At 55.2% G+C, this 115343-nt stretch carries 97 protein-coding genes and 1 riboswitch (2 of these 98 cut by a window edge); of the genes, 26 read left to right on the plus strand and 71 right to left on the minus strand.

Annotated features, from left to right (window positions below; all coding sequences use genetic code 11):
- Window positions 1-838 carry the 3' portion of a response regulator gene (locus tag MKX51_RS29420; protein ID WP_340994815.1) on the plus strand. 290 nt of this gene lie to the left of the window's left edge, so only the last 838 of its 1128 coding nucleotides appear in the window; its start codon lies off the left edge, out of view; its stop codon occupies window positions 836-838.
- Between the two features lie 769 nt (window positions 839-1607).
- Here MKX51_RS29420 and MKX51_RS29425 read toward each other — a convergent pair.
- The gene (locus tag MKX51_RS29425) at window positions 1608-2981 is read right to left on the minus strand and encodes a WG repeat-containing protein (protein WP_340994816.1); all 1374 of its coding nucleotides are present in this window, start codon (window positions 2979-2981) and stop codon (window positions 1608-1610) included.
- 361 nt (window positions 2982-3342) lie between these two features.
- Here MKX51_RS29425 and MKX51_RS29430 point away from each other — a divergent pair, with 361 nt between their 5' ends.
- Window positions 3343-4017, plus strand: coding sequence for a cohesin domain-containing protein (locus tag MKX51_RS29430; RefSeq protein WP_340994817.1), 675 nt, complete (start codon window positions 3343-3345; stop codon window positions 4015-4017).
- A gap of 234 nt (window positions 4018-4251) precedes the next feature.
- Here MKX51_RS29430 and MKX51_RS29435 read toward each other — a convergent pair whose 3' ends face one another.
- Genes MKX51_RS29435 through MKX51_RS29450 form a run of 4 tightly spaced genes read right to left on the minus strand, consistent with a single transcriptional unit; the run spans window position 4252 to window position 8635 of the window.
- Window positions 4252-4491 carry a hypothetical protein gene (locus MKX51_RS29435; protein ID WP_340994818.1) on the minus strand — a complete coding sequence of 80 codons (240 nt, stop codon included), beginning with the start codon at window positions 4489-4491 and terminating at the stop codon, window positions 4252-4254.
- Between the two features lies 1 nt (window position 4492).
- The gene (gene hydA, locus MKX51_RS29440; RefSeq protein ID WP_340994819.1) at window positions 4493-5920 is read right to left on the minus strand and encodes a dihydropyrimidinase; all 1428 of its coding nucleotides are present in this window, start codon (window positions 5918-5920) and stop codon (window positions 4493-4495) included.
- A 1-nt stretch (window position 5921) separates the two neighbouring features.
- Window positions 5922-7211: an NAD-dependent dihydropyrimidine dehydrogenase subunit PreA gene (gene preA, locus MKX51_RS29445; RefSeq protein WP_340994820.1), complete on the minus strand. Its 1290-nt coding sequence runs from the start codon at window positions 7209-7211 to the stop codon at window positions 5922-5924.
- Window positions 7212-7243: 32 nt separating this feature from the next.
- Window positions 7244-8635: an NAD(P)-dependent oxidoreductase gene (locus MKX51_RS29450; protein ID WP_340994821.1), complete on the minus strand. Its 1392-nt coding sequence runs from the start codon at window positions 8633-8635 to the stop codon at window positions 7244-7246.
- Window positions 8636-8939: 304 nt separating this feature from the next.
- Between MKX51_RS29450 and MKX51_RS29455 the strand changes: the two genes are divergently transcribed.
- On the plus strand, window positions 8940-10628 hold the full coding sequence (locus MKX51_RS29455; protein ID WP_340946401.1) for a PucR family transcriptional regulator: 1689 nt from the start codon (window positions 8940-8942) through the stop codon (window positions 10626-10628).
- Here MKX51_RS29455 and MKX51_RS29460 read toward each other — a convergent pair.
- The 6 genes from MKX51_RS29460 to MKX51_RS29485 all read right to left on the minus strand — a co-directional run bounded on the left by MKX51_RS29460 (window position 10594) and on the right by MKX51_RS29485 (window position 17203).
- Window positions 10594-11961 carry an aspartate aminotransferase family protein gene (locus MKX51_RS29460; protein WP_340994822.1) on the minus strand — a complete coding sequence of 456 codons (1368 nt, stop codon included), beginning with the start codon at window positions 11959-11961 and terminating at the stop codon, window positions 10594-10596. The genes MKX51_RS29455 and MKX51_RS29460 overlap by 35 nt on opposite strands.
- A 30-nt stretch (window positions 11962-11991) precedes the next feature.
- On the minus strand, window positions 11992-13455 hold the full coding sequence (locus tag MKX51_RS29465) for a CoA-acylating methylmalonate-semialdehyde dehydrogenase (protein ID WP_340994823.1): 1464 nt from the start codon (window positions 13453-13455) through the stop codon (window positions 11992-11994).
- Between the two features lie 100 nt (window positions 13456-13555).
- Window positions 13556-14665 (minus strand): ABC transporter substrate-binding protein, encoded by a 1110-nt coding sequence (locus tag MKX51_RS29470; RefSeq protein ID WP_340994824.1) that lies wholly within the window; start codon window positions 14663-14665, stop codon window positions 13556-13558.
- A gap of 86 nt (window positions 14666-14751) precedes the next feature.
- A complete protein-coding gene (locus tag MKX51_RS29475) occupies window positions 14752-15606 on the minus strand; it encodes an ABC transporter permease (RefSeq protein ID WP_340994825.1) in 855 nt (284 codons plus the stop codon).
- Window positions 15606-16418 carry an ABC transporter permease gene (locus tag MKX51_RS29480; RefSeq protein WP_340946395.1) on the minus strand — a complete coding sequence of 271 codons (813 nt, stop codon included), beginning with the start codon at window positions 16416-16418 and terminating at the stop codon, window positions 15606-15608. The genes MKX51_RS29475 and MKX51_RS29480 overlap by 1 nt, the downstream gene beginning before the upstream one ends.
- A gap of 2 nt (window positions 16419-16420) precedes the next feature.
- Window positions 16421-17203 (minus strand): ABC transporter ATP-binding protein, encoded by a 783-nt coding sequence (locus MKX51_RS29485; protein WP_036692092.1) that lies wholly within the window; start codon window positions 17201-17203, stop codon window positions 16421-16423.
- A gap of 993 nt (window positions 17204-18196) precedes the next feature.
- Here MKX51_RS29485 and MKX51_RS29490 point away from each other — a divergent pair.
- From MKX51_RS29490 to MKX51_RS29500, 3 genes are all read left to right on the plus strand, one after another.
- The gene (locus MKX51_RS29490) at window positions 18197-19789 is read left to right on the plus strand and encodes a histidine kinase N-terminal 7TM domain-containing diguanylate cyclase (RefSeq protein WP_340994827.1); all 1593 of its coding nucleotides are present in this window, start codon (window positions 18197-18199) and stop codon (window positions 19787-19789) included.
- A gap of 364 nt (window positions 19790-20153) precedes the next feature.
- On the plus strand, window positions 20154-20999 hold the full coding sequence (locus MKX51_RS29495; protein ID WP_340994828.1) for a DUF72 domain-containing protein: 846 nt from the start codon (window positions 20154-20156) through the stop codon (window positions 20997-20999).
- Between the two features lie 93 nt (window positions 21000-21092).
- Complete coding sequence (locus MKX51_RS29500; RefSeq protein ID WP_340994829.1) at window positions 21093-22577, plus strand: alpha-amylase; 1485 nt, start codon at window positions 21093-21095, stop codon at window positions 22575-22577.
- A 449-nt stretch (window positions 22578-23026) separates the two neighbouring features.
- Here MKX51_RS29500 and MKX51_RS29505 read toward each other — a convergent pair whose 3' ends face one another.
- Complete coding sequence (locus tag MKX51_RS29505) at window positions 23027-23635, minus strand: biotin transporter BioY (protein ID WP_076086432.1); 609 nt, start codon at window positions 23633-23635, stop codon at window positions 23027-23029.
- Between the two features lie 224 nt (window positions 23636-23859).
- Between MKX51_RS29505 and MKX51_RS29510 the strand changes: the two genes are divergently transcribed.
- Both MKX51_RS29510 and MKX51_RS29515 read left to right on the plus strand, forming a co-directional pair.
- Window positions 23860-24672: an ATP-binding cassette domain-containing protein gene (locus MKX51_RS29510; protein WP_340994830.1), complete on the plus strand. Its 813-nt coding sequence runs from the start codon at window positions 23860-23862 to the stop codon at window positions 24670-24672.
- On the plus strand, window positions 24669-26459 hold the full coding sequence (locus MKX51_RS29515; protein ID WP_340994832.1) for an ATP-binding cassette domain-containing protein: 1791 nt from the start codon (window positions 24669-24671) through the stop codon (window positions 26457-26459). Before MKX51_RS29510 ends, MKX51_RS29515 begins: the two co-directional genes overlap by 4 nt.
- A 549-nt stretch (window positions 26460-27008) precedes the next feature.
- Here MKX51_RS29515 and mprF read toward each other — a convergent pair.
- The 8 genes from mprF to MKX51_RS29555 form a co-directional block, all read right to left on the minus strand.
- Window positions 27009-29663, minus strand: coding sequence for a bifunctional lysylphosphatidylglycerol flippase/synthetase MprF (gene mprF, locus MKX51_RS29520; protein ID WP_340995756.1), 2655 nt, complete (start codon window positions 29661-29663; stop codon window positions 27009-27011).
- Between the two features lie 338 nt (window positions 29664-30001).
- Window positions 30002-30361: a FlxA-like family protein gene (locus MKX51_RS29525; protein ID WP_340994834.1), complete on the minus strand. Its 360-nt coding sequence runs from the start codon at window positions 30359-30361 to the stop codon at window positions 30002-30004.
- A gap of 85 nt (window positions 30362-30446) precedes the next feature.
- A complete protein-coding gene (locus tag MKX51_RS29530) occupies window positions 30447-31313 on the minus strand; it encodes a DMT family transporter (RefSeq protein ID WP_339252066.1) in 867 nt (288 codons plus the stop codon).
- Window positions 31310-32539 carry a multidrug effflux MFS transporter gene (locus MKX51_RS29535; protein WP_445253453.1) on the minus strand — a complete coding sequence of 410 codons (1230 nt, stop codon included), beginning with the start codon at window positions 32537-32539 and terminating at the stop codon, window positions 31310-31312. Before MKX51_RS29535 ends, MKX51_RS29530 begins: the two co-directional genes overlap by 4 nt.
- 283 nt (window positions 32540-32822) lie before the next feature.
- Window positions 32823-33440, minus strand: a complete 618-nt coding sequence (locus MKX51_RS29540; RefSeq protein ID WP_340994836.1) for an alpha/beta hydrolase — start codon at window positions 33438-33440, stop codon at window positions 32823-32825.
- Complete coding sequence (locus tag MKX51_RS29545) at window positions 33437-34387, minus strand: ring-cleaving dioxygenase (protein WP_340994838.1); 951 nt, start codon at window positions 34385-34387, stop codon at window positions 33437-33439. The genes MKX51_RS29540 and MKX51_RS29545 overlap by 4 nt, the downstream gene beginning before the upstream one ends.
- Before the next feature lie 41 nt (window positions 34388-34428).
- Window positions 34429-34830: a DoxX family protein gene (locus tag MKX51_RS29550; protein WP_036728167.1), complete on the minus strand. Its 402-nt coding sequence runs from the start codon at window positions 34828-34830 to the stop codon at window positions 34429-34431.
- Window positions 34831-34977: 147 nt separating this feature from the next.
- On the minus strand, window positions 34978-35445 hold the full coding sequence (locus MKX51_RS29555) for a MarR family winged helix-turn-helix transcriptional regulator (RefSeq protein WP_339252072.1): 468 nt from the start codon (window positions 35443-35445) through the stop codon (window positions 34978-34980).
- 346 nt (window positions 35446-35791) lie between these two features.
- Here MKX51_RS29555 and MKX51_RS29560 point away from each other — a divergent pair, with 346 nt between their 5' ends.
- The 5 genes from MKX51_RS29560 to MKX51_RS29580 all read left to right on the plus strand — a co-directional run bounded on the left by MKX51_RS29560 (window position 35792) and on the right by MKX51_RS29580 (window position 40879).
- Window positions 35792-36493, plus strand: a complete 702-nt coding sequence (locus MKX51_RS29560) for a futalosine hydrolase (RefSeq protein ID WP_340994839.1) — start codon at window positions 35792-35794, stop codon at window positions 36491-36493.
- Entirely contained in the window at window positions 36493-37344 is an 852-nt protein-coding gene (locus MKX51_RS29565) for a 1,4-dihydroxy-6-naphthoate synthase (protein ID WP_340946370.1), read from the plus strand. The genes MKX51_RS29560 and MKX51_RS29565 overlap by 1 nt, the downstream gene beginning before the upstream one ends.
- A gap of 41 nt (window positions 37345-37385) precedes the next feature.
- Entirely contained in the window at window positions 37386-38210 is an 825-nt protein-coding gene (locus MKX51_RS29570; RefSeq protein WP_340994840.1) for a class I SAM-dependent methyltransferase, read from the plus strand.
- A 252-nt stretch (window positions 38211-38462) separates the two neighbouring features.
- Window positions 38463-39857, plus strand: coding sequence for a transcriptional regulator (locus MKX51_RS29575; protein ID WP_340994842.1), 1395 nt, complete (start codon window positions 38463-38465; stop codon window positions 39855-39857).
- A gap of 347 nt (window positions 39858-40204) precedes the next feature.
- Window positions 40205-40879, plus strand: a complete 675-nt coding sequence (locus MKX51_RS29580) for a hypothetical protein (RefSeq protein ID WP_339252082.1) — start codon at window positions 40205-40207, stop codon at window positions 40877-40879.
- A gap of 361 nt (window positions 40880-41240) precedes the next feature.
- Here MKX51_RS29580 and MKX51_RS29585 read toward each other — a convergent pair whose 3' ends face one another.
- From MKX51_RS29585 to MKX51_RS29600, 4 genes are read right to left on the minus strand one after another with little or no spacing between them, the layout of a single operon-like run.
- Window positions 41241-42314 carry an ABC transporter substrate-binding protein gene (locus tag MKX51_RS29585; protein WP_340994843.1) on the minus strand — a complete coding sequence of 358 codons (1074 nt, stop codon included), beginning with the start codon at window positions 42312-42314 and terminating at the stop codon, window positions 41241-41243.
- Window positions 42311-43156, minus strand: coding sequence for an ABC transporter permease (locus tag MKX51_RS29590; RefSeq protein ID WP_339252086.1), 846 nt, complete (start codon window positions 43154-43156; stop codon window positions 42311-42313). Before MKX51_RS29590 ends, MKX51_RS29585 begins: the two co-directional genes overlap by 4 nt.
- Window positions 43153-43959: an ABC transporter permease gene (locus MKX51_RS29595; RefSeq protein ID WP_036728143.1), complete on the minus strand. Its 807-nt coding sequence runs from the start codon at window positions 43957-43959 to the stop codon at window positions 43153-43155. The genes MKX51_RS29590 and MKX51_RS29595 overlap by 4 nt, the downstream gene beginning before the upstream one ends.
- The gene (locus tag MKX51_RS29600; RefSeq protein WP_340946362.1) at window positions 43949-45073 is read right to left on the minus strand and encodes an ABC transporter ATP-binding protein; all 1125 of its coding nucleotides are present in this window, start codon (window positions 45071-45073) and stop codon (window positions 43949-43951) included. The genes MKX51_RS29595 and MKX51_RS29600 overlap by 11 nt, the downstream gene beginning before the upstream one ends.
- Window positions 45074-45366: 293 nt before the next feature.
- Between MKX51_RS29600 and MKX51_RS29605 the strand changes: the two genes are divergently transcribed.
- Entirely contained in the window at window positions 45367-46470 is a 1104-nt protein-coding gene (locus MKX51_RS29605; RefSeq protein ID WP_340994844.1) for an FUSC family protein, read from the plus strand.
- Window positions 46471-46516: 46 nt separating this feature from the next.
- Here MKX51_RS29605 and atzF read toward each other — a convergent pair whose 3' ends face one another.
- From atzF to biuH, 8 genes are read right to left on the minus strand one after another with little or no spacing between them, the layout of a single operon-like run.
- On the minus strand, window positions 46517-48304 hold the full coding sequence (gene atzF / locus MKX51_RS29610; RefSeq protein ID WP_340994845.1) for an allophanate hydrolase: 1788 nt from the start codon (window positions 48302-48304) through the stop codon (window positions 46517-46519).
- A 6-nt stretch (window positions 48305-48310) separates the two neighbouring features.
- Entirely contained in the window at window positions 48311-49948 is a 1638-nt protein-coding gene (locus MKX51_RS29615) for a PucR family transcriptional regulator (protein WP_340994846.1), read from the minus strand.
- 16 nt (window positions 49949-49964) lie between these two features.
- Window positions 49965-50393 carry a cupin domain-containing protein gene (locus MKX51_RS29620; protein WP_340994847.1) on the minus strand — a complete coding sequence of 143 codons (429 nt, stop codon included), beginning with the start codon at window positions 50391-50393 and terminating at the stop codon, window positions 49965-49967.
- Window positions 50394-50440: 47 nt separating this feature from the next.
- Window positions 50441-51511 carry a ring-opening amidohydrolase gene (locus MKX51_RS29625; protein ID WP_340994848.1) on the minus strand — a complete coding sequence of 357 codons (1071 nt, stop codon included), beginning with the start codon at window positions 51509-51511 and terminating at the stop codon, window positions 50441-50443.
- Entirely contained in the window at window positions 51508-52260 is a 753-nt protein-coding gene (locus tag MKX51_RS29630; RefSeq protein ID WP_340994849.1) for an ABC transporter permease, read from the minus strand. The genes MKX51_RS29625 and MKX51_RS29630 overlap by 4 nt, the downstream gene beginning before the upstream one ends.
- Window positions 52257-53066 (minus strand): ABC transporter ATP-binding protein, encoded by an 810-nt coding sequence (locus MKX51_RS29635; RefSeq protein ID WP_340946354.1) that lies wholly within the window; start codon window positions 53064-53066, stop codon window positions 52257-52259. The genes MKX51_RS29630 and MKX51_RS29635 overlap by 4 nt, the downstream gene beginning before the upstream one ends.
- Window positions 53067-53080: 14 nt before the next feature.
- On the minus strand, window positions 53081-54094 hold the full coding sequence (locus MKX51_RS29640; RefSeq protein ID WP_340946352.1) for an ABC transporter substrate-binding protein: 1014 nt from the start codon (window positions 54092-54094) through the stop codon (window positions 53081-53083).
- Window positions 54095-54119: 25 nt separating this feature from the next.
- Window positions 54120-54803 (minus strand): biuret amidohydrolase, encoded by a 684-nt coding sequence (gene biuH, locus MKX51_RS29645; protein ID WP_340946351.1) that lies wholly within the window; start codon window positions 54801-54803, stop codon window positions 54120-54122.
- A gap of 505 nt (window positions 54804-55308) precedes the next feature.
- A riboswitch (cyclic di-GMP riboswitch) is annotated at window positions 55309-55401 on the plus strand.
- Between the two features lie 107 nt (window positions 55402-55508).
- Between biuH and MKX51_RS29650 the strand changes: the two genes are divergently transcribed.
- Together MKX51_RS29650 and MKX51_RS29655 are read left to right on the plus strand one after the other, a co-directional pair.
- Window positions 55509-57143: a flagellar assembly protein A gene (locus tag MKX51_RS29650; RefSeq protein ID WP_340994850.1), complete on the plus strand. Its 1635-nt coding sequence runs from the start codon at window positions 55509-55511 to the stop codon at window positions 57141-57143.
- A 14-nt stretch (window positions 57144-57157) separates the two neighbouring features.
- The gene (locus MKX51_RS29655) at window positions 57158-58132 is read left to right on the plus strand and encodes an aldo/keto reductase (protein ID WP_340994851.1); all 975 of its coding nucleotides are present in this window, start codon (window positions 57158-57160) and stop codon (window positions 58130-58132) included.
- Between the two features lie 97 nt (window positions 58133-58229).
- Here the strand turns inward: MKX51_RS29655 and hcp are convergent, their stop codons facing one another.
- A complete protein-coding gene (gene hcp / locus MKX51_RS29660; protein ID WP_340994852.1) occupies window positions 58230-59882 on the minus strand; it encodes a hydroxylamine reductase in 1653 nt (550 codons plus the stop codon).
- A 132-nt stretch (window positions 59883-60014) separates the two neighbouring features.
- On the opposite strand from hcp, the gene MKX51_RS29665 reads away from it, so the two are divergent.
- Both MKX51_RS29665 and MKX51_RS29670 read left to right on the plus strand, forming a co-directional pair.
- Window positions 60015-60719, plus strand: a complete 705-nt coding sequence (locus MKX51_RS29665; protein WP_340946345.1) for a Crp/Fnr family transcriptional regulator — start codon at window positions 60015-60017, stop codon at window positions 60717-60719.
- Between the two features lie 30 nt (window positions 60720-60749).
- The gene (locus MKX51_RS29670; RefSeq protein ID WP_340994853.1) at window positions 60750-62141 is read left to right on the plus strand and encodes an aldehyde dehydrogenase; all 1392 of its coding nucleotides are present in this window, start codon (window positions 60750-60752) and stop codon (window positions 62139-62141) included.
- A 12-nt stretch (window positions 62142-62153) separates the two neighbouring features.
- Here the strand turns inward: MKX51_RS29670 and MKX51_RS29675 are convergent, their stop codons facing one another.
- Entirely contained in the window at window positions 62154-65117 is a 2964-nt protein-coding gene (locus MKX51_RS29675) for an ABC transporter substrate binding protein (protein ID WP_340994854.1), read from the minus strand.
- A 218-nt stretch (window positions 65118-65335) separates the two neighbouring features.
- Here MKX51_RS29675 and MKX51_RS29680 point away from each other — a divergent pair, with 218 nt between their 5' ends.
- Window positions 65336-66313 carry a LacI family DNA-binding transcriptional regulator gene (locus tag MKX51_RS29680; RefSeq protein ID WP_340994856.1) on the plus strand — a complete coding sequence of 326 codons (978 nt, stop codon included), beginning with the start codon at window positions 65336-65338 and terminating at the stop codon, window positions 66311-66313.
- Here MKX51_RS29680 and MKX51_RS33285 read toward each other — a convergent pair.
- Complete coding sequence (locus MKX51_RS33285) at window positions 66306-66521, minus strand: hypothetical protein (RefSeq protein WP_445322041.1); 216 nt, start codon at window positions 66519-66521, stop codon at window positions 66306-66308. The two genes, MKX51_RS29680 and MKX51_RS33285, sit on opposite strands and share 8 nt — an antisense overlap.
- 142 nt (window positions 66522-66663) lie before the next feature.
- On the opposite strand from MKX51_RS33285, the gene MKX51_RS29685 reads away from it, so the two are divergent.
- Window positions 66664-67035, plus strand: coding sequence for a hypothetical protein (locus tag MKX51_RS29685; RefSeq protein ID WP_340994857.1), 372 nt, complete (start codon window positions 66664-66666; stop codon window positions 67033-67035).
- Window positions 67036-67768: 733 nt separating this feature from the next.
- Here the strand turns inward: MKX51_RS29685 and MKX51_RS29690 are convergent.
- The 6 genes from MKX51_RS29690 to MKX51_RS29715 all read right to left on the minus strand — a co-directional run bounded on the left by MKX51_RS29690 (window position 67769) and on the right by MKX51_RS29715 (window position 76668).
- Window positions 67769-67996 (minus strand): hypothetical protein, encoded by a 228-nt coding sequence (locus MKX51_RS29690; protein ID WP_340994858.1) that lies wholly within the window; start codon window positions 67994-67996, stop codon window positions 67769-67771.
- A 412-nt stretch (window positions 67997-68408) separates the two neighbouring features.
- Window positions 68409-71474, minus strand: a complete 3066-nt coding sequence (gene pgmB / locus MKX51_RS29695; RefSeq protein ID WP_340994859.1) for a beta-phosphoglucomutase — start codon at window positions 71472-71474, stop codon at window positions 68409-68411.
- Between the two features lie 48 nt (window positions 71475-71522).
- Window positions 71523-72614, minus strand: coding sequence for a carbohydrate ABC transporter permease (locus MKX51_RS29700; protein WP_209986551.1), 1092 nt, complete (start codon window positions 72612-72614; stop codon window positions 71523-71525).
- Window positions 72614-73729: a carbohydrate ABC transporter permease gene (locus MKX51_RS29705; RefSeq protein WP_340994860.1), complete on the minus strand. Its 1116-nt coding sequence runs from the start codon at window positions 73727-73729 to the stop codon at window positions 72614-72616. Before MKX51_RS29705 ends, MKX51_RS29700 begins: the two co-directional genes overlap by 1 nt.
- 136 nt (window positions 73730-73865) lie before the next feature.
- On the minus strand, window positions 73866-75296 hold the full coding sequence (locus MKX51_RS29710) for an ABC transporter substrate-binding protein (protein WP_340994861.1): 1431 nt from the start codon (window positions 75294-75296) through the stop codon (window positions 73866-73868).
- A 367-nt stretch (window positions 75297-75663) separates the two neighbouring features.
- Window positions 75664-76668, minus strand: a complete 1005-nt coding sequence (locus MKX51_RS29715) for a LacI family DNA-binding transcriptional regulator (protein ID WP_340994863.1) — start codon at window positions 76666-76668, stop codon at window positions 75664-75666.
- Between the two features lie 380 nt (window positions 76669-77048).
- On the opposite strand from MKX51_RS29715, the gene MKX51_RS29720 reads away from it, so the two are divergent.
- The 4 genes from MKX51_RS29720 to pepT all read left to right on the plus strand — a co-directional run bounded on the left by MKX51_RS29720 (window position 77049) and on the right by pepT (window position 81619).
- Entirely contained in the window at window positions 77049-78059 is a 1011-nt protein-coding gene (locus MKX51_RS29720; protein ID WP_340994864.1) for an LLM class flavin-dependent oxidoreductase, read from the plus strand.
- Between the two features lie 489 nt (window positions 78060-78548).
- Window positions 78549-79523, plus strand: a complete 975-nt coding sequence (locus tag MKX51_RS29725; protein WP_340994866.1) for a hypothetical protein — start codon at window positions 78549-78551, stop codon at window positions 79521-79523.
- A 28-nt stretch (window positions 79524-79551) separates the two neighbouring features.
- Entirely contained in the window at window positions 79552-80211 is a 660-nt protein-coding gene (locus MKX51_RS29730) for a sortase (RefSeq protein ID WP_340994867.1), read from the plus strand.
- A gap of 175 nt (window positions 80212-80386) precedes the next feature.
- On the plus strand, window positions 80387-81619 hold the full coding sequence (gene pepT / locus MKX51_RS29735) for a peptidase T (protein ID WP_340994868.1): 1233 nt from the start codon (window positions 80387-80389) through the stop codon (window positions 81617-81619).
- Between the two features lie 105 nt (window positions 81620-81724).
- Here the strand turns inward: pepT and MKX51_RS29740 are convergent, their stop codons facing one another.
- The 4 genes from MKX51_RS29740 to hxlA all read right to left on the minus strand — a co-directional run bounded on the left by MKX51_RS29740 (window position 81725) and on the right by hxlA (window position 84671).
- The gene (locus tag MKX51_RS29740) at window positions 81725-82858 is read right to left on the minus strand and encodes an NADH-dependent flavin oxidoreductase (protein ID WP_445322089.1); all 1134 of its coding nucleotides are present in this window, start codon (window positions 82856-82858) and stop codon (window positions 81725-81727) included.
- A 95-nt stretch (window positions 82859-82953) separates the two neighbouring features.
- Window positions 82954-83328 carry a winged helix-turn-helix transcriptional regulator gene (locus MKX51_RS29745; protein WP_340946324.1) on the minus strand — a complete coding sequence of 125 codons (375 nt, stop codon included), beginning with the start codon at window positions 83326-83328 and terminating at the stop codon, window positions 82954-82956.
- 145 nt (window positions 83329-83473) lie between these two features.
- Window positions 83474-84031 carry a 6-phospho-3-hexuloisomerase gene (gene hxlB, locus MKX51_RS29750; RefSeq protein ID WP_340995758.1) on the minus strand — a complete coding sequence of 186 codons (558 nt, stop codon included), beginning with the start codon at window positions 84029-84031 and terminating at the stop codon, window positions 83474-83476.
- Between the two features lie 7 nt (window positions 84032-84038).
- Window positions 84039-84671: a 3-hexulose-6-phosphate synthase gene (gene hxlA, locus MKX51_RS29755; RefSeq protein WP_036728098.1), complete on the minus strand. Its 633-nt coding sequence runs from the start codon at window positions 84669-84671 to the stop codon at window positions 84039-84041.
- A gap of 246 nt (window positions 84672-84917) precedes the next feature.
- Here hxlA and MKX51_RS29760 point away from each other — a divergent pair, with 246 nt between their 5' ends.
- Window positions 84918-86297 (plus strand): MATE family efflux transporter, encoded by a 1380-nt coding sequence (locus tag MKX51_RS29760; RefSeq protein ID WP_340994872.1) that lies wholly within the window; start codon window positions 84918-84920, stop codon window positions 86295-86297.
- 106 nt (window positions 86298-86403) lie between these two features.
- Here the strand turns inward: MKX51_RS29760 and MKX51_RS29765 are convergent, their stop codons facing one another.
- From MKX51_RS29765 to MKX51_RS29810, 10 genes are all read right to left on the minus strand, one after another.
- Window positions 86404-87729: an extracellular solute-binding protein gene (locus tag MKX51_RS29765; RefSeq protein ID WP_340994875.1), complete on the minus strand. Its 1326-nt coding sequence runs from the start codon at window positions 87727-87729 to the stop codon at window positions 86404-86406.
- A 123-nt stretch (window positions 87730-87852) separates the two neighbouring features.
- The gene (locus MKX51_RS29770) at window positions 87853-88653 is read right to left on the minus strand and encodes a response regulator transcription factor (RefSeq protein ID WP_340994877.1); all 801 of its coding nucleotides are present in this window, start codon (window positions 88651-88653) and stop codon (window positions 87853-87855) included.
- Window positions 88616-90412, minus strand: coding sequence for a cache domain-containing sensor histidine kinase (locus MKX51_RS29775; RefSeq protein ID WP_340946317.1), 1797 nt, complete (start codon window positions 90410-90412; stop codon window positions 88616-88618). The genes MKX51_RS29770 and MKX51_RS29775 overlap by 38 nt, the downstream gene beginning before the upstream one ends.
- A 188-nt stretch (window positions 90413-90600) precedes the next feature.
- Window positions 90601-90843, minus strand: a complete 243-nt coding sequence (locus MKX51_RS29780; RefSeq protein WP_340994879.1) for a hypothetical protein — start codon at window positions 90841-90843, stop codon at window positions 90601-90603.
- Window positions 90844-90971: 128 nt separating this feature from the next.
- Window positions 90972-91202: a cold-shock protein gene (locus MKX51_RS29785; RefSeq protein ID WP_036691977.1), complete on the minus strand. Its 231-nt coding sequence runs from the start codon at window positions 91200-91202 to the stop codon at window positions 90972-90974.
- 130 nt (window positions 91203-91332) lie between these two features.
- Window positions 91333-91533: a cold-shock protein gene (locus MKX51_RS29790; RefSeq protein WP_036722718.1), complete on the minus strand. Its 201-nt coding sequence runs from the start codon at window positions 91531-91533 to the stop codon at window positions 91333-91335.
- Between the two features lie 279 nt (window positions 91534-91812).
- On the minus strand, window positions 91813-92091 hold the full coding sequence (locus tag MKX51_RS29795; protein WP_340994880.1) for a hypothetical protein: 279 nt from the start codon (window positions 92089-92091) through the stop codon (window positions 91813-91815).
- 69 nt (window positions 92092-92160) lie between these two features.
- Window positions 92161-93267 carry an MBL fold metallo-hydrolase gene (locus MKX51_RS29800; protein WP_340994881.1) on the minus strand — a complete coding sequence of 369 codons (1107 nt, stop codon included), beginning with the start codon at window positions 93265-93267 and terminating at the stop codon, window positions 92161-92163.
- A gap of 72 nt (window positions 93268-93339) precedes the next feature.
- Complete coding sequence (locus MKX51_RS29805; RefSeq protein WP_340994882.1) at window positions 93340-94650, minus strand: DUF3999 family protein; 1311 nt, start codon at window positions 94648-94650, stop codon at window positions 93340-93342.
- Window positions 94616-97186 (minus strand): DUF2339 domain-containing protein, encoded by a 2571-nt coding sequence (locus tag MKX51_RS29810; RefSeq protein WP_340994883.1) that lies wholly within the window; start codon window positions 97184-97186, stop codon window positions 94616-94618. The genes MKX51_RS29805 and MKX51_RS29810 overlap by 35 nt, the downstream gene beginning before the upstream one ends.
- A 184-nt stretch (window positions 97187-97370) precedes the next feature.
- On the opposite strand from MKX51_RS29810, the gene MKX51_RS29815 reads away from it, so the two are divergent.
- Window positions 97371-98558: a polysaccharide deacetylase family protein gene (locus MKX51_RS29815; protein WP_340994885.1), complete on the plus strand. Its 1188-nt coding sequence runs from the start codon at window positions 97371-97373 to the stop codon at window positions 98556-98558.
- Between the two features lie 27 nt (window positions 98559-98585).
- Here MKX51_RS29815 and MKX51_RS29820 read toward each other — a convergent pair whose 3' ends face one another.
- From MKX51_RS29820 to MKX51_RS29895, 16 genes are all read right to left on the minus strand, one after another.
- Window positions 98586-100160, minus strand: a complete 1575-nt coding sequence (locus tag MKX51_RS29820) for a sensor domain-containing diguanylate cyclase (protein ID WP_340994886.1) — start codon at window positions 100158-100160, stop codon at window positions 98586-98588.
- Between the two features lie 172 nt (window positions 100161-100332).
- Window positions 100333-100581 (minus strand): type B 50S ribosomal protein L31, encoded by a 249-nt coding sequence (locus tag MKX51_RS29825; RefSeq protein WP_036722727.1) that lies wholly within the window; start codon window positions 100579-100581, stop codon window positions 100333-100335.
- Window positions 100582-100745: 164 nt separating this feature from the next.
- A complete protein-coding gene (locus MKX51_RS29830) occupies window positions 100746-101534 on the minus strand; it encodes an SDR family oxidoreductase (RefSeq protein ID WP_340994887.1) in 789 nt (262 codons plus the stop codon).
- A gap of 49 nt (window positions 101535-101583) precedes the next feature.
- Window positions 101584-102438, minus strand: coding sequence for a diguanylate cyclase domain-containing protein (locus tag MKX51_RS29835; RefSeq protein ID WP_340994889.1), 855 nt, complete (start codon window positions 102436-102438; stop codon window positions 101584-101586).
- A complete protein-coding gene (locus MKX51_RS29840) occupies window positions 102435-104519 on the minus strand; it encodes a cellulose biosynthesis cyclic di-GMP-binding regulatory protein BcsB (protein WP_340994891.1) in 2085 nt (694 codons plus the stop codon). Before MKX51_RS29840 ends, MKX51_RS29835 begins: the two co-directional genes overlap by 4 nt.
- A 43-nt stretch (window positions 104520-104562) precedes the next feature.
- Window positions 104563-105813, minus strand: coding sequence for a glycosyltransferase family 2 protein (locus MKX51_RS29845; RefSeq protein ID WP_340994892.1), 1251 nt, complete (start codon window positions 105811-105813; stop codon window positions 104563-104565).
- Window positions 105814-105847: 34 nt separating this feature from the next.
- The gene (locus MKX51_RS29850; RefSeq protein WP_340994894.1) at window positions 105848-107404 is read right to left on the minus strand and encodes a hypothetical protein; all 1557 of its coding nucleotides are present in this window, start codon (window positions 107402-107404) and stop codon (window positions 105848-105850) included.
- Window positions 107401-108957 carry a glycan biosynthesis hexose transferase WsfD gene (gene wsfD / locus MKX51_RS29855; RefSeq protein ID WP_340946299.1) on the minus strand — a complete coding sequence of 519 codons (1557 nt, stop codon included), beginning with the start codon at window positions 108955-108957 and terminating at the stop codon, window positions 107401-107403. Before wsfD ends, MKX51_RS29850 begins: the two co-directional genes overlap by 4 nt.
- 22 nt (window positions 108958-108979) lie before the next feature.
- Complete coding sequence (locus MKX51_RS29860) at window positions 108980-110137, minus strand: hypothetical protein (protein WP_340994895.1); 1158 nt, start codon at window positions 110135-110137, stop codon at window positions 108980-108982.
- Between the two features lie 192 nt (window positions 110138-110329).
- Window positions 110330-111346, minus strand: coding sequence for a potassium channel protein (locus MKX51_RS29865; RefSeq protein WP_340946296.1), 1017 nt, complete (start codon window positions 111344-111346; stop codon window positions 110330-110332).
- A gap of 95 nt (window positions 111347-111441) precedes the next feature.
- Complete coding sequence (locus tag MKX51_RS29870; RefSeq protein WP_339311995.1) at window positions 111442-111834, minus strand: DUF350 domain-containing protein; 393 nt, start codon at window positions 111832-111834, stop codon at window positions 111442-111444.
- Window positions 111831-112487, minus strand: a complete 657-nt coding sequence (locus MKX51_RS29875; RefSeq protein WP_340994896.1) for a signal peptide protein — start codon at window positions 112485-112487, stop codon at window positions 111831-111833. Before MKX51_RS29875 ends, MKX51_RS29870 begins: the two co-directional genes overlap by 4 nt.
- Window positions 112474-113697 carry a glutathionylspermidine synthase family protein gene (locus tag MKX51_RS29880; RefSeq protein ID WP_340994897.1) on the minus strand — a complete coding sequence of 408 codons (1224 nt, stop codon included), beginning with the start codon at window positions 113695-113697 and terminating at the stop codon, window positions 112474-112476. Before MKX51_RS29880 ends, MKX51_RS29875 begins: the two co-directional genes overlap by 14 nt.
- A complete protein-coding gene (locus tag MKX51_RS29885) occupies window positions 113694-114377 on the minus strand; it encodes a hypothetical protein (protein WP_340946292.1) in 684 nt (227 codons plus the stop codon). The genes MKX51_RS29880 and MKX51_RS29885 overlap by 4 nt, the downstream gene beginning before the upstream one ends.
- Window positions 114378-114406: 29 nt before the next feature.
- Entirely contained in the window at window positions 114407-114625 is a 219-nt protein-coding gene (locus MKX51_RS29890; protein ID WP_036691939.1) for a hypothetical protein, read from the minus strand.
- 145 nt (window positions 114626-114770) lie between these two features.
- Window positions 114771-115343, minus strand: partial view of a response regulator gene (locus MKX51_RS29895; protein WP_340946291.1) — the 3' portion only. Its footprint extends 555 nt past the window's final position; 573 of the gene's 1128 nt are visible here — the last part of the coding sequence; the start codon falls outside the window, past its right edge — the gene reads right to left on this strand; its stop codon occupies window positions 114771-114773.

The raw sequence follows: 115343 nt of genomic DNA on the forward strand, positions 1-115343 counted from the left end.
GATGGATTATCTGCTGAAGCCCGTTGATCCTTCGCGGCTGCTGAAGACCTGGAACAAGCTGCTCAGCAAGCGTCAAGCGCCGGCGGCTGCCGGGGCTGCCGGAGCAACTGGAGCAGCCGGCAGGACAACTGCGTTCCGGCTCCTGGGGGATTATGAGCTAACCAGCCCTCAGGGCTTAGTGAAGTGGAGAACACATAAGGCCCAGGAATTATTTGCGTATCTGTGGATTCACAGGCAGGGCAGTGTCAGCGTCATTCTGAATGATGTGTTTCCACAGTGGAATTACGAGAAGGGCAAGCAATATCTGCACACTACGGTCTACCAGATCCGCACCACCTTGAAGAAAGCCGCGCTGGAGGACAAGATTGAGCTGACCTTCGGCAGGGAGAATTACAGGCTGGAATCAAGGGGAATCGAGGGCGACATTGAGAAATTTCAGGAAGCTGCCACCCTTGCGCTGCAAAGCAGCCAGCTGGAGGGTATGCAGCAGGCCGCCGCCCTGTACACCGGTGACCTGCTTCAGTCGCTGGACAGCCTCTGGGTATATTCCGCCCGTGACAAATACCGCCGGCTGTACCTCAAGCTGCTGGAGCAGCTTACCCAGGGATTGGTGCAGGCTGCACGGCCACACGAGGCCGAAGATTACGCCGTGCGCCTGACGGAGCTGGAGCCGCTGGAGGAGAGCTACGCCCTGCGGCTGATTGCGATCTATTACGAAACCGCCAAACCCCTGCGCGCCCAGCGTAAATTCACCCAGTTCAGTGAATCCTACATCGCAGAGACCGGCGACGCCTTGCCGGACTGGTTCGTGGACGAATACCGGCGGCTGGGGAGATAGCGTCGAAATTCTATCGTTACTCCATAATATCCTTTGAGAGACCGAGAAATATTTCTTATCGTATGCTTTGGAAACTATATAAATTGAACTAATGTTTTTATGTTTTGGAATTAGCTGTGACTCCAGAGAAGTTTTGGACTTCCGGCCGCTGTTGTCTACAGATTTCATGATTTTATACCGTTTTTAACGGTTGAAATCCGTAGACAAAGGCGGTCGCTACCGCTCCTCCAGTTCCAAAATTCCCCTCCGACACTTTTCCTTTAACTTAAATTTTCAGTTCATCTATATAACAGTAAAAGGACGACAATCATTCGAACTTAGCGAATGATTGTCGTCCTTTCAGAATACTTTTATACACTTGTATTATTTAAATGATAATTGGTATTCGATAGATGTATGGCCTTTGAAATCCTCTTCAAATAACTTATAGTCAATCCCATAATATTATTTTTCACAAAATTTAAAAGGAATCCTTGAATCGCCCAAATTTCAGTTTCATACCCTTGATGGTCGTATTAGCTTTTCATAGTATCCCCAAAATTTCTCATTATTCTGTTTAGCAATAGCCTCTCCTGCACTTGCCTTCTTCCACTTTTTACATGCGGGACATTTAAAGTCTGCAAACTCAGTCGAATTACTATTTGTACATAACGATAAGCACTAAAAATATTACAAGAATAGCAAATACCGATATAGTCGCATATAAAGACTTGCTTCGAAAATTAATTTTGTTCATATTTTGGCTTTTTCCTCATTACTCTTTCCTCTGTTAAGGTTGGCTTCTTCTCCACACAATCTGACCATTTTTATTAATGTATACTTCTCCATCAACACTATATGCGTAAGAAAGCCCCTTAGAAAAGCGTCCAGCCCAGTCAAGCGTTGGTTGAATAACCCAAGCCCCTGTTTTATTAATGAATCCGGTCTTCCCTCCCGATTCGGCAACTGCAAGTCCTTCATGAAAGTCACTCGCTGCATCAAATTGGTTAGGAATAAGTAGTTTTCCTTTGTTATCTATATAACCTGATTTTCCATTTATTTTAACCGCCGCCAAGCCTTCCGAAAAAGAGTGAACCTCCTCATACTTAGCAGGAATCTCTAATTTTCCTCTCTTATTAATAAAGCCATAGTTAGCTCCTGCTTTAACAGCTGCCAATCCCTCTGAAAAAGAATCCCCATTTTTATAACTTGAATTGAACAAAAACTTCCCTTTCTTATCAATATAATGGGAAATTCCATTTATTGTAACCAGAGCAGCGCCTTCAGAAAAATCCTCAGCGCTGTTATATTGGGCTTTTATTACTATTTGCCCGGAAGAATTAATGTATCCATATCCACTTCCCACTTGGACAGCAGCCAATCCTTCGGAGAAATTATTAGCTTTTTTGAATTGCGGTTTAATAAGACTAGTTCCTGTAATATCCATATAACCATAGTTAGATACAGCAAAATCAGTTGCAGTTTTAAGCGTTCTATACGCTGCAAGTCCTTCTGAAAATTCCTTGGCATCATAATAATTTCCCTTAGGTATTACTTTATTTCCTTGTTGATTGATGAATCCGTCAAATTTAGCATTTGAATAAACAATGGCTAGCCCTTCATTAAAAGCATAGGCATCTGTAAATTTCGTTTGATAATCAATAACCACTTTGCCTTCTGCATCAATATAGCCAAATTTCCCTCCGCGTGATACCGGAAAAAGATTTTGCTTAGAGTATAATGAAACAATCTGAGAGTCCCCGTACCACTTCACTTCGAGTCCGCTGGCTTCCCCAATGAAACGAAGTGGTACAAACGTTGCCCCATCAATTATCTGTGGAGATACTTGAAGTATAGTTGGAGTATCATTTATCCAAGCCGTATTTTGATTAATTACTAATTTAATAGTAGTGCCTGTCTTCTGACCAGAAATTGTTTTGCTTGCTGAGTCGTAACTAACATTAAAACCTAATTTTTCAAATATCCCTTTAAATGGAACCAATACCGTGTTGTTCTTCATAATTGGGGAGTGCTTTTCTTGAATGGGATTTCCATACAATATCACTCTAATTCCATTTTTCGCAAAAGCAGACTCTTTACTGACCATCGCAATTAAGAATATAACAAGGAAAAATGAGAACAGCACTTTTATTGATTTGCTCATATCTTACAATTCAGCTCCTTTGGTTTTTATTTCATCGAAGAATCTAAGTGATATTACCACCCCCTAACAATCTAAGGAATTGGCTATATTATCAATTAATTCCCAGTTAAAGAAATTATAACATTGTTGCTAGAATCACGTGCTACGGTAGCATCATTCTGGTCTGAACGACATACTTTCTGCCGCCAATACCATCTGGTACATCTGCTCCAGTTTTGCGCATGGAAAAAAACACTCGATATTTTACGCCATGGTTCGACGTTTATCAGTGTTTTATCAGTGACAATTGTTACCATTGTTCATATACAAAGATCATTCGTGCATAGGGATGCATCATTATGATGGCAATGGGGGATGTAACATGAATAAAAGGAATAGATTCAAGCGGGCAATCAGAGGGATGAAGGTACTGCCGCTTATGATGTCCATGATTCGTGAGGCTGCAGTGGATAACACCGCTCCTGCGATGTCTGTTGAGGTGACCACTGACAAAGAGGCCTATAATCCGGGGGATGAAGTTACCGTGCTGGTGCATTTAAAAGACTTCGCGCCAAATGACCGTGGCTACAGCTATCTTAACTTCATTATCCAATATGACAGCCAGGTATTTGATAACCTTGAATATACACAGCATTCGGTCTATGCGGAAGGAAATTATACGGCTGGAAGCGAGGTCGATGACCTGTTCCAGTTCAATTTCCAGAGTCCCGTGGATGGCAGTATCTATCTCGGAAAAAATACAAGTATGCGCGGCATTGATATTCAGGTTGAAGCGGGCAGCGGACAGCAGACGATTCCGGCGGTAGACCAGACGCTGGTCACGTTCAAGCTGCGGGTCAAAGCACTTACGCTCGCCTCCTCCTCAATGATCAGCCTGGCCAATGAATTCACCAGAATCCGCACCTCTGAAGCCGCAAATAGCATCTATCTCTACTCGCCCGATGTCACAGCGAACTCCCCGGCAAGGATCGAAATTACCCAATCTTCGTCCGTCTCCGTCTTCTCTGCACTGGAGTCTGTTAACCGTCTTACGTAGCAGTGAATCCTACAGTTGCGGCAGCTCCATCCACATACATATCCCTTACACAATTAGCTGCCGTCTAGATTTCTTGTACTATGGTGAATATACATAGGATACAGCATTAGCCATGAGGAGCATGAGATTGTATTCGGTTTTCCGCATACATTATGAACTCTTACTCTCCTCAACATAAATAAAAGACCAAGCCAACGTCAGAGACGTTTGGAGCTTGATCTCCGTTGTTCCGGTTTACGTCTGGGCTTCAATCGACTCCACGGGTCTGGTTCGGCCAACAAGCAGCGTCGTCACATGCTTGCGCGCGTCTGCTGTGAGCAGCAGCAGCTCCACCGGTCCGCCGGCCGGCTCCCTGCGGATGAAGGTAACCCTGGCACCGTCCAGATCCTCATAGATTCCGGCAACGTTATAGCCCAGCCCGACAAGATTGTCGATTTCCTGCCGTTCCCGGTCGAACTCTGCAAATGCTGACATCTCAGACCACTCCTCCGCTGATTTCTGCCTGGGCTGGATGGGGAGCTTCGGCCTCGAAGCGCTTGCGGTGCAAGTATTTGCCTTGACCTGCGGCACCGACGAATACTTTGTCCCGGATCACGAACTCTCCCCGGCTCAGCACAGAGACCGGCTCTCCCTTGACTTCCAGCCCCTCGAACGCATTATAGTCCACATTCATATGATGGGTCTTTGCCGACAGTGTCCGTTCCACTGCAGGATCGAAGATCACGATATCAGCATCGCTGCCCACGGCAATCGTACCCTTTTGCGGGAACAGGCCGAACAGCTTGGCGCTTGAGGTGGCGATGATATCCACGAATTTGTTCAGCGTGATCCGGCCCTTCTGCACCCCTTCGGAGTAGAGGACACTGAACCGGTCTTCAATAGTGGGTCCACCGTTCGGGATCTTCGAGAAGTCGCCCCGGCCCAGCTCCTTCTGCCCCTTGAAGTTGAACGAGCACTGGTCAGAGCCGATGGTCTGCAGCGTCCCGCTCCAGAGGGCATCCCAGAGTACATCCTGGTTCCACTGTTCGCGCAGCGGAGGAGACCAGACATACTTGGCGCCTTCGAAATCCGGCTTCGCCAGCGCCGACTGATCCAGCACCAGATACTGCGGGCAGGTCTCGCCGTAGACGCGCAGCCCTTTCTTGCGGGCCTCTGCAATCTTCCAGGCCGCCTCGGCGCAGGTAACATGCACCACATAGAGCTGTGAATCCGTCAGCCCGGTCAAATAAGCCGCCCGCCCAGTCGCCTCGCCTTCCAGCTCAGGGGGACGGGTCAGCGCATGATAGAGCGGATCGGTGTTTCCGGCGGCAAGCGCCTGGTCCACCAGATATTCGATGACATCCCCATTCTCGGCATGCACCATAACCAGCGCCCCTTCGCGCTTCGCCGCCTGAAGCGTCTTATACAGCACCCCGTCGTCGGCCTGGAACGTGTTCTTGTAGGCCATGAACACCTTCAGCGAGGTGATGCCCTCCTGCTCGATAATCTGCGGCAGCTCACTGAGCACCTTGTCATTCAGCTCTGACACCATCAGGTGGAAGCTGTAGTCGATGACTGCTTTATTCTGCGATTTATGATGCCAGGTATCTACGGCCTGCTGGAGCGGCTGCCCCTTCGTGGTCAGGCAGAAGTCGATTACCGTGGTGGTTCCGCCGTAAGCAGCAGCAATCGTGCCGGTCTCGAAGTCATCGGCGGTAACTGTACCGCCGAAGGGCATATCCAGATGGGTGTGGGGATCAATCCCTCCCGGAAAGACATAACAGCCGGAAGCATCAATGATCTCCGCGCCCGGCGCTTCCAGATTCAAGCCGATTCCGCTGATGATTCCATCCTCAATCAGGACATCCCCCGTATACGTATCTGCCGCTGTAACGATAATCCCGTGCTTGATGATCTTCTTCATCTTAACCCGCCTCCACTTCCGAATAAGCACCGTTGACTCCGCTGATGATCCGGCTGCGCTGATTCCAGCTCATCGGGGCCGCGCCGCCCTCCAGGGCAATCATATCAATGGCTCCGTCTGCCGGGCAGACAATCGAACACAGATTGCAGCCTACACAATCCTCCTCGCGCACTTGCAGAATCGCCTTGCCCTCCGCATTCGTCAGCATATCGATGCATTGATGAGAGGCGTCTTCACAGGCAATATGGCATTTATTGCAGTTGATACAGTTCTCCTCGTTGATCTGCGCAACGACTTGATAGTTAAGGTCAAGATCGCCCCAGTTGGAATACTTAGGCACCGACTTGCCAATCAGCTCGGTTACCGAAGCCAGCCCCTTCTCGTCCAGGTAATGGTTCAGACCGTCGATCATCTCCTCCACAATCCTGAAGCCATGATGCATAACCGCTGTGCAGACCTGAATTCCTGTCGAGCCCATCAGCATGAATTCGACGACATCCTGCCAGGTGGAGATGCCGCCGATGCCGGAGATCGGCACGCCGACTTCACGGTCCCGGGCACATTCCGCCACCATGCTAAGGGCAATCGGTTTGACAGCCGGGCCGCAATAACCGCCGTGCGCTCCCTGGCCGCCGACATTCGGAATTGTATTCCAGCTGTGGATGTCCACCCCGGCCAGACTGTTGATGGTATTGATCAGGCTGATCGCATCCGCTCCGCCCTTGACGGCGTGCCGGGCCACCACGGTAATGTCGGTGATGTTCGGCGTCAGCTTCACAATGACCGGGGTGGTTGCCACCTCTTTGACCCAGGCGGTCTGCGCCTGCACCAGATCAGGCTGCTGGCCCGAAGCCGCGCCCATGCCGCGTTCAGCCATGCCGTGCGGACAGCCGAAGTTCAGCTCCAGACCGTCTACGCCGATAGCCTCCACGCGCTTCACAATCTCATGCCACTTCTCCCGCTTCGGCTCCACCATCAGGGAAGCAATGATCGTATGGTCCGGGAATCTCCGCTTCGTCTCATAGATTTCCTTCAGGTTGACCTCCAGCGGACGGTCGGTAATCAGCTCAATATTGTTGAAGCCCGCTACACGCTGGCCGCCAAAATGAACGGCGGCGAACCGGGCCGAGGTATTGATGACCGGCTCTCCGAGCGTCTTCCACACCGCGCCTCCCCAGCCTGCCTCGAACGCACGCTGCACCTGATAGCCTGTATTCGTAGGCGGCGCAGAGGCCAGCCAGAACGGATTCGGTGACTTGATGCCTGCAAAATCAATACTGAGATCTGCCATTGCCATTCCCTCCCTCTTCTATGAAATCCGCGTTATACGGCAGAGCCGATTACGCTGTCCTGACGGCCTGACCATTGCTTCACAATCGCATAGGCAGCATCCTTGCCCTGCTGCGCGGCAGAGACCACCATGGCTTCCCCCGTCCCTGCGCCAAAAACAATATCGCCGGCAGCATAAATCTGCGGATCAGAGGTGCGCCCGGTCGCGGGATCAATCTCCACTACCCCCCGCTTATGCTCAAGCCCCAGCGCCTCAATGAGGTCAATCCGCCGTTTCTGGCCGATAGCCACCACTACGGCATCCACCGGGAGCAGGAATTCCGAGCCCTCCACCGGCACGGGGGAGGGGCGTCCATCCGGCCCAGCCTCACCAGTCAGCTCCATCCGCACACATTCCAGTGCCGCAACATTCCCCTGCTCATCCCCGACAATCCGCTTCGGCAGGGTCAGCCAGTTGAACTCCACACCCTCTTGCTTGGCGAATTCATATTCGAAATCATAAGCCGTCATCTCCCCGCGCGTCCGGCGGTAGATCATCTTCACGTTCGCCGCGCCGAGCCGCACCGAGCAGGTGGCCGCATCAATGGCCGTATTGCCTGCACCAATAACAGCCACACGCTGTCCCATCAGCTCCAGGGCAGGAATCCCGGTCTTGGTGGTCTCCACCAGCTCGATCGCATCATAGACACCAGACAGCTTCTCGCCTTCAATCCCCAGCGGAGGGACGTAACCCATCCCGGCCGCCAGCACAATGGCATCATATCCGGCCTTAAGCTCTTCTATGGAAATATCCACGCCCACCTTCATTCCTGTGCGGATCTCTACGCCCAGCCTCTCCACCTGCTCCACTTCCCAGATCGAAATGTCCTGCGGCAGCCGGAAGGAGACAATCCCGTGGGTATCAAGGCCTCCGGCCAGCGGCTTCGCCTCATAGATCACCACCTGGAAGCCTTCGCGCGCCAGCTCTCTGGCCGCTGACAGACCTGCCGGTCCGCCGCCGATCACCGCTACTTTCTTGCCGTTAGGCTCACCTGCCCGGAAGAGCTGAAGGCCGCTGCGGATCGCCCAATCCGTGGCATAACGCTGCAGCAGGCCAATCTCAATCGGTGCGGAAGCGCCGTTCAGCACACAGGCCCCCTCGCACAGCTCCTCCGTAGGACATACCCGTGCGCAGCTTGCGCCGACCGGATTAGCGTCCATGATGGTCTGCGCCGCCCCTCTGAGATTGTCGGTAGCGATTCTTTTGATAAAGGAAGGGATATTGATGCTGGTCGGACAGGCCTGGATACAGGGCGCATCATAGCAGTACAGACAGCGGTTAGATTCTTCGATAGCTCCCTTGCGGGTAAGCCCCGGCTCTGCCTCGGCAAAATTACGCATGAACAGCTCAGGCGTCAATGTGGTTAACGGTGAAGATTGCTCCATCGGGTACCCCTCCTTCTGGCCAAAGTAGCTTCCACTCTCGGCTTCGATTTATGTTATATAATATAACATTATTACGATGATCGCCTTATTATTTTGCATACTTGTAAGAATTATTGTAGTAAAATAAACTTCAAGCCGGTAAAATCGCTAATCACACTCCAATTTAAGTTAAGTTTCCTGACATATTATATTCAAACTATAGCCAATCCGTTTTTTCGTTACATTAGACAGATTGTCTAATTTCAAAAGTCACTTTTTTACCTGTGAGAATGGCCTGAGAACGAAGTGAATGAGGGGGAAGCTTATGGACTGGGAACTTGTATTTACGATCCGCGACGCGCTGAAGCGGCCGCTGTTCGCTGAAGCTGAGCTGATCGGGGGAAGAAACGGCCTGAACCGGGCCGTCCGCTGGGTGCATGTGCTGGAGAGCGCGAGCCTGGAGAGTCTGATTCACGGGGAAGAGATGATTCTGACCACCGGAATGAGCGCAAGCACGGATCTGGACGCTGCCCTGTCTTTCATGCAGAATCTGATTGATAAGAACGCCGCCTGCCTGTGCATCGAGCTGGGAGCCTACTTCAGTGCCATTCCGCAGGAGATGATCGCTCTTTCGAACCTGCACGATTTTCCGCTGATCCAATTCACCCGCACTGTACGGTTCGTCGACATTACACTCGATCTGCATTCCCTCATCATCAACCGCCACCACCGGATGCTGCAGGAGCTGGAGAGCATCTCCCGCGAATTTCACCGGCTGACGCTAACCTCCCAGGGAACCCTTAAGGTCCTGCAATTGTTATGTAAAAGCACCCGCACACAGATTCTCTATATGCAGCTGCAAGGTAAACCTCTCTTCTTCCCGGCCCTGGCACCCGAGGAGCAGCGCCCGCTGCTGGGCTTCTTCGAGACCTTCAGCGAAGAGATGGAGGGAGCAGCGCCGGAGGCCGCCCCCTATATCCGCGAATACGGCCACAAGACCATCGCCGTGAAGCCCGTAGGAGCCTTGGACCAGACCTGGGCCTATATCCTGATGGTCTGTAATCACAAGCCGCAGGAATTCGACTGTCTGCTGCTCGATTCCGCCTCCTTATCCATCGCACAGGAGCTGCTGCGCACCCGGTACATGGAGGAACGAAAGCTGTTCTCGGAGAATCTGTGGGTAGATGAGCTGGTCGGGGGACGTACTCAGGACGACAACCGGCTCAAGGGGCTGGTCGGCCCGGACTTCAACCTGGTTAATGAGCTGCCCTACCGGGTCTGCCTGATCGAGATCGAGAATCCCCGGGATGTCAAATGGAACAGCTCGGAGAATGACTGGGAATCCATCACCTTCCATCTATCGCTCATCCTGCGCTCCATCTTCGAGAAGCACTCCCTCCGGCCGCTGATCACCCTGAAGAACAACCGGCTGACCGTCATTGCCCTGGATATCCAGTCCAAGCTGCCCGGCAAGCTGCGCCTGCAGCAGGCGCTTGATTCCTTGCAGCATATCCGCGCGGATGAGAAGCTGAAGGACCTGCAGCTCGTCATCGGAGTCAGCAAGTCCCACCGGGGCCTGAAGCACGCTCATGCCGGTTATCAGGAAGCCGTACAAGCGCTGTCTCTTTATTCCTGTTACCAGAAGCCGGTCCTCATGTATGAGGAGTTAGGCGTCTTCCAGCTGCTGCTGAGCCTGAACGACGGCAAGACGCTGGAGAATTTCATCCGCAGCTATATCGGCCCGCTGATTGACCACGATGAGGCGAAGGGCAGCGAGCTGCTGCTGACGCTGCGCGTCTACCTCGATCATGACGGGTCGAAGCAGATCGCCGCCCGCAGCCTCTTCATCGTCAGGCAATCCCTCTACTACCGGCTGGACAAAATCACCGAGCTGCTCGGCGAGGACTTCATGCTCCCGGAGAACCGGATCTCCATTCAGGTCGCCCTGCGCGCCTACCAGTTCCTCTACCCGGAGAAATTCACTCTGCCCAGCTCCCGTTCAGCACAGCTGTGAAGGTATCGATGATGAACTGCACATCCTCATCCGTCGAAGATAACGGCGGAGCAAAGGTGAGTACATTATTGAAGCCCGCTACCGTATCGCCGTTCTTGCCGATGATCAGCCCCTTGGCTTTGCAGTCCGCAATAATCCCCTTGACGATGCTTAGCTCGGCGGGCTGTTTGGTGGACTTATCCGCCACCAGCTCAATCCCCAGGACCAGCCCGAAGCTGCGGATATCGCCAACCAGCTTATGCCCAAGAAGCCCGGCTAACCCTTCCGCCAGCCTGCGGCCAAGAATTTCGGCGCGCGCAACCAGCCGCTCCTGCTCCAGAATCTCCAGGTTGCGCAGGGCCAGCGCACAGGCAGCCGGATTGCCGCCGAAGGTGTTCACATGCCGGAAATGCCCGTAGTCATCGCTGTTATCCTTGAAGGCCTCATAGATCTCCTTGCGCACAGCGGTAGCCGATAACGGCAGATAGCCGCTCGTCAGCCCCTTCGCCATCGTGACAATATCGGGCTTGATTCCGAAATTGTGATGTCCGAACTTGCGGCCGGACCGCCCGAAGCCGCAGATCACCTCGTCGATAATCAGCAATACGCCGTGGGTCCGGCAGATCTCCTGCACCCGGTCCATATAGACCTGATGCGGGACAATCACGCCCCCGCCGGTAATGACCGGCTCCATAATCACCGCCGCTACAGACGCTGCGCCTTCCCAGACGATCATATCCTCAATCGCCTGTGCACACTGGAGGTTGAACGCTTCTTCGCTCATGCCGGCCGGGCGGCGGTAGCTGTCCGGCGGGGCTACATGCAGGAACCCGCCGCCCAGCGGCTCGTACTTGTACTTGCGCTGCGCTTGCCCGGTCGCCGCCAGGGCGCCCAATGAGCTTCCGTGATAGCCCCGGTAGCGGGCGATGAATTTGTGGCGGTCCGGCTGGCCGGTCTGCTGCTGGTACTGGCGGGCGATTTTGAAGGCTGCTTCGTTCGCTTCCGACCCGCTGTTGGAGAAGAAGATGACATACTCATCCTCCAGCCATTCATTCAGCTTCTCGGCCAGCGCGATGGCCGGCATATGGCTCTGCGTCAGCGGGAAATACGGCAGGCTCAGCAGCTGGTTGTACGCCGCCTCCGCCAGCTCCTTGCGCCCGTACCCCACATTCACACACCACAGGCCGGACATGCCGTCCAGGAATTTGTTGCCGTCGATATCGGTAACCCATGAGCCGCTTGCGGAGGCTGCAATCATCGGCGGATGCTGCTCACTGTAAGGGGTCATATTATGCCACAAATACCGCTGGTCCTTCTTAACCGCCAGCTCGCTTTCTTTGCCCAGACTCTGCACGGCACACTCTCCTCCTTGGCTTTCCTTCTTTTAGTAACGCGCGGTAATCATTTTCTTGCGGGTATAGAATTCCACACCGTCACGGCCGTTCGCGTGCAGGTCTCCATAGAACGATTTCTTGTATCCTGAGAAAGGGAAGAATGCCATCGGAGCAGGCACGCCCAGATTGACGCCCAGCATCCCGGCGTCAATCTCCTCACGGAATTCGCGGACTGCCCTGGCGCTGTCTGTATAGATGCAGGCCCCGTTGGCGAAGGGCGACTTATTCGTGACCGCTATCGCCTCCGCCAGATCCTTCACCCGCACCACTGCCAGCAGCGGCGCGAAGATCTCGTCACGCCAGATCTTCATGCCCGGCTGCACATGATCGAAGATCGTCGGGCCCAGGAAATAGCCGTTGCCCGCAGCTGCAGCATCCTTGCGGCCATCCCGCACCAGCACCGCCTTCTCGGCAAGCCCAGCTTCAATGTAATCGATCGTCCGGTCTTTGTTCGCCTGCCGGATGACCGGGCCCAGGAACACCCCCTCCTCCTTGCCGTTCCCGATCTTCAGCCCGTCCGCAGCCTCCGTGATCCGGCTTACCAGCTCATCGGCAATGTCCTCCTGCACCACCACTACAGCGCAGGCCATGCACCGTTCGCCCGCTGAGCCGAAGGCTGCGGATAGAATATTTTTCACCGCATGGTCCAGATCGGCATCCTTCAGCACAATCGAATGATTCTTCGCGCCGGCCAGCGCCTGCACCCGCTTGCCGTGCGCGGTCCCCTGCTTATAGACATATTCCGCCACCGGCTGTGAGCCCACGAAGGAGACAGCCTTCACTTCCTCATGCGCCAGCAGGCCGTCCACCACCTCATGCGCCCCGTGTACCACATTCAGCACCCCCGGCGGGAAGCCCGCTTCTGCGAACAGCTCCGCGAGCCGGTTCACCAGCAGCGGCGTCCGCTCGGAGGGCTTCAGCACAAAGGTGTTGCCGCAGGCTACCGCCAGCGGGAACATCCAGCAGGGCACCATCATCGGGAAGTTGAACGGGGCGATGCCGCCCACAACTCCCAGGGGATAGCGGTACATGCCGGACTCTACGCCTGTCGCGATATCTGGCAGCTGGCTGCCCATCATCAGCGTGGGAGCGCCGGCGGCGAATTCCACGCATTCGATGCCGCGCTGCACCTCGCCCAGCGCTTCCTCCAGGCTTTTGCCGTTCTCCAGCGTGATCAGCTCCGCCAGCTCCTTGCTGTGCTGGACCAGCAGCTGCTGGTACCGGAAGAAATAGCGGGCCCTTCGCGGAACAGCGACCCTTTTCCACGCGGAATAGGCTATGGAAGCTGCCCGCACGGCTGCATCCAGCTCTTCCCGGCTGGAGATCGGCACATAGGCAATGATTTCGCCGGTCGCCGGGTTGAACACTTCCTCCTGCCGCCCGGAGGAGGACTCCACCCAAGCTCCGTTTACATAGTTCTTCACCTTACTGGCCTGCCCCGTGAGCAGTGTCATCGTCCGCACCTCTTTTCCTGTGTTCGTCCGCTATCCTAGAAGAGATGACCGCCTTACCAGGCGGCCATCTGCTTCAGCTATGAAGAAATCCTGTTACCTGTTATTTCGCCGCCATCTCCACAATCTCGTTCGTGTAGGCCTCCTCCACCTTGGAAGCCGTCTTAATGACCCCGAATTTCAGCGCGATATCGGCGGTCTGCTGGAAGGCGGCAGCATCCGTATAGCCCAGCTTGGAAGCATCGAAGCCCTCCGGCTGGATCAGCTTGGCAACCTCCGTCATCATCGTCAGCTGATGCTCCCGGGTCGTGCTGCCCGCTTCGGCAAGCTTCATCACACTGTCCACAGCCGCTTCGGGATCGGCAATCGCATCCGCCCAGCCCTTCAGGGAAGCACGGACGAACTTGGCTGCTGTCTCCTTGTTGCCCTCCAGCCACTCCTTGTTGGCGAACAGGTTGTCTTCAAGCATCGCCACACCTTCGTCATTCATGTCGATGACACTCAGGTCCTCCGCCTTAACGCCCGACTCCAGCACCACCTGATATTCGTTGTAGGTCATAGCCGAAGCCGCATCCAGCTCACCGCCGAGGAACTGGTCCATCGTGAAGCCCTGCTTGGTGAAGTTCAGATCCTTGCCAGAATCCAGCTTGTATTTATCAAAAAGCGCCAGAATCTCAAACTCATTGCCGCCCATCCAGTTGCCCACCTTCTTGCCCTTCAGCTCAGCCGGTGTAGTGATGCCCGCCTCCTTCTTGGATACCAGCACCAGCCCGCTCTTCTGGAAAATCTGGGCGATCTGCACCAGCGGCATCTCCTGCTCCTGGCTGGTCAGCAGGCTCGCCACCCAGTCCACCCCGATATCGGCCGAACCGCCGGCCACCTGCTGCTCAGGCACGATATCCGGCCCGCCCGGCAGAATCTCGACCTTCAGGCCCTCTGCCGCATAATACCCTTTGTCCTGCGCCAGGAAGTACCCTGCGAACTGGGCCTGCGGCACCCATTTGAGCTGCAGCTTCACGGTGACCGGCTCAGCCGCCGGTTCTGTGGTTGCGGCAGCTTCCGGCGAAGCTGCCGCTGCATTCCCCGCAGTCGCTTCTGCTGCGGAGGGACTTGCGTTGTTGCCGCCGCCGCAGCCCGCAAGCAGCGAGATCAGCATTAGAGCCGCCGCAAGCCATAATCCTCCACGAGTTTTGCCCTGTTTTCCCTTCATCATAGCAACTCCCCCTACCAATCATTTTTTTGTAAGACGGTCTGACACAGTATGATTGCGCTCTTGTTGCTATTTGCAGGAATTACACACTACGTACGCCGGGAAGGGTGCCACTTGATAAACCCCTTCTCCAGCCGCTCCACGACCAGGTAAAAGATGACTCCGGCAACCGCGGCAAGCACGATGCAGGCCCAGCCCAGCGGCATCTTCGCCACCTTGATCGAATTCGAGAGGAGATAACCCAGCCCCCGCGAGGAGAAGAAAAACTCCCCGACAATCGCCCCGATCATGCTCGCTGTAGCGTTGATCTTCAAGGCGGTGAATACATAAGGCAGACTGTTCTGAATCCGCAGATGGCGGAATACCGCCCGTTTGCCTGCCGCATAGGAATGCATCAGGTCCAGCGCCAGCGGGTCCACAGCCGCCATACCCTTGTAGGCGTTGATCGCCATAGCCGCCATCGTGGTCGCGGTCACAATCGCCGCCCGCGAGCCGATGCCGTCCCCGAACCACAGGTTCATGATAGGGGCAAGCGCCACAATGGGAACGGCATTGAGTGCAGCTACCATCGTGAGGCTGCCGCCGCCCCAGCGGGGCCAGGCTGTGGCAGCCAAGGCAATCAGGAAGCCGCAGCCGGAGCCGATCAGCATACCAAGAACGGCTTCAGTGAGGGTATACCCGGTATAAGAGAGCAGCAGACTGAGATTGTCCCGCATCGCTTCAGCGATGGCGGAGGGTAGCGGCAGCTGATATTTCTTCAGATCGAAGATGCGGTGAAAGATCTGGAGCTCCCACAGCAGCAGGAACAAAGCTCCGGCAAGCAGCGGCAGCACGAACCCGGGGTTCAGCCATTTCAGGAATTTCCATGGATCTCCGCCTTGGTCCGTATCTGGCGAAATAACGTTGTTAGAGGATGTAAATTCGCGAACCGTATTACTTTCCATTAGCGGCTGCCTCCTTGGGGACGGAATTCCGGCTGCCAGGGGGCTACTAGACGCTCCACCAGACTCATCAGCCAATAGCTGGCCATACCCAGCAGAGCACCGACCAGCACCGTGGACCAGAACATGTAGGTATGGGAGGGTCCATAATAGAGATTGCGGAGCATAATAACCCCGATTCCGCGCTGAGCACCCATCAGCTCAACCAGAATTGCGCCCGTTACAGCCAGCGGCGCTGCAATCTTCAGCCCGCTGAACAGCCCCGGCAGCGCTGCCGGGAAGCGCAGCTTCCAATATACAGCCCACGGCTTAGCGGCATAAGAGTGCATCAGCTCCAGAGCAGAAGGGTCCACACTCCGCAGACCGCGCAGCATATTCAGCGCCACCGGGAAGAAGGTGATATAGCCCGAGATGATGATCCGCGACATCTGCTCATCCCGCACAATCCCGTATATGATCGGCGCCAGCCCCAGAATCGGAATCATCTGCGAAGCAACCGCATACGGGAAGGCAAGCTGCTCTATCGTCCGGGAGAGGCTCATCAGCACGGCCAGCAGCACTCCGGAGAGCGCTCCGATCAGGAAGCCCACCCCGGCATTGCCGAAGGTAGCTCCCCCTTCCCGGAGAAGGGTGCCGCTGTACTGCCACAGAGTGAGCGCCACCTCGTGAACATAAGGCAGCTTGGACTGGGCCAGCGGCGTCTTCGCCACATGCAGCAGCCACCAGGAGACCGCCTCCCACAGCACCAGCAGCCCGCAGATCCAGACAAGCAGCGGCAGCGCACGCCCCCGCATTAACGCACGGTTCAGCTTCATCACTACACCCCTTCGAAGCTGTCGCGGATACGGGCAATCAGCTCGAAGAACTCCGGACTATTCCTCATGTCCGCTGTACGCGGACGGGGCAGCGGAATATCGACAACCGCCGAGAGTCTGCCCGGATGCGGCGACAGGACGAACACCCGGTCCGACAGGAAGATCGATTCGGGAATGCTATGGGTAACGAATACAATTGTGCTCTGTACCTTACTCCAGACGGAGAGCAGCTCTTCATTCAGCCGCTCGCGCGTGAATTCATCCAGCGCCGAGAACGGCTCATCCATGAGCAGAATTTCCGGCTCCATGGAGAGTGCCCGGGCAATGGCTACACGCTGCTGCATCCCCCCGCTGAGCTGCCAGGGATATTTATCGGCGAATCCCTGCAAGCCCACGAGATCAAGCAGCTCCAGCGCTTTATCCTCACGAATGGATTTCTTGACGCCCAGTAGCTCCAGCGGCAGGGTAATATTATGCTTGACCTTCCGCCAGTCATACAGCACCGGACTCTGGAACACAATACCGTATTTCTGTGCCAGCCGGGCCTCCTTGGCGCTTTTGCCTGCCACCATGATATTTCCAGCCGTTGGTGTGATAAGATCTGCCATCAGCCTCAGCAGAGTAGTCTTTCCGCACCCGGAAGGACCCAGCAGGGAGACGAACTCCCCCTTGGCAATATCGAGACTTACCTGATGCAGGGCCAGCACATCTGCCGTCTCCGTCTGGTAACGCATTTCGACATGCTCCAGCTGTATTTCAGGAATTGTTGCTGCTACTAGTGACATCTCCAGTCCCCTCCATCCCTGAATCTATTTAATGTTAATTAAAATAACATAATTATCGCGTTTTCCGTACTTTTTCTTTCTTCATGTAGGATTAATTAACATGTTACACGTTGCCTGCGAATCCCACATTAGACAAAGCGTAACATTGAGGCTGTGAAATTACGTCACTTTGTCTAGGGAGCCGCTTACAGTGTAAATAATAGAGCTGATTGCCGATAAAAATAGTAAGTAACTATAAGTGGAAACGGCTTTGCCGTCCTCACAGGGAAGGTACCGTTTTAATGTGAAACAGAAGGATACGTGTTCGCGTGAAACATATACATTTGGACCACGCGCCCACGCCGCGCCGAATGTGATCGGTTTTTCGATTACATTCGGACCATGTGCTCACGCAGCGCCGAATGTGATCGGTTTTTCGATTACATTTGGACCACGTGCTCACGCAGCGCCGAATGTGATCGGTTTTTCGATTACATTTGGGCCACGTGCCCACGGCAGCGCCGAATGTGATCGGTTTTTCGATTACATTTGGACCACGTGCCTAAGCCGCGCCGAATGTGATCGGTTTTTCGATTACATTTGGACCACGCGCCCACGCCGCGCCGAATGTGATCGGTTTTTCGATTACATTCGGACCACGGGCCTTGCACAAGCACAATGTGTTCGGTTTTTCGCATACATTCGGCCCACGGGCCTCGCACCAGCACAATGTGTTCGGTTTTTCGTATACATTCGGCCCACGGGCCTCGCAGCAGCACATTATGTTCCGTTTTTCGTATACATTCGGCCCGGGGCACTCGCGCAAGCTCAATGTGTTCGGTTTTTCGCATACATTCTATGTTGCTCGCGTCTCTCCCACAGCCGCACCAGCCCGAGCCCTGGGATGTATCCCCTTGATTCGGATGTGTGCTATCCTTTATTTGCATTTCATTTTGTGTCCAGGAGACTATTCACAATGTCCAATGCTTATCCCAATCCATGGAGGCGCTCCCCATGGCATCTCTGATTTCCAACTACATTATTATCGTTTCTATCTCCGGTGTGCTGAACGCCTTGCTCGCCCTGTTTGCTTTTTACAGGAAGACTGACTTCTCGGGTCTGCGCGCATTCATCGTCAGCTCTGCCGCCTCGGCGGTATACACATTCGCCTTCGCGCTCGAGCTCTCGGGGAACTCGATGGAACAGATTAAGTTCTGGATCAAGCTGGAGTATCTCGGAATGCCGTACATCGCGCCCTCCAGTCTGCTGATGATCATGCACTTCGTGGGCCTGGAGCGTCTGGTCTCCCGAAAACTGCTGGTCCTCCTCTACTCCGTCCCCGTGATCTCCACGGTGCTTGTCTGGACCAACGACTCCCATCACCTGTTCTATAAGGCTATCTACTTCCGGGAAGGCGCGCCTGCACCGCTGGTGGATATCGTCATGGGACCCTGGTATATCGTGCAGGGCAGTCTGACCTTCGGCTGTATGCTGGCCGGTATGTGCCTGATCCTCTGGCGCTGGGGGCGGATGCGGCGGGCTTATCTGCGGCAGATGCTGATTATTTTTGTCGGACAATTCCTGCCTGCGCTGGGGGCTTTCCTCTATCTGATGGACCTGACTCCGTATGGAACAGACCCTGTTCCCGTTGTGATGAGTGTAACCTCGTCCCTGTATATATGGGCCATTCTGTCCAGAGGGATGCTGACCGCCGCGCCGATTGCCAGAGAGAATCTGTTCGAGAGCATGCGCGACGGCGTACTAGTCATGGACCTCTCCGACAAGCTGGTGGACTATAACCGGGCCGCTGCCGAGATGCTTGAGGATCTGGATGCCGCCGCCATCGGCCGCCCGCTGGCCCAGCTCTTCCTGCCTGCCGGCAAGGAGGCGGTCGATTATGTAATGAATTCCAATCCGCAGCTCAGCGAAGAGCAGGAACTGGTGTGGCATTCCGGCGGAGAAGTCCGCTATTATCAGGTCCGTTCCTCTCCGGTCCAGAAGCATGACGGCCATCTTGCCGGGCGGATGATCATGCTGATCGATGTTACCGAACGCACCCTGCTCCAGGAGAAGCTGCTGCAGCTCGCCACCATCGACAGCCTGACCGGCATCTACAACCGGACCCACTTCATGGAGCTGAGCCGGCAACGGCTGCAGGAAGCTGCCGACTCCGCCGCCCCCTTCTCGGTCATCCTGCTGGATATCGATTTCTTCAAAAGCATTAACGACCGCTACGGGCACCATCACGGGGATATGGCCTTACAGCATGTAGTAAGCGTATGCCGCCAGCATGTCCGGGAGGGGGATGTCTTCGGACGGTACGGAGGTGAAGAATTCGTCTTAAGCCTGCCGGGAGCCCTCTTGAAGGAAGCGGCCCTGATCTCTGAGCGTATCCGCAGGGACATCGAGCAGAGCACCTTCTCCACCTTCACAGGAACAATTAAAATCACAGCCAGCTTCGGCGTGGCTGAAGCCTTCCGCCGTTCGATCTCACTGGAGGAGCTGCTCTCGGAAGCAGACCATGCCCTCTACTCCTCCAAGCGTAACGGCCGAAATAGCGTTCATCTATATGGCGTCTCCTCCATCACCCGCTTCAAGCCCATGTGATGGAGGCAAGCCCTCTTTTCCTACCCCGCATGGCACCTCCCGCTTCCCCTGCGCATATCAAGTAGAAACGGCATTGCCATCCTTTTAAAGGACGGTACCGTTTCAGCGGGAAATAGAAGAATAATTTATAGTGTGAAACATAAAAATTCTTATATTTGAATAAATGGCACCTGCCGGGTATATCCGCCTTCTCTTTTGGTGATACCAGCTTCCATAGTCCCTTTTTCTCCAGTTCTTTCCTGTCCCTGCACTGAATTCCGTCATTCGTGTTCTCCTGTTGTTTGCATAGGCGGGTTTTCAGTTTAATAAGAGTTAGCCGATCCGTTCGGCAGAATTCAGGTTCATGCGACAAGGAGGGGGTTCTATGATCAAGATCGGGCTGACCGGCTTCGGAGACCATGAGGAGCTGTACGGCAAAATCAAACCTGCCGACCGCCTCCCCGCCTACAGCGCCCATTTTCCCATTGTGGAAATTGACAGTTCCTTCTACGCGGTTCAGCCGGTCCGGAATTATGAGAAATGGGTCAACCAGACGCCGGAGGCGTTCCAGTTCATTGTGAAGGCTTATCAGGGAATGACCGGACATCTGCGGGGGAAAAAGAATTACTACGATACGCCGGAGGAGATGTACCGGGCCTTCCATACCTCTATCGCTCCTGTCCGCTCAGCGGGGAAGCTGGCGATGGCACTGTTCCAATTCCCGCCCTGGTTCGACTGCACCAAAGACAACGTGGATTTCCTGCGTGACGCGAAGGAGCGGCTGCTGGATGTGCCCGCTGCCATCGAATTCCGTAATGATTCCTGGTACAGCCCTGAGATGCGTGAGCGGACCCTCGGGTTCCTGAAGCAAGAAGGCTGGATTCATACGATAGCCGACGAGCCGCAGGCAGGCTCCGGCTCCATCCCGATTGTCCCTGTCGCCACCCGGCCGGACCTCACCTACGTGCGGCTGCATGGGCGCAACACTGCAGGCTGGAATCAGAGCAGCCACCCGGACTGGCGCAAGCTTCGCTATCTGTACCGTTACAGCACCGAAGAGTTAACGCAGTGGCGGGACCGGCTGCTGGAGCTTGAACAGACCTGTAAGAATATTTACGTGGTATTTAATAATAATTCTGCCGGGGATGCCACTCCCAATGCTCAGGAGCTGCAATCGCTGCTTGGGATCGACGGCGGGCTGGCCCCGCGCCAACTGGACTTATTCAACTGATGTACAGAGGTCTACATAAATCTCTTCTACTCCCTGCTGAAGCATCCGATCACGTCCCATTCGTCTTATATTTGTAGAGGAGGCCAAAGAATTATGAAGAGAAATCATACTATGATGCAGTTTTTTGAATGGCATGTCGCGGCGGACGGAGAACACTGGAAACGCCTTGCCCAGATGGCCCCGGAACTGAAGGCGGCGGGTATTGATTCGGTATGGGTTCCCCCTGTTACCAAGGCCGTCTCGCCCGAAGATACCGGTTATGGAGTCTACGATCTGTATGACCTCGGTGAATTCGATCAAAAGGGTGATGTACGCACGAAGTATGGAACCAAGCAGGAGTTAATCGACGCGATTGCCGAGTGCCTGAAGAACGGCATTGCGGTCTACGTGGATCTGGTCATGAACCATAAAGCCGGAGCGGATGAGACCGAGGTCTTCGAGGTGATTGAGGTGGACCCGAACGACCGTACCAAGGATATCTCCGAGCCGTTCGAGATTGAAGGCTGGACCAAATTTGATTTCCCGGGACGCGGGGATGAATACTCCAGCTTCAAGTGGAATCACACCCACTTCAACGGAACCGATTTCGATGCCAAGGAAGGCCGCAACGGCGTCTTCCGGATTGACGGCACGAATAAAGGCTGGAATCAGAATGTGGATGACGAATTCGGCAACTACGACTATCTGATGTTCGCCAACATTGATTACAGCAATGACGATGTAAAGAATGAGATGCTGAACTGGGGCAAGTGGCTGGTCGATACGCTGCAATGCAGCGGATACCGGCTGGATGCGATCAAGCATATCAACCATGAGTTCATCAAGGAATTCGCCATGGAGATGAAAAAGAAGCGCGGCGAGGACTTCTACATCGTCGGTGAATTCTGGAACTCCAATCTGGAGGCCTGCCGCGAATTCCTGAACACTGTAGATTACCAGATCGATCTGTTCGATGTCTCTCTTCATTACAAGCTGTACTCCGCCGCACTGGCAGGCCGGGATTTCGACCTGACGCATATCTTCGACGATACGCTGGTCCAGACACATCCCGCGAATGCTGTCACCTTCGTTGACAACCACGACTCCCAGCCGCATGAGGCACTGGAATCCTGGGTGGGCGACTGGTTCAAGCAAAGCGCCTACGCCCTGATTCTGCTGCGGCGCGACGGCTATCCCGTTGTCTTCTACGGGGATTATTACGGCATCGGCGGCCCTGCGCCGATGGAAGGCAAGAAGGAGGCCATCGATCCTCTGCTCTGCGCCCGCCACACCAAGGCTTACGGCGAGCAGGATGACTATTTCGATCATCCCAACACCATCGGCTGGGTCCGGCGCGGTGTGCAGGAGATTGAAGGCTCCGGCTGCGCTGTAGTCATCTCCAATGGAGACAACGGAGAGAAGCGGATGTTCGTGGGCGAAGCGCGCAGCGGAGAGGTATGGGAGGACTTCACCCATAACCGCAGGGAGTCCGTCACCATCGGCGAAGACGGCTGGGCCGTATTCCCGGTCAACGGCGGCAGCGTCTCCGTCTGGGCGCTGCCCGAGCCGAAGCCAGCCGATGCCTGCGCGGAGGAGTAAGCCTGTAAAGATGAATAATGCCGTCCCTGTTGTTAGGGGGACGGCATTGTTTTATAGGTGAGAAGTGACCCGGGTAGTGAAATCAAGTGCAGTAGTACTCCAACACATCTATTCCTCTGCGACTTCACTGCCTTCGCAACCCTCTCCCATTTTATCCACATATTATCCACAAAAGAAATATATTACTCTCTTCAAGCCAAAACAATTCACTCATTTCCTCATCTGGTACTCATCCGGCTCATTTCCGGCTCCACCAACGGGATTTATCCCCGACCTTATTCACATTTTATCCACAGCACGCTTAACATTTGATGAACGCCCACAGAATTCCTATTGTGAATAACGCGAAATAGGCGAATCCACGCCGCAGGGGCTATGAATTCGCCTATTTATGCTGAGCAAGACTAGCTTGCAGTTAGCATTTGCATTTATTGGTTAGCAGCTTGCGGTTAACGAGTTGTGGTTGTGTTGTCCCCTTCAGCCCAGACGCCTGTGTCACTGTTCAGGATACGTTCGATCGGATATACCTTCCATACCGCCGTTACTACAGCCGAACACAAGACTGCTTTGAGCAGGTCGCCCGGAAGAAACGGCCACATGCCTGCCGTCAATGCCTTGCCGAGTGAATCCATACCTGTGGAATAGGCCAGCCACCCCACACCGCCCGGATAAACTAACAGTGCGCCGAAGATAAAGTTAGCGGCCAGCAGCTTCACGAAGGTGTATTGGTCCTGCTTAATGCGTTCGGCGAAAAAGCCGATCAGCCAGGCCACGAACGGCCAGGAGAAGATATATCCTGCGGTAGGGCCAACCAGGACCGCCAATCCTCCGCTTCCGCCCATCACCTGGAATCCGGCAGCGGCGAGTCCGATCACGATCAGTACAGCAAGCGCCCCGTAACGGGCCCCAAGGATCGAACCAGCCAGCATTACCGCGAGGGTCTGCATGGTAATGGGTACCGTGGAGAAGGGCAGCGAGATTTTCAAATAACTCAGAGCTATCATGACGGCGGCGAATAAGGCACTGAATATCAGGCCGCGGGTGGTCCATTTCTTCATGGCCGGGAGGTTCCCCCTTTTCTAAAAATATAAGAATTTATATGTTTCACGCTACAAATTATCTTTCTATTTCTCGCCGAAACGGTACCGTCCTTTAAAAGGACGGCAAAGCCGTTTTCACTTGGGATCACTATAACATCACCCTCCAGATACATCAATCCTGAAATCTTTGTTATAATGGGTAGCAATTGTTGACTAGAGCTGGACGGAAAGCAGGCATGAGGATGATCAGGGCGCATAATATAAGCTTGTCCGTGCGGGAGGGGCAGCATCACCGTACAGTACTGCAAGGGATTAACATTCATATAGAGCCTGGGGAATGGGTAGCGCTGACAGGGGCCAACGGCTGCGGCAAAACCTCGCTAATCCGCTCCTTCAACGGACTGAACACCCCCTCCGGCGGCAGTCTGTCCGTGGCCGGACTGGACCTGCGCCTGCCGGAGAACCGGATTATAGTAAAGCAGCGGGTGCAGCTCGTATTTCAGAATCCCGAAGCACAGACGGTTGGCTCCACCCCCTTCGAGGATATCGCCTTCGGACTGGAGAACCGGGGACTGGAACGGGGGCGGATGATTGCACGAATCCATGAGATTCTACAGCAGGTAGGACTAAGCCATAAAGCGGAGGCAGAGGTATCTACACTATCCGGCGGAGAGCGCCAACGTCTGGCGGTAGGCTGCTGCCTGGCACTGGAAGCCGAAATGATTATTTTCGATGAGGCTACCTCGATGCTGGACCCTGAGGGAAGATCGGATATTCTGGAGCTGGCCCAGGGGCTATGGCAGGCAGGGACTACCATCCTCTGGGTCACGCAGCGGATGGAGGAGCTGGCCGCAAGCCCGCGCATCGCGGTGCTGGGTAAAGGGCAATTGCTCTATGACGGCAGCCCGCGCAGCCTGTTCTATACCTCGGAGCTGCCGGAGACCCTCGGCTGGCTTCCTTCTCCGGCCGTCCGGGTCGGGAAGCTGCTGCAGAAGCAGGGCTGGCCGCTTCACCTGCTGCCTCTGACCGGACAGGATCTGGAGGAGCTGCTATGAGAATTCATACGGAGCATCTCTCCTTCTGCTATGAAGGCGGCAGGCCAGCCGTTCAAGAGATATCTCTGGATATCCCTACAGGTTCGCTGACCGTCCTCTGCGGTGTGAACGGGAGCGGTAAGTCTACGCTGCTCCGTCTGCTCGCGGACCTTGCACAGCCCTCCTCCGGGCAGATACTTTACGATCACGGGAAGAAGACGGACTACAAGACTGCCGAAGCTGCATCCATGGTATTCCAGCAGCCGGAGACGCAGCTGTTCGCGGGTACGGTACATAAGGATATCGAATACGGCCTGATGGAGCGAGGGGTGTCCAAGGAGAAGCGGACGGAGATCATCGCGGGCGCTCTGGCGAAGACCGGGCTGGCTTACGATGAATTCGCCGGGCGCTCTCCCTTTCTGCTTAGCGGGGGCGAGAAGCGGCGCGTATGTATTGCGGGTGCTCTGGCCGTACAGCCCGGGCTTCTGATTCTGGATGAGCCGACCGCAGGGCTGGACCCCCAGGCAGCGCAGGCACTGCTCGAAATGGTACAGCAGCTGCGCAGTAGCGGCCTGACCCTGATCATCGGCACCCATGATCTGGACAGCTTCCTGCCGGTTGCCGACAAGGTCATCGTGATGAAGCACGGTGCTATCCATTATGACGGTCCTGCTCCGGCATTGACTGCTGATCCCAGCCTGCTGGCAGACGCCGGACTCACGCCCCCCGTCTATGCTTCTATGGGACGCAGAGCGGTGCAGCATGGCCTGCTGGAAGCAGTCCCGGACAATCTGGAGGAGCTGCTGACAGGGCTGGAAAAGCACCCGCTGCCTATGCCGCAGACGGACAGGTTGCCGGCAGGCACTGGCGCCTCTGCCCGCAGCAGCGCCATGCCACCCGGCAACCAGAGCGGCCGCACCCGCGAACACCGCGCGCAATACAGTGCAGAAGATAAACGGCACCGGGGGAATCCTCCTCAACCTGCCGGGGCGCAGACGGACCAGTCAATAATAAGGCCTGGCAATCCAAGACAAGAACAGAACACCCCGCGCAGGCCCGGCTGGCAAGGACTCGATCCCCGGGCCAAATGGCTGGGGATGATTCTCGGCTCGCTGGTCCTGCTAGGGATGAACACTCTGCTCCCGCTGCTGCTTACTGCCGGTCTGCTGGCCGGGCTCGCGGCTTCGGCCCGTATCTCCTGGCGCCGGGCCTTCCGCTTCTTCCGCCCGTTCCTGCTGATGTTCCTGTTCCTCTGGCTCCTGTCCGGGCTTAGCTGGAGCTCTCCCGACTTCGCACTCGGACCGCTCAGCTTCAGCTATGCAGGACTCGTGCGCGGGGGAATTAACGCGCTGCGCTTCCTGCTGTTAATTGCCCTGGGCTTCCTGTTCACCGAGACGACCACCGGTGCTCCCTTGCGCGAGGGTCTGGAATGGGGCATCGCTCCGCTGCGGGCCCTGGGCATCCGCACCCGTAACTGGTCGCTTGCCGTATCCGTGACCCTGCAGTTCGTGCCGTGGATTCTCGGCAAGCTGGCCCAGCTGCAGCTTGCGCTGGGCTCACGCGGAAGGCGCGCCCGCGGGGTGGCCCGCTGGTCCCCGAGGCAGATCGCCCTAATCATCGTGCCTCTACTGATTCTTGTCCTGGGTATGGGCGACGAGCTGGCGACAGCCGTAGAATCGCGGGGGTACGATCCAGCCAAGCAGCGGACCCCCGTCTATCAGCTCCGCTGGAGCAGGCGTGATACGCTGGCAGCGCTAGGTATCCTGGCGGTTGCAGCTATGCTGTGGTGGGTAGCGCGTATCAGCTGAGCGGGTACGGGACGATTCAGCGAACAAATCACCATAGCGGATGGATAGTGTAAGAACTTATGCGGCTGCGCAGCTAGTATAGTTCTCCCCACCTTACCTATCCGCCCACTTGTGGGGCATCCGGCGAGTTCAGGGGCACTATTGCCCCTGATTTTTGCTCACTTGGCCTTAATCCGGCCCGCTCTCCCTCGCGGCAGCACATTGTATGCTGTTTTTCGCATACATTCGACTCGCGCACCCTCTAGCTGCCCATTGTATGCTGTTTTCGGCATACATTCGGCCTGTGCGCCTGCGCGGCAGCACATTGTATGCTGTTTTTGACATACATTTGACTCGCGCACCCTCTAGCTGCCCGTTGTATGCTGTTTTCGGCATACATTCGGCCTGTGCGCCTGCGCGGCAGCACATTGTATGCTGTTTTTGGCATACATTTGACTCGCGCACCCTCTAGCTGCCCATTGTATGCTGTTTTCGGCATACATTCGGCCCGTGCGCCTGCGTGCCAGCACTTTGTATGCTGTTTTTCGCATACCTTCCAGCATGAAGGCCTCAATTCTCCTCCTCCGGATGCCTGGAGACCAGCCTCACCAGATCCAGAGTCAAGAGAGGGAGAGTCACCGCAGCGGGATAGGCCAGATAACGCGGCTCCCACGCCGGGTTGAACTTCTCCTTATACCGGCGCAGACCGGAGAAGCCGTACCAGTGGCCTCCGCGTTCAAAAACCAGCCGGGCAAGCTTCTCCTCCCGCAGCGCTCCAAAGCGGCCCCCGACATTGGACAGCGGGGCAGACCCGAGATTGAAGCTTCTGTAACCGCGCGCTTTCGCCCATTCCAGCAGACACAGGAACAGGTAATCCATAGTCCCGTTCGGGGTATCCTTGTGATGGCGCATCAGATCCACCGAGACCGTCTTCTGCCCGTCGTAACCAGGAGCTATGGAGGCAAAAGCCAGCAAATGGCCGTCTGCTCCACGCAGCAGCGCCAGCGGTGCGAGCTGGAGGTACGGCTCGCTGAACCAGCCCAGCGAGTAGCCTTTCTCCCTGCGCCCGGCCAGCCATTCCTCTGACAACAGGCGAAGCTCCTGCAGCAGCTCCTTCGAATGCTGGGCCTCTGTGATCTCGAAATGGTAGCCCTCGCGCTCGAACCGCCCCTTCACACTCCGCAGGCTGGCGTTCCGCGATCCGCTAATGCTGAAGTCCGCCAGCGGGACCAGCGCTTCTTCCCCCAGCTTGAAGAACCGGTAGCCCTGCTCATGATAGAGCGGAAGATATACCGGGGCCGCCTGATAGAAGACTACAGATAGTCCATACAAATCAGCAGCCTGCCTGAACTCACTGATTCCGTTATTAAGCAGATTCATCGGCCCAAGCGGATCACCCAGTACCACCAGCTTGTCCCGGACTCTGGCGAAGGCGAACAGCACCTTGCCTTCCTGGGCCCAATAGAAGCTTTTGTCACCAAGAAACAGCATATGGCTTAAGGCATTGCCCCAGCCCTCCGAGAGGAAGCGCTCCAGCCGTGCCATATCCTTATCCGCGAGAAGCGTATCTGCCTTGTGCTGCGGCCTGAGGGCTACAAGCATCGTCAGCAGCAGCCAGGAGCAAATCAGTCCGCCGGCCGCCGTAACGGCCACATTACTGTGCTGCCGCAGCCATTCCGGCTGAATGCCGGGCGGGAGATGCTTTAGGAAGCCGTGATGGGTATAACTCGCCAGCCCGTAATAGCTGAGGGCTACAGCCGAGGTCAGGAGCAGCCACCATAAGGTGCTTTTGGCGCTCAGCGGGACACTGATCCGGTAGAACCGGCTTCGGGAGATCCACAGAATCAGTGCCACCACCAGCAGGAACAAGGCCTCCTCGTAATCGAACCCCTTCGTAAATGCAAAGACCGCCCCGCCCAAAAGCAGCAGGCCTGTCCAGACATAAGCCCTGCGGACGCGCAGGGAGATCCCACGCGACAGCAGAATCAGCATAAAGCCGATCAGCACGGACAGATGGTGCGAGATCTGCATCACGGGCAGCGACAGCAGTTCCTCTGTCACCTTCAGCCGGTAGAGCAGCTCAGGCGTAGCTGCGGACAGCAGCAGAAGCAGACCGCTGGCCAAGACCAGCTTGCCGAGTGCCCATACACCCAGATCGCTGAGGAAGGTATATTGACCGGGCCAGCCCCATATTCTCTGCCATATCGTCAGAGGTGCTTCCACTCTGTCGCCGCTGCGTTCAGCGCCCTTCGTACCCGGCAGCCCGAACTCCAGCGCAGCCAGCACCAGACCGATCAGCCAGGGGATAATGTAATAGAATAATCTGTAGATGACCAGGACTCCCATGGCATGGTCGCTCTTGATGCCCAGTTGGGTAAGTCCGAGCAGCGCAATCAGATCGAACGCGCCGATGCCCCCGGGAGCCATACTTAGAATTCCGGCTATCGCAGCCACTACATAGATACTGAAGACGGTGAGAAATGGGGCGCTCCCGAGCAGCTCACCGGCAATGAACCAGAAGGTCAGTCCGGCGAACACCCACTCCAGGAAGGACGCACCCACAGAAGCAACTACGGTAAGCCAGGCGGTTCTCCCCTCACCCCGGTTAACCCATTTGGCGAAAAGCGCAGAGCGCTGGAGGAGTACAAAGAACGGCAGATACAGCGCCATCCCCCAGACCGCAAAATCCAGCCAGCGATGCGCCTCCAGCAGCCGGTCCGCCGGCAAAAGACCGGTAATCGTCCCCCAACCGAGCAGCGACAGCCCCGTAATCATCAGCGGTGACAGAAACACAATGGCCGGTGCGAGCAAGGACGCAGGCACACAGCTCCGCTTATAGAGCAGCGTTCTAAGGCCCGCGCCAGCCAGACCGGCGAATCCGATCATATTATTGAACGTATTGGCGATCCAGGCATAACGGAAGGTCCGCAACCAGCCGATCTGCAGGCGGAAATGCCGCCGGATCAAGTAATCATAAGTACTCATAACCGCCACCGACAGCAGCGAAATTCCCAGCATCTGCATAATAGAGGGTACGGGAACGGATTTCAGATCACGGATGATTTTGCCTAAATGAATTTGCTTCAGCTCATGCTGCCCCTCCAGATAGACCAGTCCGATAATCAGCAGCGGAAAAAGCGCCCGCACCGCCTTAATCCGGTAGATGGATATCAGCAGCCGTACGAATTTGAAGCGTTCCAATTTATTTTTGATTACAGTATGCATGACTTCACCTGTCCTCACTGCCGAACGCTCTTGTTGCCTGAACATATTCAGCCCTCTCCATACGAACCCATTATAGCAAGATCAGCAGCAGATCTCCCGTATAATGGTCACACGCTTACAAGAGTTAGACGGCGGGCGAAGGGTAAGTCCCTGCACAGGGGCTGTATTTGTTCCAGTAATGGTGAGAAGCGTATACATCCATATTTGCATAAAAGCACCCGGACTGCGATTAGTCCGGGTGCTTTTATCATCGTGCCAAGGGTTATCATCCCCTAATAGAGAGCCTGTCATCACGGCAATGGCGGCTCTCTTCAGAGGCATGCAATTCTCGCTCAAGGCTATACTCGAATGTCGAATCCCCCTGCGCTGTCGGTGGTTGCGTTAGCAATCTCCTGAACAGATGCTGCTGTCAGCTTATGGTTACCGGCAGGCTTGTCCGGAGGCGCAGCAGCGCTTTGGGCAGAAGCGGAGCTGCCCGCAGCCTGTGACTTCCGGGCCATTTGTGCTTCGATCTGCTTGATCTGCTGTTCTAGCTGCTTGGTTTTGGTTTCTTTGGCTTGCTCGTTATCCTTGCTTGCGCTTACTTTCTCAAGCTCAGCTTCCAGCTTCGCCTTCTGCTTCTCAAGTGCAGCGGCATCGCTGGCGCTGGAGGATGTATAAGATACAGATGATGAAGCGGCAACGGATGAGACATTCATGGGTGTCCCTCCTTTCACCTCTTCAATATATCCCTTTTCTCTATAATGAACGTTAAAATGCGCTGAAAGTTTGCTGAATATCCCTTCAACCCTTCCTGGCCCTCCGGTTCACCAGCATAACGCTCAGCAGGATGATGACCAGCCCGGCAATGGTGTTGGCATAGATCTGCTCCTGCAGGAAGATTACGCCCCACAACAGGCCGAATACAGGCACGAGGAAGGTAACACTAACGGTCTTGACCGGGCCGATATTGGCAATCAGGCGGAAATACAGCAGATACGCCACTGAGGTGCAGATCAGCGAGAGGCCGAGGACAGAATATACAGCGGCGGAGGAAGGCAGATGATCCGGGGCAAAAATCACCGCCAGCGGCAGCAGCACCACACTTGCGCCCAGCTGTTGTCCCGCAGCAAGCGCCAGCGGAGTGAGGCCGGAGCCTACGCGTGATGCGTATAATCCTCCGAACGCATAGCAGAGCGCGGCTCCAAGAGAGTAACCTACGGATAAAAGAACCGTGCCGGTCAGCGGGAGCGGACTCCAGCCGACCAGCACACCCACACCTACCAGGCCTATGATCAGCCCGGCTGACTTGGCCGCCCCCGGCTTCTCCTTCCGGGTCCCCCACGCCGCCAGTGCCGCGAACATCGGGGTTGTAGCATTCAGAATCGCCGCCAGTGAGGCGCTCAGATGCAGCTCAGCCATACAGATCAGCGTGAACGGAAGCGCCGCGTTAACCGCACCGAGCAGCAGGAAAGATCTCCAGTGCTTCAGGAGGCCCAGCCTGCGCCGGGTCAGCAACGCATAGAGCAGCAGAGCAGCTCCGGCAATCGTAACGCGCAGCTCTGTCGTGAAGACCGGACCTAGCTCCGGCGAGGCAATCCGCATGAACAGGAAGGAAGCCCCCCAGGCAAAAGCAAGCAGCAGCAGGGTAGCAAAGTCCTTGCGGCTCACAGCTTAACCTCTCTTCTGCACAGCAGCAGATAGGACAGAACCGACAGGAGGCCCGCTCCCGCGATGACCAGCGCCATCGGCAGGGCCGAGCCGCTGCCGCCAAGTCCGACCAGCGGAGCCGCACAGCTCCCCAGCAGCAAGGGAAGCAGACCCAGAAGCGCAGAGGCGCTGCCCGCCGTCTCCCCCTGATCCTGCATCGCCAGCGAGAAGCTGGTCGTACCCACAAGACCTACACTTGCAACCACAGCGAACAGACAGATTAGGATCGGCAGCAGCCCGCCATCGGCGAGGAGGGTAATCAGCAGCAGAATACCTCCGGAGGTACTGAGCAGAAGGCCGCAGATCAGCAGCTTACGCTCACCCACTCTGGCCGACATCCGCCCGGCAATCTGCCCGGTCAGAATAATGCCGAAGCCATTCACGGCGAAGATCAGGCTGTACATTTGCGGGGATACCCCGTAAATCGTCTGCAGAACAAAGGAGGATCCCGAGATATAAGCGAACATGCCTGCCATAACAAAGCCCTGGGAGAGCGCGTAGCCCATGAATCCGGCATTGCCGAGCAGGATGCGGAAGGTACGCAGGGTCCCTCTGAGCCCGCTGCGGATACGCCGTTCCTTGGGCAGGGTCTCCGGCAGCCGCAGGAGAATGACCGCCGCGAAGAGCAGCCCGCATACGAATAAGACTACAAATACGCCCTTCCAGTCCGTCACTCTCAACAGCTGCCCCCCGATGACCGGCGCTGCAATCGGGCCCAGTCCGTTGACAATCATCAGCAGCGAGAAGAACCTGGTTAATTCCGAGCCGCTGTACATATCGCGGACCGCCGCGCGGGAAATCACCACCCCTACCGATCCGGCCAGCCCCTGGACGAAGCGCAGCACAATCAGCAGTCCGATGGACGGGCTGAACGCACAGAGCAGCGAGGATACCGCATAGATCATCATTCCGAACAACAGCGGAATCCGGCGCCCGTGCACATCACTGAGCGGTCCGGCCACAAGCTGGCCCGAAGCCAGCCCTAGCAGGAAGAAGGTCAGGGTAAGCTGAATCATGGCGGGACTGGTATCGAAATAGAGGCCAAGAGCCGGCAGGGCAGGCAGATACATATCAATCGACAGGGGACCAATGGTAGCGATGGCTCCCAGAATCACAGCAAGCTGCAGCCGCTGGCTTCTGGACGGCCCGCCCTCAGCCAGGCTTGTCACCGAATTTTGCTTCATCATGAATAGGATACATCCTTTCTTGCCCGTAACCTTTAGTAAGACGGCAGAGCCATTTATGTTCAGGTCCGTTTATATATTTCTCCATACTACCGATTACCGCCGGAATGTTCAATGAATTTCTGGTTCGGCGGGAAAGCGCGGTTCGGCAGGAACGGCCTGCATGGAAATCCTGCAGAAAATGCAGCATTACCATCTCCAGAACCACAAAAAACCGCCTGCCGTAGCCGCCAATCCTCTCGGTGATCGGCAGGCCCGCAGGCGGTTATTTCGGGTGGTGCTGTTGTTACTTCACTGAATCGGTATGCTCAGCCAGCCAATCTCTTGCCGCCTCCGCCTCGGCGGCGCTCAGGCGGTGCCCCTGATTGCCCCAGTGCGAGGTAACCTCAGCTCCGGCGCCGCTTAACAGTGCTTCCAGCTCCCGGGTCTCCTCGGAGCGGATAATCGGATCATTGGTCCCTGCCCCGATAAAGACCGGAACCCCCTGCAGCGAAGGAATCGCCAGGCCGCGCAGCGGAACCATCGGGTGCAGCAGCACCGCCGCCCGGAAGAGGGCTCCGTAATGGAAGAGCAGACTGCCCGCGATGTTCGCACCGTTGGAATAGCCGACAGCTACCAGATTATCGGCATCGAAGCCATATTTTGCAGCCGCCTCCTCCAGGAACTGCTTCACCTCATGGGTGCGGAAGATCAGATCCTCCTCATCGAAAATCCCCTCTGCCAGCCTACGGAAGTAACGCGGCATGCCATTCTCCAGTACGTTGCCGCGGATACCCAGGACAGATGCTCCAGGTGCCAGCAGCTCGGCCAGCGGCAGCAGATCACGTTCATTGCCGCCTGTGCCATGGAATAAAACCAGTGTGGGCTGCGTTACGTCTGTACCTTGCTCAAATACATGAATCATACCTGCTTCACCTCCAGTTCTCGGATTTCAAATGGGCTTAGATTCGCTTCAATCGCCGTACGCTGCGGCTCAAACCATGCCGGAAGCATCAGCTTCTGTCCCAGCGCCTCAGGTGCTTCATCACGGGCGAAGCCCGGAGGATCGGTTGCAATCTCGAACAGAATTCCGCCTTCTTCCCGGAAGTAGATGGCATTGAAGTACTGGCGGTCCTGCACCGGAGTCGGCTGGTAGCCGTGACTCTGAACCCGGCGTCCCCACTCCAGCTGCTCACTGTCATCTGCGGCCCGCCAAGCAATATGGTGAACCGTACCTGTACCGCCGCCGCCCTGCGGAACCGGAGCAGCCTTCAGATCAATAATATTGCCGATATTTCCGGAAGCTCTGTAGCGGATGTAGCCATCCCCTTCAGCGATACGCTCCATTCCCAGGGTGCGGGAGAGGGTATCCGCTGTCCGGTCCGGGGCCGTGCTGTAGAGGACAGCGCCTCCGAAGCCTTTGACCGCATGCTCTACCGGAACGCCGCCGAACGACCAGGTGCTCAGCGCCCCCTCTTCCCGCTCCACCAGCTCAATCCGCAGTCCGTCATAATCCGCGAAAGAGAGATACGACTCGCCAATCCGGGTAACCTTAGTCACAGGAATCTGATAAGCGGCCAGCCGCTGCTCCCAGAATCCGAAGGAGCCAGCCGGTACAGCATAAGTGGTCACACCGACCTGTCCTCCGCCGATTCTGCCTTTGCGGCCATGAGCCCAAGGGAAGAAGGTGATAATCGTACCCGGCGCACCCTGCTCATTGCCGAAGTAGAGGTGGTAGACCTCGGGGGCGTCGAAATTGATGGTTTTTTTGACGAGCCGCAGGCCTAGAATTCCGGCATAGAAATCAGCATTACGCTGAGCGTCTCCCACAAAAGCGGTAACATGGTGAATCCCTGCAGTATGCATAGTCATAAATGAAACCTCCTGATAGTTGTGATGATGATGCGTTTATTTTAATTGAAGAATATTGCGTCCAGTGAAATCGAACCCGCGCCTGTCAGCGCTATACCTACAGCGACTACCAGCACCGTTAATGGAAATTCAATCCCGTTCGCCGTGGACCAAAATCCGTTAGGAGCATGAACCTTCACAATGGCACCGAGCATCGTTGCCGCAATCAGTACCGCAGCCACCGGAGTCAGCAGACCCAGAGTGAACAGCAGGCCTCCGACCAGCTCCATCAGACCTGCCAGCACCGCCATGCGCACGCCCGGCTTGATACCAATCGACTCCATCCAGCCGCCTGTTCCCTTAGGCCCATATCCGCCGAACCAGCCGAACAGCTTCTGTGCGCCATGCCCAATGAACGCTACACCGATCACCAATCTCATCAACAATAAACCTACACTAACCATTTTAAACACTCTCCATTCTCTTGGTTTTAATTATCTTAACGTTAAGATATTAGCTAAAAAAATTTACTGATCTATTATTCTCTTCATTAGTTCAGCTTAATAACAAGCAGACAACCTTACCGCCGCTGGGCTGCTATGGACTCCCTTCTATACGCCCTTGCCCAGCTTCTTCAGCAGCAGCGTAGCCTGAGCCTTCTCTTCGCTGTCCAGTCCGCCCATCAGGCTGTGAATAGAATCGACATGCTGCGGGAAAATATCATCAAACAGCTCCCGTCCCGCCTCCGTAATCTCGGCATACGTAACACGGCGGTCATCCTCGCAAGGTACGCGCTTCAGCAGTCCCCGCTTCTCCAGCTTGTCGATATTGTATGTGATGCTGCCGCTGGTGACCAGAATCTTCTCGCCAATCTGCTGAAGTGGAATCCGATTTCTATGATACAGCACCTCAAGCACCATGAACTCCGCCGATGCCAGCCCGTGACTCTTCATATCCTTCACCGCCTGATCCATCAGGCTCTTGTACGCCTTCGACAGAACGACGAACAATTTCAGCGATGCTGCCTGATCCTGCATAGTGTCTGCTTCTGTTCCTGCTGTCTTATTCTTGCTGCTCATATCCTGCACCTCCTGTCCGGCTGCGTTTATCTTTAAGGTAATTATCTTTAAGTTAAGATAAATATACGTTATGGAGGGCAGTCTGTCAAGCGCGGGAGGTAAATTAATTTTCATTTCATTTTTTTCGCCCCGACCTCTGCAACAAACACTCCACCTCTAACTCCTGCGGCAAATACTCCCCCACCCTGCACAACAATCAGCTCCTCCAACTCCCGCAACAAGCACGTGGACAAAATCCTTCTATCGCCCGCCCCGCATATTTGACCTGTTCTTCAAAACGGCGTAGACTTTCAAAAGGTGAGTATGAACTGAGGAATGAAACTATTTCTATAGAAGGAGGCTGATTATGGAATCGAAGGATCATCATCATTCCGGGGCCGCTGCGCGCCTCGAAGCAGCGGAAAAGAAGCCGCGCGTGCTGATCGTAACGGCAGTCGCGGCTGAGCGCGAAGCGGTCCTGCGCGGCCTGTCCGGCAGCCGTAGATTCGACGTGATCGCGGCGGGCGCCGGCACCGCAGCGGCAGCGGCGGGAACCGCCGCCGCCCTGGCAGCCGGCTCGTACGGCTGCGTCGTCAGCGCCGGGATCGGCGGCGGCTTCCCGGGACGCGCACCCGTAGGCTCGCTGGTCGTCGCCAGCGAGATGCGGGACGCGGCCCTCGGCGCAGAGACGCCGGAGGGCTTCCGCAGCGCTGCCGAGCTTGGCTTCGGCAGCGTGTCCGTGCCTGCGCCGGGCGGCACGGTGCAGGCCCTTGCGGCCGCGCTCGCAGCGGCCGGCCTCACGGTAAGCACGGGCCCCGTGCTTACCGTGTCGACCGCGACCGGCACCGCCGGGACGGCCGCGGCTCTGGCCGCCCGCCATCCGCAGGCGGCGGCGGAGGCGATGGAAGGCCACGGGGTCGCCGTGGCCGCCCAGGCGCTGGGGATCGCGACGCTGGAGGTGCGCGCGATCTCGAACCCGGTCGGCCCGCGCGACCGGGCCGCGTGGAAGATCAATGAAGCGCTGGACGCCCTGGCAGCGGCGGCGGCTATTTTACGGGAGGTGCTGTAATGACACAAGAGCTTCATATTGCTTATTCCCCTTGTCCGAACGATACCTTTGTCTTTCATGCCTGGGCGCATGGCCTGATTCCCGGCGCACCCAAGCTGGATGTAATGTTTGCCGATATCGATATTACGAACGGGCTTGCTGCAGACGGTGCCGGACCTGAGGTGCTCAAAATCTCCTACGCTGCCCTTCCCTGGGTGCTGGACAGGTACAAGCTGCTCCCTTGCGGCGGTGCGCTGGGACGGGGCTGCGGCCCGCTTGTACTAACCCGCAAAGGCGCAGGCGCGATCAAGCATCCGCGCGAGCTGTCCGGCCGCAGAATTGCCGTCCCGAGCGAACGCTCTACGGCATACCTGCTGTTCCGTCTTTGGGTAGCACAGCAGGTGCAGGGCGGTCCGGCTGAGATCGTCGTTATGCCTTTTGATGAGATCATGCCTGCCGTACAGAAGGGAGAGATTGATGCCGGACTCGTCATTCACGAAGCCCGCTTCACTTACCCGTCCTACAATCTCAACCTGCTTACTGACCTTGGGAGCTGGTGGGAGAGCGATACCGGCTTGCCGATCCCGCTTGGTGCGATTATTGCCCGCCGCGATCTGGACCATGAGGCCATTACCGGCTGGATTCGCAGTTCACTCCAGTATGCCTGGGACCATCCTCTCGACTGCCAGGAATACGTGCTAAGCCACGCCCAGGAGCTCTCGCCGGAAGTCGCCAAGTCGCATATTGATCTCTACGTCAACGAATTCACGATGAGCCTTGGCGAGGACGGCTATGCGGCCATCTCTGCACTGCTTAACCGGGCTGCTGCCGAAGGGCTTGTACCTGCTGTTGATCCTTCGCTTCTACGATAGCTAAGCAAGGAAATAATCCATCCCGCGAGGAGGCCATTCCTATGATTCCTTCAGGCAACAGCAAGGCTAACATTGACCGATTCTTGGGATACCAGGACGAATATGACCGTTACCGGCCCGAAGCCCCTCCGCTGGTAATTGAACTGCTGAGTAATTACCTGGGCCGCCGTCCTGCCCATGTTGCAGATATAGGCTGCGGTACCGGCCTGTCCACCTTCCTGTGGAAGGACGCCGCTGAAGCGGTAACCGGAGTAGAGCCTAATCTAGATATGCTCAGCAAGGCTCAGGATAAGCTGCGTCTTCTCGGCAGCGGAGCGAATAACGTGTGTTTTGTGCAGGGCTACTCTAACCAGCTTCCTTTTGACACGGGGAGTGTGGACATCATCACCTGCTCGCAGTCGTTCCACTGGATGGACCCGGACAGCACCCTTCAGGAGATCTCGCGTTGCCTGCGGCCCGGCGGGGTATTCGCCGCCTATGATTGTGACTGGCCTCTGGTGCTGCAGCCCGCTATTGAAGCCCGGTATAACCGGCTGATTGCAGCTTCAGATGACTTGCTTACAGAGCTTCAGCCGGACACCGATCAGGCCAGCAAATGGGACAAGGAAGGTCATCTGGGCCGGATCAAAGCCAGCGGACGGTTTACGTATGCGCGAGAGATTGTTTTTCACAACACAGAATCATGCGATACACAGCGCTATATCGGCTTGGCCCTCAGCCAGGGCGGCATCCAGTCCCTCCTGAAGCTTAGCCCAACCTCACTTGTGCAGGATATTGCCGAATTCTCGGCAGAGGTAGAGGCATTCTTCCAGGGCCGGACCTTGCAGGTGCCGATTAGCTACCGGATGCGGATCGCCGTGAAGTAACCATTTCCGTTAGCATCCTACCTCCGTCTAATAGAACAAGCTGAATCAAGTACGCCCCGGTTATCCCCGCAAAGGAACCGGGGCGTTTCAATGTGTCACGGTAAGCTTAGCCAGGGATATAGTTCCAGTCTGCCCTTCCTTTTGTTCACCGTATTTACTAATCCGCTCTATTGACCGTTGGAATATTATCACATATTATTACACCAATGAATTAAAAATCTATTTACTGGGATTAGGTCAGGTGGTGTTTGTATGAAGTCCACAACCACGATTCGCGATCAGGTAACCGCATATTTGTCTAATCAGAGCCTGTCCATTAATCAGTTTGCCATTTCGTCAGGAATCAATTCCGGCACACTCAGCCGTGTCGTTAAAGACCGTCAGCCGATTGCCATGGATCATCTGGAGCGCATTACCCGGGGCATGGGCCTGCCGGAGGACCACTTCTATAGCTTATATGTGGACGAATGCTTTCACCATTCAGCTCCCACCTGGCGGCGCTTGCGGCCGTTTCTTGTGCGTTCAGCGGCGCTCGGCCGCCTTGACTGTGTTGAACAGGTAGTTAGGAACCTGCTGGAGAATCTGGTCTATGCTCCTATGCTATTCGAAGTTGCAGAAGGGCTGTTTGAGCAGGGATTGTGGAACGCAGCAGCATTATTGTATGAGAATGTGAGCACCAGTGAGAAATATCAGAATTCCGACCGGCTCGCCGTATGCCAATACAGGTTATTCCGAATTGGCCTCGGTGATGACCAGAGCAGCAATCTGCGGGTAGCCATCCTGTTCGAGTGCTTCATCGACCGGCTGAATGAGGCGGATCAACTGGACGGATTGAAAGACCTGCTGGATGTCTACTACTCTCTGCAGAAGTGGGCTAAAGTGAACGAGCTTGCCGAGAAAATGCTTGAGCTCGCTACCCTCCGTTACAATCTACAGCACCGCTCGAAACGTAAACCGGACAACGAAAGATTGCCTTCAAAGCCGCTGTATTTATATATTCTAAATGCCCGGCTATTAATCTCGAGCATTTATATGGAATATGGGGATTACAAATCTGCGATTGAGCATGTCCCTCTCTATATAGATGGTAGCTGGATACAAGAGAAGGATGATGAGGCAGCTCGGACATTAGCCCAGTTCAGGGAGTGGGGGAAGGCAAATATCTTCCTATATCGTCTGCTTGATGGACAGATAGAGGTATTATCTGATTATGTGGAGTATATCTCTAAGCAGCCAGACGAGATATTTACAGCTATGTACCATATTGTTAAGTCAGCGAACCGGTATGATTGGAATGTGGATGATATTCTGGAACGCTTCTCTGAGCATATCCCTTACCGAATTTATAAATCGGAATTCCGGGAATACAACCAGCAAGTTATGGCAGACAAGCATGTCCGATTTCTAGCAGAATTGGCCACCTATTATGTAAAAAATAATCGAAGTGAAGGTATTATCTTTATCTTAAAAAGTTTGGAATCCTCTGCTAAAATTAACAACGAGAGTGTAGTCATCACCTGCGTAGATCTATTTGAACAATACAGACATATAGCACGTGATGATGAAATCGAGACATACAAACTCCTAATTAGAGAGGTGCGTAATACAAATGATCAAAAGGCTTTTAAAGCTTCTAGTTATATGTAGTATGGTTACTGTGATTATTTCTTCTATTGAGATAATTGAGGCTGCTTCAGGCAGTGACACACAAAGTTCATTTCAAACTATGTCTCATGGTGTTGGCGGTAGCTAAATATCCTTACTGTTTTTGAAGATTTCTTAAAGTCTGCACATAAGCTATATGTCTTACTGGACTGTCGTCAGACAATCACGAACACTTCTTATTTACCGTATGCGGAACGCCATCAACTACCGCATTTCTCACTGCATTCAAGCTCTACCCTATACTTAACATCAGCGAGACGAAGAACGTCCCGGTAGCCCCTTTATGGGAAAGCCGGGGCGTTTTCTATTTTCCGGAGAGGATGAGGAGCATGACTTTTGAAGAAGCACATGATCAGTTTATCAGCGGACACTTGGACAGCAGAGCTGATGGAGAACGTCGGGCACGGTTGGAACGGGGGCATCGGCATGCCGAGAGCCTATTCCTGCATAAGGTATGGTGGCCGCTGCGGGGCCATTTTGACGGGCTTCATCCGGAGTATGAGGTGATAGATTGGCGGGGGAGATCTTATTTTGCCGACTTCGCCTGGTTGCCGGGGTACGTGAAGCTACTGATTGAAATCAAGGGCTATGCTTCACATGTACGCGATATGGACCGGAACAAATACTGCGGCGAGCTGAACCGTGAGACCTTCCTGTACGCCATGGGCTATCACGTGATTTCCTTCGCATACGATGATGTTGAACAGCGTCCCGAGCTCTGTATAACCTTGCTGCGGATGGTGCTGGGCAGATATCAGCCTGCGGCAACCCCAGTATCGCGCGTACAGTTGATGGAGCAGGAGGTCATCCGGTTAACCGTTCATTTAGCCCGGCCTATCCGCCCGCAGGATGTGAAGCAGCATTTCTCAATTGATTACAGAACCGCTGTCCGCACCCTGCGCAGTCTGTCTGACAAGGGCTGGCTCTTACCGGTTCCCACCAGCAATCAGGAACGAACCGCACGATATGAGTTGAAGCGCGGTGTACTGGAATATTTTAATTAGCCTTCGGCAAATAATTGGAATAACGCACCTTAATTTCCTGATTCCTGAGGAATGACCGGCAACAAGTGGAAAAACAGCATCTGCTACTCTTGGTTTTGCCGCTATGGAGTGAATTGGGAGAATTTAAGTGCTGTTTTTCCAACTATCTCCGCCAGAACCCTTTAATACTTATCAGCAAGTGGACAAAATCCATCTATTTCCCGCTTCCGCTGTACTATCCCCCTACTCCACAAGCCTCTGCAGCACCGGTTCTTATCATCAATCAAATTATCCTCCCCAGCGCCTATCCCCTTAAGAAAAAAGCCCCACGCCTGCGCCTAAGCACAAACGGGGGCTTTTCGGCAGGCCTACAGCCTGCCAGCTACTTCTTATTCATCTTAAACATCAGGAACAGCTCATTATAGTGGGCAAGCATCCGCTTGCCGAGGTTGTCGTAGACCTCCAGCCGGCCGGTGATCTCGGCGGGCGGGTAGAAGCGCTCGTCGCCGGAGATGTCCTCCGGCAGCAGCTTCAGGCCGGGAACGTTCGGCGTGGAATAGCCGACGTATTCCGTATTCTGGGCCGCCACATCCGGGCGGAGCATGAAGTTGATGAACTGATGCGCCCCTTCGATATTGGCGGCTCCGCGCGGAATGACCATGTTGTCGAACCAGATGTTCGAGCCTTCCTCCGGCACCACATAATCCAGCTTGTCGTTCTCATCCATAATCTCGGAAGCGTCGCCGGACCAGACGATCCCGACAGCCGCCTCTTCGTTCGCCAGCAGCATCTTGATCTCGTCGCCGACGATCGCCTTCACATTCGGCGACAGCTTGTTCAGCTTGGCCAGCGCCTCCTGTAGATGCTCCTCATTCCTGTCATTAACGGAATAGTGCAGGCTGTTCAGCGCCATGCCCATCACCTCACGGGCACCGTCCACCAGGAAAATATTATTATTCAGCCGCTTGTCCCACAGCGAATTCCAGCTGCTGAAATCCATCCCCTTCGTCATCTCGGGATTGAAGATAATTCCCACCGTCCCCCAGAAATAAGGAACCGAATACTTGTTACCGGGATCGAAGGACAGATTCATGAATTTGGAACCGATGTTGGCCAGATTCGGAAGCTTGCTGTGATCCAGCGGCAAGAGCAGCTTCTCCTCCCGCATCTTGGCAATGGCGTAGTCGGAAGGCACAACGACATCGAAGACCGTACCGCCCTGCTCGACCTTGGTCAGCATCGCTTCATTGGAATCGAACGTCTGATAGATGACCGTAATACCGGTCTCTTCCTGGAATTGCTTGAGCAGGTCAGGATCAATATAGTCGCCCCAGTTATAGATCGTCAGCGTATTGCCGCCGCTATAGCCCTGGGCCGAGTTCAGCCGGGACGCCAGGAACATCAGGCCGAACGCGACGATCAGAATCGCCAGGAACGTATTCACAAGCTGCTTCATCTTGGCACCCCCGCTTCGGCCACCGGCTCGGCAATCTGTACCGCCGGGCGGCTCTTACGCTGGTTCAGGTAGTAATAACCGATGACCAGCAGAATCGTGAAGAGGAAAATCAGCGTCGACAATGCGTTAATCGACAGCGAGACCCCCTGACGGGCACGGGAATAGATCTCCACCGACAGGGTGGAATAGCCATTGCCTGTGACGAAGAAGGTAACCGCGAAATCATCCAGGGAATAGGTCAGAGCCATGAAGAATCCGCTGAAGATTCCCGGCTTGATGATCGGCAGAATCACCTTCGTCAGCACATCCCGGCGCGTGGCCCCGAGATCACGTGCGGCATCCGTCAGGGTCGGGCTCATCTCCTGCAAATGCGGCAGGATCATAATGACCGCAATCGGAATGCTGAACGCCACATGCGAGAGCAGCACGGAGGTGAAGCCCAGCTTGATCCCGACAATCGTGAACAGGATCAGGAAGGAGGCTCCGATGATGACATCCGGGCTGACAATCAGCACATTGTTCAGCGAGAGCAGTGTGTTTTTGGCCCGGCGGCTGCGGACATGATGGATCGCCAGCGCACCGATTACCGCTATGATCGTCGCAATGGTCGATGACAGAAGGGCGATGACCAGTGTGTTAATCACAATAATCATCAGCCGGGTATCAGCAACTACCTCACGGTAATAATCCAGCGTGAAGCCCTCGAACTTGTGCATCGTGCCACCGCTGTTGAACGAGTAATACATCAGATAGAAGATCGGCGCGTACAGCACCAGGAAGACCAGCACCAGATAGATATTGGCGATGCCGTTCTTGTTCTTAACCCTTCGTCTGTTCTTCATCCGCGCACCCCCTTCCGCGAGCCGCCGGTCAGAATCATGAACAGCGCCATAATGGCGATCAGGAACACCGCAACGGTGGAGCCCATCCCCCAATCCTGTGTGACCAGGAAGTGCTGCTCAATCGCGGTGCCGAGCGTAATCACCCGGTTCCCGGCAATCAGACGCGTAATCATGAACAGCGACAGCGCCGGAATGAATACCGCCATACAGCCGGAGCGTACACCCGAGATCGTCAGCGGAAAAACCACCCGCCGGAACGTTGTCCATCCCGATGCGCCCAGATCGCGCGCGGCATCGACCAGCGACAGATTCATCTCATCCAGGGCACTGAAGATCGGCAGAATCATGAATGGAATGAAAATATAGACCGACACAAACACGAAGCTGAAGCCTGTGAACAGAATCTGCTGCTCACCCAACCCCATCAGATCAAAGAAATTATTGACCGGGCCGAAGGTGCCGAAGATCCCGATGAAGGCATACGTCTTCAGCAGCAGGTTAATCCAGGTCGGCAGAATAATCAGCAGCAGCCACAGTTGCTTGTGCTTCGTTCGCGTCAGCAGATAAGCGGCCGGATACGCCACCAGGAGCGAGAACACCGTGATCAGAAAAGCGTACCAGAACGAATTCAGCATCATTCTCATATAGACCGGTGTGAAGAAATTGACGTAGTTATTCAGCGTCAGCTTCCCCTCCAGATCGAACAGGGAATAGTAGACCACCAGCAGCACCGGTGCAATGACAAACAGCGCGATCCACAGGTAGTACGGAATGAGATAATACGACTTGCCCTTAGTCATCATGGCTCTCCACCTCGGCGTAGGCCTCCAGACGCTTGTCGAACTCTTCCTCCGTTTCACCGAAACGCATAACATGAATCGCTTCCGGGTCAAAATACAGCCCGATCTCGGAGCCAACCTCTGCCTTACGGGTGGAATGGACGAGCCATTCATGGCCGGAGCCGTCATAGCAGCTGATCTCGTAGTGAACTCCGCGGAACAGCTGGGAATCTACACGCACCTTCAGCTTGCCCGCTTCAAGGGCCGCAATCTCCAGGTCCTCAGGGCGGATTACCACCTCCACCGCTTCATTCGGCTTCAGACCGGCATCGACACATTCGAACCGGTGACCGTTAAACTCAACTACATAGTCCTCAATCATCACACCCGGCACAATGTTCGACTCTCCGATGAAGTCAGCCACGAACCGGTTAATCGGCTCATCGTAGATATCATTAGGCGTTCCGCTCTGCTCAATCTTGCCGCCGTTCATGACGAAGATCCAGTCGGACATCGCCAGCGCCTCTTCCTGGTCATGGGTGACGAAGATGAAGGTGATGCCCAGCCGCTGCTGCATCTCCCGCAGAATATACTGCATCTCCGTACGCAGCTTCAGATCAAGCGCCGAGAGCGGCTCGTCCAGCAGCAGGACCTGCGGCTCGTTGACAATGGCGCGTGCAATGGCAACACGCTGTCTCTGCCCGCCGGACATTTCATTAATGGCCCGCTGATCATAGCCGACCAGGTTGACGAAGCGCAGCGCTTCCTGCACCTTTTGCTGAATAACATCCTTCTTCAGCTTCTTGATGCGCAGTCCAAACGCCACATTCTCGAATACGTTCAGGTGCGGAAACAGCGCATAGTCCTGAAACACCGTATTGACCTGCCGCTCATTGGCGGGAATGTGGTTGATAATTTTGCCGTTCAGATAGATCGAACCTTCAGTCGGCTCCGCGAAGCCGGCGATCAGACGCAGAATGGTCGTTTTTCCGCAGCCCGAAGGGCCCAGCAGCGTGTAGAATTTACCGCGTTCAATTTCGAAGCTCACGCCTTTGAGTACAGCCTCTTCGTCGTCGTATTGCTTAATCACCTGGTCAAAAGAAATAATAGTGCCTTCCGGGGTAGCTATAGCTAACAACCTCCCTTACTTATGTAGTACAACCTATTTTACCCGCTTCTTGCGGGAGACAATCCGGCAGCAGCATGCTCAGCACGGATAAGCGACAATTCCTGCCTTAGTTCGACAGACTTCAATATATATAGCATAAAGGAATCCTGCAATATATGCGATAGCTTACATTGTGAAATCAAGCACAAAAACTTAACAAGTTCGTAAAATCTTGCCCGCCTCCAGCCTGTTTTGAGGTGCTATAATGAAAACGGATGAAAACCATAAAATTTTTCCTATTTACATGAAAGAAGATGACAAACATGAACGAGGGCTTACAGGAGCGCCTTGAAAAGTTCGGATTATCCTTATATATGATACGGATTACACTCGCCGCTTCGCTCTCGTGGCTGACGGTGCACACCATTTACGGAGACCAGTACTTGTACTTCGCCCCGCTTGCGGCGATTCTGATTACCCAGAGCAGCGTCAAGGCCTCCCTCGAAAAAGGCTTCTACCGCATGACCGGCGTCATCCTCGGCGGAATCGTCAGCCTGATCGTGGGCAAGTTCTTCGATGTGGGCGCGCTGTCGATCCTGCTGATGCTGCTGATCGGCATTGGGGTGGCTACAGCCTGCCGGATCAATATCCAAGCCGTCTCGCAGGTCGGCGTTACCTCGGTGCTCGCACTTACCTTCTATCATGACCAATATATCGTCTGGAGAGTCGCCGAGACATTGATCGGCGTACTGATTGCCCTGATTATCAATATGATTATCGTGCCGCCCAAGAGCTTCGTCAAGGTCAAGGACCTGGCACTGAAGGGCAGCCTGACCTTATCCGATGCCTTAACCGGATTCGCCGCAAGCGGACGGGATGCCGCACAGGCCAAGGCTGCTCTTGAGCGCTCCGGCGAGCTGCTGAAGAAGAGCGACCGGCTGCAGAAGGAGATGCATTACACGCTGTCTCATTACCAGTGCCGTAAGGACATTGGCAAGCTGACACAGACGACCACCCATCTCATCAAGGTGCAATCCTATGTCAAAGCCATAAGCGAAGAGATCGCTCTGCTGCCGTCCCATTATGCCGCAGCCGACTGGATGCTGGAGGTTGTAACCGCAACGGCAGACTGTATCGCCCTGTACGGCACAAGGACGCTATCGGATGCCGAATGCAACGGACGGTCACTCCCCGAGAGTCTGAGAAGAGCCCGCGATGTGCAGCTCGCCTGGTTCTCGCAGCTGCAGGATCAGTGCCCGCTCGCGGCCTTCCGTGATCTCGGTGCGGTGTTCTCCCACTTGAACCGGATTCTTGAGGAGATCGAACGCGCCGATTACGCAGCTCTTTCCACCGCACCACAGCATGTCAAGGCACAGCCTGCACGCGCCATCCAGTTCATACAAAAAGGACTCTTCCACAAGCTATAAGCTTGGGAGAGTCCTTTTTTGGTTGCTGTAACGCTAAAAGCGGTATTTATTCAGCGGGCAGATACCGCCAGCCCCCGTAGGCCGTAACGTTCTCGGCACCGGTAGCGGCATAGCCTTCGCAGATGAAGCCCGTCACTTCGCGGCCATCGGCAAGCGCTACCCGTCCCAGGCCCAGCGGAGCCGGGATGAGCGTGGCGAACGCGCCCAGCGCTTCCACCGGCATCTGCCACAGCTCCAGCTCGACAGCACTTCCCCCTGCCGCCTGTCTCAGCAGGCCCGGCTTAGCCGGTACGGTAGGGAGCTTGACCAGCTCATAGCAGGCAGCGGTCCGCGCCTCCTGCCAGAAACGGGCGCCATGCTCCAGCATCTGCTTCTCCAGCGGGAAGCCGCGCATATGCAGCCCGCAGACCGCCAGAGTAACCATGCCGGACGATGGTGATTCGTCACCGGCAGCAGCGCCGCCATCCTCCCGCCCCGGCGAATCCCCCTCCGCCAGCAGCTTCCCCGCTCCGGCAAGCAGAGGCTCGCTGTCCGCCAGAGCGAACAGCGTAATGCCGAACGGCAGGTTCTCCGCCGCTTCCCCGGCGGGAATTGCCACCGCCGACAGATCGAGCAGGTTGCAGTGATTGGTGTAGCGGCCCATATCGGAGTTGGCTCCTACCGGGTTCGCCGCCACCTGCTCCCGGGTCCAGGTTCCGCCGCAGGTCGGCAGGACCAGCACCGCATCCCGCAGCAGCAGCTCCGCTTCCCGCTTATACCGCTGCAAGCGGTGCATGGCCTGGAACAGGCTCGAAGCAGTGTGGCTCTCCGCGGCCCCGGAGGAGAGAATCGACTCCGTCACCGGCAGCACAGCTTCACGGTGACTCTCTACGAATCCGGCCAGATCCGCCCAGCGTTCGGCTACCCAGGGGCCCTCGTACAGGATGGCTGCCGCTTCGGAGAACAGCGTACAGTCCACCCGTTCAACCGGTAGCCCCAGCTTCTGCACCGCCGCTTCGGCCCGTTCCCAGGCCCGGCGGTATTCGTCCGCATGGGGCCCATAGAAGTCCAGCGGCGCTTCCGGCAGCAGCAGCTTCCCCGGCAGAGCGGCTCGGCCCCGCTTCACGGAACGCGACCACAGATCGGCCGCATCGAAGCCGCGTGCTGCGCGGTCCACCGTTAGCGCATCCTCCAGATTGTGCGCGAATACGGTGACACAATCCAGGCTGGCGCACGCCGGTACTACACCGCGCACCGGCCAGGCGCCCAGGCTGGGCTTGTAGCCGACCAGCCCGTTCAGCGCGGCCGGCACACGGCCCGAGCCGGCAGTATCGGTGCCCAGGCTGAACACCGCCTGGCCCCGGGCTACGGCAACCGCCGAACCGGCGCTGGAGCCGCCGCTGATGTATTCGGGACGCAGGGCATTATGAGTCGCGCCGTAAGGGCTGCGCACACCGACGAGTCCGGTGGCGAACTGGTCCAGATTGCTTTTGCCGACAGGGATCGCCCCCGCAGCCACCAATCTCGCCACAACCGCTGCGTCGGCTTCCGGCTGATAAGCGAATTCAGGACATGCCGCCGTCGTGGGCAGCCCCTTCACATCGATGTTATCCTTCACCGCGAATGGAATGCCCCACAAGGGATGCTCCTGCGGATTCAGCTCTCGGAGCGCTTCCAGGAAGGGGCTGATCTGCGCCTCGGCGGGCGGTTCAATCCAGATGTTCATGTCCTTGTCCCGCGCAGCGCGGCGGATGATCTCCCGGATAACCTCCTCCGGGGTCAGTGCGCCGTTCAAATACTGACCCCGCAGCCAACCGGCAGTCAGCTTCGCGGGCCATTCTGTTGTTGCTGTCATCAGGCTTCATCTCCTTCTCTGCGTATCGGTACCGGACCTGCGGCCCTTGCCCATCTCATGCAGCTTCAGGGCGAGCTGCAGCTCCAGCATATCGTCACCGTCATCCTGGCTTAATCCCAGCAGCTCGCAGGCCCGGTCGATCCGGTAGGTGACCGTATTATAATGTGTGAACAGCTCGCCTGAGGTCCGCTTGACGTTGCGGTTGCACTTGAAATACAGCTGGAGCGTCTGGAGCAGCGAAGCATTATGCTTGCGGTCGTACTCCAGCAGCGGAGCAATATACTGATCCCTGTACTCGGTGACCTCCTCCAGCTCGGGCAGATGGTACAGCAGCCGGAAGACACCCAGCTTCCGGTAATCGACATAAGACCCGCTGTAGCCGCTGATTTGGCGGATGCGGGCGATTTTGCGGGAGGATTCATAGCTGAACCGCACCTGATCAGGGCCGTCCGCAAGATCGCCAATACAGAAGGCACAGCTCCCGCTGACAAACACCCGGTTCATCTCGGCCAGCAGACGCCCCAGCGTCTCCTCCAGCGGAAGCTCCGGCTGCTCCGGCACGGTCAGCACCAGTTCCCCTTCAAGGATGGTGAGCTTCACATGCTGAAGGTCTGCCCGGGCACGCACCCGCTTCACTACCTGCTGCAGCTGCTTAAGCTCCGGCTTATCCTCCAGCCATCCGGCGGTTACAGCACGCAGCGGGCGCTCCGGGAGCGGGCAGCCGCAGGCCGCGCCGCGCAGCTTCAGATCCTCGGCAGTAGCAATCCGCCCGCTGATCCAATCCTGCAGGAACTGGTCCACATACTTCAGTTCCACTTCCCGGCGGGCCCCGGCGTTGATCATCTCCAGGCCTACCAGCACACCGACCCGGTCAATCGTTAACTGATCCACTACCGACAGCTCGCTGTTCCACTCCAGCAGCACCAGCAGACACTGGTCTGCCCCCTTGTCATTGACGGCCGAGACATAGGCACGGATTCGCCGTTCTCCAACTGTGAGGAATGTAATGCCGAGACTGCCTTCCTGGCGAAGCTGTATCCAGGCCGGAAGCTGCTCTTCCAGCTTCAGCGCTTCCGCCTGCGGAGAACAGAAGACCTGATCGGTATCATCCAGCAGGACGACCGGATTATGCAGCATGCCGTCCAGGGTCAGCAGGAAATCCTCAATCCCGTCGCCATGGAGAAGCTGCTTCGACAGCTTCTGGAAGCGGCTCTGCAGCTGCGAGAGCTCCCGCGCCTCCTGCACCAGCACCCGCTCCATAATGTCGCGGACCACATCGGAGAAGGAGGTGGAGGCGGGCAGCTCGAAGATCGGGAAGCCCAGCTGATCCGCGAGTTCCAGCGCCCTCGGCGGAATCTCATCGATATAACGTTTGGTTTTGATCCCGAGCGCGGACACCCCCTTCTGGTTCAGCTGGGGAATAATCTCCGCGATCAGCTCCGGCCGGTTATGAAAAGGGAAGCCGCTGGTAATCAGGAACTCTCCCGGACGGACCCAGTCAATGACATCGGGAACCTCCATTACATTGACCCGGTTAATATAACGCCCAAGGCCCCCGGCTCCGGCCAGCAGGGCCGCTTCCTTCAGGTCGGGAATCAGCAGAATATCGCTGCAGGTCAAACCGGTAATTACATTGCTGCCCATGGCTCCGCCGCCTTTACTATAGCTTGGAAGAATAGATATCCTCGATTAGGGTAGTGCCGAAGAAGCTGTTAGTCGGCACCTCCGCCTCCGCCGGTACAAAAATACTGATCTGCTCCGAAGGAGAATCCCCTGTATTCCTGACAGAATGGACTACGCCCGCAGGCACATGGAACGTATCTCCGGCCCGGTAGCTGTACCACTCCCCGTCACATAGCAGCTTGACCTCTCCTACGGTAATATGAATGATTTCGACTACATCATGATAGTGCGGCAAGACCTGGCCGCCGATCCCCAGCTTCTCCCACAGAATCGAGCTCATCCGGATGCCCAGGCGGTCCGCCTCGGTTGCCGAGACAATCTCCCGGTGATACAGCTCTATGTGATTCGGCATAAGCTCCCATGTCATATCTGCTGCTGCCAGCACTTTCGTTTCCTGTGTATGCATATTCGATTCCCCCATGATGGATAAAATGTAGTTATATATCAGCTCCGCTACCTGCGGCGGAACACAGCCGCCACCGGCCCTCCGCCCTTCGGCCCCTGATGCTCGCCTCCGCCGGAGACGTAGATCATCGGGTCGCCGCCGACATAGGCCAGCACACCGCCGACTACAGCCCGCGCATGGCGGGTATGATTGATATCCGAGTCATCCAGCATGATATGGCGGCGTCCGCGGATAATGCCATCGGGATCGGCTTCAGCCTTGGCCAGCACCTGCACCAGCTCTTCACCGGGATACCGGTCCAGCAGGCCCTGCAGCGCAGCGCCATCCACTGCATCCTGCATCACGGCATGGTCGATGTGGTACGGGCCATCCGCAGACAGCGAGTTCCCGAACACAATCACTTCGCAGCAGGACAGCTCACTGCCCGCCGAAGTGGAGGCTACCGCGCTGAATTGCTTCCAGTCCGTGCAGATATCTTCCTCCTGTAGAGCCGCACGATCCACCTCACCCAGTGCTACCCCGGCACCCAGTGCAGAAGCGCCTCTGGAATACCCCATCGATTTGTACGTATCCTCTGTCACCAGGGACGCCTGACGGCTATGTGCCTCATAGATCTGTTCAGCGGTTAGCAGCGGACACTTGATCTGTACAAAATGCACATCCTCCGGTGAGGTGATGCCCGCATCCTTAACCGCGCGGGTCACGGCATCCGCCACTTCGTCCACCTGAATAAGTCTTCCCAGCTCCCCCGGCTGGAAGCTCCGGGTTCTTGCCACACCAATGGCGAGCGACTTCAGGCCATCAGCGGCCACCCCCGGCTCCCCCTGTCCGCTGCGGCTGATAACCGTGAAATGCGGGCTGAGCACCCCTTCCGTACCTCCGGACATCACATAAGAGATGCTGGCAGCTCCTCCTTTTGCCGCTTCAGCAAAGAATCCTTTCAAGGCCATCACAGCATAGCCCCGCGTAAAATCATTCACACAACCGTTGCCCTCCGTCTTCCCCAGCACCGCGACCACTTCCTCCGGCCGGAACAGCCCCGCTTCCACCGCTGCGCCAAGGCCCGACATATCATGCGGCGCACCCGCAGGGATACGGATAACCGAGCAGTTCATCATAGATCATCGCTCCTTGTCCAGAAAATAACCCGTTTCTCCAGCAGCCCGATACACCAGAACAGCAGCAGGCCGCAGAGCGCCGAAGCAATAATGGCCGAGAACATCACCGGCGTATCCATATGATAGGAAGAGACGAGCACCACATAACCCAGCCCCTTATTCGCTCCGACGAATTCGCCAACTATGGCTCCGACAATGGCGAGCGAGGTGGAGATCTTCAGGGCAGAGAAGATATAAGGCAGACTCGTCGGCAGCCGCAGCTTCCAGAAAATTTCACTCTTCGTCCCTTTGTAGGTCGAGAACAGCTCCCAGGCTTCGTATTCAATCGCCTTAAGACCCTTAACACTATTCACCAGAATCGGGAAAAAGCAGATCAGCATCGAAGCGATTACCTTCGAGGTATACCCGGTCCCCAGCCAAACGACCAGCAGCGGGGCCAGCGCCACCAGCGGCGTAGTCTTAAGGGCGATGGCAAGCGGGAACATCCCCTTCTCAATTGGCTTGGAATACACGAAAATCACTGCGGTAGCCAGGCCGAGGATATTGGCGAGAATGAACCCGGTCAGCGCTTCGCCCAGCGTAACCAGCGTATGCGACCAGAGCGAGCTATTAATTGCCGAGACTACCTGCGTAGGCGCAGGCAGCAGATACATAGGCACCGACAGGAGACGTACAGCCAGCTCCCAGAGAAGCAGGAAGCCGAGCGCAAACGTGACCGGGTACAGGGTGTCTTTGATTTTGACCGTCATAGATGCTTCACCCGCTTTCTCAGTTCCTTGACAATCCGGTGGAATTCCGGCAGCTCTTCCATGCCCGCCTCACGCGGGGAGGGCAGCGTCACCGGAATGATATCCGTCACACCGGCGGGCCGGGGAGACATCATCACGACCCGGTCTGACAGCAGCGCGGATTCATGTATGGAATGGGTAACCATCACAATGCTGCTTAGACTGGTCTCCGGGCTCTCCCACAGCCGCAGCAGCTCGAAATTCAGCTTCTCGCGTGTCAGCTCATCCAGCGCGCCGAACGGTTCGTCCATCAGCAGCACCGTCGGATCGGCAGCCAGGGCCCGGGCAATCGCCGCCCGCTGCTGCATCCCGCCGCTGAGCTGATGCGGGAAGTGGTTCAGATAATCCTGCAGACCGACCAGGCGCAGGGCACTTTCTGCTTTTTCACGCGCCTCGGCTTTACTGAACTTCTTCTTCTCGCCCAGCTCCAGCGGCAGCATGACATTCTGTAGCGCACTGAGCCACGGCATCAGGACCGGCTTCTGAAAGACCATGCCCAGGGACAGATCCGGGGAGGCATACGCCACCTCTCCACCGGCTTCCGGGCTTAATAGCCGCAGCATTAGCCGGAGTGTTGTGGATTTCCCGCAGCCGCTCGGTCCAAGAATCGAAATGAACTCATTGCGGTATACATCAAGGCTGACCTTATCCAGCACAGGCACGTTGCCGAAGGAAAGAGAGCAGTTGCGCAGGGAGAGCATGGTTTCCCGGGTACCGGGATGCTGCGCGGCGGCAGTATCCAGCTGTTCTTTGATCGCTGTTGTCATTATCGGGTCCCTCCTTATTTCAAAAACTCATTGGTGAACAATCCGCCGGTATCCTGTTCCTTTTTCACAAATCCCAGCTCGACCAGATTCTTCTGCAATGTCTCCCAAGATGCCTCGTCCATTGAGCCCAGCGGGAGCTTCTCCGGATCAAGCAACGGAATGCTGGCCTTCATCATATTGACCTCATGCTTCAGATCCAGCTTCTCGCCATATTTCAGACCGAATTCTGCCGCCTCTTCCGGATGCTTCACCGCATAATCCCAGCCCTGCATAGACGCCTGCACGAAGCTTGCGACCATCTCCGGGTCCTTCTTGATGACAGACTCCGTGGTGAATAAGGTATCGGCATAGAAATTGATGCCATAGTCGTTCGGGTCGATAATATTCACTTCCTTGCCCTGCTCCTCTACAGCCAGCACTTCATTAATGACATAGCCGGGCCAGGCCTTGACCTGCCCGGTCAACAGCGGACTCAGATCGTATTTGACCGGCATCTCTTCGATTTGCGAAGGGTCGATGCCCGCGCTTTTCTCCATGGCCCGGAAGGTCAGCTCTTCGTTGCCGCCCAGCTTAATGCCTACCTTTTGCCCGACAAGGTCCTCCATCGTCTTGATCCCGGACTCTTTGAGTGTGAACATGACGAACGGGGTTTTGCGGTAGATCGCGGATAACGCTTTGACAGGGACGCCTTTCTCTCTGGCGATGACGACCTGGTCGGCACCCGTAACTCCGAACTCCTCACTGCCGGAAGCTACCATCTGCACAGCGGGGAAATCCGAGCCCCCCGGGCGGATCTCAACATCCAGCCCCGCTTCTTTATAGAAGCCTTTTTCCACCGCGGTATAAAAGCCGGCAAACTGCGCCTGGTGAATCCACTTCAGCCGGAGCACCACCTTCTTCAGCTCGCCTGAGCCTTCCGCTCCCTGGCCTTCGGCCTTACCGGCTTCCGTAGTGTTACCGCAGGCGGTCAGGAGCAGCATCAGCGAGGTTAACAGCATCAGCGCTTTCGTTCTGGACTTGTTCCACATGGTTATTCCCCCGTTTATGAATGATTTAGTATTGCTCCAGCGCACGCAGCACCGCTTGTGAATCACTTACACTGCCGAACACCCCGCCCTGCATTTGAACCATACTCAGCGCCGCCAGGTGATTCGCTTCATCCGTCGCTCCCGTGCAATCCGCAAGAATCAGACACTCGTACCCGCGGTCATTGGCTTCCCGCATCGTGGTGTGTACACAGACATCGGTAGTAATACCAGTCAGAATCAGATGGGTAATTCCTTTATTCTTCAGGATCAGGTCCAGGTCCGTTGCGTAAAAGCTCCCTTTGCCCGGCTTGTCTATAATGTACTCTCCGCCAGCAGGCGCCAGCTCCTCAATGATCTGCCAGCCGCGCTCCCCCCGCACGAGGATTCGTCCCGCCGGTCCTTCGGAGCCGATCTCGGCCCCAATCTGGCGGCTGCGCCACCGTTTGTTCGCCGGCAGATCCGACAGATCCGGCTTATGCCCCTCGCGGGTATGGATCACGGTGAACCCTTCAATCTCCCGGATACGTGCCAGCAGCCGCTGAATGGGCTGAATCGCCCTCGCTGTTAATGAGAGGTCATAACCCATTCTCTCGACGTAACCGCCCTTGCCGCAAAAATCCGTCTGCATGTCGATAATCATCAGCGCTGTCTTCGCCGGGTCCACAGCCCCGTCATAAGGCCAGATGTAAGGTGTTGCTGCAATCTGCATGGTTTATGCTCCTCTCCTGATGTCGCTATCTCTATTAATGTTATATTAGTTAACATTAATTCGCGTTTCCTTGGTATGAGTTAGATTATATTACAATGAATTTGGGATGTCTTCGGTTTTATTACGAAATAATACACTGAATGTTTGTGTTTATTTACATAGTTAACATATACATAACATTTATACTCGCAATACTCCTTATCAAAAAGGAACACTCCGGGTCTTACCAAGCCCAGAGTGTCCCAACAGTTCAATGCTCACACTTTCCTCCTTCTGCCTCTTCCATAAGCTGTAAGCGCTGGGAAACCAGTTTTTTTGTCGAAATAGAGCTGCATATTTCGAGTTTTTTGATAAATAGGCATAATATAGTTGAAAAATAGCTCTTTAAGTACTAGAATTAAGCTTGTTTGCAGAAGTTAATGACGCATAAGAACTATTTATGATTCTTTTTGTCGATTGCAGTCGACCACTATTCATTGCCTCTACAGGATGTATATCATTGATCTATTTCTAAAGGCAAACTCCCCGAAAGGGCAGGACGCAAAGCTATGGGCCTAAGAACGCCAGAATCTGCGTTTACGGTTGCCAGGCTGCCAATAGAGACCACTTAAGCCAGCTGTTCAGGAGGGGAAGCCTCCCAGGCTTGATGATGTTCTTTTTCTGTACGAATTGCCATTGATCATACGAAAAAGTGAGGTTACAACCATGCCGCAGCAGGATATCGAACCAAGCCGATATGAATTCGTAGAGTCCCTGATGCTCGAACGTAAAGGTCTCCTGGATTCATTCTCTGTGGAGGGCCGGACTTCTGACGGGACAACTGGAGATAAGAATGGAATTATCCTCGTGCAGGACAACCAGATATTTATTACTCCCCCGCTCCCCGGAGGTGCTCCCGCCCGCATTTCTGCGATCCACCCTGTTGTCCTGAAGATCAACTGGAAGACCGTTACAGAACCAACCGAGGTGACCAGGGCGGATTATATCACTTGGGAGATCTGTGAGAAGCCGCAATATGAAATTACCGTATCGCCTGACAAGCTCAAGGTCCACTTCACTTTATACCGTGCAGAGAAGTACGCCTGGAATCTGGTCAACTGTCCTGCCGCCTTCGAAGCGGTTGTCCGTGCCCAGCCCAATCCGGCGATGCTGCTGTCCACGCTCACCATAGAACAGATTATCGCCTCACTGGACAACCGTTTTATTCTGCGCAACCTGAACATTCCCGCCCTGTACGCGGAGCTGGAGAACCCTACATATCTTCCCGTTTGCATCGCTGAAGGAAGATCCCCGCTGCCCGGCAAGGAAGCCCGGCTGGAATTCCTGCTGCCGGAGCATACACTGGAGGGGAACCGGATGCTTCAGGGACAGGGAGCCCCGGGTCAGAAGCCTGAGGATACCATGGAGTATCTCCGTTTCCCGGGGGCCCCCTTTACCTTTGCAGGCGAAGTCTTCGCCCGCAAACTGCCGCCCGAAGAAGGCATTCCCGGCCTCGATACAGACGGAAGGGTACTGCCCCCTCCCCCGCCGCAGGATCTCTACTTTGCTGCCGGTAATCATGCCAAGCTCCTTCCCTGCGGTCATATCGTGGCCCGGCATACCGGCAGACCCCGCATCTGCGGAGGAAACAGCAGCGTCCGGATATGTGACTTCCCTCCGGCCTGTCTGCTGACCAGCGAGATGACCGATCCTGCGGGCGATGTTATGTTCGCAGGTGACATCATTGTACCGGGAGATCTGGAAGGACCTGTACGGGTTGAAGCCCTCGGGAATGTGTACGTCTATGGCGATATCCGCCAATCTACAATTATAGCCACCGGCAGTATTTACGTTAGCGGCCAGGTCACCGGCAGCGGCCTGTACGCCGGACACGCCGGGGTACTGCAGCATCGTCTGCATAGCCTCGCAAGCCTGCTGCGGACAGAGACGGACGGACTGCTGGAGGCAGCGCGCCAGCTGGCCAAGAATGTGGAATCCCGCCAGCAATCCGTGAATTACGGCCTGGTAGTCATGCTGCTGCTGGAAGATAAATACAGCCACCTCGGCAGCCTGATCCGTGATCTTCAGGCTGCCCTGAGCCGTATGAACGGAGAGTTCGGCTCCGGCACAGACCCGCTCCGGCAGATGCTTGAGGTATTCGCCCATCCGGGACAATTCACCGGGTACATCACAGACAGTGTGCTAAGCCGCTTCTCCAGGCTGCTCCTCAAGCTGAGCGAGGAGATTGAGCTGCTCCAGGAGGAGCATGCGGTAATTAATCTTGCCCGGTCGCAGGAGAGCCGCCTGGAGTCCGGCGGCAAGCTGCTTGTGCGTGATTCTGCTAAGACTACTACTATATAAGGAGAAGTGAGCGCGTGAGATATAACCGTCTGGGCAATAGCGGCCTGCAGGTGTCCGCCCTGGGTCTTGGAACCAATTCCTTCGGCAAACGGGCAGATCAGGAGACCTCGGTCCGCATTCTGCACACCGCTATGGATCAGGGCATCAATTTCATCGATACCGCCAATATCTATGCCGGCTCTGAATCGGAGCGGATCATTGGCCTTGCGCTTGAAGGCAGACGCCATAACGCTGTGCTGGCGACCAAGGCCGGATTGCCGAAGCATGAGGGACCCGGCGGCAGCGGCTCTTCGCGCCATCATCTGATGCAGGAGCTGGAGGGCAGCCTGCGCCGGCTGAAGACCGACTATGTGGATCTGTACCAGATTCACACCTTCGACCCCTACACACCGCTGGAGGAAACACTGCGCACGCTGGATGATCTGATCTCCGCAGGCAAGGTGCGGTATATCGGAGCCTCCAATTATGCCGCCTGGGAGCTGATGAAGGCGCTCGGAATCAGCGAAGCGCGTAACTGGGCGAAATACATCTCTATCCAATGCAGCTATTCGCTGGCTGACCGCACGCCCGAAGCCGAGCTGCTTCCGCTCTGCCTGGATCAGGGTCTGGGCATCATCCCATACTTCCCTCTGGCGGGCGGCATTCTTACCGGCAAATATGCCGGCAGCAGCAGTGCCCCTGCCGGCTCCAGAGCAGAGACCGATCCGAACTTCCGCCGCTTCCTTACCCCGGAGCGCATCTCGCTCGGGGAGCAGGTTCAAGCAATTGCGGAGGAGATGGGCACTTCACCTGCGGCTCTATCCCTGGCCTGGCTGATGAACCGGCCCGCCGTCTCCACGGTGATTGTCGGCGCAACTGCAGTAGAGCAGGTACAGCATAATCTGCAGAGTCTCTCTGCTTCACCGGATGCAGGAACACTTGAGCAGCTTGACCAGGCCAGCGCCGCCCTCCGCACCGGCGAGCCGTTTGCAGTCTACCGGCTGCCGTAAACGCTGACGGTGATGTTCATATCCATACACAAAAGCGAGCCTCCGTATACGGAGACTCGCTTTTGTGTATTTTGGCTAATGCTGAATCTGTATGGTATTAGACCGCAGCAATGAACCGCTCCATGTCTTCCTGTACGGTAGTAATCCCGCCGATACCGAAGGTATCGACCAAGACCTTGGCTACATTAGGCGACAGGAACGCCGGAAGTGTAGGACCCAGGTGAATGTTCTTCACGCCCAGATGCAGCAGCGCCAGCAGTACGATGACCGCCTTTTGCTCATACCAGGCAATGTTATAGGAGATCGGAAGATCGTTGATATCCGCCAGACCGAACACTTCCTTCAGCTTAAGCGCTATAACCACAAGGGAATAGGAGTCATTGCACTGACCGGCATCAAGCACGCGGGGAATTCCGCCGATATCGCCAAGCGCCAGCTTGTTATATTTGTATTTGGCACAGCCTGCGGTAAGGATCACCGTGTCACTAGGCAGCTCTGCTGCGAAGTCGGTGTAATAATTCCGGCTCTTCATCCGTCCGTCGCAGCCGGCCATGACGAAGAATTGCTTGATGGCGCCGCTCTCTACCGCTCCAACCACCTGATCCGCCACATTCATTACAGCCGCATGCGCGAAGCCGCCGATAATCTCGCCTGTCTCAATCTCCACCGGAGCGCTGCAGCTCTTGGCCTGCTCGATCAGGGGTGAGAAATCCTTCTCTCCGTCCGCGCCTGCCGCGATATGCTGAATTCCCGGATACCCGGTGTTGCCTGTCGTGTACAGCCGGTCTTTGTAGCTGTCCTTCGGCGGCACGATGCAGTTCGTGGTCATCAGAATTGGACCATTGAAGCTGGCAAATTCCTCATTCTGCTTCCACCATGCATTGCCGTAGTTGCCAACGAAATGGCTATACTTCTTGAAGGCCGGATAGTAGTGGGCCGGCAGCATCTCACTGTGCGTATACACATCCACTCCGGTACCCTCGGTCTGCTTCAGCAGCGCCTCCATATCCTTAAGATCATGACCGCTGATCAGAATACCAGGATTCGTGCCCACACCAATGTTCACTTTGGTAATCTCAGGGTTGCCGTAGGCTGCTGTGTTCGCACGGTCAAGCAAGGCCATCACATCCACGCCGAACTTGCCGCATTCCAGCACCAGAGCCGTCAGCTCACCGCCGCTCAGACTGTCATCAAGGGCAGCAGCCAAGCCTTTTTCCATAAAAGCATGGGCTCCTGCTTCATAGAAGCCCAATACCGCAGCATGCTCCATGTAAGCAGCCATCCCCTTCAGACCGTAGGTCAGCAGTTCGCGCAAGGAACGGATATCCTCATGTTCTGTAGCTAACACACCTACCGTTACCGCCTTGTCCATCAGCTCTTCATCAGTCCCTGCATTCCAGTTCGCCGCGTCATGATCAGACAGATACGCCGCCACTCCGGCATCCGCCACCCTGCTGCGCCACGTATCCCGCAGGGCCAGACCCTCGCGGATCTTCGCGGTGAAATATTCCGGCACAAAGTTGGCATTGGTAATCGTAGCGAACAAGCTCTCTATAATAAATCTCTCCGTCACCGGATCAGTAATCCCCAGCTCACGCCCGCTGCGCGCGAAGACGGCAATGCCCTTAAGTGTATACACCAGAAGATCCTGCAGATTCGCTACCTCACTGGTCTTGCCGCACACCCCCTGAATCGTACAACCCGTCCCCTTAGCTGCCTCCTGACACTGGAAACAAAACATTTCGCTCATTGCCTGAATCACTCCTTATCATTAATGGAATCGCTCTGTGCCTCGCCTTTACAGTTACCAATAATTGTAGTAGACTTTCGTCTATCAATCGGTAACGAATGTTACCAATCACAACACATCGGGAGGAAAAGTATGAGACCGGAGCCTGCTTCGCTGCAATCCTGCCTGCTATTTCGCGGAAAGTCCGTAGAAGAGATCGAACAGCTGCTGCATACGCTGGCTTACGCTGTCAGCTCCTACCATAAGAAGGCGATTATTCTGGCAGAGGGCGATCCGGCGGACCGGCTTGGGATTCTGCTCTCCGGCCGCATTGAGGTGCAGAAGACACACCCCACCGGCAGCAGTGTGACCATCGCGCATCTGAAGGAAGGGCAGACGATCGGCGAAGCCGTATTGTTCCGCAGGAATAACACCGTGCCCGCTACGGTTACAGCCACAGGTCCCTGCAAGGTGATGTTCATCAGCAAGCAGGAGCTGCTGAGATTATTCGCGGCTGACACCGATATCCTCACCCGCTTCATCGAGAATCTGTCCGAGCGGCTGGTGCTCGTGAACCGGAAGATTGAGAACCTGTCCGCCGGACCGCTGCGCCGCCGTATCGTAGACTTCCTGCTGGAACAGGGAGAACAGCAGGAATCCGATACCCTGAAGCTTCCCTTCAGCCGGAAGGAATGGGCTGAGCATATGAATACCGCCCGCCCTTCCTTGTCGCGGGAGCTGGGATTCCTGCGCGACCAGGGCTGGATCGAATTCAAGGGCAATGAAATCACCCTGCTGAACCGGAGCCGGATGCATGATTACATCCAGACTCTGCCCTCTTCGGCAGGCAATCTATAGGAACCGCAAATCACCAAGGAGGATACAAGCATGCCACCATACACCGCACAACAGATCGACCGGCTGCTGGCTGAGCACAGACAATGGTTCACCGGCGGAGTCACGAGAACCCCCGGCTTCCGGCTGGAGCAGCTTCAGAAGCTGAAGGATGCCATCTCACGCAATGAAGCCCGGATTATCGCTGCACTGAACCAGGATCTGCATAAAAGCGAGTTCGAGGCTTACGCCACAGAGATCGGATTCACGCTGGACAGCATCGGCTATATGATGAAGCACCTGCGGCGCTGGATGAAGCCGGTGAAGGTAGGCTCACCGCTGCACCTGTTCCCGGCACGGAGCAGAATCATAGCCGAGCCTTACGGGACGGTGCTAATTATCGGGCCGTTCAACTACCCGTTCCAGCTGCTGATCGAGCCGTTAATCGGCGCCATTGCCGCCGGGAACTGCGCCGTACTGAAGCCTTCCGAGAGTACACCCGCTACCTCCGCTGTCATCGAGGATATGATCCGGGAGACCTTTGATCCCGCCTATATCCGGGTAGTACAGGGCGAGAAGGAAACGACGAATCTGCTGATTCATGCGGCGTTCGATTATATTTTTTTCACCGGGAGTGTGCCTGTAGGCAGAATTGTCATGGAAGCGGCGGCGAAGAACCTGGTGCCAGTCACCCTTGAGCTGGGCGGCAAAAGCCCCGTAATCGTAGACCGGAGCGCCGACCTGGAGACCGCCGCGAAGCGGATTGTCTGGGGGAAGCTGATCAATGTGGGGCAGACCTGTATTGCGCCTGATTATCTGCTGGTCCATAGCGAGGTGGCAGCGGAGCTGATCGAACGGATGAAGCGCTGCGTCACCGATTTCTATGGCACTGATATCCGGCATAACACAGACTATGGACGGATTGTGAATGAACGCCAGCTGCGGCGGATCGGGGAGATGCTGGAGCGGGACCGCGATAAGCTGATTCTGGGCGGGACAGTGATTCCTGAGGAGCTGTACATCGAGCCGTCCCTGATCTATCCGGCGGATTGGAGTGACGCTTCCATGGAGGACGAGATCTTCGGGCCTGTGCTGCCGATTATGGAGTATACCCGGCTGGAGGAGGCCATCCAGAGTATCAATGCCCGTCCGAAGCCGCTTGCCCTCTATCTGTTCACCCGCGATAAGCAGGTGGAGCAACAGGTAATGACTGAGGTGTCCTTCGGCGGCGGCTGCATTAACGATACCATCTCCCATGTAGCCAGCACCCGGCTGCCGTTCGGCGGTGTCGGGAATTCCGGGATCGGCGGCTACCACGGCAAATACAGCTTCGACCTCTTTTCCCATCACAAAAGCATTGTTAAGCGGGGCACCCGTCTTGATCTCGGCATTGTCTACCCGCCCTACGGCAGCAAGGTCAAGCTGGCGCGGAAGCTGCTGAAATAGCGCTAACTTACCTCAACCCGCCATCCGCCCAGCGACCCAGCCCGCGACCTCTTTCTCTGGAATAGGCTTGCTGATATAGTAGCCCTGAATCTTGTCACAGCGGGTCCGCTCCAGAAAAGCAAGCTGCTCCGGGGTCTCCACCCCTTCAGCCGTAACGTTCAGTCCCATATCATGGCCGATGGTGACGATGGAGCTGGCCAGCGACCTATTGTTCGGGGTATCGATGCTGTCGATGAAGGACTTGTCGATCTTCAGGGTAGTAATCGGGAGCTGCTTCAGATAGCTGAGTGAGGAATAGCCCGTTCCGAAGTCATCCAGCGCAATGCCAATGCCCCTCTCCTTGAGCGCCTCCAGCTTGGAGCTGATCGCCTCGAAGGATTCCATGAAGATCGATTCCGTAATCTCCAGCTCCAGATGCTCCGGCGCAAGCCCGGTATCCTCCAGCACGCTCAGCACCATCTCTGTGAAGTCATCCTGCATCAGCTGAATGACGGAGATATTGACCGAGATATGATAGCCCTCATAGCCCTGATTCTGCAGATCCTTGGTGAACCGGCAGGCAGCCCGCAGCACCCACTCCCCTATGGGGATGATCAGGCGGCAGTCCTCGGCAATGCGGATGAAGGATAAGGGGGAGACGAAGCCGAGCACCGGGCTGTTCCAGCGGATCAGCGCCTCGAAGCCCCAGAGCTCACCGGAGCCGGTATCCACCAGCGGCTGGTAATGCAGCGACAGCTCATTATTGGATACCGCGCTTCTTAAGTGATTCTCAATAATCATCCGTTCGTCAAAATACTGCTGCATCTCCTGCCCGTAGATCATATAGCTGCCTTTGCCCGCTTCTTTGGCCTTGTACATGGCAATGTCTGCATTCTTCAGCAGCTCTTCCGCACTCTTCCCGTTCTCCGGGTATTGGGCAATCCCGATACTGGCCGAGATATGCACCACACTTGCATGAAGCTGGAATGGCTCCATGAAGCCCTGTACCAGTGAATCCGCATAGCGGATCACCTCTCCTGCTTCCGCCACATCCTTGAACAGAATCACAAACTCATCGCCGCCGAAGCGAAAATGCTTACTGCGCCCGTCAGAGCGGCTAAGCAGCCGTTCCCCGACCTGCACCAGCAGCTCATCCCCGAAGGTATGGCCCATGGAGTCATTAATGTACTTGAAGTTATCGAGATCCAGGAAGAACAACGCCGCATGTCCGCCGGAATGCTCTTCAATGAATTGTTGCAGCTCCTCGGCTAACGACAGCCGGTTCGGCAGACCGCTAAGCACGTCATTATAAGCCAGCAGCCGGTATTTCTCCTCACTGGTCTGCAGCAGCGCCTGATTCTCCACCACCTTGTTATACTGCTCCAGCAGCTCATCCTGCAGGGCAGTCAGCTCCTCATAGGTCGATTCCAGCTCCTGATAGCTCGTCTGCAGCTTACTCTCATAACCCTTGCGGTCCGTGACATCCACCATCGACCCGGCAAACCGGATATATCCGCCGCCCGCATTACGCAGCACCTTGCCCCGGGCCTGAAACCACTTGTATTCGCCTGCCTTGCTCCGCATCCGGTATTCAGCGTAGTAGTAAGAAGAACGACCCTCCAGATGCTGGATACGCAGCCGGTTCTCCTGCTCGGCATCCTCCGGATGGAGAATATCCCGCCAGCCGCCGCGGCTCTCATTAAGCTCATCCCGGGCATATCCCAGCACCTCATACCAGCTGTCCGAGAAATAATAGATCATGGTAGACATGTCAACGTCCCAGATTACCGCATCTGAGCCGTAGGTTGCCAGGCTGAAGCGTTCATTGCTTTTTTCCAGATTGCTTCTGATCCTTCTGACCAGCTGCACATAGAATAACAACACCATAATGAAGGCTACCAGCACCGCAAAAGCAGCCACGATGCTTAGAACCAGCACCTTGTAGGTCTGATAGAAGGAGAACGGCTCGTTAATCACTTCGCTGCCCTTCGGCAGCTTATCCGGTGATATCTTGAACCGCTGCAGCTCATTGTAATCAAACACCTTGCGTACATTGCTGTCGGTCACCACCGGGATATCCCCGGCACGCTCCCCCTTCAGGATACGCAGTGCCAGATCGGCCGCCGTCTGCCCCTGCATTCTGCCGCTGATCAGGCTCCCGCCGAAGGCGCCGTGGTTCAATGCAAAATCATAGATATGGTACACCGGAACACTGCTGCTCTTGCCCAGCTCGCTTGCGAACCTGTCGAATTCCACAATTCTTCCGGTAGAGTCACTATAATATGTAGTCATCAGCACAATACTGTCCGGGGACAGCGCCGCTGCCGTGGCTGTGATCTGTTCCATGGACAAGCGGTTCATGGGGAACAGCTCAAGCCCCGGATTCAAGGCGCTAATCTGATCCATCACCATCCGGCCGGTTGACAGTCCGCTCTCCGAATTATCGAAGACGACATACACCTTTTTCAGCGAAGGGTTGAGGTCCATCGCCATACGGATGGTGGGTGCCGCATCGATTTTCTCAATAACGCCTGTCATGTTGCTCAGGTCCCCGATACTGGACACCCCCAGCTCATTGACCCCGCTGAAAATAACCGGAGCATCGTTCAGAAGCTCATGGCGGTACTTCATTGCGAAGCTCAGGGCCGCATCGTCCGTTGTAATGATCGTATGAATAGGGATGTTCTGATATTTGAAGCGGATGGTTTCGTAGAAATGTTCGAGGTTCCCCTGCGTGGGGTACCTTTTCCAGTCCATGTATTCGGTGTAGATGACGGGAGGATTAGCTGTGCCCTTGAGACGTTCCTCTATTCCGGCACTTTGGTCATCAGTCCAAGCAAAGCCCTTCTGATAGGAATGCAGCACCAGCACGTTCCGGGCGGGAAGCTCCCCGGCTGCGGCGTATGCAGCTCCTGCCGGTCCTGTTATACACAGGAAGATCAGCAGAGGCAAGAGCAAGCTTCTTAACAACCTGAGATGAATATGATCTACACTCATTCGCACACTCCCGTTCATCTATCTATAATCGGAATCTGACAAGTAGAAGGATAATGTATACATGAGGCTTCATTACGGGGACTGCTTTGATACAATTATAGGGGGTAAAGGTGTTTTTAGAAACAACAAAAAGCGACAGCAGCCGCCGATATTGGACAGAGCAGACCGCTCACGTTAGAATGAATCTGCAGTTGACTGCTCAGACAGGAGGCCAGGCCATGCCGACCATCAAAGACGTTGCGCTGAAGGCTGGCGTATCGGCAACCACCGTATCCCGGGTACTGAACAACAGGGGTTACTTAAGCGAGGAATTGAAGCACAAGGTGCACCAGGCGATGGAGGAGCTGAATTACCGGCCGAACGAACTGGCCCGCTCCCTTAGCCGCTCGAAATCCAACATCATCGGACTGATTATTCCGCATGTGTCTTTGCCTTTTTTCGGCGAATTGACCAGTCATATTGAGGAACATGCCTACCGGGAAGGCTATAAGCTGCTGCTCTGCAATTCGTGGCAGGACAAGCAGAAGGAACAGGAATACATCCACATGCTGCGCGCAAGCCGGGTAGACGGCATTATTATGGGCAGCCATACGCTGGAGGTGGAAGCCTACCGGCAGATGAATCTGCCGCTGGTGACGTTTGACCGCCAGATCTCACCGGATATCCCTTATGTCTGCTCGGATAATTATGAGGGAGGCAAGCTGGCTACCACTCTTCTGATTCAAAAAGGCTGCCGGCACCTCGCCCATATCGGCGGGCATCCCAAGCTGAATATCTTATCCCATCTACGCTGCGTGGCCTTCGAGGATATGGCGAAGCAGCACAGCCTGGAGTATGTCACCCTCCATACCGACAACAACAGCTTCGACTTCGAAGCTTACGAGCAGCTGCTCGGGCAGCTCTTTGCGGAGCATCCTGAGGTGGACGGGATTTTTGCGGGCAGTGATATCATCGCCGCCTATGCCCTGAAGGCCTGCCGTACCAGAGGACGGCGCGTCCCGGAGGATGTGAAGATCGTCGGCTATGACGGCATCGCGCTCCGCAGCCTGCTCGACCCGCATATCACCACCATCCGCCAGCCGATGGAAGCGATCGGCAAGCTCGCCGTGGACCTGATCCTGCAGCAGGTGCAGGGCCAGAGCGTGGCCGCAGCGCACATTCTGCCTGTGGAGCTGGAGGAGGGGGGGACTACCTGAGAGGGCATCTACTTGAAGGGCTACTATCGAACAAATCCCCATACATCGCCGCGACAGCAAGCTCCAGTGTGTCAGGATCAAGGACAACAAATTCATGGTCACGTGGCGACTTACTAAAGAACAACCAGCCTTGCGGCAAAATCTTAATTAGAACGTTCTTCAAATAACAAATAACGGAAAAGCTCCTCTCCTTCCTTCTCGAATGCATCAATTAGACTGAAAATTAAAGTTGTGGACTGGCGGCGTGCGTTAAGCCAACGGGCAGAGCTTAGACTTTTTTATGAAAAGAGGGTTTTGTGGTATTATATGTAATTATGAGTTGCGAAATAAATGGAATGGGGATTCAAAATATGGAACGTAAAATTCAACTAATGGAAACCTACGTAAATATCGACCTTGGAAACTCACCCTTTTTAAAAATAGATAAAGGGTTGCAAATTCCATACTCTTTCATCAAGGGAATAACAACAGGCAGACCGATACCAAATGCTTTTAAACTATATGGTGCTTTATTAGGAGAAAAGAGAAATGGGTTATTTAGATCAAAAGGTGGTTTTCAACTGCACTTTTTTGAGAATGAGCTAGAAACTCTTCATTTCGATTTGGATAGCTTTAAAGTTGGTAAATTCAAAATATCAAAGTTGATCATTGGCATTAAAAATCCTGAAGAAATAAGTAGAAATATTTTCGAAAGAGTTGAATTAACGTCGAATGATAGTTGAACAAGTATAGTACTACTCCGGCACTCTGCTTTTTCCTAGAAGTAAGGATCTTTTTTGCCCTGACGGCTTCACCGCTCATCTTTGCCATAAGCTCTCTTGCGAGATATTCTGCTGTCTTTGCTCTTCATGCGAACGCATCGGTTTCCTCTCTCCTTTCGGTTTTGCCCTTCCGGTTTCTGGCGTTCCTTACTCCCGTACTATGGCATCTGCTGACTATGATTTTGTCATGTTGTGATGACTCATCCGACTATCCCTACCTCAAATTGAGTTCGTATACCTTGGTTCGTGCATTTACCTCCAGCTTCCTTCAGATTCCGCCTCGCGGCGGACACCCTTGCTCTTGGCTAACGGTAGGCGTTCGCCAGCCCCCGTTCGGGACTTTCACCCTAGTGATGGCGCCCATGCTGGGCGTACACCGAAAGAAGGGGCTGTCTCAAAAGTCATGAAATGGCTGCTTGTGACAGCTCTTTATTGCGGAGTGGGACCAACATGAGCACTTAGGTGGACGCTCCGCAAACGGACCGCTGCTTAAGCGGGAAACCACTCATCCATGCAAAAAAAGAAACAAAAAAATCGCTCAGAGGGCGTTCGGCAGTTGCGTAAGGAGGTGTTGCCTTAAAAGACGACCCATTAGCTGTACGCTGAATGACAGAACCGGAAATTGCTTGGACAACTGAAGAACAATCGAGGCTCCCGGAGATTTCTGCAAGTGGCTGTCGTCGCTCATAGAAAATTACTTTTGGGACAGCCCCTTCATTTCTCCATCGGGCCTGTTTCCGGCCGATTCAATGGGATTTATCCCCTTCATTTTCCCATCCGGCCCGTTTCCGGCTGATTTAATGGGATTTATCCCCTTCATTTCCACATCCGACCCGTTTCCGGCTGATTTAATGGGATTTATCCCCTTCATTTCCCCATCCGGCCCGTTTCCGGCTGATTTAATGGGATTTATCCCCTTCATTTCCCCGTATAGCCCGCTTCCGGCCAAAGCCGAAACAGAAGAGGCTGCCCAAACAGCCATTGCATGGCTATGGGACAGCCCCTTGTTTAATCTCATAGTAAGTGGTGTGTTGCATGAACAAAATCGACTTTTGAGTAATTAACGTTCTATTCCTCGCCAGCACATTGTATTCGCTTTTTCGCATACATTTGGTCCACTAGCCCTCGCTTAACAAATTGTATTCGCTTTTTTGCATATATTCGGCTCACTAGCCCTCGCACTAGCATAATATGTTCGGTTTTTCGCATACATTGCGGCAGTGTGCCTTCTCGCAGCACAATGTGTTCGGTTTTCGGCATACACCCTGCCACGCCCCTGCTCCCTGACTGTACGGACAGCAATCCCACTGCCCGATGCCGCCTACCGCCAGCGGCTAACGCGCGAACAGCTCAAGCAACTTCCCAGCGTCTAGCTCCGCCGTAGAGGGCAGCACCAGGTCGGCCGCGCCAAGCTTCTCGGCCTCCCCTATGCCCACAGCCTTCATGCCCGCCGCGCGGATCGCGGCCACGCCTGCGGCTGCATCCTCCACGCCGATGCAGTTGCCCGGCGCAACACCCAGCCGCTCTGCCGCCTGCAGGAAGATCTCCGGATCGGGCTTGCCCTTCCGGAGCGCAGCCGGGTCGGCAACGGCCTGGAACCACCGGGCTGCGCCGAGGCGCTCCAGAATCAGCGGCGCATTCAGGCTGGCCGAGGCCAGCCCCACGGAGATTCCCCGCTCGTGCAGGGAATCGAGCAGCTCCCTGATCCCCGGCAGGAGGTCCGCCGGGGTGATACGGCCGATCATCTGCCGGTAATGATCGTTCTTCTGCTCCGCCAGCCGGAGCTTCCCGGCCTCAGGCAGCTTCGCAAGGCCGCTACCCTCCAGCACAATCTCCAGCGACTCCATCCGGCTGACGCCCTTCAGCCGTTCATTCTTTTCCCGGCTGAAGGGTATACCCTGCTCATCCGCGAGGGCCTGCCAGGCCAGATAATGAGCCTCGGCGGAATCCGTAATCACGCCGTCGAGATCGAAGATTACGGCCTCCAGCCGGTGCGCCAGCGAAATCCTCACCGGCTCCTGCGGAAGCAGCCGCAGCGGCTGCTTCTTATGCCTGATCCCAAGCCCCGTCCCCTCCAGCAGCGTATACAACACGGCCTCACGGTCAACGAAGACATCCAGCAGCTGACCGCCCACTGTAACCTTGAAGCGGTAGCTCTCCCACTGCTCCGGCAGAGCCGGATCGAAGCTCAACTCTCCGTCGTACAGCCGCATGCCGCCGAAGCCGTTCACAATTGACATCCATGACCCGGCCATCGCCGCCATATGCAGCCCGTCCTTGGCATTGTAGTTGATATCGTCCAGATCCATCCGTACCGTGCGGCTGAAATAACGGTATGCCCCGGCCAGATCGCCGATCTCCGCAGACATAATACTGTGGATGCACGGAGACAGCGACGAGTCATGCGTCGTCAGCGGCTCATAATAATGGTAGTTGCGCAGCTTATCCGCCAGGCTGAACTTGTTCCCGAGCAGGAACAGAGCCATTACCAGATCGGCTTGCTTCAGCACCTGATGCCGGTAGATCACCAGCGGGTGATAGTGGAGCAGCAGCGGATACTTATCCGCAGGCGTATGATCGAAATCCCATTTTTGCTTATTCAGAAAGGTGTCATCCTGGGCATAGATCCCGAGCTGCTCGTCAAAAGGAATGAACATCCGTGCTGCGGCCTCTCTCCAGCCCTCCGCCTCTTCAAGAGTTAGCCCGATCGCCTGCCGCAGCCGTTCGTAATCCGCCGGATACTCCCGCTGAAGCAGCAGCGCCGTCTCATAGGCATACTGGAGCTGATCCTGCACCATGAGGTTGGTGTAAGCATTGTTATTCACAATCGCCGTATATTCATCCGGCCCTGTTACTGCATCAATGCAGAAGGCCCCTCCGCGCGCGGGGTTGTAGTGGCCCAGATCGGCCCAGAACCTTGAAGTCTCGAACAGCATCTCCGCACCCCGGCTAACCAGAAAATCCATATCGCCAGTGGCCTGGATATATTGCTTCAGGCCGTAGGCAATGTCGGCATTGATATGCGCCTGGGCAGTGCCTGCGGGGAAGTAGGCGGAGTTCTCCTCGCCGCCAATGGTCCGCCACGGGTACAGCGCCCCCTTCTGCGACATGACCGCTGCCCGCTCTCTGGCCTTGCCGAGCGTAGCATAACGGAATTCCAGCAGCGCACGGGCGATCTCCGGCTGCGTGAAGGTGAAGAACGGCAGCATGTACATCTCCGTATCCCAGAAATAATGCCCCTCATAGCCTTCGCCGGTTAAGCCCTTGGCTCCGATATTCGTTGCTCCGTCCCGGCCCACGGATTGCAGCAGCTGATAAGCATTGAAGCGGATGCCCTGCTGGAGTGCAGGATCACCGCTAATCTCCACATCCGCATGTGCCCAGTAGCTGTCCAGATACGCCTGCTGCTCCCCGGCCAGACCGGCGAAGCCCAGCTCCATGGCCAGCGCCAAGACTTCAGCACTCCGGCCGGGCAGCTCCTCCTCCCTGTAATCCCTGGAGGTATGATACGTTATATATTTGGTAAGCGTCACCGTCTCTCCGCTGCGGACAGCAGCGGCGTAACAGACGGAGATGCGCTGCCCGATCAATTGGTGGCTCATCTCGCGCCCGGACTTCGCCTGCAGCGCATGGCTGACAGCGGTCAGCAGCGCAAACCGCGTGTGGCGGGTGCGCTGCTTCATCCACAGCTTCCGGGCGGCAGCGTCATATCCGGTATCCTCCAGCAGCAGGCGGGACTCGCCGCCGCCCGCCCCCAGCCTCGGGTCACCGGTAACCTCAGGCCGGGCAATCTCGCCGTCCACCGCTGAATCGAACTTCAGTGTCCCGGAGAAGTTCAGCGCCGTCACCGCATAGTCGATAGCGGCCAGATGCTTATGCGTCAAGGCAACCATCCGGCGGATCACCAGCAGTACCCGGTGTCCGTCGGGAGACTCCCACTCCAGCTCCCGGTGCAGCATACCGCTCCGCATATCCAGCCGGCGCTTATACCGGTGCAGCTTCCCCTGATCCAGCCGGAACTCATGGCCTTCGATGCTCAGCCGGATGATACGGGCATCGCTCACATTCAGCATGGCCTGGTTGCGGGAGGGGTACCCGAAGGCCCCCTCAGGATAGACAACCGGCTCAGAATCAAAGAAGCCGTTCAGATAATTCCCGGCTACCGAAGCCCCAGCCTTGCCGTGATAGCCTTCCTCGAAATTCCCGCGCATGCCGATATAGCCGTTGCCTAGTGCGAAGACACTCTCGCTCCGCTGATTGTATTCATCCTCGTAGTGTTCCTCTTCGATACTCCACTCCCTGTAAGGATATAGGGCGGGAGGATGCTCACAGGACTTCATCTTTATGTTCATCTCCGTGCGTATCTCCGTACTTATCTCCGCACTGATCTCCGGTCTCATCTTCGTATTCTCCTCCCGATTGCCGACTTCTCTTGTCCCAGCCGCAGATCAGCCTTTAACTGAGCCGCCCATCAGACCCCGGACGAAATACTTTTGCAGCAGGAAGAAGATCGCCAGCGGCATCAGCATCGAGATAAAGGCGGCCGAGGTCAGCAGATGCCAGTCATTGCCGCGCGAGCCGACCAGATCGGCGATCTTCATCGACATGACCTGCACCGACGGCTGGTTCCCGATGAAGATCAGCGACACCAGATAATCATTCCATACCCAGAGGAACTGGAAGATCCCGATCGAAGCGAGCGCGGGCACCGACAGCGGCAGAATCAGTCTGCTGAAAATAGTAAAGTGGCTGGCGCCGTCAATAAAAGCAGATTCAAACAGATCCTTCGGCAGCTGGCTGATGAAGTTGTACATGAAGTACGTAACCAGCGGCAGGCCGAAGGCCGTATGTGCCAGCCAGATTCCCAGATAACTGCCGTTCAGCCCAAGCGCTGTGTAATCCTTGAGTACCGGAATGAGCGCAACCTGAATCGGAATGACCAGCATCGCAATAATGATGACGAACAGCGTCTTGCGTCCGGGGAACCGTAACCAGGCGAAGGCATAGGCGGCAAAAGAGGCGATCAGCACCGGAATCACCGTCGCCGGAACAGCAATCGTCAGTGTATTCCAGAACGCCTGCGACAATCCGCTCCCCTTTTGCACCGTTTCACTGCCATCCGCTTCCTTGAGTGTGTACTCCTTGCCCGACAGCACATTCTTATAGTTGTCGAGCGTGAGGTCAGGCACCGCCTGCCAGCCCTGCTCCTGCATATTCACCGTACGTGCCCTGCGGTTCTCCCACATCAGGCGGCTGCCATCCGCCTTCACCCCTGCCTTGAGCTGTTCATCCGTATAGGTCTTGCCGTTCACCTCAATCGGCTCCCGCAGATCAACCTCCTTGGACAGCTGCACCGTCTCGCCCGCTTTCCATTCCTGATGGGGGAACACCTTCCACCAGCCGGTCTGCAGAATATCCGCCGCGGGACGGAAGGAGGAGGCGAAGAGTCCGAAGGTCGGCAGAATCCAGAGGAAGCAGATGACGCCCAGAATCAGATTGACGGCCGTTTTGCTGCCCTTTTTTTTCTTGGTGCCCACCATTAGAATCCCCCCTGCTTGCGGAACTGCCGCAGATTAATAAGGATAACAGGCAATACCGCGATCAGGAGCACGATAGCCAGCGTAGAGCCGTAGCCGAAGTTGCGGTACATGAAGAACTGCCGGTAGAACTGCGTCGCTACAACTTCTGTATCGTATTGACCGCCTGTCATCACCATGACAACGTCAAATATTTTCAGCGTAAACACAATAATCGTGGTAGTCACCGTCAGAATCGTCGTAGAGATGTAAGGAATCATGATGCCAAAAAAGATCTTCACCTCACCCGCGCCATCCACCCGTGCAGCCTCCAGAATATCCTCGGGCACTCCTTTGATGGCCGCCGAGAAAATAACCATCGCAAACCCCGTCTGCATCCAGATCAGAATGATAATCAGGAAGAAGTTGTTCCACGGCTGCAGCATACTCGTCCAGGCCTGCGGTTCACCGCCGAAATAGGTCACAATCGCATTCAATAGTCCAATCTGCTCATCGCCCGGCTGATAATAATAGACGAACTTCCAGATGACCCCGGCGGCAACAAAGGAAATAGCCATCGGCATGAAAATAATCGATTTGGCGATCCGCTCATAGCTGCTCCGGTCGGCAAGAATGGCAATCAGCAGCCCGAAGCAGACACAGGCCAGCGTGCCCACGAACACCCAGAGCAGGTTGTTGCGCAGAGCCGTAGCCATCAGACGGTCACTGAAGATGGCGGCGTAATTGCTGAGTCCGACGAACTTCTCGGAGGACGCGTTGAAGAAGCTTAAGTACAGCGTCCGCAGGGCAGGCAGAATCAGCAGCCAACCTAGAATAAGGACAGCCGGTCCGACAAAAACATATGGCAGCACCTTCCTGCGGACATGGTCCGGGTACTGCTCCACTGCCCAGGTCAAGGTGTAGTAGATCAGATATACGCCCAGCACGCCCCACAACACTGCGAGCACCGCAGTCAGCAGCGGTTGAAGCGTTGAATCGCGGAAAAACAGGAAAATCAGCCCGTTGACCACAATATTCGCAAGCAAGACGCCAAGCGATAGCAGCACTGCCCTGCCGCTGATTCTCTGCTTGGCCTGCGCCCCGGCGGCACCCGGCTCCGTCCTTATTTGTGCATCCATATCGGTTCCTCCTATAGGCTCTGTTAGAGCAGAGCCCTCTTCATAAGCACCCGTTACCACCAGCTGAGGGGCAGGCCTGATTGCTCAAGACCGCCCCTACAACCTCTTGGCGTCTAAGTCCCATGCTGCCTGGTTCTTAGTTCTTCCAGCCTGACTGAATCTGCTCCAGGGCCTGATCCAGCGTAGCGGTTCCGCTCACATAGTCAGTCATGCCCTTCCAGAAGGTACCTGCACCCACTTTGCCCGGCATCAGGTCCGAGCCATCGAAGCGCAGGGTCGAGGCATCCTGTACCAGCTTCGCCATCCGGCGGTCGGATTCGGACTGGTACCAATCCAGGGAAGCATCATTCATCGGGGCAATGACACCGCCGGATTGCACCCAGCTTTTGATCGATTCGCCAGTAGTGAAGAACTCCATTACAGCGCGTACTTCAGGGCGGTCATTGAACATAGCGTAGATGTCGCCTGCCACCAGGACCGGCTTGCCGTACTGCTCATCAATCGGCGGAAGATAGAACCAGTCATAGTCTGTATCCACCTTGGCCGTTTCCGGGAAAAAGCTGGTAATGAAGTTCCCCATCAGGTTGAACCAGGCTTTGGGCGGATTCTCGAACATCGGCTTCGGAGCATCGCCGAAGGCAGTAGTGACAATGGATTTAGCACCGCCGTAGACATAATCCTTGTTCAGCCAAATCTTGGACATCACTTCTACCGCGTTCTTCACTTCTGGAGAAGTGAACGGCAGTTCCCCGCTTACCCACTTGTCGTAATTCTCAGGCGTCGTGGTCCGCAGCATGATGTTCTCTACCCAGTCGGTTGCCGCCCAGCCGGTTGCCGCGCCGCTCTCAATACCGATTGCCCAGGCCGGATCACCGTCTTTGGCGATTTGCTCCGTCAGGGCCATCATTTCATCCCAGGTCTGCGGAACCGTATATCCCGCTTCGTCAAATTGCTTCTTCGGATACCAGACCAGGCTCTTCACGTTGCTGCGGTTCCAGATCCCGGCCATAATCTTGCCATCCTTGCCGTCCATGGTGGACATATCCAGCCAGCTCTTATTGTAATTGGCCGTCAGCTTCGCCTGATCCAGCACCCCGGTCAGATCGATGACCTTACCTGTCTTGGCAATGGAGGCCAGCAGACCGGGCTGCGGGAAGTCCGCGATATCCGGCGCATTGCCGCCATCGACCCGGATATTAATCGTGGCTTCGAATTCCTTGGAGCCTTCGTATTGAATATCAATGCCGGTCTTCTCTTCAAATTCCTTAATGCTGCTCTCGAACTTCACCTGGTCCGCATCGACGAACGGTCCGAACATCGTGACCTTCGTGCCTTTATATTCACCCTTCATCGCCAAGTCTAATGGACTGCCTGCCGCAGCGGGATCCGGACTCTCTGTTGCTGCTGCGTTGTTATCTGCTGAAGGTGCGGTTGTTGGCGCTTCTGTAGCTGCCGGAGCCTGCGTTGGTGCAGCATTGTTATTGCCGCCGCAGCCACTGAGCATCATGGTGAAGGATAGACACAGCACCATCGCAAGTGACAGTTTACGTGCTGGAGCTTTCTTCATTGTTTCATACATCCCCTTTAATTGTTTTTAGAGATTGCATTAAGCCAGCTTCATTACCGGAATTCCTTCCGGCAGCGCAGCAACTCACCCCCTTATCGAAATTCACGGACAACAGGCACCCACACCCATTACAACCGCTAATTCAAACATATATTTTCTATATCACACTCAAATGTATACGCTTCCAATAGTGTGTTAGTACCTTCTGCTGTGGGTACGTTTCCTGAAATGGTTCCCGGAACGGTCCCGAAACAATTAGCTCATATTCCTGTAACGCATTATTCTGAAAAGCTTTTCAGAATAATGCGAAGAAACCGTGCTGCCCTATCCCCAGGCAGCCGTGCTTCAGCCCGCAGGAACTTACATCTCATTTCTCACGCGAGGATTCTCTTACAATTAGCTTATGCTCCATCTTCTCTTTCATGACAGCCACCTTGCCCGTAGTCAGCAATTCATGCAGCTTCTCGGCCGCCCGGTACCCCAGCTGATAGATAGGCTGTGCGATGGTTGTCAGCTTCGGAATGAACATCCCCGACATCCGCAGATTGTCGAAGCCGATGACGGATACTTGCCCGGGAACCAGAATATTGCGGTCCTTTAAGTAAGAGATCGTTCCCATGGCGAACTCATCCGCTACACAGAATACAGCCGTTAATTCCGGATACTCAGTGAACAGCTCGTGCGTTGCCTGATAGGCCTGCTCAAAGCGGTGGTTAGCGTACTTGATTTTGCCGATATTACGCTCCAGCCCCGATTCGCTCAGGGCTCTCACGAACCCCTCCATCCGCGGTGGCCCGGACACCGAATTATCATGATTGAAGCCGATCATCCCAATCTCTTGGTGCCCCAACTCAATCAGGAATTTCACAGCATCATACGCCGCCTTCTCATCATCCACCTCGACCGACGCTACCTCGTACTCATCGGAATGGGAGGAGACCAGCACGAATGGAATTCTGCAGCCTATAAGCTTCTCATAATACTCAGGGTGCAGAATATCACTGGCGAACACAACACCATCCACCTGCTTCTCATGAAAAGTATCCATATAGGACAATGTCCGCTCCTTGTCACGGTCTGTATTGCAGATCATCAGACTGTAACCGAGCTTAATGCAGGCATCCTGCATGCCCCGGATCACCCCTGCGAAATACAGGTTCTCAATATCAGGAATGAGTAGCCCAAGAGTGAATGATTTCCTGTAAATTAACCCCCGTGCGAATGCATTAGGCTGATACTTGAGCGCTTCTATCGCTTCGATGACCCGGCTGCGCTTGCTCTCCACGACCGTATCCGGGGCATTCATTACACGGGACACAGTGCTGATGGATACTCCGGCCATCTTGGCGACATCTCTGATTGTTGGCTTCATAGTCTGACTTCCTTCTTATTCTTTTAGCCCGAAACGTGTGCCCTCCTTACCAGGGTTGGCCTTGTCGCTTAAGTTAGAAAAGCTTTTCAAAGCGATTATAGCAAGGCTCCCTTAAATTGGCAAGTAAATTGTTATGCGCTTACATTTTTGCCTGCGGAGCCCTTGCTTTACGGTTGTAACCGTCCAAATTCAGTCCAAATACTCCAAATTCATCCCTTCAGTAACTGTACCTTTCCCCCTTCAAGTTCCCTCTCCCCGTCATGCCGCTTACTTAAAGTGTGTAAATTATATTATTTCATGTTATAATTGGCGGGTATATTGATTCATGGCTGCAAATAATGCTACTGATGCGGAATGCATCTACTATAGGAGGGATTCATGTGAAGCAATTGCACGACATACCATTCTCCGTACTGGATTTAGCCCCTATCCGGGAGGGCGGAACGGCGGCGGATTCTTTTCATAACACCCTTGATTTGGCCCGTCATGCTGAGAAATGGGGGTATAACCGCTACTGGCTGGCAGAGCATCATAATATGACCGGCATTGCCAGCTCCGCTACCTCCGTGGTTATCGGACATGTGGCAGCCGGAACTAACACCATCCGCGTTGGTTCAGGCGGCATCATGCTCTCCAACCACGCACCGCTTATGATTGCAGAACAATTCGGCACGCTGGAATCCTTGTATCCCGGACGGATTGACCTGGGTCTGGGCAGAGCCCCCGGCTCCGACCAGGCAGCCGCCAGAGCACTGCGCCGCGGCCTCGGCAGCGATGGCAGTGAATTCCCCGAGCAGCTTAGCGAGCTGCGGGCGTATTTCGACCCCGAAGGATCAGGCTCCCGTCCGGCCGGTGTGCGCGCCGTGCCCGGTGAAGGGCTGAACATCCCAATCTGGCTGCTCGGCTCCAGCGGCTTCAGCGCCCAGCTTGCGGGCCAGCTGGGTCTGCCTTTTGCTTTTGCCAGCCACTTCGCACCGGATTATCTGCTGCCGGCTCTGCATCTGTACCGTACCAGCTTCAAGCCTTCAGCTGTACTCGACAAGCCTTATGTTATGGTGGGCTTGGGAATTACGGCAGCGGATACGGTAGAAGAAGCGCGCAGACTTGCCACTTCCCAGCAGCAGCAATTCCTTAACATTATCCGTGGCCGCACTGGCAAGCTCCAGCCGCCTGTAGACAGTCTGGACGGAATCTGGACCTCCCAGGAGAAGGCGCTGCTCATGAGCAAACAGCAATACTCCATTGCGGGCGACCAGGCCCTGATCGAAGAACGGCTGCTCCAGATTCTCGAAGAGACCCATGCCGATGAGTGGATTATCGCTTCACAGATCTATGATCACTCTGCCCGCCTGCATTCGTATGAGCTTGTGGCCGACCTGTTGAAGAAGTAAATTGAATTAATCAGCCCGTACAACGGCCTGCGCAAACCCCGCAGGTTAGTTATACGGGCTGTTTTTGTGCAGTAACCGCGAGTCTTCCGCAATCACCATGTTCTTTATAACATACAATAAAATACAATAAACAGAGAAATAAAGAGATATCCGCAGGTATTCGGACTTAAATCTAATCTCAATAGAAAAATTAGCTAAATTCATTAAATTCAAACCCCTTTTTCGGTTTTTCTTTATGCCCATTTAAGATTATACTGTAGTTAATATTCGTTATAACGAACGGTAGCGCATTTTGACCATTCCGCCCCGTTCACGCATGTTCAGGCTTATCCAGACCCGCTCATACTCGTTCCGATTTATATTATTGCTTCATTTAGTAGTAGTTCTTCAAGAAACCACTTTATTCGACAAACTATGATTTAGAAGCGCGAACCGGGGCGGATTGTGGCTATTGGCTGCCGAAGGTCTACACAGGAAGGGGCGGGGAGAGTGAAGAAGAGACATACATCCCTAATTGGCGCGTATATTTTGGCCGTTCTGGCAGGTGTAATCTGGCATGCCGGAGGGGTCAGCGCCGAGGATACGATCAAGCTCACTGTCAACTCACATACGACCAGTACGGCAACCATGAACAACATGCAGCCGGGAGATACGATGGCTTCGGATTATAAGATTATCAATGACGGAAATGCTCCGTTCGATTATGCAGTAGCCTTTCAGTTCCGCTCCGGGGACGCAGCTCTGTACAATATCCTGCAAATGACCCTGCAAAAAGAGGGAGTAATCCTCTACTCAGGGGTAATGAGCGAGGCCCCGGGGGTAGTGACCATCGGCTCGCTTGCCGGAGGGGAAGAGGAAGCTATCGAAATGAAGGTGTTGTTCCCGCCGGAGGCAGGCAACGAGTTCCAGGAGAAGACGGTAAGTGTCGCCTTTGAATTCACGGCAACTGCTGCGCCTGCGCCGACAGCCAGTCCGACCTCTACACCGCAATCCACAGAGGAGCCAACAGCTACAGTAACGCCTATGCCTACGTCAACGCCCGGGTCCTCCAGCAGCCCTGGCAGTACACCGCCTGCTGCAACAACAGTCCCTACAGCCTCACCGGCCGGCAGTGCATCGCCTGGCAGCTCAGCAGCGCCATCACAGGCACCGGCAACTGCTACGGCAGAACCGGATGGAGTGAGCGTAAGCGAAGAGCCTGTTCCGCTAGGGGCAGGAGAGGAAGACGGCGGCAACCGTCCGTCCGCAACTCCTGATTCCGGAGCCGCTGCACCCGGCAGCACACCAGCCCCTTCACCGGGGAAAGAGGTCAACCTCACAGACGACACGCTTCCGCTGGGCGGGCCGGAGGAAGACGGCAGACTGCCGGACACAGCCAGCCCTTGGTACAATCTGATTGCGGCCAGCCTGGTTGTCGCCATGATTAGTGTGCTTGTGCTCCGCAGGCTGGGCCAGAAGAAGTAACTTTATGTAGATGTAAGGAGGAGAGAGCATGAAGATACGCAGCGGGTTCACTTTAGCCGTCAAGCTGATCTTCCTGCTCTCTGTATGCGTTATGCTGTATTCCGCCTTCCAGATCCTCCAAGCGCCCGCCGAAGCCCGCGAAGCCCTGAGAATCTGGGACAAAAAGAGGGAGGAAGCCCAGAATCCCGTAAGCTCCGAAGAAGAAATACCACTGCCTGAAGGTATGGTCAGCAGCGCGGAAGCACCAAGGGGTGACAAACCCGCTTATATAGCGGGCGAGGTAATTGGAGAGATCTTTTTTCCGAAGCTTAAAAAGCGGGTAGCCATTCTGGAGGGAACCGGACGGGCGGAGCTTAACCAGGGCGCCGGACACGATGAGGCAAGCGCCGCCCCGGGCGCCTCAGGGAACAGCGTCCTGGCCGGACATCGTGACACTGTCTTCCGCAGCCTCGGGGAGCTGGAGCCCGGAGACACGCTTGAGCTTGCGACAGCAGATGGAACTTTTACCTATGAAGTGACCGGCAGCCGGATTGTTGATGGAGATGCACGGGGAGCAATTAAGCCCAGCAATGACCCCGTACTCACCTTGATTACCTGTTACCCGTTCTCTTATGTAGGCTCAGCGCCCGACCGCTACCTGCTCTCGGCCAAGCTCGTCTCCAGCCAGCTGCCGGGGCAGCAACCATAGCCCGTCCTCCCGTCCCCCACTTACACGCTGCCTTCCCCCTTCCAACTTATCTCCGGCCCCTCGCCTCCTTCCAGCTAGTTATCCCCTTTCACTCCTCACCCTTTGCCTAAAGTATGAGACCCGGGCCGGATCGTGATAATATAGACATACGAAGCTGAAGAGGAGATGACCTGCATTGAAGGAAGAGTTAATTAGACGTTTTGTATCGTATGCTGAAATGGATACCCAATCGAATGAGGACAGCGAGACCTGCCCGTCCACTCCAGGCCAAATGGTACTGGCACATAAGCTGGCAGAGGAGCTGCAGGAGCTGGGACTGACGGAGATTACGGTGGACGAGCATGCCTATGTCATGGCCTCTTTGCCCGCCAACACAGATAAAGAGGTTCCGGTAATCGGCTTCCTGGCCCATCTGGATACCGCTACAGATTTCACCGGCACGAATGTGAAGCCGCAGATTGTAGAGAACTATGACGGGCAGGATCTGGTGCTGAATGAAGCCCAGAATATTATCATGTCCACGAAGAGCTTCCCGGAGCTGAGCGGCTACAAGGGCCATACGCTGATTACGACCGACGGCACCACCCTGCTGGGGGCGGACAACAAGGCGGGCATCGCTGAGATCATGACGGCTATGGCCTATCTGCTGGCGCATCCGGAGATTAAGCATGGCAAGATCCGGGTCGCTTTTACCCCCGATGAAGAAATCGGCCGCGGCCCGCATAAGTTCGACGTTGCCGCCTTCGGCGCTTCCTATGCCTACACCGTGGACGGAGGCCCGCTTGGGGAGCTGGAATATGAGAGCTTCAATGCCGCCGCCGCCAAAATCACCTTCCACGGAGTCAATGTCCATCCCGGTACAGCCAAGGGCAAGATGATCCATTCGTCCAAAATCGCCATGGCCTTCCATCTCCGTCTGCCCGCCGGTGAAGCCCCGGAGTTCACAGACGGCTACGAGGGGTTCTACCACCTGATCTCCATGCAAGGCAGTGCCGAACACAGCAAGCTGCATTACATTATCCGTGATTTTGACCGCGACAGCTTCGAGAACCGCAAATCGAATATTTCCGCAATTGTGGAGGAATTCAAATCTACGTACGGGGCGGACAACATCGTGCTGGAGATGAATGACCAATACTATAATATGCGCGAGAAAATCGAGCCCGTCCGGCATATCGTCGATATCGCCCGGGAAGCGATGGAGGGTCTGGGAATCACGCCGGTTATCCGGCCGATCCGTGGAGGAACTGACGGCTCACAGCTCTCTTATATGGGGCTGCCTACACCGAATATATTCACCGGAGGCGAGAATTTCCACGGCAAATTTGAATACGCCTCTGTTGACGTAATGCTGAAGGCTGTACAGGTTATCGTTGAGATTGCCCGTCTGGCGGAGCAGAAAGCGTAAATAAGATTATATTAAAAACAGCAAAAACCCCGTGCCGCCCTGGAACAAGGGGCGCACGGGGTTCTTTTTATTGCTTTGGTCACAGACCGTTAACCGTCTGTTACTTTATTGCTTAACCGGCAGCCAGCCCGGCGTGTTCACCAGTGCTCCCCAGAGGTAATCCGGGATCACAAGCTCTGTCTGGGCGTTCGGATCAAGCTCTGTCTTAATCTCATCGGCCCGGCCCCCGGCCAGCTTCTGCACCCAGTCCGGTTCAATCAGCAGCGGGCGGCCCAGGGCCACCAGGCTGATGCCGCTGTCCAGACTCTTCAGGGCATCGGCGGCAGAGTAGAGCGAGCCTACGCCAATTACCGGAGCCTTGCCTCCCGCCCGGTCTACGATCTGCTCAATGCGCGGACGGCTGTCCTCCGTTCCCCGGTGCGGCAGCGACCACAGCTCCATAAGGGAGGCATGCAGGTAATCCAGCCCTTCCGCTGTCAGTGCATCGATTAGGGCAAAGGTCTCCGCCATCGTAATCCCCGGCGTCTCCGGCTCTTCAGGCGAGAAGCGGTAGCCTACGAGGAATGCACCCTCTGCATGCTGCTTCACCGCAGCCTTGACACTGCGCAGAACGGCCAGCGGGAAGGCGAGCCGCTTCTGCAGATCCCCGCCCCAGCGGTCTTCGCGTCTGTTGGAATGCGGCGAGAAGAACTGCTGCAGCAGATATCCGTTCGCACCGTGAATCTCGACGCCATCGAAGCCGGCCTCGATCGCCCGGCGCGTCGCTTCACCGAAATCAGCGATAATTCCGGTAATCTCTTCGTCTGTCAGCGGGCGCGGAACCGTACCCTGTCCGCCGCCCGGCAGCTCAGCCGGCACATCGCTTGCACTGACAGGCTGCCCGTCAACCAGCTGCTCCGGCGGGCATTGGCGTCCGCCATGGAAGATCTGGAGCACGGCCTTCGCTCCTTCGCCCTTGATGGCCTCCGCCAGCTCACGCAGGCTTGGAATCAGCCCGTCATGGTCAGCTCCGAATTCGCCCGGGAAGCCCTTCCCGCCGCGTGAGACATAGACACACGCGGTAATAACCATCCCCGCCCCGCCCGAACGGCGGATATAATAATCCAGCTCCGGCCGGGAGACAGTTCCATCCTCATTCGAGGAGAAATTAGTCATCGGCGCCATGACCACGCGGTTCTTCAGTTCAATCCCGTTCTTGAATTTGAACGTCTCCAGCAGCGGGCTATATTCTGTCTTCAGCATACCTACCAGCCTCCATTTATTTAAATCTTCACGAATGTTAGTATACAACTTAATTTTGCACAATACAAATATAGCGCCTTCGTTTACAGCTGCTATCTATCACAGTGAGGTGCATCTTTCCAGATCACCTGTTCCCCGTAATTCTTGCCCCAGTCATACATCATACGCAGCACCGGCATCAGCGTATGTCCATACTCTGTCAGGGAGTATTCTACCCGCGGTGGAACCTCCGCATATACCTGCCTGAATACCAGCTGATCCTCCTCCAGCTCGCGAAGCTGATTGGTCAGCATTTTCTGGGTGATATGGGGAATCAGCTTCTTCAATTCACTGAACCGCTTGGTCCCTTCCAGACCCAGGTGCCACAGAATAATCAGCTTCCACTTGCCGCCGATCACAGCGAGCGTAAGCTCCTTCTCGCAGTTGATCTCCTTCAGGTTGATACGGTCTTTAATTTCAGTTGCCAAGATCCAGCCCCCTTCCGGCTATAAATCATACTACCAATTCCATCATGGGCCGCACATAGGCAGCAAAGGATGCCCTCCCGTCAAGGAAAGCATCCGTGTGATAGCTTTATTGTATTCCAAGCTCTATTCTATTCCAAATCGCATGCTATTCCAAATTGGCATGCTTGCCGAACATCCGGCCGGAGGTCTGCCCCGTCTGCTCCATGATCCGCAGAATGACTGCATCATAGAATACAAGCAGCGTCTGTTCAAACAAGGAGGCCATCGGCTGCAGCGTAGTATAGCCGCCGTCCGGCCGTTCCTTCGGAGCGCCAGGCAGCTTAACTGTATAATCTGCGAGACGTCCGATCGTCGAATCCGGCTGAATGGTTACGAGGACTACAGCTGCTCCGATTGCCTTGGCTTTCTCAGCCATGGAGACTAGTCCCTTCGTCTCGCCTGAGCCGGAACCCAGTACAAGCACATCGCCGGGGCCAATGCCCGGCGTTACTGTCTCTCCGACCACATAAGCTGTCCGCCCGGCCTGCATCAGCCGCATGGCGAAGGCCCGGCCCATCAGGCCGGAACGCCCGGCACCGGCCACGAAGATCTGGCCTGCGCGCAGCAGCAGCTCCGTCAGTGCCTCGCCTTCTCCGGCATTCAACCCGGAGACGGAGCCTTCCAGCTCCTTCACAATCTCCTTTGCGTAATGCTGCGTGTCCATGGCTGCCTTAAGCCTGGCTGACAAGGCGCTTCATTTCCGCCGCAGTTGCCTTCATGTCGGCTTCACTAGTAATGCCGCCGCCCACGATTACCAGATCAGGCTGCGCAGCAATCACTTCAGGCAGTGTGCTCAGCTTAATGCCGCCGGCAATTGCCGTTTTGGCCCGGGTAACCACGCTCTTGATGTCTCTCAGATCCGCGAAGGAATTCTTGCCTTCAGCCTGATGATCATAGCCGGAATGCACGCAGACATAATCCACACCCAGCGCATCCACTTCAGCGGCTCTGGCTTTGAGATCCTTCACGTTAATCAGATCGACCAGGATCTCAGCACCGGTCTTCTTGGCTTCCTCTACCGCGCCGCGGATCGTCGAATCATCGGATACGCCCAGCACAGTCACGATGCCCGCGCCCGCTTCCACTGCCTTCATGACCTCGTATCCGCCAGCATCCATGATTTTGAGATCGGCCAGCACCGTAAGCGCCGGAAAGGCTTCCTTGATCGCTTTTACCGCATGCAGCCCCTCATTAATAACGACCGGTGTTCCAATCTCAACGATATCTATAGATTCGGCAACCTCTGCAACAACCGCCTTGGCTCCGGCAATATCCACCAGATCGAGTGCTAACTGTAATTTCATATGTGTAAGTTCTCCTTATCCGTAAATTATTTTAGGAAGTGCTGTTTCTCAGTTTAGGGATATACTGCCGATTAGGGAAGTAGGCACTTTTAAGTGAGGTAGTCACCTGGAGGATACTATTGGGCGGCGCAGGCGGATTTTCAGGCAACATGTCTGAAATCCTACTGCATTTTCACAACAGCTGTGCTACCATACATTTGATTCAACGATTCACAGCCATAAGGAATCTTAATAAGAAGGTGTATGATGGAAGCAAGTAAGCCCAAGACATTCAACTTAATGAAGCTGACCTGGCCGATCTTCCTGGAGCTGTTCCTGTTCATGCTCATGGGCAGTATGGATACCTTCATGATCAGCTCTGTGTCCGATGATGCGGTCTCCGGTGTCGGAGCGGCCAATCAGATTATTGCCATAGCCATTCTGGCGCTTAGTGTCATCGGGAACGGCGCGGCGATCGTCGTGTCGCAATACCTCGGCTCCAAGCAGCCCAAAGAAGCCGCCAGAGTGATCGGCAATGCAGTTACCCTGAATCTTGCGGTAGGGATTATACTCAGCACAGTCATGCTGCTGCTCGGAGGCCATCTGCTGCAGGCGCTGAACGTGAAGGGTGACATTCTCGCCTACGCCCGCTCGTATATCAACATTGTCGGAGGCGCGATCTTCCTGCAGGCCCTCATCAACGCGCTGGCCGCCACCATCCGGACCCACGGCTTCACCAAGCAGACGATGGCGGTATCGCTGCTGATGAACGTTATCCATGTCGGCGGCAACTATCTGCTGATCTTCGGCCATTTCGGGCTGCCTGCGCTCGGCGTGGAGGGTGCGGCCGTGTCAACTGTGATCAGCCGCTCCATCGCTCTCTTGATCTTCTTCCTGCTGCTCTACCGCATTATGGAGGTACGAGTGAAATGGAGCTATTACGTTCACCTCTCCAAGAAATACGTGCTGCAGATTCTCAAAATCGGTATTCCGTCCGCCTTCGAATCAGTAATGTACCAGTGCTGCCAGCTAGTCTTCACCCTGTACATCACCTATTTGGGGGCCGAGGCCATGGCAACCCGCCAGTATGCGGTTAATATCTCGAACTACATCTTCCTGTTCAGCGTAGCGGTGGCAATGGGGACCTCAATTATTGTAGGGCATCTTGTAGGTGCAAAACGGACGCAGGAGGCTTACTCACGGGTGTTCACCAGTGTAAAGTGGGCACTGCTGGTCACAGTCCTCATGGACCTGATCGTCATTCTGTTCCGCAAGCCGCTGCTGGGCCTGTTCACGGATAATGAGCTGATTAGCGCCATGGGCGCCCAGGTCATCCTGCTCAGCTTCTTCCTGGAGACCGGACGGACCTGCAATCTGGTCATTATCAACTCGTTGCGCGCGTCGGGCGATGCCAAGTTCCCGGTCTACATGGGCATGATTTCCATGGTGTGCATGAGTCTGCCGCTGGGCTACTTCCTGGTGTTCACACTTGATCTGGGTCTGGCCGGGGTATGGCTGGCCACAGCGTTCGACGAATGGGTGCGGGCCGTCATTATGTACTTCCGCTGGAAAAGCAGAGCCTGGGAGAAGCATGGCCTGATCCAGCACGAACCGCCGGAAGCCGCCCCGGCAGCTCCGGCACACTAACTCTGCGGCAGCTCCTCAGGGCCGGCTCGCACACAAATAAGGGATGCTAATCAGCCACCGGAAATACGGCTGATTAGCATCCCTTTGTCGTAAGCTTGGCCCATGCTCAGTTCCCCTTGGCTACTGCAACCTTATGTCTGGCTGCGAACTGCTCCGGCGTGACTGCTTTGCCGAACAGCGCCTGGATCATATCCAGATGGACCTGGGCAGCATTCGGCTTCATCTGCACATCCGCGAACAGGGTAATACTGCCGGCATTGTTCAATTCATTCAGCAGATCCACGTATAGCTGCGGCAGCTCCTCATTCGTGGTATCGACCTTGGTCGCCGGAATCACCCCCGCACTCGTCACTGAAGCCTCGCCCCATTTGAAGACAAAGTATTCGACAAAAGCCTTGGCCTCCTCCTTCACCCTCGACGATTCCGCTACGAACAGTCCGACACCCGGACCGCCTACCCAGTCCCCCGAATTCCCCTTCCCGCCTTCCACTGTAGGGAATTTGAAGAAGCCGACCTTGTCCTTGAAGGCCTGCGGAATCTCCGGGTTGGTCGTGAAGTTGGGCAGCTCCCAGGTACCGGTCAGGTACATGGCCGCCTTTTCTTCCATGAATTCCGATTTGCCCTCATCATACGACAAGCCGTTGAAGCCGTTGTTGAAGGCGTTCATATCGACGAGGTTCTGCACTTCCGCCGCAGCCTGCACCAGTCCGGGATCATCGAAATATCCCATCCCCTTCGTTGCCCGCTTGAGCGTCTCACTTCCGGCAATACGGTCCGCCAGATACATATACCAGAGCGAGCCTGTCCACCGGTCCTTATTGCCCAGCCCCACCGGAGGCACACCATGACTGGAGAGCGCTCTCACAACTGCCTTGAACTCCTCATACGTTGAAGGCACCTGAAGATTATATTGGGCGAAGATCTCTTTATTATAAAAGATCGGTGAGATGTTCATCTCCAGAGGCAGCGCATAGGTCTTGTTATCGACAACATAAGACTCTGTAGTGCTCTTCAGGAACTTATCCTTAAGCTGCCCGCCATGCAGGATGTCATCCAGCGGAGCGAATAATCCGCCTCTTACATAAGGCTCCATGAAGCCGGCTGCCCAGGTTATGCCCACATCGGGAAGGTCATTGGAAGCGGAGAGCACCTTGAGCTTGCTTTTATACTGCTCATTCTCCAGCACATCCTGCCTGATGATGATACCCGGATGCTCCTTCTCATATTCTGCGATAATCTGGCTGACCAGCTTATACTGCTGCGCGGAGAGTCCGGCGGGCCAGATGTGCATCATATGAATGGTTATTTTGGGAGAAGAGGCACCGGTAGCTGCAAGCTCACTATTATTGTCTCCCGCAGAGCCGCAGCCTGTCAGAACAAGCAGCCAGATGCAGGCCAGGAGCAGCCCCTTGGTCATGTGTTTCCTTCGCATTGCCATTGCCTCCCCATCTCACATTGCAAAAGGCCGTAATTATCCATGTAATCGCTATCATTCAAATTCTAGCATCGTACTCCGAGGCAGATAAGGGCACATTTATTGGCTAAAATACCACATTTATTTGATTTCCTGCGCTCCGCCCTTCATCTGCTGACGGTACCGGCTCGGGCTTATCGCCTCCAAGGACTTGAAAACCTTAATGAAATATTTATCCGTCCGATACCCTACACGCTCTCCAATCTCCCCGACCGGCAGCGCGGTCTGGAGCAATAACTCCTTCGCCCGCTGAATCCGCAGACGGGACAGATATTCCGTGAAGGAGACCCCCGCCTGCTCCTTGAACAGCACGCTGAAATAGCTGGCATTCAGGTGAATCATCCCCGCTACCTCAGCCATCGTCAGCTGTTCGTGCAAATGCTGCTCCACATAGGCAATGGCCTCCTTAACCGGCTGCCCCATCCCGGCCTGCTCCGGGTCAATCTCCAGCAGCTTGTGATCCACCAGCTTCTCCAGCTTCACATGGCGCTGCTGCTCCTCCTCCCGCTTCAGCGCATCCTCGACCACTGTCAGCAGCTCGGACTTGTCCAGCGGCTTCAGCAGATAATTGACTGCCCCCAGCCGCATCGCCTGCTGCACATAATCGAACTCCGCATAGCCGGAGATGACAATGATCACCGGCTTCCGGGGAGCTTCCTGCAGCGAATGGATCAGATCCAGCCCGCTCACCTCCGGCATGCGCACATCTGTGATCAGCAGGTGAACGCGCTCCTGCCGCAGCCGCTCGCGCGCTTCCACCCCGTTGTCGCAGGTCTCCACGATATACCGGCCTGCCGCCCATACTTCCAGCGTCTGCTTAATCCCCTGACGCGTTCTTGGTTCATCATCTACGATTAGAATCGTCTTGTTGCCCAGACTCATAGGTATCCCCTCCATTGCTTGGAATCTCAAACCTTATTACAGTCCCCTCAGACCGTCGGCTCTCTACGATCAGCCCCTCCGTCTTCATGCCCGCTTCCGCATAGTACAGCTTCAGCCGCCGCTGCACATTCACCAGCCCCACTCCGCTGCCCTTGGCAGAGACCGGCGGCCCGCCATCCAGCGCATCTCGCAGCGCCAGCAGTGTGGCCTCATCCATACCCGGCCCGTTGTCCGACACCTCAACTGAGGTCCACCCCTTGCGGGAGGAGGGGGTGATTATGACTTCAATCACGCCCTTGCCGACTCGGCTCTCCACGCCATGGAGAATGGCGTTCTCGACAATCGGCTGAATCAGCAGCTTGGGTACCGGTACAGCAGCCTCATGCGGGTCAAGCCTGATGTCCCAGGACAGCCGCTCTCCCATCCGCATCTCCATAATCCGCAGATACCGCCTGATCTGCTCCACCTCTTCACTCAGCGTGACCCATTCATCCTTGTTGTGCGGGCTGCCCATAATGTAGCGGAAGAGCCTGGACATCATGACCACTAATCCGGCCAGCTCCTCCTCCCCCTTCTCCTCCAGTGACCAGTTGAAGGCCTCCAGCGTATTGAACAGGAAATGGGGATTGATCTGCGCCTGCAAGGCTTTCAGCTCGGTCCGGCTCTGCAGGACCTCCTTCTCATAGACCACCCTGATCAAATCATTAATATTAGCCACCATACCGTTGTAGGTATTATTCAGCTCCCGGAGCTCCATGGTAGATACCTTCTGCGAATTGGGGGTCAGCACCCCCATGCGGGATTTGCGCATCGCCCGGATCAGGTGAATAATCGGCCGGGTAATCATTGTTGACAACAGAAAGGATATAATCAGGAACAGCAGGGTTCCGATTCCGCCTGACACCAGCAGCACCGTCCGCAGCACGGACAGTCCCTTGGTGACATAGCTGACAGGTGTCAGCACCAGCAGCGTCCAGGAGGTCTTGTCCGAGCGCAGCTTGACCTGCACATACTCCTTGCCCCGGAAGCTCACCGTCTGGTCTCCGCTCTCCAGCAGCGGCAGCAGATCCTCCTGCGGCGTTCCGCTGCTCCCGAGGAGCTGTCCTTCATCATTCACGAGCAGCACAGACTCTCCGCTGTCACTGCCGGAGAACGGATCGTCGAGCTGGAAGTAGCTGCGCTGGATGCGGGCCATCAGGTAGCCGCCCCGCGAGAACCAGCGGTCCATCAGGCTGACCTGGCGGATCGCCAGCAGGCTCTGTTCATCATGCGGATCAACGCCGATCCAGACCAGCCGCCCCTTCTGGGCATTAGCCTCACTGATATGCTGCTCGTTAATTCTGCTCTCCAGGCTGCCTTCCTTAATCGGGAACAGCAGCCTGTAATCAGCGGTATATAGCTCCAGCGAGCCAACGCTCGGCATGTACGCCTGATAGCTGGAGACAATCTGCAGCAGCGACTGGCGCTGATTGAAGGACACCTCATTGCCGTCCAGCTCCTCCAGCAGCAGCTGTTGAACGGTAGGATGATTGGCCACCTGCTCCATCAGACCGTCAATCTGGCCGGTCAGCGCATCCAGCCTTCCGTTGGCCTGAACCGCCGTCTGCTGGATGTGCCGCTCGGCATTATTTTTGAGCAGGATAGAGACACGGTCATACACAAATGCTCCGGACACCAGAATAATAATGAGCATCACCAGCAAAAAACCGATGAATATCTGATTGCGCAGTGTGTTGAGCTCTCTGAACCTCTGAAGCATCAGAATTCCTTCTTTCGTTGGCAGCGTTTCCAACTCTATTCTCCAAACCCCGGGAGTTTTGTCAAGATAAATCATTGCCCGCAGGCGAGAGACGGACCTGAGGTCCCCGCGGATACCAGCAACAAAAAACCCTTAGCACAGTTCTCCCGCTTCGAGGAGCTGCCCTAAGGGCTAACACAGAAGACTACTTAGATGAACATTATCGGAGTGATCCATTCGAAGTGCAGGGCTGCCCACAGCAGAACCAGCAATACCGCGCCGATGCAGTAGCTCATGATTTTGCGGCGGGTCGGCTCCAGATAAATATCCAGCGGAATCAAGATCAGAATTATACCCATCGCGATGATGTTAAGCAGAGGCTTATGATAAAAAATCCCCGCTGCATTCAAGGCAACCGCAAGGAGCGTCAGAAGCAGAAAATATTTTCTCATAGCTACATCATCCCTGTATTTGCCATTATTGTCAATCCAAAAAAAATAGCCCATTGCGGGCAAGGAACAGACAGCTGTATAAGGTTACTCTCCTCTAATTCCGTATAAACCGGTCAAAGAGCGGCAGCTTAGCGGATAGTAACGCTCTTCTTAATAGCCTTCGCGTCCAAATTCTTATTAACGAGCGTAGGCAGCATCTTCATGCTCCGGGTCATGGGCGAATTACATTGCCAGCAGGTAGGCACATGTTGGAAGGCAAAGTTGTCGCGTATCCATCCGGTGCATTCTTCCTTGGTGCAGGACCAGATAGCTGTCTCTTCCTGCGGAAGATCTACCATCGCTTTTTTACGAAAATACATAAGTACCCCTCCTAATAGCTTAGTTAGTGCGTCCTACGGACTGTTATGGCAGAACGGAAGCTTGTTCTCTACTACATGGTCATAAAAAAAACTACCCTCAACTGGTGTTAAGGGCAGCTTATTTGTGGAATTACAGTTTTACAACGTTCTCAGCCTGTGGTCCACGAGCGCCTTGAGTTACGTTGAACTCAACGCGTTGGCCTTCGTCCAAAGACTTGAAGCCTTCGCCAGTGATTGCGGAGAAGTGTACGAATACGTCGCTTCCGCCTTCAACCTCGATAAAACCGAAACCTTTGTCTGCGTTGAACCATTTTACTGTACCTGTTTGCATGATATTACCTCCAAAGTTTATTTAACACATGTCCTTTTATTCCTACGTATTGTACGAACAAATAAAAATTCACACATTGGAAAAGGCTTCATACACAAATGCTAACCTTTTACAATATGTGAATTAAGGGTTAAATTTATGATTGACTTCATTGTAGCACACTATTTTCCCAAATGCAAAGGGTTACTGCCAATAATACAAAATAAATTTTAAATTTTAGAGAACCTATGCCAGGCGCACGGCTTTGGGGGGATCAGCCGCGCACCACCGGCTAAGGCTTCAGTCGATATATCCGGCCAGTCCCTTGTCCATCAGGTAATCCATTTCCGCATCCAGAATGGTCTCCACCGTCAGCTCGTCCAGCTTCACATCACGCTGTGCAGTCACATAGTCGACCAGATCATCATTATCGATATCAACCTCGCCTTGTGCATTGGCCTTGGCCTTATTAATGAACGTCTGCTCATGCTTCAGCACCAGCCGGATAACGGCCGGAGCCACCTTCGTCTGTGCAGACAATACCTCCACCAGTTCCTGCTCATTCACTTCATTACTCATCTTCGTTCGTCAGCTCCTTGGTATCTATGAACCCTGATTGTACCACAAGTCCCCTTCAGGCGGGCAGCCTCATCTCCACCAAGGCAGAACCGGATATCCGGCGGCCCCTGCGGTTACAGTCTCCCCGATTCGCGGCGTGGCCAGCCGTACCCCTCTCAGCGCCGCAGCAGCCGAGATCCGTTCTGCCGGATCAGTCCAGTCATGCATCGACAGGGTGAATGCGCCCCAATGGATGGGGATCAGCAGACCTCCCTGCACATCGATGTGCGCCTCGACAGTCTGTTCAGGCAACATATGAATGTCCGCCCAGCGCGGATCATATTGGCCGCATTCCATGAGCGTAAGATCGAAGGGTCCATGGGTACGTCCGATCTCGGCAAAATGCGGGCCATACCCGCTGTCCCCGCTGAAGAAGACCTTGGTCTTCTCCCCCTCCATAATCCAGGAGCACCACAGCGTGGTGTTGCGGTCCAGCAGACTCCGCCCGGAGAAATGCCGCGCCGGAGCACAGGTGAAGGTTATCCCCTCATAGGTAAGCGTATCGCCCCAGTCCTGCTCGCGGATCTTGTCTGCGGCCACCCCCCAGCGGCGCAGATGGGCGCCGACACCCAGCGGTACAATGAACAGTCCTACCTTATCCTTCAGCTGGCGGATGGTTCCATAGTCCAGATGATCATAATGATCATGGGAGAGCAGCACCGCATCCAGCTGCGGCAGGAGGGCAGCCTCCAGCGGAAGCTGCTTGCTGTAGCGGCGGCCGCCGATGAACGGAAACGGGGACGGGGCACGGCCCAGCATAGGGTCGAGGAACAGGGTCAAGCCGTCCATCTCCAGCAGCACCGCTGAATGTCCGAACCAGGTAACCCGGGTGTCGCGGCCCGCTCCTATAGAGGACGGTAACAGCGGCTGCGGCTGAAGAGGCTCAGCGGGTCTGGAGTGGGGGTTGCCCTTAATGAAGTCCTTCAGAATGGAGAGTCCGCTGCTTCCAGCCTTGTCACCGCTCAGTTCCACAGTCTGCGGATAAGCAAATTTGCCCTTGCTGTAATGGGCGGAGCCGAGGTTACGCGCCCTCTCCTGCTCCCCGGCCCTGCGCCCGAACGCCGGATATACGGTCATGATAAGATACGCAGCGGCAACAACTGCAAGCAGAATAGAACCAATAATAATCAGGGTCATGCGGTAATCCTTCTTTCTGCGGGTTCATGTCTAGCGATTCCAGCCCATCTTATATAACAGGATCAGCCTTTCCTATTTCGCCTGGCCCAGCTTGCGAGCTACGATAAGAATGAGCAACAGCGAGACCACAATAATAATGGCATTGAAGCCCCAGCGGCCCTGAAGCCACCAGCTTGTGCCGGGCGGCTCTGCTGCCGTCACCGGTACCAAGGCCTCTGCACCAAGAGCAGCCTGCACAAGCTTCTCCCCGCTGATCCGGTCTTTGAAATTAATAATATCATACTGAGGAGCGGTTGCCAGCGCGTTGCCATAGCGCAAGGAATACGGAGTCTTCTCCCCTCCCGCGAATACAAGCCGGTCTACCAGATATTCGATCTTAAGGTCCGTGATGGAGATGGGGGCATCGTCCAGATTGTAGATAACCACCCGCAGGGAATCAGAAGAGGCTGGAGCCACAGGCTTAATCTCCGTCCGGGAGATCAGGGTATCCTTGAAATCCAGCCGGTACAGCTCCCCGCTTCCGGTGACCGGGAGCTTGATCCCGGCACTGTCATACAGTTCATAACGCCGCAGGAAATTCCCGGCGCTGCCGAGCATCACCTTCCCAATCTTCAGCCGGTCCGTGTTGCTTATAAGGATCTCGGTCCGGTTCTCCACCTGCGTAATCTCCGCCTGCGGCGATTTCTGCCGCATGAATGCAGCCGTGCTCCACTCCCGGCTGCTGTCTACCAGCGTCAGGCCGGGGAACTCCAGCCCCTCCGGGTTGTTCTTCACCACAAGCCGGTAATAGCCGAACTTGTAGCTGCGCTCCAGCGTAATGCTGTCCGCACTCAACCCGTTCGTGGCATACAGATCCCCTGTACCAAGCTGCTCCCAGGCCTGCCCGTCATAGCCGCCCCACACCTCCACATGCTTCAGGAAGGATTCTGCGGGCAATTCGAACACCAGGCGGTTCCCCTGAATATCGACATGCTCGGCAAGCGGCTTAATCTGATAATCCAGCAGAGTATCCGTTCCTTTCACTGCCTTGTGGATCAGAGCCGAGGAGTAGACCGCACTATGCTCCTCCACCGTCTCTGCTCCACTCTCCCTATAATAGGGAACCGGAGCGCCGGTGCTGTCCTGTATACGCAGATCGCGCAAGTCCTCTGCCGCCGAGCGGTACACCGCTTCATCCAGATACAATTCATAGTACGGAGCCGCCTCGGGGACGGAGATTTCACGCGAGAACTTCCATTGCCCGCCGCCCGACTTCTCCGCTCCCCCGGATGCCGCTGCTGCACTGTGCTCCGGGAAAGCGCCGGGCCCCAGCACAAGTCCGCCCAATACAGCGAGCAGCACAGCTGCTCTAGCTCTCCGGCCTGTCTTGCTCAGCAAGCGCATAAGCTTCCTCCATTCTGACCGATATCCGCTGGTAGAGGTAGGATATCCCCAGCAGGCAGAGTCCGAAGCTGAAGTACGCGATGATCTTGCTGCCGGTGTTCAGCAGGGTCAAGTCATAGAGCAGCAGCTTGCCGGTTGCCAGCAGGGACAGCGCCAGGCCGAAGCGGCGGATATACAGATATCTTTTCCAGAAGCCGTACATAATGAACAGCACGGCCAGCAGCAGATAGAGCAGACTGAAGGCCAGCCCGCCGTCACGCACCTGCATCTGCACCCCCAGGAACGCCGTAATCATCACCAGCAGATAGATACCCATAGCTACCGGGTACAGCTCTATATTCTTGTAATCGCGCAGCAGCGTCGTCCGCAGCAGTCTGGCACTGCTGAACCACACGAACACATTGAACAGGATCAGCAGACCCAGCACCACAATATCTGCAGCTGTGCTGCGGGACCAGCCTTCCGGAAGACTGGGCAGACCCAGTGTGATGCCAATACAGACTGCATAGGCGATCCCGTGCAGCACCAGGACCATGATGCCGACCACCCTGTCATACAGAACGCTCACCTTCGGCAGCGCATAAGCGAGTCCAGAGGTTAAGAGACCCGCCAGCAGCAGCTTGTAAAAGGCATTGTGCGCCATATCCTCCGGCACCATCCGGTCGTACAGGCGTAATGCTTCATACACCACATACCCGTAGAAGTTGACGATAGCCGCATATTTGAACCAGACGGTAGCCTGCACCTCCGCAGGCGTGCTGCGGAGCAGCATCTCCTGATTCGAATAACGGATGGCATACAATAAGGCTACAATCATCATTCCCGCCGTAATGAATGTATATTTCAGATCGAAATAGGTGTTCGTGTAGTAGATTACCGCATTATAATCCGAGAGCTGCAGCAGAACGTCGAATCCGAAGAAGGTCAGCAGACAGAGGGAAAGGATGCCCCAGCCTGCACGTTCTGCCATTTTGAAGCGGTACAGATGTCCGTAGACTGTAAGCGCCACGCCTTCCACCAGCCAGCCGATCGACCACCAGGCCGCTCCAAGCTGGAATGGAATCATCAGAATGGCGAAGGTCAGTGAGGTGACATAGAACAGCAGACGGCTCTCGCGTTCCTGCGGCATCTGCTTCTCCAGCAGCACGCCAAGCCCCAGATACATCAGGCAGAAGGCCAGCGCCAGCGCGCCTTTGAATTCATCCAGACCGGCATTCAGGAACAGAAGATACAGCGTTATGCAGCTAACGAGCGTGTTACAGCCCAGCAGGCCGAAGTCCAGCCAGTTCAGCTTCGTCTTGAATTTGAACGGATACCAGAGGGTAATACCCAGATACATGGCGAAGGTCAGCACAGCGCAGAGAATGCCCGCAGCATAGCTATCCGCCAGATAAATCAGCAGCAGGATAGACGGCGTATTGAACAGGAAGCTGATGTAATTGACAACCACCCAGCGCTTGCGCAGAGAGATCAGCAGAATCAGCAGGTTCAGCACGAACAGATATCCCATAGCCGCGTACACCGCACTCCCCTCCAGCCCGAAGGCTCCAATATAAGAGAAGAGCGGCAGATAGCCCCCTACAAGCCCCATGGAACAGATCGTCCGTGACTCATAGCGCAGCGACAGCAGCACAGCGGACAGCGTGACCAGCACCGACAGGCCGATCCCGGCCCATAACCCGATAATCTCCAGCAGAAAATAACTGTAAAATATCGAGCCGTACAGCACCGACACCCCGCCGCCAATCAGACCCAGTGCGAAGGCTCCCCGCCCCTTGCGGAACAGCCACTCCCCGCCCGCCAGCATGACTGCCCCCAGCAGGAAGAAGGCGCTGCCCTTCATATAATCATTGAACCAGGTGGAGTAGGTGTATCTGAACCCGGCGCCCACAGCCAGGATTAGCAGCAGAATCCCCAGGCGGTTGATCCAGTTCAGGCCGATCTTCATTTCGATCCGGTTCTGCTTGCGGCGGCGCTGCAGGGTCTCCTCATCAACCCCTTCAGCAGCCAAATCATCCAGACCGCTGTCCATCGTCCCCCTGAGCGAACGCTCTGCCTCCCGCTGCCATTGTCTGCGCAGCAGGATACTCTCATTCAGCTTCGCCTGTACCTCATCCAGAATGTAAGTGATCTGGGACTTCTCCTGGCCCAGCTCGCGTGCCCCGATACTGTACATCTCCTCTATTCGCCGCTTGGCGTCCTGCTCGAAGGACGTCAGACGGTCGAGATACGCATGATCCCGGGAGGCAAAATAAGTCTGCAGCTTCTGCCGCGATACCCGCAGAATGCCCAGCTTCTCATCCAGAATCTGCTCCGCCAGCGCAGTCCGCAGCTCCGAGTTATCGCGCTCAAGCCTCGCAGCCTGAGCCTTCAGCTCCGCCAGGCTCTGCCTGTTTGCCCCATTTTCCGTTCTTAACACTTCGTTCTCACGGACGAGATCACTGCTCTCGTATTCTTCAATCAAAGACTGGTATTCCTTCAAAAGCCCGTCCTGCTGCTGCTGCACAGCCCTCATCCGATCTCTGAAATCCTCCATAGCCGCCCCCCAGTATCTGCTAATCGGCAAATTGTTAATATATTGATATTACTATATTTCTAATTACCACCACAGACCTTACAAAAACCACATCGCTTAGTTAAGATCCTGTCACATTTTTGTCTTGGCAGACGTTATAGGTTTATTATTATCTTAATATTCGGGAGATGGGGAGAATCGTACATTGAAACTGAACCTGCATAAACCACAACAACGTTATATCCTCATCTTGTTACTGCTGCTGGTCTTCCTGCCTGTGCCTTTTATACATAAAGCGATGACTAAGCTAAGCATTACCGGCCTTGACGGAGTCGAATTCAAAACAGATGCCTATGCACTGACAGCGGACCATAAGCTAATGCTGGATAAAGATATCGCTGAACGGATTCTGAATGCACGTATCGGCTGGGAGAAGGAGGCTTCGCTCCCCAAGGGTGTGTACTATAAGGATCATGTGGCGGTGCTCATGTATCACCATCTGACGAAAGACCCGTTAATGCTCTATCCCGGCGTATTACCCGCAGCACAGTTCGATGAGCAGATGCAGCTCCTGATGCAGGAGGGCTTCCATGTCATTACGATGAAGCAGTACCGGGAATTCATGCTGGACCGCGCGCCGGTTCCCGATAATGCGGTTCTATTGACGTTCGATGACGGCTATGAGAGCTTTTACAAGCTGGCGTTTCCCATTCTGCAAAAGTACGGCTACACCGCAGTGAACTTCATCATTGTCTCTGATGTAGACAACACTAGTAAGCGTCAGGTGCCCAAGCTGACCTGGGAGCAGATGCGGGAGATGAAGCGCGCCGGAATGGGCTTTTATAATCATACGTATAATCTGCATTATTACGCCGAAGTCGATGCAGAGGGCGGCACCCGCCCGGCGGCGAGCTCCCTGCTGTACATTCATGATGAGAACCGGAATGAACTGAATGAAGAATACTACAGAAGAGTAACCGGGGACCTGGCTCATGCAGAGCGCAGGCTGAAAGAAGAATTGGGCAATACCGATTCGGCTATCGCTTTCCCTTACGGCTCCTATAACGACAAGCTGCTGGAAGTCTGTGATTCACTCGGCATCCGTCTGAAATTCAATATCGGGCTGGGCCTGAGCTCCAGAACTACCCTGAACGCTCCACGAATCAATGAAGGGAACCGGTCCCTAACCCCAGAGCTGTCCATCCAGCAGCTGAAGCAATTCGAGCCGCCGATGATTCTGACCGTGAATGGGAAGAAGGTTCTCCTTACCGGAACTCCGCCGGAGCTGCGGAACGGGAAGGTCATGGTTCCGCTGGATGCGATATGCTCAGAGCTAGGCGTAGCGATGCATTACGACCGCAGCAGCGCGGTCCTGAAGCTGACGCGTCTTTAGCCAGAACAAGGCCGGTTGAGGCCGCGCCTACCCCTTAGCCGCCTGACGCACCATAGGCTCACGGCCTAAGGTTACCCGGTTCTTGCCGGTGGCCTTGGACAGGTAGAGGGCCTCGTCCGCCTCGCGGTACAGGTCCTCGAAGGTCACATCCGTGCGATCCGTAAAAGCAATGCCGATGCTCACCGTAAGCTGGATATGATGCCCTCCGTCCAGCTCAACGATGTGCTCTCCCATAGCTGTGCGGAAGCTCTCCGCCTCCTTCAAGGCCGCAGCTTCGCTGCCGGTTAAGAAGCAGACGGCGAACTCTTCGCCGCCTACGCGCCCGGCAATTCCTTTGTTATGATATACCCGCATAATCTTGCCAGACAAATCCACCAGTGCCTGATCACCGGCCATGTGTCCGTATGTATCATTAATTAATTTGAAATCATCGATGTCGAACAGCAGCAAGGCCATGCCCGCGCCGATCTGTGCGGAATAATTCTGCACCAGCCTCATGAAATGCCTGCGGTTGTACAGCCCGGTCAGATCGTCCACCGTGGCCTGATACAGCAGCTCCCGCTCATAGCGCTTCTTCTCGCTGAGATCACTGAATACCAGCAGCATTCCCGTACTCTTCGCCCGGACCTGCTCTGTGGCAATGAGCGCAACCCCATAGCAGGACCCGCTCCGGCCGGGAGGCTCGATTTCGAACTGGCCTTCCCTCCGCTCCGCATAGCAGGCCGACAGCTGCCCGTGCTGCCTCAGCAGCGGCTGAATGCTAGTGCCCATCCAGTTCTCCGGCTTCTCCTCCAGCAGCTCAGAGAGCATAGCAGCAGCAGCCTCATTGATATCCATTATGTAATCGTAGCGGTCCGTCAGGACGATACCGTCCTTCATATTCTCGAAGATTTTATTCTTAGCCAGCGGATATAAGGACAGTCTGGGATCGCGGAACAAGGTGAGGTAAGCGGCCACGATGGGCGGCAGGTAGGTGAAGGCCGTGAAGCCTGTAATCGTAATGTGCAGCAGCGGAAGCAGGAACACCGCCAGGACCGGCACCAGCAGACTGAATAACAACAGCGCATTATGGCGGAAATAATACCTGGGACCGTTCAGGAGGGAGATCGCCAGCAGATATACAGCATACAGTCCGAATAACTGATCGTACGCGATGAGAATCATGCTGAGTACCGTGGGCTTCACTACGATTCCGGTAACACCGGCCACCGTAGCCAGTCCGACCTCACTGCGCATCAGATGATGGTAAGAGTCGGTGAAGATCAGCAGCACATCCACCGCCACCGGGATACAAAAATAAATAAGCCTCTTGGACAAACCCTCAGAGGAACGGGATACATACTCTTTAATAACCGCATAGGTGAAGATCGCACTCAAAAAAAGCGGGCCCTGCTGCACATTCTTCCACCATAGCTTCGCCTCGAAGGAATCCGTTAGAATCTCTCCGGCTGTAGCCGCGAAGATCATGCTGACCAGCAGCATCAATATCCATAAATAGCATCTTCCTGGTGTATGTCGGTGCTTGTAAGAACCGATGCCCATGTAGAGACTTAGAACGCTGCCCATTACCAAGTAAAACGGATAACCCTGCATCCACGGCATGTCATATTTCTCCTATTTTTGAGATTGCTTTGCCTTATTATATCCTACTCTTTCGCACAAATGAATCATCCTGCCAAAAAATACTACCGGTACCTAAAGTACCGGACAAAACAAAAGAGGATACTCCTTCACCATCTGCATGGATGCGGGAATATCCTCTATAGCAATACCATTATTTCTTCTGAGCGAGACGTTGTTTGAACTTGTCAACGCGGCCGCCAGTTTCGGTATCTCTTTGTTTACCTGTGTAGAACGGGTGGGATGCAGAGCTGGAGTCTACACGGATTACCGGGTAAGAGTTGCCGTCTTCCCATTCCATAGTTTCACCGGATGATTTGGTGGATGAGCTAAGGAATTTGTAGCCTACGCTAGCATCGAAGAAAATAACCTGGTTGAACTTAGGGTGTATGCCTTGTTTCATTGTAGTAACCTCCTTTCCGTACGGATACAACTTATGAAGAATTATTGAAGCCATCTCTTGGTCTATTTGAAAATCCGGTTAGACAAAGGGAGATGCGTAAATCTTCCGATTTTTACACGCCATACTATCATACGTGAAATGAGCCGCTGAGTCAAGAGCCTGTCCTAGAGCGATTTCACCATTCCGCCGTCGATCAGCAGGGACTGTCCGGTTATATAAGTATTGGCAAAAGAACCGAGGAATACCGCCGCCTTGCCGAACTCCTCCGGCGTGCCGGTTCTTCCCAGCGGAATCGCCTTCAGGGCTTCCTCCTGAATCTGCGCAAGTGTGATGCCCTGCGCGTCCGCCCGCTTGCCGTCAAGCTGGAGGATCCGGTCTGTGCCGATCCGTCCGGGGGCCAGGCTGTTGATCAGGATGCCCTCCGGGGCAAGCTCTGTAGCCAGGCTCTTGTTCAGCGCGCTCACGCCTGCGCGGAACACATTCGAGAGAATCAGCCCCGCGATGGGCTGCTTGATCGAGACCGAGCTGATGCTGACGATCCGCCCTCCCCCTGCGCTGCGCATATGCGGCAGCGCCTCGCGGATCAGGCGGACCGCGCTCATCAGCGTAAGCTCGAAGCCGCCGCTCCAGTCAGCGTCGGCCATATCCCCGAAGCTGCCGCCCGGAGGCCCGCCGGCGTTCGTGACCAGCACCTCCAGGCCGCCGCCGAATTCGGCGGCCGTCCACACCGCCCGGGCAATCTCCTCCGGGCGGGTCACATCCAGCTCCGCTACGGCGACCTCCTGTCCCGTAGCCTCACGGATCGCCTGCCGCGCCGTCTCCAGCTGCGGCAGGCTCCGGCTCGCAATCGTCACCCTCGCCCCTTCACGGGCATACTCCAGGGCGGTCGCCAATCCCAGCCCCTTACTCGCTGCCGCAACGAGCACCGATTTCCCCTCAAGACCCAAATCCATCGTCCAGTCCTCCTGTCAGATTGGTTGCAGGACTTCCTGCTCCCACTCATTATACATCGTATTCCAGTTCCTTTTTGGCCTGGACAATGAAATCCAGCGGATTCTCGATGGTGTCCGCCGCATATTCCACTGCACCGATCTTCAGCCCCAAGGTGACCTTGTACTTGCCGGAGAACTCCGAGTCATTCAGCTCCTGCAGCCGCTGTTTGATCCGCTCAATGACAATCTTGGCCCCTTCCCGGTCCGTGAAGAGCAGAAGGCCCCAGGTAGCATCCTCCTTGTCCAGCAGATACAGCGCGTCATTGGTACGAATGCTCGACTGGCTGAGCTGGGAGACATCGTAGATGGCTTCGGACAGCTGCTCTTCCGGGATCAGGCGGCGGATTTCATTCCAGTACTTCACCTTCACCACAAGCAGCGTCAGCGGGATTTTATAACGGACCGAGATTCCGGTGAACAGGCTGGCGTCCTTCTGAAAAGAAATGCTGTTGCGCAGATCCGTATTCTCATCCACCGCAGCCAGATTATTCGTGCGCTTCAGCAGCCGTTCATTCTCTGCCTGCAGCTCACGGGTGCTTGAGGTGAAGACCCACAGCACCACCGTAAACAGCGGGGTCATAATCAGCCAGAAATACGTCTCTACACCGATCGATGCGCCCTGCGATACCGTCTGATAGACCACGAAGAAGCCGTAACCGAAGACAAACGCCAGATTCAGCGTCAGTCCCGCCGTGACCGTGGTGAAATACGTGACCAGCGCCAGGATGAACGATACATTCAGAATAATAATGTTCTGGACGTAGTTATCCGGTGAGCCCGCGATATATACGATGCAGGCGAAGATCAGAACCAGAAAGGCCAGGAAGCCCAGATCCGAGGTTAGACTGCTGCGGTTACGTCTCACGCTTGATCACCACGTTTCTTCTTATGTTTGCGCAGCATCAGAATCAGCGCCACGACCACCAGCGTCACGATCATCACCGCTGCGGTCACGAAGCCCAGCACATCGCTGCGCTCCACCACCCGCGAGACCAGAGAGTCCGGCTTGGCGCCGGAGACCGTCTTGAAGCGGTAGGCATTCACCGTGCCGTCCTTATCCGCTACAACGCCGTCACCGTACACCCTCCACCGGTCCTTCTCGCTCCCGATCAGCTTGGAGACTACGAAGTAGCTCTCTGAGCTGACCGCAGTGACTGCCAGCAGGCCTCGTCCGCTCTCGTAAGGGGATTCCAGGAGCTGGAGCGTGCCGATGGCGGCTCCGTACTGCTCGTCCAGAGCGATTTTCTCATTGGAGAGGAGGGTTGATCCTTCTTTGTTATACTTGAAAAAGAGCTTGCCGTTGTTGTCACGGATCACCTTGTTATTCTTATAGGTCCCGATTGCAATGATATTGTTGTCCTTCAGGTTATCCGCTGCTGCGTTATCGCTGTAAAAGTGGACATCACCGGTATTTCCTCCGGCAAACTGCCCGAGCATATTGAAGACATTCCCGAGGCTCCGGTAGGTGTAATCATCCCTCTCCTTCGGCAGCACCACCGCCACACGGTTGAAGATGCCGTCCCGCAGGAACGGATAAGGGTAATTGCTCAGCAGGAGGTCGGTGCGGTCCTTCGTGTTCAGGCGCATGAGCGATTCCTTGCTGATATAGGCCCACGGCATCTCCTCTTTGTTCGGTGTACAGAGCATACTCGCAAGCTCCAGATCGAAAGCCACCGTCACGGTGAAGTTGCCGGAGATATTCAGGCTCTGCGGCACATTCAGATTCAGCACATCACCGTTGGCCAGCTCCTTCGTCAGCTTCTTGCTGCCGATGGGCGTATTATTGATGCTCACCGTCACCAGGGAACGGTTGAAGTCCAGATTCGCCGCATACCGGAAATCCAGGCTGATTCTGCCGTCATCCGCAATGGAGCGGTTGGACGGGAGAGAGACGAAATACGTCTGCTCCTGATGATTCGGCCCGGTGAGCTTGTCCCCCGTCTCCGTGAACGTAATGTTCGAGCTGATGGCCGGCGCAGGGTTCACTACATCGGTAGCACCAGTAACAACCTTCAGATCCTTGCGGAGCTGGCTCACCAGCTCCCGGCTTGCCATCAGCCGTCCGGCCTTGATCAGCAGGCTCTCATCCTTGGAGGTCACCACCAGCGTAGGCAGGGAATCCTTGTTCACCAGCTGAATGACCGCATGGGTGCCGAGGTCATCCGCCGTACTTACCAGCTTCTTGATCCTATCGGGCAGATGATCATACATAGCCACCAGCACTACTGCACTCTTGTCCTTGACGGTATCCTCGCGGTATGGCAGCAGCGGAATGGTTCTGTCATTCAGCGTGTTGCCTTTGGCGAATCCCGAGAGGGCGTAAGTAGCACTCTCCAGCTCTGCTCCGCTGGCATTCTGCGGCACGGCGAGCAGACTTTGTTCATTTTTCACCGTATCCATTCCTGAGAATCTGGCACTGAAATCCTGAATGCCTCCAGTAATGGCCTTCGGTGTATAATTCACAGCAATGTTCGAGGTGTTGAACAGATGCAGCCAGCTGTCCTGCATATCATCGATATTGCACAGCTCATAGCCGCCCGTCGTGGTTCTTAAGCTCCCCTGTATCCTTAGCGTATTGCTACCCTTGGTCAGGAACCCTTTGGGCGCCTCTACACTCAGGCTCTGCTGCCCGTTATTGTCCAAGGACGGCCGGAAGGAATAGAACGGAATGCCGTTCAGCGACAGTGTTACGCTCGACAGCTTATCCTCACTGATCTGTGAGGTCTGGAATTGCAGATTGATCATCACTTTATCCACATTCCAGTAATCCATGACTGTGAAGAACTGCTGCTGGGAGCTTGCGCCCCTCAGCGAGACATCGCTGGTGAACAGCGTCTCATACGTTGCTCCGGCTTCACCGGGAAGCACCGCCGCCTGCGCCGCAGGAATTTGAACCAGGAAGAGGGAGAGGCAGAGCAGCACTGTTAGGATCTGTTTTTTCATCATGTTCCGTATCTCCTGTATATCTTATTTCTGGACCTCCGGCGCACTAGTACCGCTCGGTTTTGTACCACTTGACTTCCCGTTTGAAGATAACGTCTTTGAAATAGTTGTACAGCCCGTAAGCGGCCACTACCATCCAGAGCTGGCAATACGAGACGTACATCAGCAGAATGATCCACAGGTTCGACAGGCTCATCTCGCCCTTCTCCGTGGTCAGGGTAACGAAGATCCCCACCACGAACAGCACAATGGCGAGCAGCCACAGGAAGCTGCTGAGCCCGGCGATGGTGGTATGTACATACCCCATGGCATGAAGCACGAGCAGAATATCCGAGGTGACCAGCGAGATCAGCAGCAGGAAGTAGATCGAGACATAATACAGAATATCGAAGCGGATCTTGACCGCCTTCCGGTCGAACAGAAGCGGAAGGTTCTTCACAATGACATAGATATTGCCCTTCGCCCAGCGTGTCCGCTGCTTGAACCATACCTTCACCGTCTGCGGCTCCTGCTCCCAGGTGACCGACTTCGGCTGGAACTTGATCCGGTAGCCCATCATATAGATGCGGAAGCTGATCTCCGTATCCTCGGCAATTGCCTTCACATCCCAGCCGCCGATGCTCTCGACAATGGTCCGGCGCATAATGAAGTTTGTTCCCGGGATCGTACAGAGCTTGAACAGCTTCCAGCGCCCTGCCTGCGCCATCCACTGGAAGGACAGCGTCTCGATATTAATGAACCGGGTCAGCAGGCTGGCATTCCGGTTGCGGGTTCTGAACTTGCCGATCACCGCCCCGAGGGTGGCATCATTCATAATCTCCGCCACCAGGTATTTCAGCGCCGTGCGCTCCGGCGTATTGTCGGCATCATAGATCGCAATCAGCTCCCCGCTGCTGCGGGTGAAGCCGATGTTCAGCGCATTGGATTTCCCTTTGCCGCCTGTGACGGCGTCCGTATTGATAATGATCAGCTTGCGCTGCGGATTCCGCTCCTGGATAGCAGCCAGCAGCTCAGCGCTGTTGTCTGACGAATTATCATTGATGACGATAATCTCATACCGGTCATGCGGGTAATCCAGTGCCAGCAGGGATTCCACGGTTTTGCTGATGACGACCCCCTCATTGTGGGCAGGAACCATAATCGTCACCATGGGATGCTCCCCGGTAATCTCAGGCACCGGTTCGTTTTCCGTTTGAATGTAGTACAGATACCCCGCTATAATCAGCATCACATTCACCAGCAGCAGGGACCAGATACAGATGACCGCGATCACCATCAATACGTCTGAGATCGTCATAGTATTCTCCTAAACTCGCTATATTTTTCCCGAATTACTTGTTCAAATATTTCCTGCGGTACAACCTGTAACCGATAGTGAGCAGACCGCCGAACAAGAGCAACGCAGCCAGGATCACGATGATGAAGAATTGATTCTGCACGCTGAACAGCTTGTTGAAGCTTGTCGCCTGCTTCTCCTTGTACTGGAAATCAACGGCGACCTTCTGCGGGGTATAATCGACATCCAGTGTGTTGCCATCCAAGCGGATCACCCCGTCAGCAGACTCAAGGGTGTGCATATCCGTGCGGACCGTATGGGCCTCCTGCTTATAGTCTGCGAAGGTATACCATTCCGCATTCAGATTCTGCAGAAGTTCCTCCAGCCCGCGCTCATCCTCCGGCAGGTCCAGCGTCACCGCCGTATTCAGCGGAAGCTCCGGCATCGCCTTGCCTGTTCTGCCAATTCCCTGCAGCAGTGCCGGGGGCAGACTGTACAGAGAGGAAGAGAAGGGCGCTGAGGTGTCTGTCTGCTCCATATAATGGGTCTCTCCGTCCGGGAAGAGCACCGCCGAATTGAAGAACCCCATGCCTGCGGCAGAATACTCCTTGTCATACGTCCAGTAGCTCTCGGCAGCAACGCCGAGCGGTGCCACGCCCCCTTCCGCCAGCACATTAATGAACTGATTCATCTTCCCGCGCAGGGACCGGTCATTCGAATTGATCGGCGGTCTGACCGCAGGGGCATTGACCACGATGCTGCCGTTGCGGGACTGGACGGCTCTGAGCGCCTCCAGATACCGCTTCATCGCGGGGAAATCCGTATTCGCGAATACCGGACGGACACTGGCGATGAAGGGAATACCGCTTCTATACAGGCGGTCTGCCATCTGCTCCAGCAGGTTCAGATCCGAGAAGGGATAGATCTCCTTGATTACCAGATACATCTGCGGCTGTGCGGTATAGTGCAGCCAATCCTTCAGCACATAGGCCGCAGCCATGGCTGTGAAATCGCCCTGCTTCAGATAAGGCAGATATGCGGTCCGGCCGCTGCTTACCGCAAACGGCGCCTGCGTCCCCGCATCTGATGAGGACCACGTTCCATAAGAACGCCCCGCGTCCGAAGCGGTTATATAAGGCATCCCTTCGGCCTCCACCGGAATTCCGGTGAATCCGCCGATGGAGAGACTTGCGCCCGCTCTATGCCATACCCCGGTCTTCAGCCGCAGCGTCTGCTGCATCCGGGCAGGCGGTCTATATCCAACATGCAGCATAGCCCCCTTATACCCGGCAGCCTCCTGAAGGTAGGCTTGATTCGTAATCTCAAGCTCATCATTGTTAATCACAGTGATCACGCCGGAATAGCCCTTCATGCCGCCCGGCTCATAAGAGGAAATAGGCTTCAGCGTGACCTGTGCGCTGTAGGCGGCAAGCAGCCGTTGCAGCTCGGCCACATTCCCTTGCTGGCCTGAATTATTCGCCAGACTGTCGAACAGCAGCAGAATCCGCTGCGCCGGAGCCGGAGAAGCGGCAGCGGTTGCCGGACCGGCAGACGGCAGCAGATCACCCGCCAATACAATTAACAGCAGAATGACGATCCCTCTGCGTCTCACATGCCCACCCCTTTATTCAGTGCCGGATATTCCTTGAGCGGCCGTGCAGACGGCGCGGACGGTGCAGACGGCACCGATCTGCGTGATGAGATGCCGCGGCCGATTACGCTGGCAGCCGTCTGGAAGATGATCAGGTCGAAGGCCAGCGTGAACAGGAATTCATGCTTGGCAATATCCGCGTCACCTGCCCCGATAATGGAGACTACGATACCCGACAGTCCGACCAGCATGGTCGCCAGAATCACCAACAGACGCTGCATGCCCCGGAAATCCCGGGTACGGATGGACCGGACGAAGGATGGCATATAGACCCCTATCGTTACGGCCATCCAGAGCAGAATGAAGGCAAAGGGACGGGGTGCCAGCTTCTCCTTAAGTGTGCTGTACAAGCTGAAGAAATGACTCTGCGCCCGGAACTCCTTGCCTGCGGACTGCTCGTAGTTCCCCATGGCCGCCGGCTTAATTTTATAGGCACTCTCAGCAGCCGTATCCAGAATCGAGCCCAGCTCATTCGGGTGAGAAGCATAATAGGTCAGAATGGAGACGAAGCCGTAACGGCTGTAGAAATTTTTATCCAGCAGCTCGGATTTCACATCCACCGTCCCGTATTGGTCATAGTACGTATTCTCTTTGAGAATTGCGTATTGTTCATTGATTCCGAAGGAGCCAAGCGCCGTCTCCGGGTTCTTGGATTCCATCAGCACCCCGCGCGTCATCGCATGATACTGGTTAATATTCACGAACTCTTTGGAGATATTAAGATACGTCGCAATTCCGGCGAACATCATCAGACCGGCCGACAGGAGCGTGACCCAGCGGAACAGCTTATCCCGGCGGATCAGCACCAGCGGAACTGAGAGCAGGGAAATTACCATCCCCACCGGAGCATTCTGCTGCTTGGAGGTGGTCAGGATCAGGGTGCTGATCAGCAGGATCGCCAGCATGGCATAATCGTTGTATCTCTTCCGGTACAGCAGCAGCCAGGAGGCGAACACCAGAATCATGGTCACCATCACCAGGCTCTCGCCGAAGAAGGAGCTGAAGTAGTTGGTATACCCCGTATCCCCGAAAATGAACACCGCAAGAGCCGCGACTGCCATCCCCCGCTTAAGTGACATTTTCAGCGTGATTGCTTCAACCAGCAAGTAGACTGCGGCAACATACAGCACGGTGTAGATGGCAGCCTGGAAGCGGATATCGAAGACCTCGCGGCTGAAAAACAGCTTGTTGACGAAGATCGCCAGCTTGATGAACAGGGACTGGGAGGAGACCACCATCGTGCTGTTCTCGTTGAAATATTGAAAGATTCCGAACTGCTTCACGAAATAACCGAAGTACTGGCTGTCATAGTCCGGAGCATTGAAATACAGGCCGTTGCTATATATAATCCGGTAAAAGTCTCCGTTATCCGCCATGCCGATATAAGGGGAGGTAAACAGCGAAATAGCCGTCACCAGCAGCACGCAGAATGCGGCGGCAAATGCCGGAGTAATCCGAAAGCCAGCTAACGTGATACCGGGCCGGGTGGATGTAAGCTCTAGGTTGTTTATCATTCCGATTCCCCTTTTGGTTATATTATGGAGCCTTATAGGAGTAAGCCAGCAGTGCCATCAGGTTATCAAAAGAGTATGCCTGCCCGGAGGCAGGATCACCGAAGCCGCCATATAGCGGACTCACAGGATCTGTCACCCTGAATTCATTCATCCGTTCTATACTGGACTGATAGAGGTCACCATCCTCCAGCACGGCTCCAATCATGGCTGTGAGCGCATAGACCGCTGTTGAACGGATATCATTAGCCGGCTTGCCCTCACGTGTATATTGTCCGAATAAGGTTCCCGCTGCGACCTGAGCTTTGATGAAGCTGATGCTGGCCGGCTTTTGACGGCCGGTCTCTGCCAGATGAAGAATAGTCAGCAGAGATTCTACCGAGTTGATGCCTTCAGAGCTGTACTGTCCGCTCTGGTAATCGAAGCGGGTCTCATAGAATGGAAAAGAATCGGACAAATATCCCTCCTCCAAAATACCGCTCATATTCTTCAGCAAATTCTCTTTTAATTCGCTAGATATCGACAATTTCTGCAATACACTCAGATCAATATAACACAAAGTTACGAAGCTGTTGACCACTTTCAAATAATTGTCATAGATGTCATAAATGTAATCTTTTTTAGTATTGTTTTTATAGAAACGTTCTCCATATTTATCAGCTTCTCTGGTATATTCCGGCTGGCTAAATGCCTGCCCTGCCTCATATAACGCTCCGATCATCCGCAGGTCATCCACCGCTGCATTCACGGGATAACGCTTCTGCTGCCTGGGACTGTAGCGGTAGCTGAAGCCGCCCTCCATATCGAAGGTTCTGCGGGCCGTCTTCCACTGCCGGTCGAACAGCTCCTGATTGCGGGTCCTGACAGCAGTCTCCATCAGAAGAGACGCGGACTCGCTCAGAATCTCATGGCCTGTAGCCACCTCTGCCGCTTCAGAGGTCTCCTTCAGATTCGTATATACGCCATCGGGTCCTGTAAGCTGCGTATTTATGAAATGAAATAATTCCCGCTGTTCCACTGTAGGCTCAAGCTGCGGCGCTTCATCCGGCCGTGTAGTCCCTGCGGGAGAGACTGCCGGAGTATAGACGGGAGAGGATGGCGCCGGTCCGGCCTGATTGCCGCAGGAGGTTAGCAGGAGCAGCGACATCCCCAGAACAGCAGCCTTGCTATATCTGTTTTCCAATCGATCACATCCTTAAATGACAACTACCAATTGATCCATACTAATATAACGGTAATTATTGTCACATTATTTACTGTTTCTTCGCACATTATGTGCCGCTATCACATATTTCTCCTTTTCCGCCAGAAAAAGAGCCGCTCCATGTCTTAACGACTGGAACAGCTCTTATGAATGCTTAGGTATTCTCTATCTCTAGCTCTCTTTAATTCTCCGGTACGTAGCCTCATCAGCGACGATGTAGAGTCTGGCGTCTGCCGGAATCGCCTGGTCAAGCTTACGGTTAATGCCCAGATCGCCGCGGTCGGACAACAGGGTCGCCCCCTGGCGCAGCAGATCCTGAAAGGCCTCTCCATAGGTTGTCCAGCCGCTGCGGCGGGGAATCTCAAAGATATCATCCCCGTGCTCGCGGCTGAGCAGCTGAGTAATGACCTCTGAATTGCCCTCCTGCAGGGCAGAGCGGACGGCCAGTCTGGAGATGGCATCATGGGAGAGCACGAACTCGTTCACCTGCACATGCTTGAAGTTCTGAATGTTCTTCTCCTGCATAATCTCTACGGTAGTATGTACCTGCGGGGCAATCCGCTCAATGCTGGAAGCAATCAACAGCGACTTGCCGTCGCTTAAGGAAGCTTCGTCAATACGGGTGTCGCTGAACACAATCGCTGCTCTGGCGCTCCCGATATTCGCCTTCAGCAGAATGTCATCGCTCGCAGCATCGCCGCTGATGAAGTGGACCTGCTCCATGGATTCCAGCGGATGCCGTCCGTTCTCATCAATAATGACTACTTTGCATTCCCCGTCGTAACACAGAATCTCATCCACTGCCGCCTGTGTCTTGCGGTTCCAGTTAATCAGCACCACATGATTGTGCCCGTGAAAGGTCAAGGTTCCGGCTCCTCTCCTGCGCTGCATCTCGCCCATGGCATCGATAATCTTGCCGATCACCAGACTGAGCAGACCGATGCCAAAGATATATAAGAAAATCGTAAACACCTTGCCGGTGACGGTAGCGGCAAAGTAATCGCCATACCCGACGGTAGCCATGGTGGTCATTACCCAATAAAAGGCGTTGAACCAGCTATGAAACGTATCCGGCTCCAGCAGGAAGGCGATGGTTGCACTTAGAAGAATGAAGGCCAGAATAATAAAGGCAATGGACTTCTTCTTGAGATGAAGCAGCTTACCGGATAATTGGATTAGAAAATGCAATGCTCATCCCTGCCTCCCGGGTGAATTGAGCCGGCGGGCAGCAGCCTGCACCAAGTCCCTCGCGGAGCGCAGCCGCTGACCGCATGCCAGGCTTTCTAGATAATCAGACTGCTGACCGCGAAGGCCGTCCCGATGAACACCATGCAGAGCATGACGCCGACCGCAACATTTCCCTTCTCCAGCTGCTCTGAAATCCGGAAGCCGGGCGTGAACAGCTCGAAGATCCAGTAAGAAGCGATCAGGCAGACATACCCCACAGCGAACCAGAGCATCATGAACCAGATGGAGGTATTTGTGTAGGCGGCCACGCCTAGAATGACCGCCGTAGCCAGGAACTTGCCGCCGAACGCCAGGCCTACCGCAACATTTCCCTTTTTCAGCTCCTCCATATCCTTGAAAGGAGTCATGAGCGCAAAGATCACCATACCCAGCACCTGAAGCAGAACAATGGTCAGAATACTAACCACCAGATTAATTACGATCGTCATTTAGCCCACCCCCGAAATTTCGCATAGGCCGAATCATAGTCGGCGAAATCATGTACTTCCTCCAGCACCACTGAGACTTTCTTCTGCTTCTCCAGCGCGGTATAGCGCTTGTCGTCAATCGGCTGCTTGATCCGGTTGCCGGAAGGCAGCTCCAGCACTGCGAAATTTCTGGTCTTGCTCTGGTATTCCGTCTTGTACACGCCAACCAGGTCCACATCCGTTGTGATGGACACCTTGAGATTAGCCAGATCCTCTGTGGCCGCCTTCTGGTCGGCGTAAGACTTAAGTGTCGTCCAGGCGGACAGCTTAATCTCATTCTTCTGGTCAGCGTCCGTTATCAGCTCGGCATCCATGAACTGGAGCGTCCAGACGGTGTCGCCTGTAGCATAATTCCCGTCGTTGGGAAGCAGCTCATTATCCGGCAATATAGTCATATCGCTGCCGACCAGATCGCCAACCTTGCCTTCCACCACCCGGTAATCCCATGGTACACGCGATACACTATCCGACGTATCAGTGCCGGTATGAAATACACTGCCGCCGCTGTTCGCTGAGCATGCACTCAGCACCATAACCGCCAGCAGCAGCACTGTAGTCAGCAGGGTGCCCCGGGCTCTGCGCCCGGCAGCATGCCCCTCTCTATCCTTGAACATCTTCAAGCCCCCTCACTCCTAGCGCGATAAAATGACTGGCATTGCCTGTAATCGGCCCGCCGGCCCGGCCAAGCAGCCCGCAGGGCGTTCCGTTAATGACGAACATGCCGGTCAGCAGGTGCAGCTCGCCCTCCGCCGTCATGATCCGGGCCATTTCTGCCCTTTTCTGATAGACCACTGGGAAGAGCTGGCTGCTGTCGTAGCCTTCCTCGTCTTCGATCTCAAGCGCGCCGCTGTCATCAAAGATCCGTACAGATCCGCCTTCGCGGCCGAATACAGATTTGGATACAAAGCTCTCTGAGAACACTGCCTTATTGTACGTCGGCAGGATGTACCGGGAGATTGCCTCGCGTTCCGGCTCTGTGAACAGCAGGCCAAGCTCGTACATTCCCCAGACAGCGGCCATCAGCCCCTTGGACTGGAGAATGATGCTATGCGGTCCGTTGAACAGCTGGAGCTTCCCGCTCTCAATGGCGTAGGCCAGAGCCTCGCCTCCTTCATCTACGGCCATCCACTCCTTCGGATACAGCGCGAACATCCGCTCTATGATCCGGTTCTCTCCGTCCTTGACCACACCCTCATCAATCCACAAATCCAGGCAATCGACACAGCGGACATCCAGTCCGCTATGCGCGGCCAGAGCCTCAATCGTTCCGCTGTCCTCCTCATGGCTGCCATAATCCACACAGGCTACCGTGTCGGGGCGCTCCACGCCCCAGGCTGCAGCAAGCTGCTGCTTCATGGCCGCATTCGCGCTTCCGACGCCTGCTTCCGCGCAGATCCACGGCGTTGCAATGGAGGCCTCCACATAGCCGGTCGGAGTATCCGCATTCAGCTCCAGCAGCTTAATCGTACCATCACCTGCCACGGCAAAATCGAACCGGGCATACCGGCTGATCAGTCCCGGCTCCGGCAACGGACAGTCATCCAGCATCTGCCACAGCACCGGCGGAATCCCAAGCAGGTCGTACAGGTCATGTCTGAGATGGACATAACGCACGGCCTTATCCAGAATCGCCCAGAGCGCGGCGGCGGCTTCCTTCAATTCCTGATAGGTCTCGCTGCGCATCACAGCCACCGCATCCAGCCAGTATTCCTCGTCCTCCAGATCGGCCCAGGTGAAGCCCAGCTCACGCAGCCGCTCAACCCGGGGAGCGCGCTCCAGACCGGACTGGTCTATATACTCGAATGCCTGCTCCGCCCGGATCATCCGCCGAACCCGCTCTTGCCGGAGCGCACCGAGCTTTTGCCGGAGCTTTTAGAGCCGGATTTGGATTTGCTCGAACCCAGCCCGCTGGAGGTGCCGCCGATACCGCCCGATTTGGAAGAGGTATTCCTTCTGGTAATGGAGCCGGTGGATGAAGTTGAGGTCTTCGGCTTCACCACCGAGCCGGCCACCGGCTTGTTCTGGAATCGTCCGCTATTATAGGAAGGCGGCTTATAGGTATTGCGTGTACCACCATAATAAGTAGGCCGGTCATTGTACCAGCCTCTGGAAGAGTAGAACGAACCGCTATTGAAGAGCATGTGATACAGAAGCACATCATCCCAGCCGAAGCCCGAGTTATACCCGCCGTAGTTGTTGATTACCGTCGTGCCGCCAGAGGTTACTGCCCCTTGCCCTTCCTGGACCTTCTCTTCCTGGTCTTCCGGATATGGAATACTCCAGTCTACATTCTTGTCGAAGTATTGCTTAACCTCCTCGGTAGACCAGGAGACCAGCTTAGGCTCCTCACCGCCTGTGCCGCTTGCGCCTGCACCTCCGGGAATGAATAACGCGTTAGCCAGCAGGGCAATGCCGAGCGAGGTGGATAATACGCGGACCGGTTTGCCGTCCGGGGTGAACAGCCTGCTGACTGCGGGTTCTTTAGCATTTTCGTCTTTTGCCAACTTGGGGCCTCCTTTCCTGGTATTCATCCTTAACCTTCCGTACGCATAGGAACCAGCAGAAGCTCCAGCTTCCCTTCATCCACATTCAGCCTTCCCTCTACCGCCTCGAACTCACGGCCGCCAACGACAATATAATTGACATGCTCAAGCGCCGTAACCATATTCATGCTCCAGACGCGCTCTTCAATCATTTGCAGGTCGCCTTCAGGCAGCTTCTCGAACAGGATGACCTTCAACCCGTTATCCATTCTACTCCATCTCCTCTTGAATACTCGTATGCTTCTGATACGCTGCTATGACTCTTTCGTTTCAACTCCCGCAGCCTTGAATATGTATACCACAGCATATAAATAATAATGACAACAAGCAGTTTTGCAGTGGCCGGCTACGGACTTACAATACCTTCTGGACCCAGCTGTCCATGACCTGGTCAGGGCGGATGCCCAGCTCATTCTCCAGGAGCTCCTTGTATTTATCGTAGTGTGTCCTGAATCCGATGAAATCCCCCAGGTCGGCGTAACTTCGCAGAATCAGCCTGCAGAGCTGGTCGGAATAAGGATCGGCTGCCTGCAGCTCCAGCAGCCTCTCCAGTGCCAGCCGGGGCCGCCCGGAGGACAGCTCATATTCGGCGGAATGCAGCGCCATGCGGATATACCGGACCTGCAGCTCCTTGCGCCGGATCTCTGCCCAGTCGTAATGATGCTCCTGCAGGTAGTCTCCACGGTACAGCTTCAATATCTTTTCCCGGCGCAGCCATTCCTCTTCTGACTCCACAGGCGTACCGGCATAGCCCAGCTCGAACTCCTCCACATCCAGCAGCACCTGCTCCTTGGTCAGCCTGTACCGCTCCTGCGAGAATTCGACGAGCACCTCCATATCCCAGGCCTTCAGCAGCTTGCGGATATGGTATACCGTAGTATGCAGGTTCGTTACGGCCTTCTCGGGCTTGAAATCGGGCCAGACGAG

This window comes from Paenibacillus sp. FSL M7-0420, from assembly GCF_038002345.1.
Lineage (GTDB): Bacteria > Bacillota > Bacilli > Paenibacillales > Paenibacillaceae > Paenibacillus_AQ.

Coding starts and splice junctions, on each gene's coding strand:
- MKX51_RS29425 (WP_340994816.1), bottom strand. CDS start 2,981: ATGAGCAAATCAATAAAAGTGCTGTTCTCATTTTTCCTTGTTATATTC.
- MKX51_RS29430 (WP_340994817.1), top strand. CDS start 3,343: ATGAATAAAAGGAATAGATTCAAGCGGGCAATCAGAGGGATGAAGGTA.
- MKX51_RS29435 (WP_340994818.1), bottom strand. CDS start 4,491: ATGTCAGCATTTGCAGAGTTCGACCGGGAACGGCAGGAAATCGACAAT.
- hydA (WP_340994819.1), bottom strand. CDS start 5,920: ATGAAGAAGATCATCAAGCACGGGATTATCGTTACAGCGGCAGATACG.
- preA (WP_340994820.1), bottom strand. CDS start 7,211: ATGGCAGATCTCAGTATTGATTTTGCAGGCATCAAGTCACCGAATCCG.
- MKX51_RS29450 (WP_340994821.1), bottom strand. CDS start 8,635: ATGGAGCAATCTTCACCGTTAACCACATTGACGCCTGAGCTGTTCATG.
- MKX51_RS29455 (WP_340946401.1), top strand. CDS start 8,940: ATGGACTGGGAACTTGTATTTACGATCCGCGACGCGCTGAAGCGGCCG.
- MKX51_RS29465 (WP_340994823.1), bottom strand. CDS start 13,455: ATGACACTGCTCACGGGGCAGGCCAGTAAGGTGAAGAACTATGTAAAC.
- MKX51_RS29470 (WP_340994824.1), bottom strand. CDS start 14,665: ATGATGAAGGGAAAACAGGGCAAAACTCGTGGAGGATTATGGCTTGCG.
- MKX51_RS29475 (WP_340994825.1), bottom strand. CDS start 15,606: ATGGAAAGTAATACGGTTCGCGAATTTACATCCTCTAACAACGTTATT.
- MKX51_RS29480 (WP_340946395.1), bottom strand. CDS start 16,418: ATGAAGCTGAACCGTGCGTTAATGCGGGGGCGTGCGCTGCCGCTGCTT.
- MKX51_RS29485 (WP_036692092.1), bottom strand. CDS start 17,203: ATGTCACTAGTAGCAGCAACAATTCCTGAAATACAGCTGGAGCATGTC.
- MKX51_RS29490 (WP_340994827.1), top strand. CDS start 18,197: ATGGCATCTCTGATTTCCAACTACATTATTATCGTTTCTATCTCCGGT.
- MKX51_RS29495 (WP_340994828.1), top strand. CDS start 20,154: ATGATCAAGATCGGGCTGACCGGCTTCGGAGACCATGAGGAGCTGTAC.
- MKX51_RS29500 (WP_340994829.1), top strand. CDS start 21,093: ATGAAGAGAAATCATACTATGATGCAGTTTTTTGAATGGCATGTCGCG.
- MKX51_RS29505 (WP_076086432.1), bottom strand. CDS start 23,635: ATGAAGAAATGGACCACCCGCGGCCTGATATTCAGTGCCTTATTCGCC.
- MKX51_RS29510 (WP_340994830.1), top strand. CDS start 23,860: ATGATCAGGGCGCATAATATAAGCTTGTCCGTGCGGGAGGGGCAGCAT.
- MKX51_RS29515 (WP_340994832.1), top strand. CDS start 24,669: ATGAGAATTCATACGGAGCATCTCTCCTTCTGCTATGAAGGCGGCAGG.
- mprF (WP_340995756.1), bottom strand. CDS start 29,663: ATGCATACTGTAATCAAAAATAAATTGGAACGCTTCAAATTCGTACGG.
- MKX51_RS29525 (WP_340994834.1), bottom strand. CDS start 30,361: ATGAATGTCTCATCCGTTGCCGCTTCATCATCTGTATCTTATACATCC.
- MKX51_RS29535 (WP_445253453.1), bottom strand. CDS start 32,539: ATGATGAAGCAAAATTCGGTGACAAGCCTGGCTGAGGGCGGGCCGTCC.
- MKX51_RS29540 (WP_340994836.1), bottom strand. CDS start 33,440: ATGATTCATGTATTTGAGCAAGGTACAGACGTAACGCAGCCCACACTG.
- MKX51_RS29545 (WP_340994838.1), bottom strand. CDS start 34,387: ATGACTATGCATACTGCAGGGATTCACCATGTTACCGCTTTTGTGGGA.
- MKX51_RS29550 (WP_036728167.1), bottom strand. CDS start 34,830: ATGGTTAGTGTAGGTTTATTGTTGATGAGATTGGTGATCGGTGTAGCG.
- MKX51_RS29555 (WP_339252072.1), bottom strand. CDS start 35,445: ATGAGCAGCAAGAATAAGACAGCAGGAACAGAAGCAGACACTATGCAG.
- MKX51_RS29560 (WP_340994839.1), top strand. CDS start 35,792: ATGGAATCGAAGGATCATCATCATTCCGGGGCCGCTGCGCGCCTCGAA.
- MKX51_RS29565 (WP_340946370.1), top strand. CDS start 36,493: ATGACACAAGAGCTTCATATTGCTTATTCCCCTTGTCCGAACGATACC.
- MKX51_RS29570 (WP_340994840.1), top strand. CDS start 37,386: ATGATTCCTTCAGGCAACAGCAAGGCTAACATTGACCGATTCTTGGGA.
- MKX51_RS29575 (WP_340994842.1), top strand. CDS start 38,463: ATGAAGTCCACAACCACGATTCGCGATCAGGTAACCGCATATTTGTCT.
- MKX51_RS29580 (WP_339252082.1), top strand. CDS start 40,205: ATGACTTTTGAAGAAGCACATGATCAGTTTATCAGCGGACACTTGGAC.
- MKX51_RS29585 (WP_340994843.1), bottom strand. CDS start 42,314: ATGAAGCAGCTTGTGAATACGTTCCTGGCGATTCTGATCGTCGCGTTC.
- MKX51_RS29590 (WP_339252086.1), bottom strand. CDS start 43,156: ATGAAGAACAGACGAAGGGTTAAGAACAAGAACGGCATCGCCAATATC.
- MKX51_RS29595 (WP_036728143.1), bottom strand. CDS start 43,959: ATGATGACTAAGGGCAAGTCGTATTATCTCATTCCGTACTACCTGTGG.
- MKX51_RS29605 (WP_340994844.1), top strand. CDS start 45,367: ATGAACGAGGGCTTACAGGAGCGCCTTGAAAAGTTCGGATTATCCTTA.
- atzF (WP_340994845.1), bottom strand. CDS start 48,304: ATGACAGCAACAACAGAATGGCCCGCGAAGCTGACTGCCGGTTGGCTG.
- MKX51_RS29615 (WP_340994846.1), bottom strand. CDS start 49,948: ATGGGCAGCAATGTAATTACCGGTTTGACCTGCAGCGATATTCTGCTG.
- MKX51_RS29620 (WP_340994847.1), bottom strand. CDS start 50,393: ATGCATACACAGGAAACGAAAGTGCTGGCAGCAGCAGATATGACATGG.
- MKX51_RS29625 (WP_340994848.1), bottom strand. CDS start 51,511: ATGATGAACTGCTCGGTTATCCGTATCCCTGCGGGTGCGCCGCATGAT.
- MKX51_RS29630 (WP_340994849.1), bottom strand. CDS start 52,260: ATGACGGTCAAAATCAAAGACACCCTGTACCCGGTCACGTTTGCGCTC.
- MKX51_RS29635 (WP_340946354.1), bottom strand. CDS start 53,066: ATGACAACAGCGATCAAAGAACAGCTGGATACTGCCGCCGCGCAGCAT.
- MKX51_RS29640 (WP_340946352.1), bottom strand. CDS start 54,094: ATGTGGAACAAGTCCAGAACGAAAGCGCTGATGCTGTTAACCTCGCTG.
- biuH (WP_340946351.1), bottom strand. CDS start 54,803: ATGCAGATTGCAGCAACACCTTACATCTGGCCTTATGACGGGGCTGTG.
- MKX51_RS29650 (WP_340994850.1), top strand. CDS start 55,509: ATGCCGCAGCAGGATATCGAACCAAGCCGATATGAATTCGTAGAGTCC.
- hcp (WP_340994852.1), bottom strand. CDS start 59,882: ATGAGCGAAATGTTTTGTTTCCAGTGTCAGGAGGCAGCTAAGGGGACG.
- MKX51_RS29665 (WP_340946345.1), top strand. CDS start 60,015: ATGAGACCGGAGCCTGCTTCGCTGCAATCCTGCCTGCTATTTCGCGGA.
- MKX51_RS29670 (WP_340994853.1), top strand. CDS start 60,750: ATGCCACCATACACCGCACAACAGATCGACCGGCTGCTGGCTGAGCAC.
- MKX51_RS29675 (WP_340994854.1), bottom strand. CDS start 65,117: ATGAGTGTAGATCATATTCATCTCAGGTTGTTAAGAAGCTTGCTCTTG.
- MKX51_RS29680 (WP_340994856.1), top strand. CDS start 65,336: ATGCCGACCATCAAAGACGTTGCGCTGAAGGCTGGCGTATCGGCAACC.
- MKX51_RS33285 (WP_445322041.1), bottom strand. CDS start 66,521: ATGCATTCGAGAAGGAAGGAGAGGAGCTTTTCCGTTATTTGTTATTTG.
- MKX51_RS29685 (WP_340994857.1), top strand. CDS start 66,664: ATGGAACGTAAAATTCAACTAATGGAAACCTACGTAAATATCGACCTT.
- MKX51_RS29690 (WP_340994858.1), bottom strand. CDS start 67,996: ATGAAGGGGATAAATCCCATTAAATCAGCCGGAAACGGGCCGGATGGG.
- pgmB (WP_340994859.1), bottom strand. CDS start 71,474: ATGAGACCGGAGATCAGTGCGGAGATAAGTACGGAGATACGCACGGAG.
- MKX51_RS29700 (WP_209986551.1), bottom strand. CDS start 72,614: ATGGTGGGCACCAAGAAAAAAAAGGGCAGCAAAACGGCCGTCAATCTG.
- MKX51_RS29705 (WP_340994860.1), bottom strand. CDS start 73,729: ATGGATGCACAAATAAGGACGGAGCCGGGTGCCGCCGGGGCGCAGGCC.
- MKX51_RS29710 (WP_340994861.1), bottom strand. CDS start 75,296: ATGAAGAAAGCTCCAGCACGTAAACTGTCACTTGCGATGGTGCTGTGT.
- MKX51_RS29715 (WP_340994863.1), bottom strand. CDS start 76,668: ATGAAGCCAACAATCAGAGATGTCGCCAAGATGGCCGGAGTATCCATC.
- MKX51_RS29730 (WP_340994867.1), top strand. CDS start 79,552: ATGAAGATACGCAGCGGGTTCACTTTAGCCGTCAAGCTGATCTTCCTG.
- hxlB (WP_340995758.1), bottom strand. CDS start 84,031: ATGGACACGCAGCATTACGCAAAGGAGATTGTGAAGGAGCTGGAAGGC.
- hxlA (WP_036728098.1), bottom strand. CDS start 84,671: ATGAAATTACAGTTAGCACTCGATCTGGTGGATATTGCCGGAGCCAAG.
- MKX51_RS29760 (WP_340994872.1), top strand. CDS start 84,918: ATGGAAGCAAGTAAGCCCAAGACATTCAACTTAATGAAGCTGACCTGG.
- MKX51_RS29765 (WP_340994875.1), bottom strand. CDS start 87,729: ATGCGAAGGAAACACATGACCAAGGGGCTGCTCCTGGCCTGCATCTGG.
- MKX51_RS29770 (WP_340994877.1), bottom strand. CDS start 88,653: ATGAGTCTGGGCAACAAGACGATTCTAATCGTAGATGATGAACCAAGA.
- MKX51_RS29775 (WP_340946317.1), bottom strand. CDS start 90,412: ATGCTTCAGAGGTTCAGAGAGCTCAACACACTGCGCAATCAGATATTC.
- MKX51_RS29780 (WP_340994879.1), bottom strand. CDS start 90,843: ATGAGAAAATATTTTCTGCTTCTGACGCTCCTTGCGGTTGCCTTGAAT.
- MKX51_RS29785 (WP_036691977.1), bottom strand. CDS start 91,202: ATGTATTTTCGTAAAAAAGCGATGGTAGATCTTCCGCAGGAAGAGACA.
- MKX51_RS29790 (WP_036722718.1), bottom strand. CDS start 91,533: ATGCAAACAGGTACAGTAAAATGGTTCAACGCAGACAAAGGTTTCGGT.
- MKX51_RS29795 (WP_340994880.1), bottom strand. CDS start 92,091: ATGAGTAATGAAGTGAATGAGCAGGAACTGGTGGAGGTATTGTCTGCA.
- MKX51_RS29800 (WP_340994881.1), bottom strand. CDS start 93,267: ATGACCCTGATTATTATTGGTTCTATTCTGCTTGCAGTTGTTGCCGCT.
- MKX51_RS29805 (WP_340994882.1), bottom strand. CDS start 94,650: ATGCGCTTGCTGAGCAAGACAGGCCGGAGAGCTAGAGCAGCTGTGCTG.
- MKX51_RS29810 (WP_340994883.1), bottom strand. CDS start 97,186: ATGGAGGATTTCAGAGATCGGATGAGGGCTGTGCAGCAGCAGCAGGAC.
- MKX51_RS29820 (WP_340994886.1), bottom strand. CDS start 100,160: ATGCCGTGGATGCAGGGTTATCCGTTTTACTTGGTAATGGGCAGCGTT.
- MKX51_RS29825 (WP_036722727.1), bottom strand. CDS start 100,581: ATGAAACAAGGCATACACCCTAAGTTCAACCAGGTTATTTTCTTCGAT.
- MKX51_RS29830 (WP_340994887.1), bottom strand. CDS start 101,534: ATGGATTTGGGTCTTGAGGGGAAATCGGTGCTCGTTGCGGCAGCGAGT.
- MKX51_RS29840 (WP_340994891.1), bottom strand. CDS start 104,519: ATGATGAAAAAACAGATCCTAACAGTGCTGCTCTGCCTCTCCCTCTTC.
- MKX51_RS29845 (WP_340994892.1), bottom strand. CDS start 105,813: ATGACGATCTCAGACGTATTGATGGTGATCGCGGTCATCTGTATCTGG.
- wsfD (WP_340946299.1), bottom strand. CDS start 108,957: ATGATAAACAACCTAGAGCTTACATCCACCCGGCCCGGTATCACGTTA.
- MKX51_RS29870 (WP_339311995.1), bottom strand. CDS start 111,834: ATGACGATCGTAATTAATCTGGTGGTTAGTATTCTGACCATTGTTCTG.
- MKX51_RS29875 (WP_340994896.1), bottom strand. CDS start 112,487: ATGTTCAAGGATAGAGAGGGGCATGCTGCCGGGCGCAGAGCCCGGGGC.
- MKX51_RS29880 (WP_340994897.1), bottom strand. CDS start 113,697: ATGATCCGGGCGGAGCAGGCATTCGAGTATATAGACCAGTCCGGTCTG.
- MKX51_RS29890 (WP_036691939.1), bottom strand. CDS start 114,625: ATGGATAACGGGTTGAAGGTCATCCTGTTCGAGAAGCTGCCTGAAGGC.